Origin of the sequence: Acinetobacter terrae, assembly GCF_013004375.1 — a bacterium.
Classification (GTDB): Bacteria; Pseudomonadota; Gammaproteobacteria; order Pseudomonadales; family Moraxellaceae; genus Acinetobacter; species Acinetobacter terrae.
In genome coordinates, this window is the sequence record NZ_JABERI010000035.1 from 1 (window position 1) to 98,905 (window position 98,905).

Consider the following 98,905-nt stretch of genomic DNA (forward strand, 5'->3'; position numbering starts at 1 on the left):
CAAGGTTAAATTGAAAGGACTGACCCCTGTAGAATACAGAAATCAGTCCTTAGAAATTGCCTAACTTACTGTCTAACTTTTGGGGGTCAGATCATCCTGTCGGGGTTTTTTATTGATTTGGTGTGACTGCCGTTGCCGTTATATCCACACATTCCACGTGCTAAGACTTAATATTATTGTTTTATGTCCTGGAACATCCTGTTCCTGATGAGTTCATCATAGGAAATTAGAGTCTGGTCGCCTAGCCGCAAAGGACCGGAATTGACGTAAGCAAATGCGTACAACATTGCCTAAAAACCGTCCCCTTTTTATCCGCAGAAATTGGGGATATTTTCTGCCCCGGGAAGGCTGACAACATTGAAGAAAGTTTTATTTTGATTAAAAAACAATCAAATTTATTGGCGGAATATATCAAAACAGTTTAAAAAAAAAGCCGACTTGTTTCCACGTCGGCTTTTCGGGTTTGCGTCCCCCGATTTTTTATAAAATAACTTTTTGAAATATAACACTATTTATTTTTCTGTAAGCCCCAAATAGAAATGTCCGGTTTCTCCAAAGTAAAAATGTCCGCTTTTAGAATACGCACTTTTGCGATTATCGAAGCGGACGGTTTGATATGTTGGTGTCTATGTCGGATAAAGAACTTAAACGATTGTCGGTCTTGCAGGAAATCTGCGATCAACGCATAACTCAATCTCAGGCTGCTCAGCTACTTCATATTTCAGAACGTCAGATCAGACGCTTACTGCAAAAATACAAAGCTCAAGGCCCAGCGGCATTAGCACATGCTGCACGTGGCCAAACCAGCAACTGCAAGCTTCGACAAGGTGACTTGGAATACACCCAAGGTCAAGACCGGTGCGATGATGTTGTTGAAGAGGCGAGGTTACACGCCCCTTCCGCTTCGGAGAGTCCTTATTCCGAAGAAAAATGGCAAGATGAGACCTCTCGGGATACCCACGATGAAATGCCGGGCCATGCAGGCGCTCCATCTGCTGGCTTTGGAACCCATCGCGGAGACCACCGCTGATCCGAACTCTTATGGGTTCAGACCGCAACGTGCAGCACAGTGCTTTGGTGTGCTGTCACGAAAAGCAAATGCGGAGTGGGTGTTAGAAGGTGACATTGAAGGCTGTTTCGATAATATCAGCCATGACTGGATGATCGCCAACATCCCGATGCACAAGATGATTCTACTGAAATGGCTCAAAGCCGGTTACGTCTACCAAAGCAAGCTGTTTCCCAGTCTTTCCGGAACACCGCAAGGAGGTATTATCTCCTCGGTGTTGGCCAACATGACCTTGGACGGACTGGAAACGATGCTGGCGAAGAGACTCCCTAACGCCAAATGGACAGGCAAAAAGCTGCAACTGGTACGGTATGCGGACGATTTCATCATCACGGGGTACTCTAAAGAGTGGCTCGAAAATGAAGTTCGCCCTGCCGTGGTTGAATTTCTGGCGGAGCGCGGTCTCGTGCTCTCTCAGGAAAAGACCAAAATCACGCACATAGGGAACGGGTTCGATTTTCTTGGCTGGAACGTACGCAAGTACAACGGCAAGCTACTGATCAAGCCGTCAAAGGCAAACATCAGTGCTCATCTCGACAAGCTGCGAGCATTGATCAATGCAAACAAAGCGACACGACAGGTCACTTTGATCGGTTTGCTCAACCCTATTCTAAGGGGCTGGGCCAACTACCATAGTCATGTCGTTGCCAAGAAGGTTTTCAACCAGGTAGACAGCGCAGTGTGGGAAATGCTCTGGCGATGGGCGGCACGTCGCCACCCTCGCAAAACACTCCGATGGGTCAAAGATCGGTATTTCAAAGTACAAGGAGCGCGTCGATGGGTGTTCTCATGTGATGAACAGTCCGCCGATGGTCGAAAGCGACAATACACATTAGTGTCTGCCTCGGACACGCCAATTGTACGACATATCAAGATCAAGGCTGCTGCTAACCCTCATGACCCCGCATGGGATGAGTACTTCGAATCCCCATGGGGTAAAAGAATGCTGGTCTCCGCAAAGGGGCGAGCCAAGCTGTATCGGGTGTGGCTAAAACAAGGTAGTCGCTGCTGCGCCTGTCTTAAACCAGTCACCAAAGACACACCATGGCACAGCCGTCATATTGTGAAGCTAAGTCATGGTGGAACGGATGCAGTTGCCAATCTTGAGATTTACCATCTGTATTGTCCAAGGAGTGTTCAATTTGCCAATGTCAACGATGTATAACCGGGTGCCGAATGGCGCCTTAGCAGAGGCTTGAGCCGTGTGCTGGGAAACTCGCATGCACGGTTCTTAGGGGGTTGGACGTAGGTAACTGCGTCTGACTACCCGACAACCAAATGCCTCCCTGGGCCTTGGGACGTAAGAACTGGCTGTTTTCTGGCTCACTGCGCAGTGGTCATCAGCGAGCGGCGAACATCATGACGCTGATTCAGTCAGCAAAACTGAATGGGCTGGATCCGTATGCCTATTTAAGTGATGTGCTGAAAAGGCTGCCGACACATAAAGTGACCCAAATAGAAGAATTACTGCCACACCAATGGAAACTCAACTCAAATTAAAAAATAGCGATGGGACTCAGCGGACGCTTACGAACAACTTAAACTTTGATATATCGCAAGTTCATCACAACAGAACTGCAAATCTTTTTTAGCTTGTACACGATCTGTCATGGTTACCATCAATAAGAAAAGAAAAACCCCGACAAATTAATGACGGGGTTGAGGTGTCGTAATACTTTCGACAAGGAGGTAAATATAAATCTCTTTAAATAAAAAACCTGCTTAACTCTCCCAAATTAAACAGGCCTAATTTGAACTATAACTTTAGATTTTTTTGCAGTTATGCTTTGTTTTAACTAAATATATAATTAAATTATTTCAACAATATGAAAATAAAAAATCATGATTATTATTCTAATTAATCGTATGTTTTTTGACTGTTCATTACGTAAGTTCCTTCAAACAATCCCGACACACTTTGATTTTTTTCATCATCAACCGTGTAATCGAATTCAGTGATACCCTGTAGGCCAAATAAACACATTAAGAATTGGAGCATGTATTTCTCTTTTATTTCTGGCAAAAAAATACCTCCCGAGGGTGGGAGGTTAAAACTAAAAACCAGAAACTACAGCGATAGATTCTATGGCGCGTATTCTATATACAATTAATTTTCAATCACTGGCAAAATATTACTTTAAAATTCAATTTTAAAACCCAATAAAAAGTCCGCTTAACCGGGGTGGTATTAAGCAGACTAATTTGATTAACCTATTTTATTCTTTTTACTAGATCATCTTCTATTTCTTTGGAGTGATTAAAAGATAGCACCTCAAAGCAAATAACAAAGTATTAAGAATATAGAAAAACTGTTTTCACTCGTTTAATTTGAGTTACTTTTCTTTCACCGTAAGAAATTTTGAATATTAAAAAAGCCCGATCCATGACTTAGCTTTCGTTGCTATATAAAAATAAAAAAACCTGCTTACTCTCCCAAGATAAACAGGTTTAATTTGCGCCGAGACCTAAGGACTCTATAGTTATTATTTTCGACAAATATAGAATAGATCTCTTTCATAAATCAAAAAATGATCTTCTTTTTGATGGATATTTACATTCCGGATTTCTTAGCATTCGTGCATAATCTGTGGATGAAATACATCGACTCAAATAAGCTTTCTGATCCTCAGTTCAAGCGATACACAGGCATCTCATGGTCAACCTTCTATTTAATGGTTGAGCAATTGAAAATGCAGGTCCCTGCCAAAGGCAGACCGCCCAAGTTAAGCCTGGAGGATCAGGTTCTGCTCTGTCTGAGCTATTGGCGGGAATACCGGACTTTATTTCACGTTGCGACGAGTTACGGGGTTTCAGAGCCCACAGCCTCAAGAATTGTCCGTCATGTTGAAGACTGCCTGATTCGGTCCAATCTGTTTAATTTACCCAAAGATTTACCCGAGGGCGAAGGCATCGATTGGAATGTTGTGATCGTGGATGCCACAGAAATTCCAATCCAAAGGCCTAAAAAAACAGAAGAAAAGCTATAGCGGCAAGAAAAAGACCCATACCTTTAAAGTACAGGCCATGATTCACTACAAGACTCAGCAAATTCTGAGTTTATGTAGCAGTCGCGGTGCAGTGCATGATTTCGAGTTGTTCAAACGCAATTTAAACCAGATTCCTTTTGGGGCTTTTATCCTTGCAGATAAAGGTTATCAAGGGATTTATACTTTGTATCCCAATAGCCTGTTGCCCTTAAAAGCCAAAAGACACTGTAAATTGGATCCTGAACTAAAAATCTATAATCAGGAAATCAATAAAAGAAGAATAGGGATTGAGCATGTATTTGGCAGTCTAAAAACCTTCAAGATCCTTGCGGAACGTTATCGAAATAGAGCGAAAAGACTCGGTTTGAGATTCAATTTAATTGCTGGAATTTACAACTTGGAACTGAGTAAAAAATGATTTATGAAAGAAGTCTAATTAAATTATTTCAATAAGATGAAAGCATTAAAAATATAATCACATTAAAAATCAGACTTGTATTTTTAATGTGTTATTCACTTCCGTGGCACCATGAAGACCAAATAAACACATTAGCAATTGGAGCATTGTTTTTCTCCTGATAAAAAAAAGCCCACTCAAGGTAAGATGATGTGGGCTTATAAACCAAGGACCTTCCAAGGTCATTCAGAAACTACAGCTAATTTCTGCTGGTTATTTTGTACACTAATCAAATAATTTACAGTGGCACAATACACTAAAAATTAAAATAACATTAATTAAATCACACTATTAGGGAAACTTAATTAATGATTTATTAAATATTAAAAGCCCGTAGTCTGACGCGGGGCTAGACGCTACTCTCATTCACTAACAACCAAATAGGCATGGTCGCTTCGATCCTAATTTCGTTCTATTTATGGTGGGCCATCACATCCCGACTCTGAGTTTTTTCCTGCATATCCTATTCATGCTCGATAAACTGCATGGGTTGTATCGGCTTTCGTGCGATCTAAACGTGCTTACTTAAACAGTCTTTAGCTAATTAGCAAGCTTTCGCTAATGGGCATACTTTTCTCATGGCAATTAAAAGCCCGCTTACTCTTTCAAATAAGCGGGCCGGTGCTGTAGTCATTTTCTTCGTTTTACTTGCGTTCGCAAAAAGAATATAGCACCTGAATTTTGATAATAAAGTATACGGAATATAGATAAACTGTTTAAGCGTGTTGAATTTAAGTTATTTTTCTTTTCAGGTAATAAATTATAAACATTAAAAAAGCCCGATCAATTGAACGAGCTTTCGTTGGTATACAGATATATTAAGTTAAACCCTTCACCTCAAGCTGATAATCATCTTGAGTAACTCTAATTTTAATCTTCTTATATTTTCGCTTACTGGGCTCCATAGCTGAACCGACCACTTCGTCAAAGAATTTTCGATCTTTCATTAACTCGCTATAAGCCCTATAGCCAATTAATATTTTTTCAGGTTCTTGATTTTTTGAGACCATATCACCAATAAGTTTATCTAATTTTTTTACATTAATATTTGGCATTTAGAGTGAGCTTAATTTTTAAAACAACATCATACTTTAATTTTATAAATATCTTGTATTAAAAAAGCCCACCTTTCGATGAGCTTTAAAATTTATCCATCTCAATAGATAGATACTCAATAAATATTTTTTTTCTTCTATCTCTGGTATTTCACACACCCAAAAAGCTCGAGAATCTGATCGAAAGTTGAATATTGTAAAATCAACAACTACTTGAACACCCATTCTTACCCTAGGGGATGGGGCTAAAAACTCGTTATGAGATTGCCAAACGAATTAAGCCTTTTGTTGATGTAGCCTATCAATATGAAAAGGGACAAAAGCTAACTTCTATGCAACAAGCTTCCAATTCAGAAAAAGGATGGTTGTATGGTGCAGGTATCGAGTTTTTTTAAAAAAAAAGTGATTTTAACAAACATCAGAAATAGCAGTTAAAGACTGCTATTTTATTTTGTGCGTGCTTATTTGGTTGGGGATTGCCTTTAAGTGATATTACTGTATCAATTACCTTTTTTATATCTACGATTCTGACAAACTAATTTTGCTTAATTTGAAATAGATTAATTTTTAGTATTCTCATTTCAATGCCAAAATCTTTCTTGCACCATTGAGTACGAATAAAGAAACGAGTATGCCAATGATTAAGTCCGGATAAGCTGAACCCGTCCAAGCTACAAGTACACCTGCGAATATAACGCCCATATTTACGACAACGTCATTCGCCGAGAAAATCCAACTGGCTTTCATATGTACGCCATCTTCTCTGTGGCTAGAAATAAGATATAAACATGTCACGTTCGCTATAAGAGCGAGCAAACCTATGACCACCATGAGGGTTGATTCTGGTTCACTTCCAAACATGAAACGTCTGATTACATCGACAATAACAATGACAGCGAGTAATAACTGAATCCAACCTGCAAAATGAGCTGCCTTCACCTGATACTTCGCAGCTTTTCCGACGGCATATAGCGCAATACCATAAACGGCTGCATCGGCAAACATATCTAAAGAATCAGCAATTAATCCTGTAGACGCAGCAATAATACCGCTGATAAATTCAATAAAGAAAAGTAGAGCATTAATGCCTAATAGCAGTTTAAGAACTTTAGCTTGTTTAACAGGATCAGGTTCATTTGGTATATCTCCTGAAGAAAGCTGTGTTTCATCAAGTTTCGCACCAAAACCGAGCACTTCAAGTTTGGTTGTAATTTGCTCAATACCTTCATTATGGAAAACTTTCAGTTTTCGATTGGGAAGATCAAAAGTTAGACCTTTGACTGCTTCAATATCTGAAAGTGCCATACGAACGATTTGCTCTTCAGCAGAGCAATCCATTTGTGGAATGATGAACTCACTCATGTATTGAGAATCTTTTGAAACTTCTTCGGAATTTAGATTTTCTTTGAGATCAGAACCACAACACGATTGAGCAGTAACTTGACAACTATTTGAAGTGTTACAGCAAGCAGATGAAGATTTTTTTTCATCCCCATCACAATAACAACTAGGCGTGCTATCACAATTTTTTGAAGTGCTTTCTTTTGAAGTGGATGGATGATTTTCTGGTTGAAACTTATTATCTTCACATAGGGTTTCTTTACTACATCCACAGCCACTCATCATTATACCCATTGAAAAAGTAATAACTAAAAAATTTCGTTAACTCAAAGCTTTGACATCCTCACCCACCTGAAAGGAGGGTGATTCCTCCTGCGAGACGCTTATGCCCAAGCGCAAGTATGTTCTTAGCACTGTTCAAGTCCCGATTCAGGACACTTGAGCAGTTTTCACATTCCCATACTCTTATTCGCAAATCTGCTCTACCTTTCGGACTGCTTGCGGTGATCTCACCACAGCACGAACAGATTTGGGTTGTGAATCTCTCGTTGACTTCTTCAAACAATACCCCTGCGTTCTCGCATTTATACTTGAGCATTGTTTTTAGTGCTGAAAATCCAGTATCCAAAACAGACTTTGCCATGTTAGTTTTTACAAGTTTCTTGGCACTCAGATCGCCAACAACTATCAGTGTATTTTCCCTCACAAGCATCGTGCTTGCTTTGTGTAAGTGGTCTGTACGACTGTTTGCAATCTTGGCGTGTAATGCACGGACACGTTTTTTATTCTTTGCTCGTTGAGCAATCCCTAATTTTTGTTCATATTGACGGTAGAACTTGGGATTTGAAATCACTGTTCCATCGGAACATGTGCCTATATCCTTTAAGCCTAGATCAATACCTATGGCTTTTGTAGCGGTTGGTTTGTCTTGTTTGGGTGAATCAACCACTAAGCAGACATACCAACGTCCACGACTATCTTCTACGAATGAACCTGTTTTAATGCTGTATTGGCTTAATCCGTAGCTGTCCCATAGTTTGAATTGATGCTTGCCATATTGGACGTACCCATCATCATACTTGATTGCTACTTTCTTGAATGGTATCCAACCTATTGATCTTCTTGCTGATTTCTTATTACTGACACGCCATCTCAATTTTGATTTTTTGAACTGTTTTCTTCGGGTGACTAATTCTTCTGTCACAGCCTGAATCGTTTGGCTGTGTAAATTACATTCTTTGGATGCGCCTTTCGTATATTTGGCAATATCGTAAGCACTAAGAAATTCACCTTTTCTTTTAAGGTATTTAAAGCTTAAATCATTGACATAATTCCAGACGAAATTCACTTCAGATGCCAATTGGTCTAACATCTTGGAATGTTTGTCTTTTATGCGTAATTTAAGCGTTTTCATAGGCTTATATTAGCTCATGTTGAATTAAAAGTATTGATTCTTAAAAATTAAACGACATTTCATGTCGTGTCGCTTATATCTCTGACCTGAAGGACAGAGTTTTACGCTCCATTTGATAAAATCTAAATCTTCAACGATACGATTAAGCTAATTTTTTTCAGTCTTAAATGATGGATGGCGAGCTCTATATTGTGCTAATGCTTTTAATTCATTTGACAGAAATAACGCTGTTTCTTCTTTCCACGTCGATTTTCGGGTATCAAGATGCCTATTATTCGTTATCCAGTCAGAGACCTCAGCATATATACAAGAATTGTCGGCAAAAACCAATTTAGCTTGATGATCGGTTAAATTTTTGAAAACTTTATGGGTGGGTAATACTGATCCAGACACATGAAAAAATGTATATACATATTTATAATTGCTGTTCATGTGGAATATTCTGACCCGGATATCCTGATATGATAACAAATCTATATACAAAGCACACTGACCGGATCTATAGGGTATTTAAAGCAATACAGAAGGTTGCCCTTCGCTATTGCTTTAAAAAACAATTGAATGATTTCATTCAAAAAAATTAAAATGTTTTATTTGCAGCTGCATATTCATAAATCGTGTCGAGATCTTTCTGAATCGAACTGGAAACCACATCCGGTAAAATTTGGTTCACTTTGACAAATATTTTTTCCGGATAACCCACTTGATAAGATAAACGCTCATTCTGAAGAAATTGATACAGCTCCTGAGCAACAAATTCAGGACTGTCCATTTTCACTCCAAGCTTCTGATTCATTTCAATGACATTTGAATGATTCATGGCAGTGTCGGTTGCCCGGGGAGAAAAATATCTGAAGTTAATCGCTGTTTTGCTGTATTCCCTAGCAAGTGCTTCTGTCGCGCCTTTTAAGGCAAATTTGCTTGCGCAATAACTGACATAGCCCGGGTAACCAATACTGCCAAACGTGGAACCGACATTAATCATCTGGCTGGGCTGACTTTTTGACATGAACGGAATAATTTGCTGAATAAGCTGCAGTGGATAGACCACATTAATCAGCATCATCTGTTCCATCATTTCATGTGACTGGTCTGAAAACAGGGAAAAATCATTGATTCCGGCATTGTTGATATAATAATTAATCGGACAATTCAGTTTGGAAATTTCACTGATCAGATCATCACGGCTTTGCTGCTCAGACAGGTCACAGCAGATATTATTCAGTTTGATCTGCGGATAACGCTGAGATAAATTTTCATTCAAGCGCTGAAGTGCATCTTGATTGCGGCCCACCAGCACAAGATTTATTCCATGCTGCCCCAAAATATTGGCAATGGCTTGGCCGATGCCTCCTGTTGCACCAAAAATAACCGCGGTTAAGTTAGACATCATCATTCTCGCATTTAATTAAAATATTGATTTCAATACACTGACCATCATCAAAAATCGGGTTTCATCCCTAAGCCCATACAGATATACAGCTTTCGGTTTTCAAGCGGCACCCGTATTTCACGCCGGCCATGCATAAAGCGTTTATTATCAATAATGGCGATATCCCCATCCTGCCAGTTAATTTCCGAGGTATGGCTTTCACAGCGTTGTGCCAGTTCTGCAATTAAATCAGGACTGATTTCAGAACCATCGGCAAAATGAAACCGTGGTTTTTCATAATTATAGGAAGGTCCCAGCAAGGTGTTGGCAAAAGCGGGTACGCCTTTTAAATTGTCGCTACGCACCATATTCATTTTCAAATGGTACTGCACGCCTTCATCCTCTGCCGGGCTGATGCTCTGCCCGGGAATCATCTGAATAAACTGCTGCAAATTATGCGGCGTGACCTGTTCAGCATCGCTAATATTTAGTGCTGTAGCGACATATCTTTGCCAGATGTGTTTAGGTAAATAGCGGCTGATAGTCATCGGTTGGGCAAATTTTTGCTTGAGCGTTTCAGGCAGACTCTGCCAAACTTGATGTCCATCACACAACGTGGTTTGAGAACCTTGTGAAGCACTTTTCTCACTAAAAAATGCAATGATGTCAGGCGGTAATGGCGTTGTTCCATTTTCAATATGCAAGCCAACCGCTTGTGTACCGGCATCCACTTTCTGCGATTGCCGGGTGACATTTTCACGTGCCGGATCATAGGTTAGCTTCTGACATAAGCGACTCATCAGCTCACTAAAGGAAGCCACATCATACTGTTCATGTCTTAATAACACCCAGCCCTGCTCCACCAAGGTATTTTTAATGGACTGATGGGATGATCTTAATTGTGTTTGTGCGATGTTCATCTGTTTCACTCACTGTTTCTGCCTATTTCAGGACTGATATCCGGGCAGAAGAAACTGTTTAAATTTGCCATTCATCTGTAGCAATCAGCTTTGCTGCAAAGCTGCATAGAAGTGCTGTCTTATCTGGTTACGTCGTAATTTTCCGTTATCGGTCAACATCTGATTTTTTAGGGAAAATGGCTCTGCTGCACGGCACCAGTGCTTAATCTGGGCATAGTCCGGCATACGCGCATTGGCTTTTTGAACGGCTGCGGCAACCCCTTCGTCCGAAGTCGATGCTTTGGCATAAATCACGGCGGACAGATGCGGCTGAGCTTCGCCAAAAATGGCAATCTGATGAATTTCCGCTTCGCTTAAACTGTTCGATTCCACCCATTCTGGCGAGATGTTTCGGCCAAAGCTACTGACAATAATCTGCTTAATCCGGCCGGTAATATATAAATAACCTTCTTCATCAAAATATCCGGCATCGCCGGTATGGATATATGGACTGGCTGCCATGTCATTGACATAGCCGAGCATGGCATTGCCCTTGACTACCACTTCAGCATTTTGTTCTATTTTAACTTCTACATGCGGCAAAATGCGTCCCACACTGCCAATTTTGCGTGCATTGGGCAAATTCAGGCTCACCACCGAAGCACATTCCGATAGACCATATCCCTCATACACCGGGAGATTTAGCCTCTGGCACTGGCTGAGTAAATCTGGTGAAACTTTTCCTCCACCTACAGCAATAAATTTCAGCGTGGCAAAATCTGCAGATCCATGTTCGGCAATATATTCCACAATCGCCTTGAGCATTTGTGGGAGCAGAATCACGCTTTCAATCTGATATTTCCGCACCGCATCCACGAAGTACTGCACATTAAACTCATGATTGGAGATCAGGCCAAACTGACTCACCTCTTCCACAACCACGGATCTCCCCATGCTGAGAGCAACGTAGATCCCTGCAATATTTTCCAGTAATGTAGCAAATGGAATGAGGCATAAATGACGGCCCAAGTGACTGGATACCAGTGCATTACTTAAGGACGCTGTAATTGAGTCAATGGTTTCCTCCGCCAGGCAGACACCCTTTGGCGTACCGGTACTGCCAGAGGTATAAGTAATTTTTGAAGGCTGTTGAGAAGGGTTTAATTTTATATCAGCCTGTTCAGGGTTCTCTTGATGATCCAATAAATGGATAAACTGCCCGCTGAAGGCATCTGAAGTTGAAACGTCTCTGCGACCTGCATGTTCTGTTAAATTTATCATCCACTCGGGTATAGCGTAGTTTTTCCCGCCACATTTTTCTTCAATATCGCCACCTGTATCCGTCACACAAATACTATCGATCTGACTATCCTGAAGCAGATGCTTGACCTGATCCGGGATGAAAAACAGGGGAATCGGAATCACGGTTATGCCAGCTTTTCTGGCCGCAAGATCAATCAAAATCCAGTTCACACTATTGACGCCCCAAATGGCGAGTCTTTGTATTTTCATCTGAATCAGTTCAGCACTGAGCTGATCCACCTGAATGTTTAATTCAGCATAACTCACCGTCCGGTCGGCACTGACAATGGCTTCACGTATCGGGTCTTGTTTTGCATAAGTTGAAATTGCATCAAACAAATTATTCATCATTTTTAAAAATTCCGCGCTTCAGTACTGGAGAACAACTTGCATACAGATTTAGCCCTTGAAACTATAAAGTTCCTTGGTGATTGCAAGTGCCTCGGCCACATGAATGGCCAGAACATAGGGTTTCTGCTGATAGTAACTGCCCCATTGTTTTTTCGCTTCACCCAACACATCCGGGTTGGCTTTATCAAGCACATGAAAATGTAATCCCATCTGTTGCAGCACATATCGAACAGCGGCGGTGCCAGTGCAAACCGCCCATTCAATGTTTTTCTGGGTTAAATGAAACACCAAGAAAGCCACCATCAGTTTTGCATGATCCATATTCAGTGCTGCTAGATTGCCAATTTCAACAATCCTCTCTCTTGCTACTAAGGTATTGCCCAGTTTTCCAAGCGGCATTTCAATGGGTTCATCCAGATACTGTTCCAGAAAAGCAGCTTTAGTCTCTAAGTGTTCCAGTCCAATAGCAACCTGCATTTCCTGTTCGACATAGCCTGCAAACAGGGTTGGAAAAAACTCAGAGATAGAGGCCTCATGTACTGCACGATATTTATCACGAATAAAGTTTTCTACTGCGATACGTTCCGATGATCCGCTGCGGTCTAGGGCTTTTACCCTTACCCCGAGAGATGAGTGCTTGGACGAGACGGTTGGACATAATGAATCATTTTTTTGTTCTAAGAGGTTTTGAATGTGTAGTTCTTTTTTATATTTTGGCTGATTCGGATTGTAATTCAGATAATGAATTTGATTGGATGAATTACAATCAAAGTTGAATTTTATCACGCTCATCTCACCGAATAAAAATAGGTCAGTGATCAAGATAAGAGTCCAAACTTAAAAAATGCTTAATTAAACACAATTGAAAACAATACAATCAAAATAAAAAAATATTTAATATTATTAAAAACTTAAAAACTTAAAAACTTAAAAACTTAAAAACTTAAAAACTTAAAAACTTAAAAACTTAAAAATAAAAAGCAAAAATATAACTTGTTTATTTTTCAATCCGGTAACTTATGCCCACAATGGGGACAGAAAAAATATTTGTTCTTTTCCTGCTCGAGTTCCTCTTCCTTACGCTCATGAATAAGCTGCAATAAAATATCTTGTGTTTGCTCTGTGCTAAGTCCTACTTCTTTACGTAATTTTTCAATTTTTTCTTTATCTTCAATTAAATCAATTTCAGCATCATCTAACAGTTCACGAAATCTTAATTCTAACTGGTGCTTACGTTGTCTAAGTTCACTTGCCAAACCATTCGCCAAAATACCTGCTGGAAGGGCGGCTAAACCCACACCTAAAATAGTAATCAAAGCACCAAGGAATCGACCTATGGACGTGACTGGCGTAACATCGCCATAACCGACCGTTGTCAGCGTAACCACAGCCCACCACATTGAAGCAGGGATTGAGCTAAATACTTCTGGCTGTGCCTGGTTTTCAACCACATACATTCCAGCGGCTGCGATGATAATCATAATAAGCAAAATAAAAATAACCGCTTGAAATGAACCCTTTTCACGCTCAATCACACGCAATAAAATTTGTAATGATACAAAATAACGCGTTAATTTGAGTAATCTGAATAATCTTAGGATTCGAAGGAATCGTAAATCAATATGCACAAAGAAGTTAATATATGCAGGTAGAATGGCCAGCAAGTCAATAATCGCACTACCGCTTCGTACCCATAACCATCTATTTTTCCATGCACTTTCAAACGGATTTTTTTCAGCAATGGCCCAAAATCGTAATAAATACTCTACGGTAAACACAGCGATTGAAAATAATTCAAAGGCATCAAATAACAATTGATAGGACTGATAGATCTCATTCATAGATTCAAGTAAAACTGCACTTGTATTACCAATAATCAATAAGATAAGAAAGATATTTACGCAGCGACTCAAGGTGCTCTCGTATTCTTCATTATGCAAATTATCGTAAACAAATCTACGAAGTTGGTACCACGCGTTGAATTCCATATCAGTGCGTTACTGTGTAATAATATTTTTTTAGTTTAGCTCAACCTAGCGCTTAGATATGAGATTTTTTAAAAAATTAATCGTTTTGTTTTGAGTCAGTATCTGCCCCAGTTGATTTAAGTGGCGAGCAAAATGAGCTTGATAGGGACAAGATACATTCACCGACTTACTTTCTGCCCAGTCATGGCAAATTAAGCCTACATACTGATTGTTTTCTTAACAAAAAAAGACAGTCACAAAAATACACCGCCCAGCTGCAAGGAAAAACCTAGGTCATGGTATGAATCGTATCTTTAAAGCGTTTCCAGGCGACATAGAAAAATACCAGTGCAATTCCAATGAGCCATAAAAATGCAGGCCAAACCACATTCAGACCTGCCCCTCTGTATAAAATAGCTTGTGCCAGCTCCACAAAATGCGTGGTCGGTGCAATTAGCATGAAATATTGCAGAAACTCCGGCATACTTTCACGTGGTGTCATCCCTCCTGAAAGCATTTCCATTGGAATTAAGATCAACATCATCAGCAGGCCGAACTGCGGCATCGACTTCGACATAGTGGCCATATAAATGCCCATGGATGTGGTGGCAAACAGGGTCAATAACGCCCCAAAGAAGAATAGAAATAAATTTCCTTCAATAGGAACCTGCAAGGCCATTTGTACGACCAGTTTTAAACCCATAAAAGCAGCCAGCAATACCACCAGACTCATGGACCAGACTTTTGCCATCATAATTTCAAATACAGTGACCGGCATCACCATTAAATGTTCCACCGTACCGTGTTCACGCTCACGGATCAAAGCTGCACCAGTTAGAATGATTGACAGCATCGCCACGTTATTGATGATTTCCATCACACTACCGAACCATTTCTGGTCCAGCAGCGGATTAAAACGGGCACGCATTTCCAGTTCAACCGGCAAGCTGCTCACTTCACGATGGCGCAATACATATTCATTCACTTCGGACTGCACAATCTGATGGATATAGCCTGCACCTGTCATCGCCTGAGACATGCGTGTCGCATCTACATTGACCTGAATGGAAGCATCTTTCCCAGACAGCACATCTTCCTGAAAATTGACGGGGATATTGAGAGCAAAAGTAAATTCACCGGCATCCATTCCGGCATCCATGTTATTCAGTTCAGTGGTTTGAGGAATAAAATAGGGTGGATAAAAGGCCGAGGTAATTCGCTCCGATAAGGCCGATCGATCTTCATCGACCATCGCAATCGGTGCCATATTCAGGCTATCGGTCATTGCCGTCGCTGCAGTGTAGATTGCGACCGTAAAGGTGTAGATGATGAGGATCAGCATGACTGGGTCGCGCCATAGACTCCAGAGTTCTTTACACCCGAGCTGATAGATATTTTGTAGTTTTTGCCTGAACATGCTATGGCTCCTGTTTTTTTAGCGCAAGGATTGCCGCACACATAATGATCGGGACAGACAGCAGGATCACCCAAAGAGACTGATGCAAGTCTTCAAAACCTAAAGCTTTGTTAAACACGCCACGGCTGATATTCACCATATGCGTGGCAGGATAAATATCACCAAACCAGCGGCCAAATCCTTCCAGTGACGAGACAGGATTAATAATGCCGGCAAATTGCATCACTGGAATCAGCGTACCAAGCATCACCAGAAACATGGAGGCAATCTGACTCTTGGTCAGGGAGGAAGCCAATAAGCCCGTACCGGTGGAAAAAATAATAAACAGCAATGAAGCCAGAGTCAGGGTCAGGAAACTACCCTTGATCGGCACATCAAACACCACCACAATAATCAGGCACATCAGGAAATAGTTCAGCATGGCCAGCACGACGTAGGGAATCTGTTTGCCGATTAAAAATTCACTGCGGGTGACCGGCGTGACATAGAGATTGACAATCGAACCCAGTTCTTTTTCACGTACCACGGACAAAGCCGTCAGCATCGCCGGGATCAGCAAAATTAATAGCGGAAATAAAGCGGGTGCCATTGCAGGCAGACTCTTAATGTCAGGATTATAACGGAAGCGGGTTTCAACATTGACCAAACTCGACATTTTATACCCGCTTTGCTCCAGTGCCTGTTGCATCAACCAGTGGCTGTGAATGCCTTGCACATAACCCTGAACAGTTTCTGCACGCTGTGGCATGGCACCGTCAATCCAGGCCCCGATTTTAACATCCTCACCCCGGGCAATATCTCGGGCAAAATTTGGCGGAATCTCAATAGCCAAAGAAATATCACCGCTACGCATACGCTGATCGATTTCTTCATAACTTTGTAATGCTGGTTTTTCCACAAAATAACGCGAACCGGCAATGCTCATCCTGTAGTTCTCACTTAGACCAGTCTGGTCACGATCTAGCACGGCAAACGTCAGGTCATCCACATCCATGGTGATCCCATAGCCCATCACGAACAGCAGGATAATCGACCCGACCAAGGCCATCGTGGCACGAATCGGATCACGTGCCAGCTCTAATGACTCACGCCACGCGTAACTATATAGGCGTTGTAAACTGAATCTTTTAGATTTTTCTACACTTGGTTCAGATTCATCATTAACCACGATATTCTTTGATACATCTTCAGGCTCACTTTGAGTGCCTGCGCCAGCATCCTTCAAATAACCAATAAAGGCTTCTTCCAGCGTGTCTGTCTGCCGATTTTTCATCAGTTGTGCCGGTGCAGCACTGTCCAGAACTCGACCAGCATGCATCATCGACATACGATCACAGCGCACAGCTTCATTCATAAAATGGGTTGAAATAAAGATGGTGACACCGTCATTACGGGATAAACTGATCAGATATCGCCAGAAATTATCCCGCGCAATCGGATCCACCCCTGAGGTCGGCTCATCAAGAATTAAAATTTCCGGATTATGTACCAGTGCGACCGCCAGCGACAGACGCTGACGAATTCCTAAGGGTAAATCATCGGGCAATTTATCTTTCACAGCACTCAAATCAAAACGCTGCAGCATCTGTTGCACACGTTCATCAATTTTGTCCGCTAGCACATGAAATAATTTGGCGTGGAGTACCAGGTTCTGGAGAATGGTCAGTTCACTATAGAGTGAAAAAGTCTGGGACATATAGCCCACACGCCGCCGGGTGCGAATATCATTGCCTTGCACCGGCTGACCAAATAGCCATGCCTGTCCTTCCGATGCTTCAAGCAACCCCGTCAACACCTTCATGGTGGTCGATTTACCACAACCATTGGAGCCCAGAAAACCAAAGATTTCCCCCCGCCTGATCTGGAAATTGACATGATCCACTGCGGTAAAGTCACCAAATTTGACCGTCAGCTCCTTGGCTTCCAGAGCATAGCCATCCGAACCATCATCCGCTAAAGGCGGAATCACCACCGGTTCATAGCCCTGTTTCTTTTGTTCTGGCAACAGCTTGATATAGGCTTCTTCCAGGCTATGGCTGTCGGTCTGGGCCAGCAACTGTTGCGGAGTTCCAGTTTGCAGGATGCGGCCTTCATCCATCATAGCCAGCCAGTCAAAACCCTGTGCTTCATCCATATACGCTGTGGCAACAATAACACTCATCTGTGGCCGGATACTACGGATGCGGTTAATCAACTCCCAAAATTGTGCACGTGCCAAAGGGTCGACCCCGGTAGTTGGCTCATCCAGGATCAAAAAATCCGGGTCGTGAATCAGGGAACAACATAAGCCCAGTTTCTGCTTCATCCCCCCGGATAATTTTCCTGCAGGGCGATCCAGGAAGTCATACAGTCCTGTGCTTTTGGTCAATTCATCAATACGTTTACGGCGCTCTTGCTCACCATGCCCAAACAGACGTGCCACGAACTGCAAATTTTCTTCAACGGAAAGTGTTTTGGAAAGATTTTTACCTAGTCCCTGAGGCATGTAGGCAATATGCGGACAGACTTTCCTGCGATGTTTTCTGTCCGCAATATTTCCGCCTAGCACGAGCAAGGTACCTTCTTGTACCACCTTGGCACCAGCCAACAGTGCGAGCAGACTGGATTTTCCCACCCCATCTGGACCGATCAAACCCATCATGCAAGCTGCGGGAAGGGATAGAGAAATATCCTTTAAGGCTTCAGTTTTCCCATATTTCAGGCTGACATGCTGAATTTCTGCAACAATCGGTCCCGGTACAGATGGTTGTGTCATGATTTAACCTGATTCTCTAAGAAAGCTGGCCACGCAGCATTGTCATCAATTTTGATATACGCTACGCCTGGAAGACCTGTTTTTACTTGCTGAATATGCTTCTGTAACAGGGCTGGATCAATTTTCGCTTTGACACGGAACATTAGTTTTTGACGTTCACTTTCTGTTTCTACGGTCTTCGGTGTGAACTGGGCGGTATCTGCAACAAAAGACACCCGGGCAGGAATCACCACGTTTTTGGCAGCATCCAGCACAATGCGGACTTCGGTGCCCATCGCGATACGGCCGGCCACAGTTTCCGGCAGGAAGAACGTCATATAGACATCGGACAGGTCAATGAGGTTCAGCACCCGCCCACCTGCTGCGATCATTTCACCCGGCTGCGCGACCAGAAACTGCACACGTGCTTTCAAAGGCGCCTTGAGCTGTGCATCATCGAGATCAAAATTAATTCGTTCAATCGTTGCTTTAATCGCATCGACTTGAGAATGTGCACCTGATACTTGGCTACGTGCTGCTACAATTGCACTTTGTGCACTATCCACTTGCGCTTTTGCTGCACTCAATACTGCAGCTACACGTTTAACATCTGCACGTTCATCATCCAGTTGTTGTCTAGAGGAAGCACCTTCTTTAGCCAAAATTTCCGTACGCGCCAAACGGTTTTTTGCAGCGACCAATTCAGTTTCACGCTGCTGTACCATCGCCTCTGCAGCGGCTTTTTCACTGATACGCATTGCGACTTGCGCTTCTGCAGTGGCAATTCCATCTTGCGCCTGACGCTGTTGTGCCTGGACTTCACGTAACTGTGCTTCCAAAGCAGAGACTTTAATGCGCGCTAAAACTTGTCCAGGCTCGATAAAATCTCCTTCCTGTACCAGAATTTCTTCCAGCTGGCCAGATAACTTACTGGAGATATTGATTTCAGTCGCCTCGATCCGTCCATTGCCACTCACTAAGGCATCTGTATCAGACTTGTCCATATTTTTCCAGATCAAATAAGCGACTAAAACGGTGATGACAATTGCCCCAACAATGGATAACTTCTTAATATTCATGTATCGGATTACTCAATATATTTAATAAAACCAGGATAAAAACTTATTCACTTTTTCTTAAAATCAAAAGGTTATACCCTTCATTTTATTAAGTTTATTCTAAAAAGGTTAAAAGATATTATTCAGGCTGTTTCGCTACGCTGCTGTCACCGCCTAGCATAAAATACAAAGAAACATAGGACTGCATTAAAGCACTCTGGGTTTCGATCCACTGCTGTTCTGCAGACAGCAAATTCCGCTGCGCATCCAGCACATCAAGATAGCCCACCGCACCATTATCATAGCGCAACTGGGCCAGCCGTGCAGTTTCTCTAAATGCAGTCAGGCCCTGATTCTGAATCTGCAATTGCCTGCTTAAATGTCGCTGCTGTACTAAAGCATCCGCCACTTCACGGAAAGCATTCTGTACGATTTTTTCATAATCAGCAACGGCAATGTCACGGCGCACTTCCGCCAAAATCAGATTATTTTTTAAACGCCCCGCGTTAAAGATTGGAATACTGATGCTCGGTGCAAAAGACCATAACTCATTGCCCGATTTAAATAAGCCATCAAGGTCAGTACTCGCTATGCCAAAACTGCCGGTCAGCGCAATTCGAGGGAAAAATGCCGCACGTGCAGCATGAATATCTGCATGCCTTGAATGCAGCAGAGCTTCTGCGGCACGGATATCAGGCCGATTCAGCAATAGATCTGAAGGCAACCCCGTCTGCAACCCAGCCGTTTTAAAGACCACTTGATCCAAATCCAGCTTTGGAATCTCCATGGACTGGCCAATCAGCTGCAGCAAATAGTTTGCTGTCATGTCCTGGCTATTTTGCAGCTGAATCAATAAAGCCTGACCATTGCTGAGCAGGGTTTGCGCCTGCATATATTCCACTTTGGAACTCGCACCGACTTCATAACGTCGTTTAAAGATACGTACATATCTTTCATAGCTTTGCACTGAACGTTTTGCAAAATAAATACGCTTTTCCAATTCAGACAAAGTCAAATAGCTTTGGATTGATTGCTGAATAATGCTGTTACGTACCGCCAACTGATTGTATTCAGCTGCGAAAAATTGCTGCAATGCTGCTGCATTCAAAGTGCGTATACGCCCCCAGAGATCCAGTTCCCATTGGTTCATTCCCACACCCACAGAATATTGATCTGAGGTTACCGCACGACCAATAAAGGATAAATCTGCAGGCACTCGGCTGCGCTCATAAGCTGCACTGCCGGAGATACTTGGCCATGATTCTGAACGCTGAATGCCATAAGCAGCTTGTGCTTCTTGTACCCGCAGCGCTGCTATTTTCAAGTCATGATTATGCGCCAAGGCAAGATAAGCGACTTTGATTAATGCCGGGTCATTGACATAATCTGACCAAGCTAGAACATGATATTTACCACTCTGCTGAAGGGGATATTGTGCTGGCAAGGCAACCTGGGGGGCTATAAACGGTGCTATATTTTGACAGCCACCTAAAAAAACCAGCATTGACAGTGCGACAACACTGCTGTGTATACGATGACTGAAAAAAATCTGCTGCATCAATTATTGCCCCCAAAAGTTGGTTGGGTCATAAATATGGGAATAAACTTCAATGAACACAATTTCCGACTCACTCAACTGAACCGAAAAAATGACCAACGCAGAAAATGAACCAAATTGAAGAGGGCTGCCATATCAATGGATGCCTACCTGATTAAAGTGGAGTTCAGTGGCTACTTAGATTTAAAATGCAATTGGTACTCATCAGTGGTGACTTTTATTTTTAATTTCTTATATTTTCTCTGAGTTGGACTCAGTGCCGAGTTTGTAACTTCTTCAGAAAATTCTGAGTCCTTCATCAGGTGTGAAAATAGCTTGTAACCTATTAATATTTTATTAACCCCTTTATCTTCTTTTACAGCTTCATCAATTAATTGGTCTAGCTCTTGCACTGAAATAATACTCATAAATCTTCGTTCCCGATTAGTTTCATGGCTTATCAATTGAGTGTTTCTGTTTCAGGTTTCTATGATTGGTTGCGTAACGGATTGAGCTGTCGAGCTATATGATTTAATCAAAAATCAATCCTTGTTAAATTAGCGCATCTAGAAACTCAAGAAAGTTATAGGCAATTTACTTGGTACTATTTTACTGATTTTCTCCGCAGCCGTCTTGTCTTTACAGACACAAAAAACCCGGCAGGTGTCGGGCTTTTCATCATTAAATTTAGGAAGCGAGCAAATTGCGCAAGACATAGTGCAAGATACCACCGGCCTTAAAGTATTCGACCTCATTCAAGGTATCAATGCGACACAACACTTGAAAATGGCTACACGTACCATCGGTATGTTGCACATCTACTTCCAGCATTTGATGCGGATGAATATCATCCGACAAGCCTAAAATTGACAGTGTTTCATGGCCGGTTAGGTTCAATATCTGCCGATTCTGACCCTCCACAAACTGTAAAGGTAACACCCCCATGCCGACCAGATTGGAACGGTGAATCCGCTCAAAACTTTCAGCAATCACCGCTTTTACCCCCAACAGGTTGGTGCCTTTGGCCGCCCAGTCACGTGAAGAACCAGTGCCATATTCTTTCCCGGCAATAATCACTAGCGGGGTTTGTTCTGCCTGATAGCGCATTGCCGCATCATAAATCGAGAGTTTTTCTGCACTTGGAATATGCAGAGTATTGCCACCTTCCTCCCCACCCAGCATTTCGTTTTTGATGCGGATATTGGCAAAGGTGCCTCGCATCATCACCTCATGGTTGCCACGGCGGGATCCATAAGAGTTAAAGTCTTTTGCATCAACCCCCTGTTGCTGCAAATATCGTCCGGCAGGACTATCTTTTTTGATATTGCCTGCAGGGGAAATATGGTCCGTCGTGACTGAATCGCCCAATACAGCCAAAATCCGTGCCAGTTTGATCTGCTGAATTGGTCGCACCGGCTGATCAATTTCTGCAAAAAAGGGTGGATGTCGGATATAGGTCGATTGTTCATCCCAAGCATAGGTTTGACTTTGTGGAATCTGGATCGCTTTCCACTTGGCATCGCCTTCAAACACTTCCGCATATTCTTTATGAAACATCTCGGTATTCACGTTCTGCAGTGCGGCATCGATTTCCACCTGTGTCGGCCAGATATCTTTTAAATAAACCGCTTGGCCATCAAAGCCTTCACCTATCGGCTCAGCAGTGAGATCAGTTCGAATATTCCCGACCAAACCATAGGCAACAACCAAGGGTGGAGATGCTAGCCAGTTGGTTTTCACCAATGGATGCACCCGTCCTTCAAAGTTACGGTTTCCGGAGAGCACTGAGGCTACATTCAAATCGAAACATTGCACAGCCTCTTCAATTGCTTCAGGCAAAGGTCCCGAATTACCAATACAGGTGGTACAACCATAACCCACCAGGTTATAACCCAGTCGATTCAAATAAGGCGTCAACCCTGCTGCATCAAGATAATCGCTGACCACTTTGGAACCTGGAGCCAGTGAACTTTTCACCCAAGGTTTCCGCTGCAAACCTTTTTCGAGTGCTTTTTTTGCTAATAGTCCTGCTGCCAACATGACACTGGGATTCGAGGTATTGGTACAGGAGGTAATGGCTGAAATCACCACATCGCCATGCTGCAACGGATATTTTTTACCCTCAATCATACAAAAAGGATTCTCATGTGGCAGGTTGGCCTGTTTCGCTTCAACAGCCGTACCTCCACCTCCTTCATTTTCCAGACGCTCTTTTTCTTCTTTGACCGGTTTCAAGGTCAGATCCATGAAGGCAGCAAAGGTTTTTGGCACTTGCGACAATAGCACACGATCCTGCGGACGTTTCGGACCCGCCAGACTGGCTTCTACCGTCGACATATCTAAAGCCAGAGTGTCTGTAAAGACTGGTTCATCCCCCGGATTGCGCCACAATCCTTGCAACTTGCTATAGGCCTCTACTAAGGCAATTCTTTCGGGCTGACGTCCAGTTAAACGTAAATAGGAAAGAGTCACCTCATCAATCGGGAAAAAGCCACAGGTAGCGCCATACTCGGGTGCCATATTGGCAATAGTGGCACGGTCAGCCAATGGTAAATCGGCCAGACCATCGCCATAAAATTCGACAAATTTCCCAACTACGCCTTTTTTTCGTAGTATCTGGGTAATGGTCAGCACCAGATCAGTTGCTGTAATCCCTTCTTTGAGTTTACCGGTGAGCTTAAAGCCGATTACTTCCGGAATCAGCATGGAGATCGGTTGACCCAGCATGGCCGCTTCCGCTTCGATACCGCCTACCCCCCAACCTAACACGCCTAAGCCATTGATCATGGTGGTATGTGAGTCAGTACCGACCAAGGTATCAGGAAAGGCAAAGCGCTGCCCATCAACCTCATTGCTCCAGACCACTTGTGCCAGATATTCCAGATTGACCTGGTGGCAAATCCCGGTTCCTGGCGGTACCACGCGAAACTGATTGAGCGCCGCCTGCCCCCATCGCAGGAACTGGTAGCGCTCACCATTGCGTTGCATCTCAATGGCGACATTCTGCTCAAAAGCTTGCGGGCTGGCAAAGTAATCGACCATCACCGAGTGATCGATGACTAAATCCACCGGTGACAGCGGATTAATTTTTTCCGGATCACCACCGGCTTTGGCCACCGCTGCACGCATCGCGGCAAGATCAACCACGGCGGGAACACCGGTAAAATCCTGCATCAGTACCCGTGCTGGACGATACTGGATTTCCTGTTCTGAGGTTTGGTTGTTTAGCCACCCTGCCAACGCATAAATATGCTCGGTTTTCACCGTGAGCTGATCTTCAAAACGCAGTAAATTTTCCAGCAAGACTTTTAAAGATTTTGGCAGCCGGGACAGGTCGCCCAACTGCACTTGCAATTTGGATAGGTTGAAAATCTGATAGTGTTCTGAACCGACGGTTAATGTTTCTAAGGTATTAAAACTATTGATATCACTATACTTAGCCATCTAGTTTCCCTCCGGCTTGAGATGTTATTTTTATGATCACAGTCAACCACTTCTTTACTTACTGTATGCCAACTGCGCGGCGGGTTTGTTATTAATGGGTGAAGTTTTATTATCGGATTGCGCTAGGCAGTTAAATGCAGGGCTTCCAGGGAATTTTGCCAGAGAGTTGCCGACAATTCAGATTCTCGCATCGACAACTTTCTGCCAATCCCGTAAGGATATAAGGTAATTGACCGGCGTATTAGTTTGTTCAGTGTCTAAGGCCATAAACATGATGTCCATTTAATATGACCTGCCCCCCTAAAGTTAGACGATTGATTAAGCAGCTTTTAATGACTGAATTCTGTATTGTAAAGGGCTCAGTCCTCAATATTAAAAAATTTTAAATTTGTATATCCAAAATCAATTATACGTGACCCTAAAAAGTCATTCGGTACCAAAATGGGCACAAGCGAAAACACTCTCCTGAAGGGGAGATCGAATATTCATATGCCCATAAAACAAAAAATGAAACAGAAAACTTTCAACTGTAACTTTTTAATTATATTTAGATCAATGGGCCAAGTTTCTGAAAATAAGTTTAAGACTTTCTAACATTTTTTCAATTTGTAATGGTGTTAAACCATCAAAAGATTGATCTAAAACGATGTGGCTGAGATCGTTAATTTTTTGCGCCATTTGTTGTCCTTTATCGGTTAATACAACCCGGGTAATTCGGGCATCATCTTCACAACTATAAGTATTCACTAACCCTTCGTCTTTTAAACGGTAAATAATTTTTGTGGTGGTCGACATCTTGGAAATCACCATTTCTGATAGCTTGGATACACTTGCCTGGGGTTTGGCTTTTAAAGCCAGTAAAATACGACGACGAGAATTATCTAAACCATATTTTTTTAGTGCATGATCCACGTTCTGCACATATTGAGCATGCACTTGAGTGACCCAATAATACGGGGAATGATCTAGATTAAAATCGGCTGCTGCAGAAAAAAACTTATTGTACTTTTTCGTCATGAGTAAAAATCTCTAATTTATTGTTGTAATTTAAATTATTTTCAGAATTGAATTCTATTTGAAAGCTATTCATTTTAGCAATACATATTAAATTATTTTTATTCTTATTCAGATCTTAAGTCTCTTGTAAAATTATAAGGAAAGCTACAAATACTTTGCATGTTGTCTAACAAAATTTTATTAAATAAAAAACCCTGACATCCTGTCAGGATTTTCGTATTGGTTAGCTAGGTATAACTCCTGTCGTACCTTACAATCCTTGTGCTGATCTATTTTTCTTATTCTATGGAACTTCCTGTTCCTGATGATTTCATCATAGGAAATAAGCCTTAGACTGCCTATAGGCAAAGGGTCTAAATCTTTGGACGTTAAAGCCTACAATATGATTAAAAAGTATACGCATACTTATCCGCATAAATTGGGGATTGTTTTAAGCATTGAGTAATTGATAAAGCACAATAAAATTTCATTTTGACTAAAATATGATCAATTTTATTGGCAAAAGATATCTGAACTGAGAGGATATTAACCCACCTGTTTTCAAACCAGTTAGTTAAGGGTTTTTAGAGATGAATAATTTGTGATTTTTATTTTCATGAGATCCCAATAATAGATAAATATATAAGCTGTTCACGTCCCCTTCACATCTCTTTTTTTAAATTAAATAAAAAGGAAGGAGTATTGTGATGAAGGTTATAAAAACACTATTGGTATCGACCTTGGCGCTCGTCAGTCTAGCCGCCTGCAAAACCGTTCCAAGTTATAGCAGTGACTATACTCAGGCAGATCATAAAATTCAGGGTATCAATTTAACAGATCAACAAGCTTTAGATATCGGCACTCGTTTTGTTGCTGCATTTAATACCTTAGGCACTCCTGCTTTTGTTGAACAAGCCAGTAATTTATATGCGGATCAATTATTTATTAACGATACGCTGTCTCAATTTTCTCAAAAAAAAGATTTGGTGCAACATTTTCAAGGGATGAATAATCGGGTAAGCAATGTCAGCGTCAAACTGATCAGTGCTACACATCATCAGGATTCTGCCTACATTCACTGGCAAATGGCCTATGATTTCAAGATGTTTGGTCGCACTAAAACCATGGATTCTTATGGTATAAGTGAAATTAAAATCAATCAGGCAAATCAGATTATTTTCCAACAAGATTTTTGGGATCCTGCAAATGGTCTTTATCGTTCACTACCCCTGGTCGGAGGAGCATACGGATGGATTTTACCCTTCAAAAAATCACTTTAACTCTGATGGCTACGGCCATCCTAGCTGTTAGTGTACCGGCGGGTGCTGCAACATTAAAAAAATGTAATACAGCGCCTTTGATCGTTACTGCAAAAAATGTGGGACAGGTCAGCTATTTTGCTGAAAACTGTGAAAAACCCTGGGACACTCAGAGTATTCAACTTGATTTTGCCTATAGTTATGATATTCCCGAATGGGCATTTAAACGGGCAGCTAATCATTTTCTGAAAAAGAACGTTGCAGGCTATAGCCCAAACATGGCACTGAACCAGATTACCCAATGGTACAAGCCTGTCAAAAAAGGCGATTTATATCGTCTAAATTACCAACATACTGCACAAAAAATGACGTTATTACTGAACCAGAAAGTCCTTGGGCAAGTGAGTGATACTCAAATAAATCAATATTTTAATATTTGGTTTGGTGCGACGCCTTTTAATGCTAAATTAAAGCAGCAATTATTAAATTAAAGGTTTAATCATCGACTTATGAGCAATCACTTTATCCTCATGGTTGAGGATCACTTTGAATTAGCAGCAACGATATGTGAATTTCTAGAAGAACACGGCTATATCATTGATCATGCACGGACTCTAGATGCTGCACGTCATTTATTAAAAAATCAGCACTATCATCTGTTATTACTGGACATTAATTTGCCCGATGGTTCAGGCTATGATTTATGTGATTGGCTGCGTAATGAGCAGGATCTGGATTTACCGGTACTGATGCTTACAGCTCGTGACACTTTGGATGACAAATTAAAAGGCTTTGCCTCTGGAACCGATGACTATCTAGTGAAACCGTTTGATTTTAATGAATTGGTGATGCGGATTCGTGCCCTGATTAAACGCTCATTAGGTGAGGTATCTAACAGTAAACTACAGATTCACGATTTGATCCTGGACAGTTCAACTCAAACAGTCAGTCGTGCCGGTCAGAATCTTGACCTCCCCCCGATTCAATTTAAATTGCTCAAAATTCTCATGCGCCACTCCCCCAAGGTCATCAGTAAGCAGGAAATTATGATGGAACTCTGGGGCGATGAGGAACCGGAAAGCGATGCTTTACGCAGTCATATTTATAATTTGCGTAAAGTCGTTGACAAACCTTTTGCGCAAAAACTGATTCATACCGTGTCTGGGGTGGGTTTAAAAATTGCCCTTGAAAGTTGAGATGACAGCGCAGGTTAATGTAAATACACCACCACAATCAGTCCAGTTGTATCTGCCAGATTGAGCTCGCTATGGGTACTCAAATAATACTGTCGGTCAAATAACTCCACTCGCCATCCCAGTTGTTTGCATAGTTTCTGAACCAGCTGTAAGCCAATACCATGCCCCTTGGCGGTGAGAGAGAGTTGCGAGTCAGTCAAGGCTTGCACCTTGGCATTATTGGGTAAGCTAATACCAATGCCATTGTCTGCAATCACGATCTTATTTTTTTGCTGAATAATATGAATTTCTGATCCTTGAGAATAGTTCAGTGCATTACGTAAAATATTGCTCAGCACCATTTTGGTCATCGAAGGATACAGCAAACGCGGTTGTTCTCCGACCTCATCTTGCACTTCAATGCTCATGCCTTTACTTGCACTGACTGTATCTAAATCTGTGACTAAATCTTCAATGATTTCAGACAACATACATAGTTCAGTGCTTAAATCATTAGTTTTATTACGCGCAATCGCCAGTAGTGTGTCGACCAACAGTTGCATGTCTTCAATGGTATTGTTTAAGCGGATCAATGCTTTATCATGTCCATAACGCGCCTGACAAAGCTGTACATTCCCTTTTAAAATGGTGAGTGGAGTACGCAGCTCATGACTCACATCTCCAGTAAACTCACGTTCACGTTGTATAAACTCATTCAGGACCTGATGATATTTTTCCAGTGCCTGTTTGAGGTATTCTGCTTCCATGTTGCCATTGGTATGAATGCCCAGAAAAGGCGAAACCTGTTTATTCTGATGTGCCCAGTCAATATGCTCCAGTGCATTCGCCAGTCGGGTAATCGGAGAAAAATAACGTTTTGCACGGCGATTGGACCAGAGTAGAAAGCTATACAGTACAAATAAGCTGAACATCAGCGGAGCCAGACCAAACAGCCAGATCAGCTTATTGACATTGCTTTCACCAAACACCAATAACACATGCTGACCATTGCGCTCGCTATAGACCGTCATGCGCTCCTTGCCATCAATGAAAATTCGATGCACACCGTCCTCAAGCTGCATGGACTGAAAGCGGACTGGCGGAGTATCTGTTGTCCAGCGATAACCATACAGGTTTTTGGTATCGGGCAAGTCTGCTTTGGGATTACGTTCTACCCGGGTCCAGTAATGACCCATTTCCTGTTCAAGTGCAGTTTTCAGCAGTGAACCTTTGATAACCCATGCACTACAGGCCAGACCAATCACCACAGACAGCGCGATCAGTGCAATCTGCAACCAGTAATACCGGTTGAACACCTTGCTTAATGGATGTGTGCCGGTAGTGTTTGAATCGGGTTTCAACATAAACTGACCGCTATGATAAAGCTGAGGAAATTATACGCCTTTCTTTTTAAACAGGAAGTGACCAATCACCCATTCCTGCCCCTGCTCGAAACCAAACAGTTCAGCACAAGCCATAAAGAAAATGCGCCAGCGTTGCCACCAGGCATCTGCATCTTTGCCATAGACCTGCTGAAATAAAGGCTTCAGTTCAGCCTGCTGGCGATCCATATTGTCTAGCCATGCATTTGCTGTTCTTTGATACTGTACACCTGACCATTGCCAGTGCTGACTCAGCTCGAGATGCTGCTGAAAGTGCAGGAACGTAGAGGCCGAAGGCATAAGACCGCCGGTAAAGAAATACTTCGACATCCAGTCATATTCGGACTGGATTTCAAAAGGATAATGTAAAAAACGATGGCAGAAAATATGACACCACAGTAAACCATCGGCTTTTAACCAGCCCTGAATTTTTTCAAACAGGCGCTGATAATTACGCACATGCTCGAACATTTCCACCGAAACTACCCGGTCAAAAGAAGCAGGTTCAAGCTCGAGTACATTCACATCACAGGTCATCACATTCAGATTGGTGAGCCCACGCGCATGTGCCTGAGACATAATATGCTGGCGCTGTGTCGCGGAATTAGATACCGCGGTAATTTTTGCATTGGGATAATGCTCTGCCATCCACAAGGTTAAAGATCCCCAGCCACAACCTAACTCAAGTATGTGCTGACCATCTTTTAACTGGGCACGCTCTGCATAAATGTGTAGGGCATTTTCTTCTGCTTCATCCAGCGTTGTTTGTTCACTGGGAAAATAACAGGCGCTATATTTCAAACGCTTGCCCAGTACCGCCTGAAAAAACTCGGTCGGTAATTCATAGTGTTGCTCGTTGGCTTTGTCTGTAGCCACGGCAATTTCACTGTTTTTCAGCAGATTCAACACATCCATATAACGCTGAGCCGCCTGTTCAGGATCATAACGCCCTTCCTGAATCAGCCTTTTTTTACTCAGTGCCCGGATTGCAGCGCGAATGGCCTGATCTGGAATCAGTCCACTTTCAACTAATTTTAATGACTTATGAATGATAAAATCCATGGGCGTACCTACTTTTTGGGTTTCCACAAAATAAACATAGATGTTCGTTGTTGATAATCGCGATAATTTTGTCCACGATTTTTCAATGCTTGTTGCTCGTTAAACGGAATCCCGGTGATGTAATATAAAAACAGCCACATCAGCACGGGATAAATCCATAACCCATATAAACCCACAGCCAAACCTAAGATGGGATAAGCAAACCAGTGCAACCATTCAAAGAAATAATTGGGATGGCGCGAATATCTCCACAAGCCTTGGTCCATGGTTTTGCCATGATTTTCAGGATTGAGTTTAAATTTATACAATTGCTGATCAGCCAGTGTTTCACCCATCAATGCGATAACCATAATCAATGCAGAGACAACCAGCAAAATCATGCTCTCACTTCCCCACTGTTCTGCAGGTGTATTTAACAGCAGCCACATCGGCAGGAAAAAAAGAATCGCTAAACCTGCCTGAAAGATGAAAAAAGCCAAAAATCCAAGATGTTGAAACTTGCCCATGGCGCGTCGCATATTGGCATAGCGGCGGTCTTCCTGCTGTTCTGACTGATAACGCCGCAGCAAATGCCAAAAAAGACGTAAGAACCAGAACCCACTCAATACACCGATAAAAACACGAAGCCAGTCAGGTGCAGTTTCAATCAATACCGCACTTAACAGCACATTTAACCCAATACAAAAACTCCAGGCCACATCGACAATACCGGCACGTTTATTAAATATAGCAACCACCCAGCAGCACAACATGATCAATACATTCAGCAAGAATAAGTTCCATAGCATCATCTTGTCTCCTGGGTCTGTGGGTTAAGCGAACTTAATAAGGACTGGCTTCAAACAGCATATGCACGTCACTAATCACGCCTTCTTTAAAGCCACCTTCGCAATAGCATAAATAGAAGTCCCACATCCGAATAAAGTTGTCATCAAAACCCAGTGACTTGACCTGACCTTGCGCAGCTAAAAACCGCTCACGCCAGTGATGCAGGGTTTGGGCATAACTTTGACCAATATCATCCAGCTGCTTCAAACGTAACTTTTGTTCAGAAGCACTTTGCGTTAAAACACTGATGCAGGGAATAAAACTGCCCGGAAAAATATAGCGTTTAATATAGTCCACCGTATTCAGTGCTTTTTTATAGCGCGCATCTTCAATGGTAATGGCCTGAATCAGTGCCAGACCATGCGGCTTAAGCAAAGCTCGGCATTTTTCAAAATAGGTCGGCAGATATTGCTCACCGACGGCTTCAATCATTTCAATCGAAACCAATTTATCGAACTTGCCATCCAGCAAGCGATAATCTTTGAGTTGAACATCAACACGGTGACTCAAACCTGCAGCCTGAACACGTTGCACAGCTTCTTCATACTGTGCCTGGGAAATGGTAATGGTGGTGACCTGACAGCCATAATGCTGTGCCGCATAAATGGCAAAACCACCCCAGCCACTGCCAATTTCGACCAAATGATCCATGGGTTTCAGCTGTAATTTCTGACAAATCAGTTCTTTTTTATAATCAGAGGCCTCTTCCAAACTCATCTGTGTCTCTTTAAAGACCGCACTGGAGTACATCATGGAAGAATCGAGGAACAATTTAAAAAAGTCATTACTGAGGTCGTAATGCTCTGCAATATTTTTACGACTGCCTTTCAGCGTGTTTTGACGGGTCTTGTACCAGCTTTTCAGCGCAACCTGACTGGCTTGCACGATAAAGTTTTGATTAATTTTATCTAATACATCACGGTTGCGTACCAGTAGTTGAATCAACTGAACTAAATCATCACTACTCCAATCACCGCGAATATAACCTTCCGCTGCACCTAAAACACCATTTTTGATAATCAGGTCAATTAATTCAGCATTATGAACATAAATATCTACATTTAAGTCAGAAGGCTCACCGACTGTACCGGTCCATACCCCATGAAAATGGATCTGACCATGACGCAGTTTAAATACCCGTCTTAATACCCATGGCAATGAATCCTGCTCACCGTAAATAAATGTTTTCAGCATGACTTATCTGTCCTTATCTTTCTTTGGGTGCCGATGAAATGGAACTTTTTTCCACCATAACTGCAAGGCTTGAAAATAGATGGAAGCCACCATCTTAAAAGGTTCAATACTATGCATTAGAGCATAACCATGCTGCTGTGAAGGAAATGTGATGGCATTTAAGCTAAAGCGCATGCTGGCATCAAAGATCAGTTGTTGCTGTTGCAACAACTGCATGTGAATCACATTAAGTTGATCAGAAAAATTAAACCGCCAACGGTAATCAATATCCATCGGCATAAATGGCGATACATGAAATGATTTTTCAAAATCAAACTCATAGCCCTGAAAATCACTATGTGCCTGAACCTGATCGCGGCAGTCATGCACATACACCTGGCGTTCATTCCATGGCGTGTTGGTAATCTCACTTAGAATAAACAGCGGTTGATGGTCTTGATTCAGAATGAAATAAAACACCACCGAATTGAAGCGAAAACCCAGACAGCGGGGTAAGGCCAGAATACGGATCTGCCAATCGGGCAACAATAACGTGCCGACATATTGCAGCAGCGCTTTTTTAACTTTTTCTCGAACTGTACCCTGATAGGCAGTGAGAAAATCATGCGGATATAAGGTCAAAACATTCCAATGCCGCGATGACCAAAGCCATGACTTTTCAGTAATCGCCTCGAGTTGATCGGGATCAAACCATAAATAGCTTAAATTCGACTCAAAAGCATGTGCTTTTGGCGCATAGCGTCTGTGACGAATTTTCGCGTCCGCAATTGCAAGCGAGGTATTTAACATCTGTGAGCTCCATGGCGAATCATGGTAAATGAGTCAATTGTTCAACCACACGGGCTGCACTGCGGGCGCCATCTTCATGGAATCCCCAGCCCCAATAGGCCCCACAAAATGAACTTCGATTTTGTCCTTGAATCTCCTGCCAGCGCGATTGTGCTTTAATGGCTTTTTCATCAAAAACTGGATGACGGTAATGCCGTTCTACCAGGATTTGACTTGGGTTTATAGGCATATTGGGATTTAAGGTCGAGAAAATCTGAGTCTTGCAGGGTAAATTTTGCAGCTTATTCATCCAGTAGCTAAAGCCATAATGAATGCCAGGCTCAGACGGTGTTGATGTGCTCTGATCAGGTGTGACATGGACATGCCAACTAGCCCACTGCGAACGTCGTTTCGGCATGATGGATTCATCATGGTGCACCACCATATGATTATCCTGATAACTGAAATTTTTCAGCACATCTAACTCTAGGGCAGTCGGATCTTTGAGCAGTTTTAGGCTGTCATCGGCATGACTGGCAAAAATAACCCAGTCAAAGGTTTGCAGTCCTTCGGCAGTATCAATCAACACCTGATTATCATGCCGGGTAACCCCATCTACCGCCAGATTTTTCCACTGAATCGATGGACATTGCTGCTGAATCGCACGGATATAGGTTGCTGAGCCACCTTTGACCGTTTGCCATTGTGGGCGTTCTTTTAGCTGCAGCATCCGGTGATGCTGAAAAAAACTGATCACAAACTTATACGGAATTTTACCGATCTGATTGACTGGACTAGACCATAAGGCACCACACATCGGATAGAGGTGTTCTTGACGAAATTCTTCCGAGTAATCATTTTGATTCAAATAAGCTTCAATGCTAAGTTCAGGATCATAATCAGCCACAGATAAATCTTTATTATCACTATAAAAACGCAGCAAGTCAGAAAGCATACGGCGGAACTTTTTATTCAAAAAGTTTTGTGGACGGGTCAATAAAGACCATTTCTGAGACGGATTATATTGCAGCCCAGTGACCAGATTATTGACTGAAAATCCCATGTCACTGCTTTGGGCTTCCACCCCAAGTTGAGCTAGCATTTCACTGAATAAGGGATAATTAAAATCATTAAATACAATAAAGCCACTATCTACTGCAACTTGCTGTCCCTCGATCTGAAACTGATGGGTGTCAGTATGACCACCAAAGTATATATTCTTCTCAAATATAGTAACTTGATGCTGTCGCGAAAGTTTCCATGCAGCATACAAACCTGAAATACCGGACCCAATAATGGCAATTTTCATGAACCTTCCCCATGTTCAACTTTATTTGAACTGATTTTAATTTTTGATGCTGTCCGGATGCTTGCAGTATAGACCCGTTCAGGAATCGGTTTTAATCCCCACACCAACCCAAACCATGACATGATTTTCAGCAGGTAATAAGTCACGTCAATTTGCCACCAATAAAAGCCCTGTCGGGCACTACCTGCATAATAATGATGGTTGTTGTGCCACCCCTCACCCAAGGTAATAATCGAAAGGAATAGATTGTTACGACTATGATCTGGGGTTTCAAAATCCCGTGAACCGTATAGGTGGGCCAAGGAATTGATACACAATGTGGCATGAATTAGTAATACGGTTGAAATCACAAAGCCCCAGACCAAAAGCTGGGGTCCAGTGGTAGCCAATACTGGATATGCGACAGCCAGCCACTCCCCTAAAACATAGATTCCAACGGCTGTTGTTAAGACCACCGGAAGACTGAAACGATCTAACCAGATCAGTTCAGGATACTTAAGCCAATCTTTAATCACTGCTTTACGGGTACTAAAATTTTGCTCATTCAGAAACCATCCAACGTGGCTATACCAAAAACCATGGGTAGATGAATGCGGATCTTGCTCGGTATCGGTAAAGCGATGGTGGTAACGATGATGGGCCGCCCACCACAAAGGACCGCGCTGAGCACTCATGGTGCCTATCAAGATAAAAATAAACTGAACAAGCCGCGAAGTCTGAAAGGTTTTATGAGATAAGTAACGGTGAAAAAATGCCGTAATTGCAAACATCCTGAGCAGATAAAAAAACAGCATAAACACCACTGCAAACCACGACACACCGACCCAAAATACTGCCAGGCAGGCAATATGCAATAAAATAAAGGGCAAGATTCGCACCCATTGAATTTGGATGTCTTTAGCATGCCTGACGGGTTGCACTGTTTGAGTATTCGCATCACCCGACCAGCTATCCATCCAGCGTAGAAAAAATTTAAACATTGTTTCTTCCGGATATTGAATATTTATTTATACTTTTCATTCTAGGAAATGCGATATGAAATTTATGTGAAGCTCATGTCCTATTCCATACTGAGACAACTAAGATTACCTCAGTATGAAGCGACCTCTTACTGTTGTGGTGTTTTGATTAAATTTGACAGATCATAGCCATACTCACGCGCTGTTTCTAAATAAGATTGATAAGTCGCTTCATCTAAATGAGGATTTTTAGATAAAATCCATAAGTATTTATGCGTCGGTCCACCGATGAGGGCAACCTGATACTCAGGATCCACTCTTAACACCCAATAATCACCTTTAGTGAACGGCAACCATCTCAAACCGGCTGGAAGAAAACTCACCTTAAGTTTACTCATTCCCTTATTTTGAGGATAAGCTACCCCCTGTGAAGCGATAATTTTGCCTGTTTCCGTATGACAGCTATTTAAGACACCAATGGTATGATCTGAATTCACAGTGTAATCGGCCGTGGTATGACTGACACAGTTGCGCTGGAAATACATAGGTAAGTGCGCAATTTCATACCATTTTCCCGCATATTGCTGAACATCAATACTTTCTACTGCTTTGGGTTTTATGGATTCTGCTTGAACAGTTAAAGAAAAAACTAGACCAGCGAATGCCATTAAGCCAGTAGCTAAAAGAGGTTTGAGCAAGCTTTTCATTTTATGACCTGTTAGGTATTCAATCCTTTAAAAATACACTAAAGGCATGTGAACAAACTGTGAAAAATTAAATAAAATCTAGATCTTAAAAAACCAAGTTGTTTTTAGGCAATCTCTAAATACATTTTTTCCTTTAGTTTCACAAAAAATTCACCTGAACATCACTATTCTTCTCATTGAACTAGTGCGTTAGTCGCTTATTTAATAAAGCGCTAATTCCTTTAAATTCGCTGGAATTAAAGGGAGAATTTAATGCTTTCATTTTTAAAAGAGTTGTTCTGTTTACATGCTTATGAGTATGAACAGGACGATAAAGGTAATGTAATTAAAGTATGCCGAAAATGTGGCCAAACCAAATTAGGATATTCCTCTAACCCTCTCTAGCCGAACTTATTACGGCAAATGCTTACCGCATGTGAATGTTGGTAGGCTTTTTTATTTAGGGTATATTTTTCACGAAAAAAATTAGCCTTTATATAAAAAGATACGCTGTTATTTTGAATTACCCCACAGTAAGGTATGGCAGCTAAAATATTAAAATCGAGGTCTCTGAAGCCGTAGATTTTCAAATTAAGTCCGATTAAAGTCAGTCTTAGATTTATACGTACCATAAAAAAGCGTCAAGCTAAAAATAATTAACCGTTAATGACTATGGCAGTCCAAGTCCGTTTTGATGATTGGTAAGTTTAAATAATATGTGATTTTAGTCACATTAACTTACAAGTTAGTGATCATATTTTGATTTTTTGTGATGAAAACTTAATCAATAAGTGATTTAATCAGTCTCAGAATAACAATAAACAAATATAAATAGAGAAGGGCAGCAGAAATTTAACTCTCTAATTCTTTGTTATAAAAACAAGAGCAAAGAAGTAAATAAAGAATTAGAGGGTTACGCTTTTCTTACACAATTCACTACACTTTCCATCCTATAAATCATATGAAACGTGGATACAGGATCTGCGGTTTTTTTGTTATTCCCAAGTAGAAATGCCTTATATTGACATTTTCAAGGTCAATATAGAATTTAAGTTTCCTTATTGGATTACTTTCTACTTAGCTGATTCCGTTTTTGTTGCTATAGCTAAATTCTAAAGAGCTGTCGCATTATTAGCTATGTAATGTACTGTTTATGTAGTTCGACTAATTTTAAGCAAATTTTGCTTGAGAGGGCTAGGTATGCATATATCTTTAAAAAATAACCTAGATAACAAAAAAGTATTGGCAAAAGCTGTGTTGAAGAGTGCTGAGCAACTCGGTCTCCATAAAGAGCAACTTGCAATGGTTCTTCAACTAGATTGCGCTACATTGAGCAAAACTGAGCTTGAGTTATATCCTGATTCCGAGCAGGGCAAACATGCATTATTACTTATCCGTATCTATATTGCATTATATACGCTGACTGGTGGAGATCTTGATTGGATTCAGCATTTCATGAAAACAATAAATCATGGGACAGGTGGCATTCCTATGCAGCAAATTGAGAATCCTAGCGGATTAGCTGCTGTCTTAAAATTCGTTGAGGCTATTCGAGATAAGCTATAATCATATATATGATAGAGCTTACAATGATATGCAAAGAACCACCTACAAAAAAGGTCTAATATTTTGAAAATTAATTGATTTATTATATTGTAATTCTTTAATTTAAGATTTGATATTAGAACAGTAATAGCTGTTTTTTAGGAAAAATCAGTGAATAGTAAGTTACAAGAAATTGCAGTTAGATTGCAGCAAATTTTAGACCAAATCACATTATTACAAAATGAATATCAAAGCCTTTATCAAGAAAAAGAAAAACTTATATCGCTTGAACAAAAAAGTCAAAGTAAGAATTATTTATCAGCAGAAGAAAGACTTTTATTATTTTCTCAAAGGTTTATTGGACGAACTGATACCTTTGCTTATCGTTGGGAAAATAGCAGTGGAAAATCTGGTTATTCTGTTGCTTGTGCAAATGAGTGGAAACATGGCATTTGTTACAAACCACAAATTAAATGTTCAGACTGTAAAAGTCGTCAACTATTACCCCTCACACCAGAAGTTCTTTATTCTCATTTAACTGGACAGAAGGTTATAGGCATTTACCCACTGTTAGCAACAGACCAATGTAGGTTACTCGCAGTAGATTTTGATAAATTAGATTGGAAAAATTGTGTAACTGCATTTTCTGAAGCGTGCTTATCTCTAAATATACCATTTTTAGTTGAGCGCTCTCGTTCAGGTAATGGCGCACATATTTGGATATTTTTCTCTGAACCAATTGCAGCCAAGCAAGCTCGCTTAATGGGTGCCGGTATTCTAGATAAGGCCATGGAACTGTATCCCGCTCTAGATTTTGAATCTTACGATCGTATGTTTCCAAATCAAGATCACATGCCAGCAGGCGGATTTGGAAATTTAATAGCATTACCCTTACAAAAACACGCAAGAGCGATAGGAAATAGTACCTTTATTGACAGTAACTTTAATGTCTTTACTGATCCATGGACTGTTTTACAACAAACTGAATTAATGAGTTCTTCTGAAGTTAATATTGTGAATGAACTAGGTTACAGCTTCATCGAACAGAATCAAACAGATGTTGGCCATGAGGTTCCATGGGTAAAAAATATTCCTCAAAAAAATCAAAAAATCACGGGATGTCCAGATTCTATTGAATTGGTATTCGCAAATATGATCCACATTCCAATTCAGACATTACCCTCCCAATTGATAGCACAATTAAAAAGATTAGCTACTTTCTCCAACCCTCGTTTTTTTAAAGCACAAGCAATGCGTTTTTCGACGACTGGTATTCCGAGACACATATGTTGTGCCCGCCTTGAAGGACAATATCTAAGTTTACCACGGGGATGTCTAACAGAAATAAGTCAGTTGCTTAATCAACAAAATATTAAGATTGAACTAAAAGATCAACGCACTAAAGGCGATGCATTAGTCCATATAAGTCTACTTACCGAGTTACACCCTGAACAGGAAATGGCATGTAAAAAAATCCTTGAACATGATGTTGGAATTCTACACGCACCCACGGCTTTTGGAAAAACTGTTACTGCAATTTCTATCATTGCCAAACGCCAAACAAATACACTCATTCTTGTTCATAACAAAGAACTTGTTTCTCAATGGAAAGAACGATTACATTCATTTTTAGCCAATGTTGAAATTGGTACAATACAAGGTGGAAAGGCAAAACCCTCTAATCAAATTGATATTGCGACATATCAAAGTCTAATCAACCGCGTAAGTAATTCAATCAAACCTATTGCCTTTAACTATGGACAAATTATCGTAGATGAATGCCACCATTTATCTGCACCAAGCTATGAATTTCTTCTCAGTGAAGTCAGCCCGTACTACATTCTCGGGTTAACAGCCACACCAGAACGTCAAGATGGGCATCAACCCATTATTTTCATGCAAGCTGGTTCTGTTGTATACAAAGCGAAGTCCAACAATGATACCAAGCTTAAGAAATTATTAATAAAAGTAAATTATGAAGGTGAATTCCCAGAAATTTTATTTGGTACCGAAAATAAACCACATATTTCAAAGCTTATGCAATATCTTGTTGAAAATACAAAACGTAATGATGCCATTATTAAAGATATCTCTCATTGTATTCAAAAGGGCCGCATCCCGTTGATTTTAACTGAACGCAGAAAACATGCCGAAAGTATTAGAAACAAGTTGAATGATTTAGGGTATAAAACATCTATTTTACAGGGAGGTATGAGCCATACAAAAAACACAAAAGAAAAACAAAATTTAGATGATGCTCATGTTGTGATTGCCACTGGAAGATACATTGGTGAAGGTTTTGATCTTCCTCGTTTAGATACCTTATTCTTGGCATTCCCGATCTCCTGGAAAGGTACTTTAGCTCAATATGTTGGGCGTATTCCTAGACCAAATGAAGGTAAATTTGAAGTTCAGGTATATGATTATGTTGATGTTAACCATCCAATATTTGTCAAAATGTTCCAGAGAAGGAGTAAAAGTTATAAAGCGCTAGGCTATATTTTAGAATCCCACAATAATATTATTTTATAATTTTTTCATATATTGACTGTTGAGATAATGCAGTTACCTAAAGCTTCTTTCATACATTGAAAGTCCTGTTGTACATGGCAGTGTTTTCTACTCGAAAAGAGGCGAATGCTGTCTTGTTTGAATATATTGAGGTTTATTACAATCGAATCAGAAGGCATTCAGCAAATGGCTGGTTAAGTCCCGAAACCTTTGAAACAGAAATATTTCAAGAATTTAGAGAGATTTTCTATTCACAATATTGTCTAGGATCAAAGCTGTAATTCCACCAAAATCAACTAGGAAAGTAAACGGGAAATAGATCGTCAGATGTATAAATGGAGGCATCTGATTGAACATTATTTCTGCAATCTTAAAAAATTCAAATGCATTGCTATGCGATGCGACAAAACGGATTCAGGTTTTTCCGCCATGATTTATTTTTGTGCTAGTGTAATTAACTCTCGTTAATTCTCAAGAGGCCTTAGTTTGGGAGGAACATTCGTTTCCTTAATCACTTACATAAGACCATTTATTGCCTTCGAATACAGTTTGTAAATCCAAAGATCCAAAGATCCAAAGATCCAAAGATCCAAAGATCCAAAGATCCAAAGAGAATAAATTCGCTTATCAAAAAAATAAAGGCTACTCATTCACCAATCTATTCAACTTTTATTGCTACTACTTGGCTTTGTTGCACAAACCTAGCCTATAAGGTTTATTCAGTCCTATAATTTCAAAATGAATAAACCTACTCCTAAAACTTATCGTACAACCAACTGGTCTTCCTATAATCGCGCTCTCATTAATCGGGGCAACATTTCCATTTGGTTTGATCCAAACACTCAGTGGTATGCACAACCACAAAACAAGCAAGGTCGAAATCAAACTTACTCCGATACGGCTATTCAATGCTGTTTAATGATCAAATCTTTATTTAGACTCTCTTTACGCATGGTCACGGGTTTTGTTCAAAGTCTGATTAAACTTTGTGGATTAAATTGGACCGCACCAGATTACAGTACACTTTGTCGAAGACAAAAACATATTGATATTGCGATTAGCTATCAAAAAAGTAGTGATGGGCTACATCTACTCGTCGACTCAACTGGCTTAAAGTTTCTAGGTGAAGGTGAGTGGAAACGTAAGAAACATGGACCTGAATATCGTCGCCAATGGCGTAAGCTTCATATTGGCATCGATGCTGAAACCTTGCAAATACGTGCAGTACAGCTTACTACAAATAATGTGAGCGATTCGCAAGTACTCGGTGATTTACTTGCTCAAATTCCCTTAGATGAACGAATTGATTCGGTCTATACCGATGGTGCTTATGACACGAAGCACTGCAGACAAGTCATTCTAGATCGAGATGCACATGCGCTCATTCCGCCAAGAAAAAATGCAAAACCATGGAAAGATCAGAAATTGAGATCTTTAGAGCGGAATGAGTTACTGAAAACAGTTAAACGTTTAGGAAGAACGCTTTGGAAAAAATGGTCTGGTTATCATCGTCGAAGTTTAGTTGAAACCAAGATGCATTGCATCAAACTATTAGGTGATAAATTAACAGCAAGGAGTTTTTCTAGTCAGGTGAATGAGATTCATGCACGCATAGCCGTATTGAACAAATTTACAGAATTAGGTCGTCCTCATACCCAAGTTGTCATTTGAATTCTGTTCAAATGAGCAGAGTGTTATCTTTTAAATCTTTGTGCAACAAAGCCACACAACAATATGTTTTATAACTATTTATTTAACATATAATCACTCATTTTAATATCATCATTTATGTCAATGACTATTACCAAGATTAGGGTTTACACAAAATGATATAGCACTCATTAACCCTAGTGCTATATCATTTTTAATTGAGAGTATTCATTTTAATCGGGCTATTACATGATGTATGCGATTGTCTAATTTTAAGTCTCATATCTATAAAACTTGTAGATAATTATATGTGAGGATTATCACATTTTTGTTATATTGTTTAAGTGAGATTAGTAATCAATATTTAGATCTAATTTAAAGAATTTCAGTTGAGAATCTATCAAAAATGCGCAATACAACTCAAGAATGGAATGCTATATGAGTCAAACAGCGAGTTATTTAGATACTCAATCTATCTTTAATTTAATTGGGCAGCATGCCGATTTAACAGTCATTTTTCATACTGTTAGTGAATGGTTAGAAGCTCGGATACCTGATTCAATGGTATCCATTATGTTGTACTCAGAAACTGAACAAACTTTAAATTTGATCAGCGGTACAGGGCATTTTTCTAATCGATATAAAGAAGCAATCACTAATCTAAAAATAGGTCCAAATGTAGGAGCATGTGGGGCAGCCGCTTTTCATCGTAAACTCGTTATTTGTGAAAATTTAGCGATCGATCAGAACTGGGAATCTTTTAAACAACTGATTCAAGAAGAAAATTTAAATGCATGTTGGTCTACGCCTATTATTAATGGCCAAGGAAAACTGTATGGTACCTTTGGCACATATTATCGTTCTCCTAAATGTCCCACCGACACTCATATTAAATTAATTCGTCATGCCGCATCTTTAGTTGCTTTAAGCATGGATCTGCATACAGAACGACAACAAAAACTAGCTCTTAATGATAAATACCGGTCGTTCTTCACTTACCACCCAGATGCAATTTTTGAACATGATCTTGAAGGCATCATTATTGACGGTAATCTTGCCTCTAAATACATCACTAAATTTAGTCATGAACAGATTATGGGCTTACATTTCTCAAAATTTATTTGTGCTGAATCTCAATCCATAGCTCAAACAGCTTTTGAACAAGCTATCAAAGGCGATGGGCAGCACCTAGAAATTCAAGCACTTAATTCCTTAGGGGAATGTTACTGGTTAGACGTCACTTATTTACCGATTAAACAAGCTCAACAGGTGGTTGGCGTGTTCGGTATCGCTCGTGATATTACATATAGGCGTGAAACCGAGGAAATGCTGCGCCTGCTTAAACGTAGTGTCGATGCTAATCCTCATGGAATCGTGTTGACTAGTACTAGCAAGAACCAAGCAATTGAATATGTGAATCCTGCTTTTGAAAGCCTGACGGGTTATACGAAAGACGAAATCATTGGTAAAAATTGTCGTTTCCTACAAGGTCCTGATACAGATCCTGAAACGGTTAATAAAATACGCAGTGCGATTAAAGAACAGCAGGAAATTCAGGTCACTTTAAAAAACTATCGCAAAGATGGTAGCTGGTTCTGGAACCAACTGATATTAGGACCGGTTTTTAATGACAAAAACTTTTGCACACATTTTATTGGAATTCAGCAAGATGTCACTCAACAACGGGCAAATAGCGAATATATAGCGCGTCAGCAAACCCACGATAATTTAACTGGATTAATTAACCATCATACCTTTGAAGAAGCACTCGATGTCGCATTTTGCATACAACATGAGAGTCATCAATCCTTGATTGTTATGTATGTAGATTTAGATGACTTCCAACCTTTAAATCAAAGCTTGGGACACGTCATTGGTGATCAACTTCTGAGTGCTGTAGCAAATCGCCTGCGTCAAGTCATTCAAGAAGAGGATGTGATTTCTCATTTTTCAGGAGATGAATTTGCCATACTTCTGAATAAGTGTCATGACTTAAAAGAAGTCGCTGTTATTGCAGAGCAAATATTAAAAAGTTTATCCGTTCCATTTGATATTGAGAATCATAAAATCCATATTAGTGCCAGTATTGGCATTGCAGATGATGACCCGCAGGTAGAAAAATCTAAACAATTGCTGCATCATGCGATCCATGCCATGAGTGAAGCAAAAAAAGAAGGTGGAAATACTTGGCACTGGTATGCTTTTAATGCGACCCGCACACACAAAATCGATTACGTGCTGATGCGCCATGAATTAATGGTCGCCCTCGAAGAAAAACAGTTTAGGCTCGTCTATCAACCGGTTATTGATGCTGACTCAGGCCAATTGAAAAGTGTAGAAGCCTTAATTCGTTGGCAGCATCCACAAAGAGGTTTGATTTCTCCAGCAGACTTTATCCCGTTCGCTGAAAGAACCGGTCAAATTGTAGTGATTGGCCAGTGGGTTTTACAACAAGCTTGTCAGGATATTGTGCAATGGAATAAGAAACATGGTGCTACCCTCAGTGTCGCAGTCAATCTTTCTCCTTTACAATTTAGACGTACAGGCTTTCTGCATGACTTGCAAAAAACACTTGCAGATACGCAATTGCCACCCGAGTTGTTAAAAATTGAAGTCACTGAAACGATGTTAATTGCAGGTGCTGATCGTTCTTCAGAAATTTTAAAAGCTGTGCGTGATTTAGGGGTCAAGGTGTCTGTAGATGACTTTGGAACAGGCTACTCCAGTCTGAGCTATCTACGGACTTTACCTATTGATGAGATAAAACTTGATCGTAGTTTTATTGAACATTTACCTGAAAATGAAAAAGATGGTGCTATTGTTGCTGCCATTATTGTCATGGCCCATAAACTGGGATTAAACGTAGTTGCTGAAGGCATAGAAAATCAAGCCCAGGCTCAGTTCCTCAGAAAATATGAATGTAATTATTTTCAAGGCTACTATTTTGCTAGACCTGCTTGCCTTGCGGAGCTCAAACTTAATTATAAGCAGGTAGAATTATGATGCAAATAAATACAGTTCCACTATTTAATAACGAATACAGTTACGTCCGCTATTTTTAGCTTGATAAAGTTTATTATCAGCCATTTTAAAAACTTCAGTCACATCGTTTGAGTTTTTAGGCCAAAATGCCATTCCAACAGATATCGTAATGGGTCCGATAGAATCAATGTTGCTTGATTCCATTGTTTTTCTTAAACGTTCGGCAGCATTGTAGGCGACCTTGGGATCGGAAGTGGTCATTAATACAATAAATTCTTCCCCTCCTATGCGACAACAAATGTCTTCGTCCCTGAAATTATTGTTCATAAAACAGGCAAAGTTTTTTAAAACAATATCCCCTTGATCATGACCATAGGTATCATTAACATTCTTAAAAAAATCGATATCAATCGCCAGAACAGCAAAACTTCTTCCTAAACCCACCAATTCTTTTAAGAATATTTGCATACCACGTCGATTATATAACCCCGTCAGTGGATCGGTATTCACATGTTCACGCAATTCAGTAATCTTCTCACTGAACGCTTGTGAACTGAGTAGCAAAGACGTTCTAAACTTTAATACTTCAAAATACCAAGGATCAACTTGTTTGATTTTATCTTGAATGTCTGGCTGATTGAGCATGCTGGCCATTTTGGCCAAGCTATTTAAAGGTGAAGAAATAAAGCGCGACATTCTCCAGACTATAAAAAATATAAAAAAATAAAAAATAAAGATACCGACTGAAACTTTTAAAAGAATAACATTGGCTTGCTTTAACAACTCTTCCGTCGGTTGCTGAGAGACTACGATCCACTTCACACTCGGAATGTATGCAAAACCGGCCAAATTTTCAACACCACGACTATTGATTAACCGGACATTCCCCATCCGTGTACGCACCATATAGTCCAGACCATTATTATTGATAATTTTTTCTCCAATTCTTGAATGATCAGGATGAAAAATAATGCGATTATCCTGATCAATAACATACATATAGCTTTTTTTAAAGTCATACTCGGTTGAAAGCATTTTCTGAATTAGATTATTTTTTTGTAAATAAATCGTGCCACCTATCATACCGTGATAATTTTTATTCTGGTCATAAATAGGTTGAGACAGCAGCACAACCAGATTATGTTTAACTGACCAATATGGCGAAGAAATATAAGTCGTTTTATGCTTTAAAGATTCAGTAATTCCAACTGTTTTATATGAAATATGGGTACTCAGATTTAAACTTTGCGGTGCAAAAGAGATGACTCTTTTTTGCTTATCAACAATTAATACACTATTAAATTTGTTGGATTGATTTTTAAGACGCTTTGCTTCTTCTTGTATTAATCGAGGGTTAGAAAAATCCTGTCCTAACAGGTCAGCACTATACTTTAACTCTTTGAGCATATCATCAAAATGCTGATCTGCACTGGTGGCAACCTTTGACGCATATTTGGCATTCACTGAAAGCGAGTTCTGAACGAGTTGCTCTTTAATCACATAATTGAGAATAAATATAGAAACAATAAATAAGCACGAAACACTAACAATGGTCGAAATCAAGATCAGTTTACGAAGATTTAATTTAAGTGCCAAGAGAATCTGTTTCAAAAACGCAATCTCGCAATACCGTGTCCAAATTTACACTTTATAACATATTTGCCAAACAAGTTAACAAATACATTTGTAATAAACTTCATTATTTATATTTTCTAATCGAAATCAAATGACAGTATTCATTGAAATACTTAAAGATAGCGTGATTTATCTGCTTTAAAATTCTGCACTTCAACTCCGGATTTCCCTGCAATTTATATATATCGCTATTTAGAAAACCACCCCATTTCCAGTTCAATCATCAGCTAAACGAATGACTCTTTATTTAAAAAACCGAGCTACTTACATAACTCGGCTAACTCTCTGATATTCACTCAGCTACTAAAACTACGTTCATGAAAATTAGAATGTGACACGCTTATAATCACGGTAGTTCGGCTTCCAGAAATTCGCTTCGATGGCTTGAGTTAACAACTCATCAGAGATGAGCGGTGCAACCCCCGCTTCCATCGCTGCTTTAGCCACTTTAAACGCAATCGTTTTAGATACCTGCTGAATTTCATTCAAATCAGGGAGCAGATCTGCTTCTGGATTCTGTAACATGGGTGAGCATGCTGCCAAGGTATTACTCGATGCTATCAGCATACTGTCGGTTACTCGAGTTGCACCAGAGGCAATCACCCCCAAACCAATGCCAGGAAAAATATAAGAGTTATTACATTGCGAGATGTTGTAAATCTTACCTTGATAATTAACAGGTACAAATGGGCTGCCAGTTGCGATGAGTGCCCTGCCTTCGGTCCATTGCAAAATATCTGCTGGCACGGCTTCAACTTGTGAAGTCGGATTCGATAAGGGCAAAACAATGGGACGTTCGCAATTAGCTGCCAGTGTCTTGATGATCTCTTCAGTAAATAAACCTGCTTGACCCGACACACCAATTAACACCGTGGGTTTGGCATTTTGTACTACATCGAGTAAGGAAATAATTTCTTGTGCATTGCCCCAGTGCTCCACATTGTCTGGTTTTTGCGCGAGCTTACGTTGAAAATCAAGCAAATTTGGCTGGTTTTCAGTGATCAAGCCAAAACGGTCAACCATATAAATACGAGCACGTGCCTGCGCATTAGTTAAGCCTTCAGTCACCATTTTCGCCACAATTTGTTCAGCAATACCACAGCCAGCTGAGCCTGCACCCAAGAAGGCAATTGTCTGATCTTTCAGTTGTTTACCTGCAGCATGCGAAGCAGCAATCAGACTCCCCACGGACACCGCTGCCGTGCCTTGAATATCATCATTAAAACAACAAATTTGATCACGATATTTATTTAATAAAGGCATGGCATTTTTTTGGGCAAAATCTTCAAATTGAATCAAAGCTTTTGGCCAACGGCGCTGAATGGCTGCAATCACATGGTCGACAAATTCATAATATTCATCTCCATTAATGCGTGGCTGATTCCAACCCATATAAATAGGATCGTTCAGCAATTGCGAATTATTGGTACCGACATCTAAAGTAATCGGTAAGGTATAAGCAGGACTTATGCCACCACATGCAGTGTATAAAGACAATTTTCCAATCGGAATGCCCATCCCACCAATACCTTGATCACCCAAACCTAAAATACGTTCACCGTCAGTAATCACAATGACTTTGACATTTTTTTTATTCACATTTTGTAAAATATCATCAATATGGGCTCGATCTGGATAAGAGATAAAAATTCCGCGATGGCGGCGATAAATATCGGAAAAACGCTGACAAGCTTCACCCACTGTTGGGGTATAAATGATCGGCATCATTTCAGTTAAATGATGCTCAATTAAGTGATAGAACAAAGTTTCATTGGTGTCTTGAATATTGCGCAGGTAAATGTGCTTATTGATCGCATCATTAAAAGCACAATATTGTTGATAGGAACGCTGGCTCTGCTCCTCTATGCTTTCAATGACATGAGGAATAAGGCCGTGCAAATTGAAGTGACTACGTTCTTGTTCAGTAAATGCAGAACCTTTGTTTAACAATGGGAGTTCTAAAAGGGTATTACCGGCATAAGGAATATATAAAGCTTGCTTTTGAGCCAAATTATCAGTTGTCATTTCCAATCTCATTTTGACGTATTGTCGATGGAATGCAGAAGAATTCAATCCCATCTGACCAGGGTCTAGCTTAGCCCTATTTGGTGACAATTTGATATTTATAAGCTTGATAGCAATCCACAAGTGATTTTATCGGTGAATAAAAATAGCGAATAAGCAAAATTTAATCGGCAAAGCAAAATCACTTTTCTTAAATCAAGAATGATCAGTCTGCCAATTTATATAAAAATTGGTAGACTGACTCTAGATTGTTACTCTTCTAAAAGACTTCTTAACATCCAGGCTGTTTTTTCATGGACTTCAAGTCTTTGTGTAATCAGATCAGCTGTTGGCTGGTCATTAACTTCATCCACGATGGAAAAGATACTTCGAGCAGTTCGCGCAACAGTTTCATGTGCATTAACCAGCAGGCTGACCATTTCCTCCGCTTTAGGAACACCTTCTACTTCTTTAATTGCGGTTAATTTTACAAATTGTTTATAGGTTCCAGGAGCAGGAAAGCCTAAAGCACGAATTCGCTCAGCAATGATATCCAAGGCATTCCATTGCTCCGTATATTGAGTCATAAACATGTTATGTAAGCTATTGAATTGTGGCCCAGTCACGTTCCAATGAAAGTTATGGGTCATCAAATACAAGGTATAGCTATCCGCTAGCAGTTTGGATAAACCTTCAACAATTTTGGCACGATCACTATGAGAAATGCCAATATCAATTTTCATTGTTTTAGATTCTTTTTTAGAACTCGCCATTTTTTAGACTCCTTATATTTTAAGTGTATATGTTATATAGACATTAAGATTTTATGACCATCACGGGCAATTCCGTTGAGCAAAGTACAGCTGTGGCCACACTTCCGAGTATCCATTTTTTAAAACCTTTACGACCATGCCATCCCATCACAATGAGATCAGTTTCAAGCTGTTTGGCAGTTTCAACAATACCCTCTTCAAACAGTACGCTTTTTAGGACTTTTGTTTCTACTTGAACACCCGCCGCATATGCAATTTCGCTTGCTTGTTTTAATACCTCTTCTGCATTCGCATAGGCTTGGATAAAGTGTTCTTTCATTGAAGCAGATACATAATATTGACATCCTCACCCACCTGAAAGGAGGATGATTCCTACTTCTAGACGCTTATGCCCAAGCGCAAGTATGTTCTTAGCAGAATTTAAATCACTGATTTAGACTTCCGCATTCACATTCCCATACTCTTATTCGCAAATCTGCTCTACCTTTCGGACTGCTTGCGGTGATCTCACCACAGCACGAACAGATTTGGGTTGTGAATCTCTCGTTGACTTCTTCAAACAATACCCCTGCGTTCTCGCATTTATACTTGAGCATTGTTTTTAGTGCTGAAAAACTTGCATCTAAAACAGACTTTGCCATTTTGGTTTTCACTAGTTTTTTCGCACTCAGATCACCTACAACAATCAGTGCATTTTCCCGGACCAGTTCAGTACTGGCCTTATGCAAATGGTCTTTACGACTGTTTGCAATCTTGGCGTGTCATGCACGGACACACTTTTTATTCTTTGCTCGTTGAGCAATCCCTAATTTCTGTTCATATTGACGGTAGAACTTGGGATTTGAAATTACCGTACCATCGGAACAAGTGGCTATATCCTTTAAGCCCAAATCAATCCCGATCGCTTTAGTTCCTGTCGATTTCTCAGTTTTAGGACTATCCACAACCAAGCAGACATACCAGCGGCCACGCGCATCCTCGACAAATGAACCTGTTTTAATACTGTATTGACTTAATCCGTAGCTATCCCATATTTTAAATTGATGCTTGCCATATTGAACAAAACCATCAGCATATTTGATTGCTACTTTCTTGAATAGTATCCATCCAAGTGATCTTCTTGCTGATTTTTTGTTGCTGACACGCCATTTGAGTTTCGCTTTTTTGAATTGTTTTCTACGTGTGACCAATTCAGCCGAAATCGCCTGAATAGTTTGGCTATGCAATCCACACTCTTTAGATGCGCCCTTAGTGTACTTATCAATATCATATGAACTTAAAAACTCACCTTTTCTTTTGAGGTGCTTAAAACTTAAATCATTCACATAATTCCAAACAAAGTTCACCTCAGATGCTAATTGGTCTAGCACCTTGCAATGTTTGTCTTTTATGCGTAATTTAAGTGTTTTCATGGGCTTATTTTAGATCATGTTAAATTAAAGGTGTTGATTTTAAAAAAATCCAACGACATTTCATGTCGTGTCGCTTATATCTCTGCCCTGAAGGACAGAGTTTTACGCTCCATTTGATAAACTCGTTCAAAGTTTTGTGTTAGCTAAAAATTTACATGATAATTATATCATTAGGCCTATGTGAATTATCTGTGAATAAATGGATAAAACCTGTTTACAGCCAATAAGATAGATTAGGCTCAACGGTGAATTTTAATTAGTGGATGTCTGGAATCTAGCGCGTACAGTTACGCCCCTCATGCTTGGCTTGATACAGTTTTTGATCCGCCATTCTCAGAACGTCCTCTACATCTTCAGAATTTCGAGGCCAGTAAGCGATACCAATTGAAATGGTCACCGTTCCCATATCCTCCATCTCTGTGAGTTCAACCGCTTTTCGTAGCCGTTCCGCGGCCTGAAAAGTAATTTCCGGATCCGAAGTAGCCATTAAAATAATAAACTCCTCCCCCCTGAACGGCAGCAAATATCATTGTCACGAAAATGATATTTCATCACGCTCGCCAGCCTTTTTAAGACCACATCGCCTTTGTCATGGCCATAGGTATCGTTCACCTTTTTAAAGAAGTCGATATCCACTGCCAGCACAGCAAACTCGGTACGCATACGCACAAATTCTTCAATAAACAGGTTCATCCCACGGCGATTGTATAAACCGGTCAGCGGATCGGTATTCACCGACTGATTCAGCTCATCAATTTTTTCATTAAAATTCTGACAGCTTAGCATCAGGGAATTTTTGAATTGATCGACTTCAAAATACAAAGGGTCGATTTTGTTAATTTTTTCCTGAACATCCGGCCGACTGAGCATACTGGCCATTTTCGCTAAATGGTTTAAAGGCAGTGCAATAAAACCAGATAAACGCCAGACCATAAAGAAAATGAATAAATAGAATAGTGTAATTCCGATGGACACTTTGAAAATGATGCTGTTGGCCTGAGCAAATAGCTCATCAATCGGCTGCTGTGACACCACAATCCAGTTCACACTGGGAATATGCGAGAAACCGACCAGACTGTCTATTCCTTTACTGTTCATCAGGCGGAAAGCTCCATCCTGTTGATTCAGCATCGTTGTTAATCCGTCACTGGTCTGGACTTTCTGGCCAATTTGCTGAGTATCGGCATGAAAAATGATTCGTTTTTGGTCATCCATGACATAGGTATAATTTTTCTTATAGCCATATTTGGATGCCAGCATTTCACTGACCAAATTCTTACTCTGCAGATAAATCGTGCCCGCAATAAAACCCAAATATTGTCCTTTGTCATCAAAGATCGGTTCAGAAACAATGACGATCAGTTTTTTCGTCGAAGACCAGTACGGAGAAGAAATATAAGTTTGCTTGTGCCTGAGTGACTCGGTAATGCCATATGTTTTCTGGATCTGTTTTGAATCAATCTTTAAGGTCGTCGGGAAAAATGAAATGATATGACCTTCACTGTCAGCCAGAAACACACTGTTGAAATTTCCTGACTGGCTTTTTAGTCGCGCCGCTTCACTGCTTCTCAAGCTTTCATTGGAAAAATTTTTGCCTAGTACCTGGGTGCTGAATCTTAAATTTTTTAATATTTCCTCAAACTGATAGTTGGTATGTACAGCAATTCTGGATGAATATTCTGCATTTAACGCCAAGGAATTATCTATTAGTCGTTCTTTAACTGTATAATTTACAAAGAATAAAGCAAAGACAAACAGACAGGTCACACTCAGAATGGTTAAAAGTAAGATTAACCTACGCAAATTTAAGTTGAGCGCCAATAAAACCTGTCTCACTAGATCAATCCTAAGTGATGATTTATTATATTTATATCATAAAACTTATTTTATAAATAATTTTTCTCAGCTCTAAGTTACAGATTTCAGTAACTAAATTAAATTTCAAGCCGAGTCTTTTGCCTCTGCTTCGATAAAATTCGACAATGATTTTAAAAGTTTTTAGGCTGCATCAATAAAGGAGTGCAATGGTGAAGAAGACCATGTTCATATGTTCATTCAATACCCATCAACCATTCAAATTTCCAAGTTGGTGAATAATTTAAAATCAGTAAAAAGCAGAAGAATACGAAATCAATTTTTAGACTTACGGGGGAAGTTATGTAAAACCTGTGCTTTGGTCACGTTCTTATTTTTCTGCCTCATGCAGTGGTACGCCACTCAAAATAATTAAACAGTATATCCAAAATCAACAAGGTTAATTGTTGCGAAATTTACCTCCACCTGAGAAGTACTGCTTCGCAAGATCGAGTAGAGTCCTATTTCATTTTTAAATTTTTTTTGATTATAATTAGATACTTATAATCCTAAAATGACGGGTAAAAATTGCCGAGATATCTTGACCAGACGCTTACCTTTATATTTGGTTAAAAAAACAAATATATAGATATCAAAAGAAGGCATATACTTTATAACAACTAAAATCACATAGGAGCAGAAAAATGCCTCTCAAATTTGTAATTCGCTTCACTAGTATTTTGTTTTCCGTATTAATTCTGGCTGCTATCGCCATTCACTTTTTCTTTTCAAGTAAGCTAACCACGGACTTATGGATCATTTTAGTGCCCACTATTCTGGGTGTTCCAATCTTGACATCAGTTATCTTTACAAAAGATGATGAATTGAGTATCCCATCTGCTGATTAGCGTATCTATATATAAATTAATAAAGTAGTGATCTAATTATTGAAAAGCTCATTGTAAAATAGGCTTTTTTTGTTGTCTAAAAATAAGAAGAGCCAAACTCAACAATTCGACTGGTTTTAATCGCTTTATGCTTTATCGCACCGGCTTCTTTGATCGAAGAAACTAGCTCATCAAATAAATTGTTATCCAAAAAATTACTCCTTCACGAATTGAGACTCAGGATCGCTGTTTATGTGTCAATCAGGTTATTTTTAACTGAAATCACCAAGAAGAATATTTAATCCTCCTCTATAACCGAGTAATAAGTCACTCGAAGACTGCCGGTTTTTCTTTTATTGCCACGAGCACATCCTATTTTAGCTATTCCATCGCCACTCTTAATGACATCACCTTGATCAGGCTGTATTCTGATGTAAAAAATGCATTGAGAGAACTGTGCTCGAAATTATTGCTCAGCTGTGTGGCGGTATTGGTTTATTTTTAATTGGCATGATTTTAATGACCGACAGTCTTAAAGAAATGGCAGGTGAAACTTTACGAGTATGGCTGACCAAATTTACAGGGACACCGTTTAAATCACTGTGTTCTGGTATTGGTCTGACCTTGATTGTCCAATCTTCTACAGCCACTACCCTTGCGACTATTGGTTTTGTCGGGGCGGGAGTATTGAGTTTTACCCAAGCAATTGGGGTGATTATTGGTGCCAATATCGGAACAACCAGTACCGGTTGGATGGTGGCTTTGCTCGGGGTTAAGTTTTCTATTGCCACTTTTGCCTTACCTCTAATTGCTTTAGGCGCGCTGTTAAAATTATTAACCCATGGCCGTTTAGCATTATTGGGTTTTGTACTGGCAGGTTTTGGTCTGATTTTCTTTGGAATTGATCAACTACAGATTGCGATGTCAGGATTTGCTAAACAAGTCGATTTGTCAATTTTTAACTATCACTCATTTGGGCAAAAGCTGTTTCTGGTTTGGATTGGACTGATCATGACGATCTTGCTGCAGTCTTCCAGTGCAGCCATTACTGCGACTCTAGCTGCTTTAGCCAGTACAGCAATTGACCTGCAGCAAGCCTTATTACTGGTGATTGGACAAAATATCGGGACAGTGGCAACTGCAGTACTGGCTGTTATTGGTGGCTCGGTTAATGCCAAGCGGACTGCAGCGGTGCATGTGGTTTTTAATGTGGTCAGTGCGGTATTTGCTTTCTTTGTATTGCTGCCCTTATTTAACTGGACCTATTATCATATTCAATCTATTGCTGCATGGGATGAGGTCGTTATAGTGGCGGCCTTCCATACTTTATTTAGTGTAATGGGCGCATGTATTTTTATACCTTTGATCCATCAATTTAATGACCTCATTTGTAAGTTTTTACCTCAGAAAACGTCCGGTGTGCTCGAAATTCTGGATGAATCTAATCTGGAGATTCCAAGTGTGGCAATCATTGCTGCAGAAAAAGTAGCGTATCAAAGCCTGATTCAGATGTTTGAGATATTGCGTCGTGCTTTTCAGGATGGGGCGACTGTTAGCCCAAAAGAATTCCAGCAATTAGATGAAGTGATTGAACAGCTAGAAGCCTATTTAGAGAAAATTGTGGTTCCAGAATATCAACAAGATAAACAACGCTTGACCTTTTTATTACGCATGATGGTTTATATGCATGTTCTGCGAAGTGATTTGGAAGGTGTTTCCTATGCATTGGTTATTCGGACCCAACCACATATTTATCAAGTGGCTTTAGATTTCCTAAATATTCTGGATCATTATGCAACCAGTTTGGAATTCTTAGAAAATGCTGAAGTCATTGATAATTTTAAACAGGAACTGGCCAATCTTAAACACTGGACAGATGAGAACCGCGCAACCTTACGTGAAGAGGTGATGCAATACGCCACCTTAAACCGGCTAAGTGCAGCAAGAAGTTTAAAGCTTCTTGCTGCAAAACGCTGGCTGGACCGATTGATCGCCCATACCAAAAGATTATCAAAAGTGCTGGCTGAACGTTGAAACCTTTATCAATCCTTTAACAGTCTTCTGGCATCTTTCAAAGCAGTTCTTAAACCTTCTTTCAGAGTGGGATGATAAAAAGGTTTCTTCAAAATATTATCCATGCTCAAATCAAATATTGGCTAAATAAGCTGCAACATCATCCACTGTGGCTCTCGCTGTTCTAGAAACGCCAATTAATGTTGCAGAGGCTAGTCCAGTCCAGTCTCCATATCCCACTAACCACAAGTTCGCGATCTTGACCGACCTTCCGTCCTTAACCTCTACCGAGTTATCTTGCTCTACCGCACCCAGACTGCTCAAGTGATCCAATGAGGCTTTAAAACCCGTGCACCAGATGACCGCATCAACGTGTTCTTCAGAGCCATCAGGCCAAATGACAGAATTTGTGGTAAACGATTTAAAAGGCGGACGACTATGCAAAACCTCTCTCTCCCTCGCCTCCTTAACACTATCAATCATCACAATATCACCAAGCCCCCCAACAGGCTGATCAATGACTTTACCCTCTTGCTGTGCTTTTAAGCGTTCCGTCGCTCTTAAAAACAGTACACGACCGTCCACATCATCGGATAAAAATTGAGGCGGAGTTTTTGTGACCCAAATGGTTTCAGCAACTTGTGAAACCTCAGCGAGTATTTGCGCGCCCGAATTCCCCCCACCCACCACGATGACTTTCTTATCTTTAAATGGATCTGCATTCAGGTAATGGGCTGAATGTAACTGCGTGCCTTGAAAGTTTTCCTGTCCCGGATAATCAGGAATAAACGGCTTGCGCCATGTCCCTGTTGCACTGATCACCACCTTGGCTCGCCAAAACTTTTCTCCAGCATATACGTCTAAATACTTTCCCTTCGATTCCACACGATCGACATGTACTGGACGAACAATCGAAAATTGATATCTCTGTTCATAAGCCGATAAATACTGGATCACCTCATTTCGTGTTGGATAGGTCTGTTCAGTGATGGGCATCATCCAACCGGATAGAGAACTCCAGGTATTAGGAGAAAAAAGACGCAATGACTCCCAGGTATGCAGCCAGGCACCCCCTGCTTGATTTTGCTCATCCAATATAATGAATGGGATTTTCTTGCGCTTTAAAAAATAAGCGGTAGATAAAGCGGCCTGCCCACCACCGATAATGATCACATCAGTTTCAGTCTGTTTCTGGTTCAAAGCCTTCACCTTTTCCTTATTTATCTCTGACTTCTTTAATGTAAAAACCCAATCATGAAGACTGGGTTTTTACAATATTCATTGTACCTTTAACAGCACTTCATCGGTACAGCATAAAAGTGTTACTGACCTGGTAATGAGGCGCAGTATTTAATACCATCCAGCATTTACAAACTGCGCTGATTTACACGATTGGACAACTCTTCAGCCGATTCCTTGCGTTCAGAATAACGATCAGTCAGGTATTTGCTTTGACCACGAGTCAGTAGGGTGAACTTAAATAACTCTTCCATGACATCCACAATCCGGTCATAGAAAGCTGAAGGCTTCATTCGTCCATCTTCTTCGAATTCCAAGAAAGCTTTCGGAATTGAAGACTGATTTGGAATGGTGATCATCCGCATCCAGCGCCCCAAAATACGCATCTGGTTCAGGCTGTTAAATGACTGTGATCCACCACTGACTTGCATCAAGGCAAGGGTTTTACCTTGGGTGGCACGGATTGCCCCTCCTGCCAGTGGAATCCAATCTATTTGTGATTTAAAAATTGAACTCATAGAACCATGGCGTTCAGGTGAACACCAGACCATGCCTTCTGACCATGCTAAAAGTTCATGCAACTCTTTTACTTTTGGATGCTCAGTATCCGCATCTTCAGGTAAAGGAAGCCCTTTAGGATGAAAGATTTTTACTTCCGCCCCAAAATGCTCCAGGATTCGACCGGCTTCAAGAACGGCAAGGCGACTGTAAGAGCGTTCTCGATTCGAGCCGTAAAGGAGCAAAATGCGAGGGGGATGAGCAAGTTCTTTTGCCTGAACTTTTTCAAAAGTCGGTTGCTCAAGAAGATTAAGATCTACGTTTGGGAGATTCATAGAATTAGGCCTCTTTAAAAACTTTTTTTCTCAGCCAGAGCGAAACACTCACCAAGGCAATCAACACCGGAACTTCGACCAATGGACCAATAATCGTGGTAAAAGCAACAGGTGAAGCGATACCAAAAGTGGCAATTGCGACTGCCAGTGATAATTCAAAATTATTCCCGGCTGCAGTAAATGCGATTGCTGTGGTCTTAGGATAGTCATTGCCCATCCATTTACTCATAAAGAAGCTGATAAAGAACATCAAAACGAAGTAAATGGTTAAAGGAACCGCGATTCGTAAAACTTCCAGTGGAAGACTCACGACATCACCACCTTTTAGGCTAAACATGGCCAGAATCGTGAACAGTAAAGCCATTAAACTCAGCGGGCTGATTTTCGGAATAAACTGAGTTTCATACCACTCTACCCCTTTTTGTTTCACCAGAATCCAACGCGTTAAGAAACCCAACAGAAATGGAATACCAAGATAAACCAGAACAGCATGGGTGATGGTCCAGAAATCAACATGAATGACCTGTGAAGCAACACCGAAATAAGGTGGCAGGAAGGTCAGGAATAACCAGGCATAGGTACTGAAGAATAAAATCTGGAAGATACTGTTAAAGGCAACTAAGGCTGCAACATATTGATTATCACCACAAGCTAGGCCATTCCAAACCAATACCATGGCAATACATCGAGCTAGACCGATCAGGATGACACCAGTCATATATTCGGGATAGCTATGTAAAAATATAATAGCCAGAGCAAACATCAGTACTGGAGCAATTAGCCAGTTTTGTATTAAAGATAAAGTTAGTGTTTTTTTATCTTTAAATACTTGTGGCAACGTCGCATAGTTCACTTTTGCCAGGGGTGGATACATCATCAGAATAAGACCAACTGCAATTGGAATATTCACAGAGTTGATACTTAATTGATCGAGTGCGACAGAAGCTTGCGGAAAGAAGTTCCCGATGGCAATACCTAGAGCCATGGCAATAAAAATCCATAGCGTCAGGTTACGATCTAAAAAGGATAAGCGTTTTTCAGACATATCTCTTACTCGACATTCGAAATTTTATTGATTTCAGCAATGAGTTCAGGACGAGAGAGTTTATTTACATCGAGGGCAAATAAAGCATCTAAGCGTTTATTGATATGTTCAACAGTGCTCATAAAGGCTTTCATTTTTTCTTCTTTATTCACTTCTAGGTGTGAAGGATCAGCCAATCCCCAATGTGCCTTGATTGCACCACCCAAATAAAGTGGACAGGCTTCTTGAGCAGCAGAGTCACATACCGTGATCACAACATCAGGTTGGTACTGTTCACAGTCATCAATCGTTTTACTCCATAAACCTTCGGTAGATAACCCTAAGTTTTCAAGGGTTTCTATGGTCAGCGGGTGCACTTGTCCTGAAGGCTTACTCCCAGCACTATATGCTTTCCAACCTTCCGGGGCACGGCTATTAAACAAAACTTCTGACAAGATGCTACGGCAGCTATTGCCTGTACAAAGAAATAAAAACTTCATTTTTTACTCACAATGAATTTGAATACAAGAATCAGGTATAGGTGATTTATTCAGACTTTCTGTAGGTTGTAGTTCTGCAAGAATTGCAAAACACCACTCGGGTAATTTTTGGTTAATACTGTAATACACCCATTGCCCTTGACGACGATCGGTTAGTAGCCCGACTGAACGTAAAAGAGCTAAATGGCGAGAAATTTTAGGCTGGCTCAGTTGGAGTTTTTCGGTGAGGTCACAAACACAAAGCTCTTGATGCTTCGCTACCAAGACAACAATGTTCAGACGTGTCTCGTCCGCTAAACATTTAAAGAAATTGACTTGTTCCATCGCTGCACCTCTCTGTTCATGTGGATATATAAATATCCACATATATTAACCAATTTTTTTATTTCAATCTTTGTCCATTTTCATCTACTATTTTTTCACCATCTTCTTTGCTAAAAGCACCTTTTTGTGGGAAAGGTAAAATATCTAGTACCACTTCTGATGGTCTTGCCAGACGTGTACCCAATTCTGTAACTACAAAAGGACGGTTAATTAACAGCGGATACTGCAGCATAAAATCTATAAGTTGTTCATCAGACCAATCTTCTTGATCAAGCCCTAAATCAGAATACGGTGCTACATTGCTTCGTATAGCTTGTCTAACTGTAAGATTTGCATCTTGAATCATGCGGCGTAGCTCATCTTGCGATGGCGGCATTTGTAAATAGTGAACAACTGTAGGCTCAATTCCTGCATTTTGGATTAAAGCCAAGGCATTCCTGGACGTACCACACTCAGGATTGTGGTAAATCTTTACGGTCGAGGTCATTTTTGCTGACTCTGCTGTTAAAAAACTTAGAGATATTTATATATGTATTTCCATATATATGCAAATACATATATTAAAATTCTTTTATTTGGTGAACTGAGCTTTCAAAAATTCATAAAATATTTGTATTTTTTCTCACAAGTTTAAACTTGAAGCATTCAAGGATAGGTATTCCTCCTTCTACAAACTATCAATAATGGCTATTGAATTACTCGATTGTTTTTCACGATTGAAAATACCCCCTGAAGACTAGTCAAAAAGACCCTAGCTTAAAATTTTGGATAACACACTTAGGCTATTTTTTATTCGAAAAGCTAGGATGCATGATCATCCAAAGATGCATATATGATCTAAAATCCTGAAAATGAATAGTCTTTTGCTTATAGATAAATTTGAATGTTAGCTCGAAATATTGATACTTATTCAAACCATTGAGATTGTGATCTATTTTTATTTTTTCAAATTCCTTCTCCTCTGGATTATAACCTCTTAAATGCCATACTTGCTTGCCAAATAAAGAGATCCCCATATTTCTAAAATTTTCGAGGAAAAGTCGATCTTGTTCTGTATTGTAGAACTTTATAAATGCCTCAGAACGACGAGTCCTAAAAACCATAATCTCTAACATCCGCTTAAAATCATCAAGTTCCACCCAAGTTAGCACTTTCCTTTGTAGTGACCTATTCAACTGTAAGAAATAACTACGGCGATCTATTTCACTACTCATTTTGGGTAAAATTGTTCCGTTTCGTTTGTCATCAATTAGCCTCGACCTCCTTCTGTTGGTAACTGCTACCATCGCTATACGCTCTGCACTTTGCCAATACATTTGCAGATCTGGATTTAGACTGGTTTCAATACCTTGCTGCAATGATTTTTCATAAGCGGATAATTGACCAAAAACTTCGAGTGGATAATGCCAATACAAGGTTTCTGAAGACTTCTTGTATTCCACTGGTTGCTGCAAATAAGGAAGTGACGATGCACTGGTTTTAAATTTTAGGAAATTGCATTGTTTATTCAATAGCTTGGAAGATAAAATAATAGGCTGTTCATCATGACTTTGCTTATTATGAATTAAATATTCATATACCTTTTTAGGCATTTTAAACGTTTGCTGCTGTAGACTAGACATGATGATCAGATCTGCTACATGTAAATAAGTTTCTGCAGTCGTGGCTAAAGACTCATGCCCAAATAAATCTGATAAAACTAACCATTTCTTCTGGGAAATAGAATCCACATTGGTATGTATACCCAAAAGTTTTTCACGAATTCGAGTCGAATGTGGCTGTGTATAATCGGTATATCCTTCGATTAAAGCATGATCTGCATGCATGACCAAAAACAGTTGATTGATTGCAGTGTGACGGAAACTATGTAACCTGTAAGGTGCCTGACCTAAACGATTCCATTGCCAGGTTTTAAATAATTGATTAAGAAAATTTCCGGTAATTTTTTGCCCATTAAAAATAAATAATGCATCCTTATTTTTACTATTTGAAAATCTTTGACTGAGGAATTTCGAGAGTAATTCATTTTCTTGTGCAGTCAGTAATAAACTTATGGGGATACGACGTTTTGCTTTTTTTGACTTCAACCGACGTAAAGGATTAGGACAAATTCGAAAAACAATTGGGGATTCAGGTGTCGCCTGAATCACATCTTTGACTCGTAGGCCCAATAACTCATTTGCCCTTAAACCCGTCCGATACAATATCGTAAACAATAAAATAAATGGCGATACATCAAAATTAAAATTTTCAAATCCCCCAATTTTCTTTTCTAAATCCAATTGGAGTTGCTGCATAATTGCTGGTGAAATCATGCGCGCTTCGACTATATGTTTCATTGCTATTTTTTCAAGTTGATCTTTATTAATTGGAGGAACGTTACGAAATCCCAATTCATGTTCAAGAACATCAGATTGATTTTTCTCAGAATCATATTGATTAAAAGCTTTCTCTTTACTTTGAAATTCATGAAATTCTATTAATAATTTACGTAACTGACTGACTACCTTGTTATTTTTTAAATTTTCACCAGTCGATATGAGCTCATTATTTGATTCTTCAGTATCTCTGTCTTTTGCTAAATCAATTATCCTTTGATAAAAATCCAGATAATCTTCCATATTAAAAGAACGTAGTTCTATTTTTTCATGGGCACAGATAAACATCCAACGTGACAATAAAACTGATCGTTCATTGCTGAAATGTTCAACTGTAGTCCTCTTCTCAATTGCCTTGTTTATCTTAAAGATAAAAAACTTCACTAAACGGTAATAGGCATGCCATACGCCTTGATCTATAGCTGAAATTTTTTGATTGTTTTGTCGCTTTTCTAACTCATCTGCATAACTTTGATATTGCTGTAATAATTCTGGAAATTTGCTTTTACCACGAATTTCTAAACATTTTTTTTGATCTTGATTTTCATAATAGAAATAGTGTTCAAAATCATCTGTAGGGGTTGTATCTTCATCTTCGTCTTTATTCGTTATACCTTCGTCTTCTGTTGTATCTTTGATTTTTGGCTGAGTTTCACTATCTAGTATTTGAATGAGTTGAGTCGAGAAACTATTAATATTACCCTGTCTTAACAGTTGCCATTGTTCTGGTGGCAAGCTACAGCTTTGTTGTTCAAAACAAGCGATTTGCTTAAAAAATTGATCCAAATGATTATGTGGCAATAACTCTAAGCTCGTGATGATAGCGAATTTATCTTTGAGTAAACTTTTCAAATTCGCATAATAGGATAAATAGACATTTATATTCCTATCCAGTAGATTCACATCAAATTTTAAATAATCCCCGTTTTCAATATCCTCACTATCTTGCTGTATAAAACGTTTTTCAAAACAACGCATCAAGTAAATGAGCAAACTTTTACTCACTTCGTCCATTCGCCACAATCTCGGCATACAAACCCTATTACCTAATTGGATACCATAATTTGACTGCTCAACTTTTAATAAAATACATGGGTATCGTTCATCTGGTTGTTGCTGGTAATAGAGTGGGTAATGAACCGCAGCATTGTGTTGGATTTCCTCCTGTAAGTTAAAAAACAAGCGGTAGCCTATCCATATGTCCCAAAAATGGTTATCTAGGTCATTCCAGCGCTTTTCGAGTATAGGTAATTGAAGAGAGGCTTGTTCTTTAAATAAAAGAGTGTCTATTTTATTTAAAAAGCTTTTCACCTTCCAAGGCTTCTTTATAGTTTGTAGAAATACCCCCAATTGCTTTTGCTCTAAAGATGTGAGATGCCACATGGTGGTAATATAACTCTGCATTTTTTCTTGTTGTTGAAACAAAGGGGATAATGATTTTCCCAACTGATCGAAATGTTGTTTCAGCTTGTCTAATTGTCTATAACACATCGAGTTTATATAATGCTTATGAAGCATCAGCCTTTGTTGCATAATTGAAATAGAAGAGTTTTCTTCTTGTTCTATGGCGTATTGCAGCTCTCCAAGTTCAAATAAACACTCCTTAAATTGCGATTGTATTTGCTCTTTGCTATCTACCTTTAATTTGCATTTGGGTGCAGATTTAAGCACTATACTACCCATCAAATGTAAGCTAAGCCATCGAGCGAATGCTTGTAAAGCGGCAAGATCAGTCAACCCTCCATATATCACACTACTCAATAATAGAGTTTGAAAAATTTGCTTTTCATCTGCACCTTTTATATGGGTTAATAATTCCTTTAAAAAACCATCTCTTAGTTGTTGGATCTGTTTAATTTGCATGAATAAATTCGGATCATTATTTAACTGATCGCGTTTTAACCGATACACTTGTGTCGGTATCTCAATATCTTCAGCAATTTTCTGATCCAGTTTTAACTGTTCAATCTTCTGCTTTAAATGGGTGAAAGCTTCAGTATATTCATCAATGCCCAAACGTTTTTTTATCCGAACTTTGGCCTGTTCATATTTCTTAGCAAATTGGCTTGATAAAATTTCTTTAGACTCTAAACCTTTAAGCAGTTCTGCAAATTCAAGTGGTAATTGAACATCAGCTTTTTCTATACTCACGCAACCTGCTCCAAACCCAACTCTAGTAGTAATTGATCCAAGGCTTTTTTTATTACAGTCACATCAGCCAGTGCCGCTGATGAAGTTTTTGGATTTAAAAACTCATCATTAAAGTCTTCATGACCCATGATCTGATTAACAGTGGTTTTGGACAAGTATTGACCTGCCTCATTTTGATAATTAATTAAATATGAATAGCAAAAATGACGATGCCAATTATCTGCCCATTTTTTTCCACTTTTCTGGTCTTTAATCTGAACATCAGCTCGACTCATCTGCTGGCATTGAGACGCCTGCATTCCCTCAATAAGAGAAAAATTGAACTTTTGCAAAGCTAAATATCCTTGAGAATCAGGAGCTTTTTTCTGCATCTGATCGGTCGTGATTAAATGTATTATCCCATAATCACTTGTCTGTATCTTCTGCCAAATCTCGTAGAGGTTCGGATTAAACACCATATATTTTTTAAAAAAATTCTCTAAATAGGACAAGTAGTTTGTTAAAGCCTGCTTTAAAAATGGATGTATATACAGAATTCTGGAGTTATCTTGATTTACACGTTGTTGTTTATCTGACACGATTAACAGATTATGATCTAAGCTCATCTTACTGAGTTTAGTGGGTACTCCAATCACCGGTCGTCCTGCAAGAAATATCAAACTGGTATGCCAAATCCATTCAGCGTAAGCATTGAATTGTTGAATGATATTCACAGGCTGATTTATCTTTTTTAAAAGACCAGCCAACAATATACTTACAGCTTTTTTATCGGGAATAAACGAACTACCCACTATCAGATCTGATGCATCTTGAGATTCATCGCTAAATTGCAAATTCTGATCTGGAAGAGCGAGTAATTCATTTTCTAAGTCTTGATTATCTCTTCCACTATTTAAATATTGTACATAACGCAGGTAATCATTTTCGGCTGTTCGTTTAGATACTTGCCCATAATAACTACCCGTTGCTTGGTTTGATGGTGTTCGTGCTAAGAGATTGGCAGTGTATTGATTACTCCATTCTTGCTCTAACATAAATTTAAGATGACGTTGGATACGCATAAGAGAAATTGGACCAATTCTAAGCCCTTGCTCTTTTGCAACTTGCCTAATCTTAAGTTCAATGTTTGTTCTATTTTGGGCAGTATTTTTTAAAGCAGAATCTCTTAAAGCTTGAACCAATGGACTAGGAATACGAACTTGTAGTTCTCTTAAGTTATTATTCTGAAACATTCGTTTGGATTCAGTAATCTGCAACTCAATTTTCCAACGCACAATTTGATAATGTCCGACTCTATTAAATTCTAAATTTGGATGTAACTTTTCCCCTTTTAATAGAAAATTTGTTGCATTTTCTCCAGTTAAAAAAGATAGTAAGGCTGTCGCCAATAATCCTTTATCATCTTTCGCCTGCGTTTCCTTAAAAGCCTTAAGTAGCCCCATAAATAGCGCTTGACCCGAATCTTGATCAAAAAAATGATCATTACATAATGAGGCTCTTTCTACCCAAGACTGATCTTGAATGATCTGATTAATAACCTTACTGCTGAATTCTTTTTCTTCTCCAGCCAAAAATTTTGCCAAACCGCTCTGTGAATCTAGCTCAACACAAGCAATATCTACCGGTTCAATATCAGCACCATCCGTGACCTCAGCCAATAATTTCACCGGTTTTTTTAATCCGTCCAACGGTTTTTCGATATCTATAACAGATTTTTGTTCTTTCTTGGTTTTAACAATAATGCGTTTACGCTGAATATTATTTAAAGTACTACGCCACAACGAAAAAAATTGTGTATCAGCATCAGTTTTTACGGATGTTTGATCTGTTGATTGCTGAAAAAAATCAGATTCAATAGGATGCTTAGCATCCCTAAGAAAGTAAGATGCTATTAAATTCCAAATATCATTTAACGAATAAAAATTCGCTCTATGTAATATCTCTAAGTCGAGCAATGATCTGAAATTTTTATAAACCGCTTTCTTACTTAAAAAAAGTAAACGAAAGTGTGCAAGAATTCGTTCTTGTTTTGATCGACTTTGTTTAATGGTACTTAAGTGAATAACTATACGTAAACCCAAATGCATGAGTTTTTGTTTTTGCTGGGAAGGTAATTCACTTTTAAGATATGCTGCAACAAATGCATAAAATGGATATTTACCAATGCTGCCTTTCTTAATCAAAAAAGTATTAAAGAACGTTTTTTGAAAAGTTGTTTCTATTTGCCAACTTTTTAATTCATCACGAATACTTGCAAAAAGTTGTTCATCTTCTACAAAATAGTATTCAAAGTTTGATTCATTTTGCTTAATTTCTTCATCTTTGTCTTTGTGAATAACAATAGTTTCACTCTCACTGTTAGCAAGCTCATCATTTTTGTATTGTTCAAGCATCCTCATTAATGAAGATTCAAAAAAATCATGTTGCTGTTGCATTCTCTGTTGATCTGAGAATTCTAATGCTAATTGATCAATACTTAATTCAATTAATTTTTTCAAGGTCTCTTTCGATAAGTTTATTTTAGAAATATCAGACATAAAGACTCAATCTCTTGATAGATTTTTAATAGAAATATTTAAACTTGAAGAAGGTAAATTCAAAAATTTTGCATATTGACTGATAGAAATTTTCGACATTTTAAATGCATTCATTAAATCTTTATCTTGAAGACTATTATTATCTAAAAATACATGTCTAAAAAAATTAGCTTTATCTTCTATTTTTTTAAGTCGTTTTACGCAATCAGCCAAATATATACATGCAATATTTTTATGACCACCCCCTCCATAATTAATGATATCTATTTTCTTAACAACCTCTTTCGATAATAGAAATAACTCAAAATAGTTAATTAAAAATATATGATTTTCAATACAAGTTGCACAGATATCAAAATCCAGATAATTAATTCTTTCTATTTCTCTTCCTTGAATTAAATCATTCCAAGTAAAATAAATTAAAAAAACAGATTCATGTATAAAATACTGTTTTAAATCTCCATTTTTTTTATCTATTTTCTTGTGCATAAATTTCAATCTAAACAATAGGCAAAACAACATTAATGAAATAAAAATTATTGTCAATTAAATTTACAATTTTTAACATTCAAAATTTCACTAAATCTGTTTACTTTTAAATTTATATTTTTTTTAAAGTTTTTTAATATGAAAAATAACCTATTGTTTTTATATATATTTTTTAAATATAAATATTGACATATTTCACACTAGCTATGTATAACTTGATGATATACCCTCCCCTTCTTAGACTTTATGATGTCTTAAGTTTTATTTTTACGACCCCAGCTTTTATATCAAATTTGAGAACCAAGTTATGTTCATAGAATTTCATAATAAATATATTATAAAATCTAGACTTCAATATAAATTTAAAAATCGAGTTTAATCTATTTTTAATTAATATAAAATATATGGTCTATATATAAAAACAAGCTAGGTTAGATAATGTTTAAAATTTAATTCAAACATGTAATATTTTTTTAAATGCTATTTAAGACCAAAATAACCAAACTCAAACTCAAACTCAAACTCAAACTCAAACTCAAACTCAAACTCAAACTCAAACTCAAACTCAAACTCAAACTCAAACTCAAACTCAAACTCAAACTCAAACTCAAATTATTTAATTAAAAATTAAAAATTAAAAATTAAAAATTAAAAATAATATTTAGGATTTTCATTAAATTTTCTAAGCATTTTTTATTTAATTCCAGAATTTTAGTGTTATTTTAGAAAAATCAAACGTACTTAAATAATTAAAACTTTACCAAAATAAACCCCGTATTTTTATGAATGGTTAAAGCCATTAAATTAAACCTCTCTCATAAATCATTTTTCGCTTAACTACGAGTTGTAAATTTCAGCAATTAAATTGAATCTCAAGCCGAGTCTTTTTCCTGTATTTCGATAATGTTTAACCCATATTCTGAAGATCTTTAAATGGTCAAATACAGGTTCACCACTCCCTTCTTTTTTCTTGATTTCCGGTTACAGCGTTTTAATTCAGGATCCCGTTTGCGGCGTCCCTTTGCTTTTAATGACAATAGACTTTTTGGATACAAAGCCTAACCTTTATCTGCAAGTACACAGGCTCCTGCAGCAATCGGATTTAAAGTTTGTTTAAGTCGCCTGAACTGGTAGCGAAAAGCTTTTTATATCGATATCTTTCATGCATAAGTTATGCATGAATATTTTAAAATTTACGGTACAGATCATTACCAAAAAGATCATCTTTTTTTGATTGATCCAAGTAGTCTAAGGGTATTACTTTATGAACTAACCGCACCTCAGTAGAACTTAAAAGTACAACCATTAGGTAAACAATATGAAAATTCTTGTCGTTCTTACATCACATGACCAACTTGGCAACACAGGCAAGAAGACAGGATTCTGGCTTGAAGAGCTTGCAGCACCTTATTATGCCTTTATCGATGCCGATGCAGAAGTGACATTAGCCTCTCCCAAAGGGGGGCAACCACCGCTCGATCCTAAAAGTAACGAACCCGATTCTCAGACTGAAACAACGCATCGTTTTGAAGCAGATTCTGCTGCCATGCAGGCACTTGCTCATACCCAAAAACTGAGCGAAATTTCTATCGCTGACTTTGATGCAGTGTTCTATCCAGGCGGTCATGGTCCCTTATGGGATTTAGCAGAAGATACAGATTCAATTGCCCTGATCGAACAAGCTATTCAGATCGGTAAACCTGTTGCCGCTGTATGCCATGCGCCTGGAGTGCTTCGTCACGTTAAAACAGAACAGGGTAAACCGTTAGTTGCAGGTAAGTCAGTCACAGGTTTTAGCAATAGCGAGGAAGCTGCAGTGGGTCTGACTGAAATAGTTCCTTTTCTGGTAGAAGATGTGCTTAAGGAAAATGGGGGGAATTATTCCAAAGTGGATGATTGGCAAGTGCATGTTGAGGTTGATGGATTGCTCGTCACTGGACAAAATCCAGCTTCTTCTGAGGCAACAGCCCACGCACTACTTAAACTGTTAAATTAATCCATAACCCATGGCTGATCTCATTTTAAACGTGATCAGCCATTTGAAGTGAATAAATTGAGAGGCTATGACCAGAATGACGATTTCTGAAAGTCTTTTATAATCTATATCCCGACATAAAATTTCTCAATAAACTGCCGTGTCTTCACCAGCAGATTTGAAAATACATTATCCCGTTCAAACAGCTTCACCTTATAGTTCAGCAAATCTTTCAGTTCTTCCTTACGTGGCAAACGTTTGGTGAACTGGTAATGATCCAGTACTTGTTTCATCACTTCAGGCTTGAGGTTTTCTGCTTCACAGATGTGTTGATAGGCCTGTTCTTTTTCGAAATCCCAGAATGCTGCAAAAGCGGTTTGCACACTTTGACCATTGATCATTTTGGGCAGGTTTTCATTAATGAACTTCTTGATCAGTTCCTGCTTGTCATACAGACTCACGTCATTACCCAGCAGGTCATAGACCTGTGCTTCGTATTTCTTACGTTTCTCATCATCCCCTGCATCAATCGCCAGTTGCAACAGGTTGAGGATATAACCGACATTGATCCGGTCGCTGTGCAGCAAGTCCAGCTGGAAATCGACATCATCCAGTACCGATACTTTTTCTCTGGTGGTGGTCTTGCGCAGATCACGGCACAAGTCTGCATATTTAGAAGCAAAGTTAGCAAAGTGCTGTTTATCGAGCTTGGTTTGATCCTGATCATATTCCACAAAGGTTTGTAACTGCGCGTTATAACGCATCACTTCACGGAAAGCCTTGATAAATGCTAGTTGATCCTCTTCGGTCAAGAGTGCATCGACGGCCTGATAGTCAGGACTAATCGCCAAGAGCTTTGCTACTGCATTTTCATAGTCTTTTTTGATGTCTTCAAAACTTGGCACCAGTACGATCTGTCTGCTCTCCTTATTCGAGAACAGCGCCAGTGCTTCATCGGTCGCCCGTTTCAAATTACGGAAACAGATAATATTGCCAAAAGGCTTCTTGTCGTTATAGACCCGGTTAGTGCGAGAAAAAGCCTGAATCAAACCATGATATTTCAGGTTTTTATCGACATACAGCGTATTCAGTGGCTTGGAGTCAAATCCGGTCAGGAACATATTGACCACCATTAAAATATCGATCTGCTTCTTTTTCACCCGCTCTGCAATATCGCGGTAATAGGCGTAAAAGCCATCACCTGAATTGTAGTTGGTGCCAAACTGGACATTATAGTTGGCAATATAACGGTCGAGCTTATCGCGATTGGACTGATTAATCTGGGTGGGTACATCGGCGGCTTCTTCTTCAATCAAGCCATTCTGATCTTCAGTATTAACGGCTTCATTGGCGCCATAAGAGAAAATGGTGGCAATCGTCAGCGGTTTGAACAGTCGACCTTGTGCTTCATCTTCAATTTGTTTGGCGGCTTGAACCTTTTCAAACATCTCGTAGTATTGGGTCAGCGTAGCCACGGAACTGACACAGAACATCGCAGTAAATTCGCCATTGCGGGTTTTGGTCGGATGGGTATCGACAATATAACGCGCAATCATTTCCAGACGTTGCGGATTATCATACAGCTCTTGGGTATCAATCCCTTCGACATCTTCATTATACGACTCATTAGTCTGCATACCTTTACTGCTGTATTTTCCACGATAATCAATCTGGAACTGCAGCACGTTACGATCCCGAATAGCATCGACAATCACGTACTGATGCAGGCACTGATTAAACAGATGATCTGTGGTGAGCTTTAAACCGGCTTTGGACTGGCTGTTTTCTGCAAAGATCGGGGTTCCGGTAAAACCAAACATCTGGGCATTGCTAAAGAACTTCTTGATGTTTTGATGGGTATCGCCAAACTGGCTACGATGACATTCGTCAAAGATAAACACTACTTTCTGGTCTTTCAGATAATCAATGTATTCCAGATAGCGGTCGCTGCTGATCGCGCGGTTCAGCTTTTGCAAGGTAGTAACAATCAGTTTGTCATGCCGTTGATCGAGCTGTTTCACCAAGGTATGCGTGCTATCGGTACTGTCCACACTGTCGGCTTTAAAGGCGTTGAACTCTCTTGAGGTTTGCGTATCGAGATCATTGCGATCCACGACAAATAATACCTTTTCCACATCCGGCATTTTCATGATGATCTGGCTGGCTTTAAACGAGGTCAGGGTTTTACCCGAGCCTGTGGTGTGCCAGATATAGCCATTTCGATTTGAAGTCTGTACCTGCTGGACAATCTTCTGTACCGCATAAATTTGGTAAGGACGCAGCACCATCAATTCTTTAGAGGTTTCATGCATCACCATATATTGGCTGATCATATCGGTGATATGTGCCGGGGTCAGAAACACTTCTGTAAACTTGACCACTTCATTGATGGTTTTGTTGTCGATCCCTGCCCAAGGAAAGGCAAAGTCGATATGTTTGGTGCCGTTGGAATAGTAACGGGTATTGGCACCATTGCTGATCACAAACAGCTGAATAAAACTGAATAAGCCCTGCCCTGCCCAATAGGCTTCACGGGTATAACGCAAAGTTTGATTAAAGGCTTCGGCAATTTCCATACCGCGCTTTTTCAGCTCAATCTGAACCAAAGGCAAGCCATTGACCAACAAAGTCACGTCAAAGCGGCTGGTACGACCATTATGATCGCGATGATCAATGGTAATTTGATGGGTCACCTGATAGATATTTTTGGAAGCATCATTGAACAGGAAATCGATATGTCGACTGGAACCATCATCAAACTTCACAGGAAAGCGGTCACGCAGATTTTTGGCACGTTCAAACACGGTGCCGGAATTTAAATGACTGATCACCTGTTTCCATTCATCTTGCGATAAAGGTTGTAAACCATTGGCACGTTCAATCTGCGTTTTCAGGTTAGACAGTAGCTGGCTTTCGTCCTTGAGCGTTACCGATGCATAACCCAGTTGTTTGAGTTGATCAATCAGTTCATTTTCAAGTTGATATTCGCTTTGTACCGTCATTCCCTTTCCCCCCATAAAATCTTAAATTATTCACTTCAATGTTTGTTTAATTAAACTCAGGATATATTCTAAATTTTCTGTATCTGACACGATCACTTCACAATCACCATTGCCCCAATGACCAATATTGGTCACATCCTTAGTGAGCTGTTTTGGATCATCAAGCTGACTAAAAGGCATATTCAGCCAGATGCGGATTTGCTTTGTCCCAATACTCATATAGACATAGTTCCGTTTACCCTTACGGAAAGCAATATACATTTTCTTGGGATGAACATCTAAATCGGTGGTTAAGCCCAGAATTGAGTCCCTGAATTGCTCGTATAGCTCTTTAATGTCATCAGACTTATCAGCGAGATGATAGGCTTCATCATATTGCTGGATTTCTTTGGCAATTTTTTTAATGTCTTCAGACTCAAACTTTTGCACTTGCTTGATCGAAGGGGCTGATTTGGCTTTCTGTAATGAATTGACTGAAACAATTCCACCCTTGTAGCGTTTGATTTCCCACAGCTCAATGCCTAAGTCTTTAAAATTAGTGGACTGTTTTTGAAAGTCGGTAAAGCTGGGCGAAACAAAAATGATTCGGCTCTGGGACCAATCCACGTCCTGACGTTTAAGATGCTTACTCTGGTTCTCATTGTACTCAACAATAAAGTCCGCTTTATATTCGAGCATGAGATTCAGATAAGAAACACCTTGGTCGATTACGCTATAGTTGCGCTCTCTTTTATATTCGATAATTACGAAAGCCTGGCTTTCAGGATCGAAAGCTAAAGTATCGATACGATTATTTTTAATCGTAAACTCAGATTTAATAAATTCCAGACCCGTAAAGCTGTATAAATTATTTTCAAACAGGGTTTGAATTTCCCTTTCTAAACGAAAAGGATCTTCGGTTAGTTCTACTAATGTCTGTGCTTGAGTTTGATATAATTGCATTTATACACCTTATGAAGATCTAGATTTATTTTAGACTACTTATTTCCACTCTAGTTCAACACGATTTAGAATTTTATGATTGCGCACAATGAGTTGCGTAACTTCTTTCAACTCAAATTGCTTGAACTGCCAAGATGCCGCCCAATATTCATCTTTTTTACCTCCATACCAAGACTCATAAGTGGAATGAGTTCCTTTTTTTAATACTTGTTCAACTTTTTTAACAATGTCTGGTGTAGGGTGTTGAACATACATATGAACAGCACAACTCATTGGATGAGTTGCAACATGTAAATTCAAGACTGAATCTGACCAATCTTTCCAATTATTTCCTATAAAACGCAAAGCTGGTGTGCCATCCCAAGTATGTCTTCTCACAAAAGGCTCATATTCCTCACCTAGTGCTATTTGAAGTTCATTATTAATATGGTTAATTATTTCTTGGTAAACATTTTCTCTTAGTTCGACTAATTCTTGAATTTGTTGCATATGATCAACAACGAAGTTCAAACTTTCCATATTCGTATCCAATAATTCTATAAAGCTATCTAAATGTAATAAAAAGTCGCGTGAAAATATGCTCCATTTATTAAATGGATTATCTATAAATTTTGGTGCCAAATATGTTCTCGTTGATGAGGTTAACTCTGCAAACGAGACTCCCAGCCAATCACTTTCATCACATTTTCCGTCTGGACATAGCACAATAGGAATCAATTTAATTTCAGTAGGCGATTCTTCAGACCTCTGCTTTTGCGATATTAATTTTTTAAGCTGTTTATTGCCCCAAGACACATAATCTTTAAATGGATTATTTTGATGATGAAAGACTTTTACTTCTATAACGACCAATGCAGTATCTGTCTGAAACCATAAATCTATACGATTCCCTTTATCTGTAGTTTGCTGTGTTCTAATTTCTAATAATTGACCAAAATCAAAATCGGCATATTCATCATGTGATTTTATTGCTTGAATAAAACCATCATAGAATGCAGTCCCGAGGTGATGCTTTTCATTAGGATCTAGAAAAAAAGATAATAGCTCTGTAGTCGGATTCTCGTGATGATTTCTAAGAGCAGTATCAAATATCGTCAGTTCCCTTTCAGGCATTTTATATTTTTGAGCCTTTAATAAAATGTTTTCATACTTTTGAATGAGTTGATCTTCTAAATCCTGCATTCTTGCCCCTAACTCAAATAATAAAACTGCCAAACCCTAAATTGAATTTGGCTAAAAATATTTAAACAAACATCTGCTGCAACAAGCTTTTTTTCCAAGTTTTAGCCTGTTCAATTTGCTGAACTACAACTTCAATTTTTTGGTCAACGGCAGATAGGAAATTGGCGATTTTGGTTTGTTCTTCTAGACAAGGAAGAACTAACTTTAGCTTCCTCTGTGTCGTAATCGGCACTTGATTCCTTGTGGACTGAGACATAATGCCTGTGTACTGTTTTTTAAAGTAATCGGATGCTAAGATATTTTTTAAATATGTATTGATCAGTTTATTAGAGTTACAACGATAATAAGTGGCTGTAGTACTTAAGATAACAAATTCAAAACTTGTCTTAAGAATAGCCACGGGGCCAACCGTTGCATTATGTGCAAATAAAACATCGCCATCTTTAGCAATGCCTTTTTTAAATTTTAAAGCTCACTCTAAAGGCAACCGCTTACAAGTTGCAAAACAGACCGTTCCATTACTAAAATCTGTTGCACCAATGTATGGAATACCCAAGTCACTAAACTCTTCAGACTTGGGATATAGCTCACCATGATTACCATCCATTTGATCAATAATATAATTTTGATCAAGAAAATACTGAATTGTATTTTCCTCCCACTCCCCAAACTCACTACCATCATCCGCTTTAAAACGAAGCTTCTGACTAAACAGCTTTTGCATCATGCCTTGTTTATATTGGCTGAGCAGCTGATGTTTTTGGCTGAGTTGACTGATCTTTTCATCCACGGTGGAAAGAAAAGCAGCGATTTTGGTTTGTTCTGCTTTAGACGGTTTGTTAATTTTTAAATCTTTGAGTTGTGATGAATACAGATGAACTACGGAGTTACCCTGTGCTAATTGAGCAATATCCAACTTTTTCGCTGAACTAAGGTAATACGCCAACCACTCTCCATTTTCTTTATGACTAAGAATATTCAGATCACCACTTAAAATAACGTCCTCTTTTAGAACACATGAAGCAGTTGCAATATCAATTTGTGTTTCACCTGATGCTGGAATAAGAACATCACCAGCTTGGCTTAAGACACATTCAGATTTAGATACATGCGTTTTAGATTGAACTTTCGTGATTACTTGACCATAAGTTGTGTAGAGTTCGCCATATCGAATACATTCATTAATACCATCTTCTGAAATATCAGCTTTTGAAATACCTTTCCCTTTTCTAAAAGATACAAAATCTTTTAAGACATAAGGCGACCACTCCCCATCAAACTCTTTAAACCGTAACTTTGGTGCAGTCATTACTTCACCTCTGCAAACGGTGAAGCAATGCCTAGCTCTTTGCAGAAATTCGCAATCACGGCATCGGTTTTTTGACTGTCTTTTTCAAGCTGTTGCAGTTGTTGGGCAATCACATCTAAATCAATTTCAGCTTCTGCTTCAAAAGTATCGACATAACGCGGAATATTCAGGTTGTAATCATTGTCTTTGACTTCTTGTAAAGTTGCTACATGTGCATATTTCTCAATGTCCTGGCGGTTTTTAAATGCCGCAATAATATTGTCCAAATGCTCAGGCAACAGCTTGTTTTGATTCTTTTGCTTTTCAAACCCGTTACTGGCATCAATAAACAGAATATTGCCCGTATGCTCACGGTTTTTCTTCAACACCAAAATACAGGTCGGAATCGAGGTGCCATAGAAAATATTGGCCGGTAAACCAATAATCGTATCCACCACATTCAACTGTTCAATCAGGTACTGACGAATCACGCCCTCACTGGAACCACGGAATAACACGCCATGCGGCAACACCACCGCCATAGTGCCGTTTTCATCCAGTTGATACAGCATGTGCTGAACAAAAGCCATATCGGCTTTGGAACTTGGCGCCAGTTTGCCATAAGCCGCAAAGCGTTCATCTTGTAAAAATAACGGATCGGCTGACCAGTTGGCTGAAAATGGCGGATTGGCTACCACCGCATCAAATTTGTGCTCTAGATGCTGCGGACGGGTTAAGGTATTTTCCTGCTTGATGTCGAACTTGGCAAAATGCACATCATGCAAGATCATGTTCATCCGCGCCAAGTTGTAAGTGGTACGGTTCATTTCCTGACCGTAAATCATGTCTACATCTTTGACTTCACGTTTCACCCGCAGCAACAACGAACCTGAACCACAAGTCGGATCATAGACTGAACGTAAACGCTCTTTGCCTTGGGTCACAATCTTGGCCAGTAAAGTCGATACCGTTTGCGGGGTATAGAACTCACCGGCTTTTTTGCCGGCACCTGATGCAAACTCACCAATCAGGTATTCGTAGGCATCACCCAGTACATCGGCTTCAGTATTGCTGATGTCAAAATCAATATCATCTAAATGGCTCAGCACCTTGGCCACCAGTTCATTACGGTCACTGGCGTTGTTGCCGAGCTTGGTCGAATTCAGATCCAGATCTTCAAACAGGTTGGCAAAGTCATCGGCAGAATCGGTGCCCAAAGTACTTTGTTCAATCGATTTTAAAGTCGCAGTTAAATCATCCAGAATAAACTCGCCCTGACGACCACGCTGCGCCAGGGTATGAAACAGCTGTTTCGGGGTCAGCGCATAACCGACTTCGGCAATGGCATTCTTTTTGATTTCTTCGATATAAGGCACATGCTCAGGGTTGCTTTCATCCAGCTCAAGAAAACTGAGATCTTCCCCATCCAGCAATTCATTGGCAAAATTAACCGACTTTTCCGATAAATATTTAAAGAAAATAAACCCCAGAATGTAATCCCGAAATTCATCTGCCCCCATGGTTCCGCGTAAAGTATTGGCAATATTTCAAAGTTGTTTTTGTAGCTGTTGCAGTTGTACCTGGGTCATTCGAAGTCCATACACTTGTTGCTTAATACTGGGGGGAGTTTAGCGTGATTATTCATAGCCTCTCCCCATGTGACATAACTTGTCGTTTCAATTTCGGTGCTTAAAGAGATAAGCTCAATTGAGTTGTATCTATCACGATAAAATGTGTAGTAAGTTGCTACACCTTTTAAATAATCTCTTTGCCGAAAATCTCGTTCAAACGTTCGCGATTTCCCTGAACAAAGGCAGGATCATTTTTTAGCTTATATTTCATTTCTTTTTTGAAATCATTCATCGATACGCCGGCCACAGCAAAATCCATTTGAAACATAATATCGTTTACAATCAGGTTGGCTTGAGAATCGGTTAAACAGCCTTCAGCTTTAAACCACTTGCTGAACTGTTTATAATTCGGATCATTGGCGTGAATATACCAAGACCGAACCGTCATATCGAATTTTGCACCCAGCTCTTTCACGATGGCGTTGTCATCAAAATCCACATCCAGATAGATTTGGGTATTTTCATTGCTTTGAGGAATCACCGCCTCAATATGCCCACTGGTAATTTTAAACCGGACACCGACAATAGGCCGTCCTTTCTTAATGGTGTCATATTCCAGCTTCAGACTGGTTCTATCATTAATTTCTTCAACAATTTTATCTAACACATAACGTCTGAAATCAACCCAACGATCATATTTCTTCTCGCCAATATCAGTTAATGCTTTGATGTTTTCCAGTGACAGTTCAACTTCGTATGTGTCCTGATTGGCATACTTGAACTCATTTTTAATAAAGTAAGAATACAGACTCATACTGGTCACCGAGTCTAAAGCAAATAAATCTTTTAATTGATAGGTGGTAAAATTACCGCTTGCCAGACGGGTAAAATAAGGCAGCACTTCACTGGTAAACCGAATCTGCAAGGCATTTTTGGCATCATCTTCCCAACGCAGTTCCCGAATAATAGGCACTACAGAATGTACTTTTTTTACTTTCCGTTTGCTGTCATCTAAAGGTTCTTCAATGACAAAATGGGCAACCCGGGAGGACAGCTCTTTATAGATCCGGTCTATTGCGACATTAATGGAATTTTTTTTATCTAAACCGAGTAACTCGCCTAAATCATCTTTATGCAAATAAATATAGGTTTGCTCGGTAATTTCACGATCTTGATTATTTTTTTCACCGTAATTCGCTACCGCCATCGCATAAAGGAGCGCTTTGTACTCATTGGATGACAATTCAATCGGTCGAATCAGGCGGTTGCTGGTACTGACCACTCCATTATGGCGAATATTCCCAATACAATAAGGTAAATATTCTATTTCTTCTTTTTCGTTCAGCTTGTTCATAAGTGGAAAATAAAAGTACTTTTCTACATGTTATACACAAAAGTGGAATCCTATGCAAATTATCCACCCTTTTAACTCGACACTAAACAGAAATGAACAACAAGCAATCAAAGCAAAGGCTAAGAGTGGAAGCCATGTCACTTTGTTTTGCTATTTAAAACACTTTTTAAACTTAAGGTGGAAAATAAAACAAGTATTGCACTTTTTAGTGACAAACCTTCCACTTTTAGTATTTCTCAATCATTTTGAAAGTGCGTAGAAAGCCAAAAAATGCGCCAAACCACCCTATAAAGTGGAAAGAATAATTAAAAATGCACCTTAACAGTGACAAACCTTCCACTTTTAGCCTGCTCAGAAATGAAAACAGACAATATCCTTGATGAAATTACGAACAAACAGGTTATCCACAGGATAAAAATATTAAAATGACAAGTCTTCCACCTTTAAAGCCAAATAAACTAACTTATCAACAGATTAAGAACCTGTTTTTAAATAATTTTATAGTTTAAATTCAAGCTTTATTTAAACTCCGTGACAAGTCTTCCACCATAGTGACAAGTCTTCCACCTTTCAGTGACAGCTCTTCCACCTTTCAGTGACAAGTCTTCCACCTTTCAGTGACAAGTCTTCCACCTTTCAGTGACAAACCTTCCACTTTTCAGTGACAAACCTTCCACCTTTAAAATCATAAGATATTGATTTTTAATAGTAAAAAAGTGCTCTAATTATAATTAACTAATTATATAAATTAATACTAATTATAATTAGCTAGCTATATTTAATAAAAAAAAGAATCTGTTTGTTTTTTATTCAAGTTCAGATTATAACTTCAACGTAGCGTAAAGAAGCTGTAGCAAGTTGCTACAAAGTTCTTTATATTACAATAACTCAAACGAGGTCTATTATGACAAGTAAGTCGACTAAAATCATTGCTGTGGCAAATCATAAAGGTGGTTGCGGAAAGACGACCACTGTAGTTCATCTGGCATCAGAACTGGCAGACTTGGGCAACAAAGTCTTGGTGATTGATTTAGATCCCCAAGCAAACGCAAGTCTACATATCGGATCCAGACATCCAAGTGAAGTTGAAACAACTTCTGCTGAATTACTGGTGGGTGATTTAAGTCTGTTATCTGAAGCTTTAGAAGAAGAAACCAATTTCAAAAATGTTTCTTTAATTTATGGTTCTCTAACATTAGGTAAAACTGAAGATCAACTCAAAGATGATTCTCCAAGACCCTCTGAAGAACTGGCGACTAAATTGGAATTGTTAAAAGGATTATATGATTTCATCCTGATTGACTGTCCTCCAAGCCTAAAACTTCTCACCAGTAATGCATTGGCTGCATCGACACATGTCATGGTACCGATTGAATCAGGTTCACAATATGGCTTATATGGTGTAACTGACTTAATTAACCATTTAAGTAAAATAAGACGTGTTAATCCTGAATTAAAACTTTTAGGCGCTTTATTGATTAAACATGATGAACGTCAAAACGTGTGTAAACTGATCCGAGATGAAGCTTTAAGCCAGGTCGGTGAATTATTAAAAACCACAATTCCGATGAGTACTAAGGTTAATCAAGCCGCAATTTTGCAACAACCATTATTGAGTGTAGATAAAAACGCTAAAGTTCGTAAAGCGTTTCAAGAACTAGCGAAAGAAATTGTTAATCGTGTTGAATAAAAGCATGCTGAGAATATTATGGTAAGTACTAAAGAACTGTTGGCACAACGTTTACAGCAAAATACTCAAAAGCATCAACAAGCTCAAAAAGAGCATGTCAATGATGTGAAAGAACTGCGTCGGAATGTACAAATTACAGATATTCAGCCTAGTCCCAATCAACCACGAAAAATCTTTAATCAACAAGATATTGAAGACTTGGCAACCTCGATTGAAGAAATTGGATTACTACAACCGATTGCAGTACGACGCGTACAGGACAAATATGAGTTGATCGCTGGTGAACGACGTCTGAAAGCGCATCAGGTTCTCAATAAAAGTACCATCGAAGTGATTGTTATAGATGCATCAGATGAAGATGTAGCACTGTTAACTTTAGCGGAAAACTTAAAACGGGAAGATTTAACCGATTATGAAATCTATGTCGGTTTGAGTTCTTTGAATGAAAAATTAAAAAAGAATAAGCAAAAACTGGCAAAGTCCTTGGGCATGAACCGTGAGGATATGTATAAATATTTATCTTTTGAAAAATTACCTCAAGAACTGATTGATGATTTAGAGCAACAACCGACATTGTTGGCACGTACTGCAGCCACGGCAGTAAAAAAGTTTTTATCAGATCATGAAGAGAATTCTAACCATGCTAAAAAAGCTCTGTTAGAAGCCTGGGCGAAGTTACTGAAAAAAGAAGTTGAACAAACAAAATTGGCATTATTGGCGGAAAAAATTCTAAAGTCGAAAGAGACTAAAGAACCGATTAAAACTTCAATCGTGCATAAAATTGAATATGATGGAAAAGTCGCAGGTAATATCAAGTTTGATCACAACACCTTAAAAGTGTCATTAAAAATGAGTGAATTTGATGATCAAAACTTACAAGAACTGGAAAGTTTGCTGAAAAAAATGCTGATCAAATAAAATAAAAAAAGTGTAGCAATTTGCTACACTTTTTTTGAGCTAAAACCAGTAACTCACTTTTGTGTATAGCGTTTGATGTAAACAAAATCGAAAAATATCATCCCTATACAAAACGCTCTGGCTTTATATTTTTAGTCTACTTTGATTATTCCAATATCCCACCAAATGAACCTTATTTTTTATAAAAAACTTCTCAATAAAATAGAAAATAATAAAGATTAGAATAAATGAATTTTTTCTCATTGATGCAAATCAATCAGAAAATGATCAAAAAATGGACCGATTGTATAAGAATACACTGTCTATTTACGTCTATTTACGTCTATTTGCTTATGAGAGGTTGAGTTTGATCGTTTGTATAGGAATGTAGCTTAAAATTAAAATAATTCGTCTAAGCGCGAATAAAGCAAAATACGACTGTGTTGAATATCTGGATTATTCTTGTGATAAATCTGAATAAACAGACTTTAAAATATCTGTAAATTAAATGTTCATGACAAAAAAAGCTCACTACTTAGCAGGGAGCTTAATATTCAGTTGATGAAGAATTTTTGATGCTATCTATATTAAGTTATTTACCAATCTACTGAGCATAACTGTAAGTTTCTACCAAGTTAGGTAGTATTCGGATGGCTACCTTAGAATTTTGAAACCATCGCTAAATTTTAGGCTGCTGTAACATTAAATAATGAATCTACCCAAAGAACTGAATAACATAGCGATAATGCCCCAGATCATGACGCGAACTGAACCTCGCCATATGCAGACACCACCCACATAACTGGCTAAGACCACCATTAAGCCTAAACTTATAATGCCGACTACCATAATACCTTTATCAAGATAAGATTCTGAAAGAACGATGATTGCAATTAAAGGAAATAATGATCCTACTGAGGGTGCTGCCGCGAGTAAAGGTCGAGCCAATGTTCTATTTGAGATGCCAATTTCATCACGTGTATGGGCATCTAATGCATTATGTGCAGTGAGTTGTTTAGTGACTTTTTCAGCCAAAGCGTGTTGTAATCCACGTTGTATATAAAAATTTTTTAGCTTTTGTAGTTCAGGCTCAGGATGGCATTTTAGTTCGCGTGCTTCCATATCAAGAGCATTCTTTTCAATGTCTTGTTGTGATTTAATGGAGATATATTCATCGGCCGCCATCGATGCTGCCCCAGAGATTAATCCCGCTACACAGGTCACCAACAGAGTAGGGGGGCGAAGCTCCACTTGCTGCCATTCCCACGACTAGGCTGGTTACAGAAATAATCCTGTCATTTGCCCCCGTACAGCTGCACGGAGCCAACCTGCGCGTTCAATATAATGTTTTTCAATATGATAAGAATGACGCACAGAAAGTCTCTTTTTATTAGACAAATGATAAGAGGATAGAGACTTCTAGTGAAATAATTTTAAAGAGTTTTTACAATGATCAAGAATATAATTTATATGGTAGTTTTCATCAATGGAAAGAATAACTTCATACTACTCAATAGTCATAAGAATAGCCTAAGAAAATAATCTTATATTTGCATAAGCTATAGTTTCTATTTTAGTAATCACAATCAAAAGAGAAAATATTTTCGTTATTTGCCCATTAACAGCTCTTGCTGAACATCAGCCTGTTTACGTAAAAAATCCCATACCAACTTGATTCTTGGCTCATGTTGTAAGTCAACTAAGGTTAACATCCAAAAAGTGTGAGTAAAGCTCACCTGATCACTGAGGACTTCTTCAAGTTCGGTTTTATCATTGACCAGAAATCTCGGCAAAATGGCCAATCCGGCACCTGCACTGACGGCAATTTGCTGGGCCAGAATACTGTTACTGCGAAAACAGGCACTTACTTGCAGTGGCAAACGTTCCAGTGAATAAAGCGCAGAGCTATAGACTAGATCATCAATATAATCAACAAAACGGTGCTGGGCTAAATCCTCTACACGATTAATTTTCGGGTTTTGCAGTAAATAATTTTTACTACCATACAGCTTTAAACAGTAATTGGACAGTCGGGTAATGATATAAGGGCCGGATTTGGGGCGGTCGATGGAAATGACAATATCTGCTTCACGGTGTGACAGTTTAATTGCTTTCGGAACGGGAATTAAATCGATCGTTAATGCAGGATAGTGCTGAGAAAACTCGGCCAGTAAACGCGCTAAAAATGCAGTTCCAAAACCTTCCGGTGCACCAATCCGAACCCTGCCGTGTAAGGGGTTAAGGGGTTTATCAATTTGGATAAACGACTGTTCCATTTGTTCCACACGGGGTACCAGCGCCAAGCCTTCAGAAGTTAATTCATAGCCTGTCGCTTCGCGCTTAAAAAGTTGAATTCCTAATGTCTGCTCCAAAGCCTGAATGCGACGCGCCACGGTACTGTGTTCAACACCGATCAAGCGCGCGGCATTGGTGAGCGTTTTAGCACGAGCCAATACTAAAAAAAAGCGTAAATGATCCCAATCTACTTTCATGTTCTTTTAACGTCCTGTTAAATCCCTGTGCATATTTGCACAACCATCGTGCAGCAATTTCCATTGGTGGTCAAAGTTTTCTTTGTTAGTCTGCTGAAACAGCGTAAAAAAACGTACGTTTGATAAAGCCAGTCAGGCATAGGCAACCAACAATAACAATGATCACGGAGTGACCATGAACGCTATTCATCAACCCCATCAAAATACCGAATTAACCACGGCTAAATTGCTGATCAATGGTGAGTTTGTTGAGTCACAAACCAGCGAGTGGCACAACATTGTCAATCCTGCGACTCAGGAAGTACTCGGAAAGGTTCCATTCGCGACTCGTGAAGAAGTTAATGCTGCCATTGCTGCAGCACAGAATGCGTTTGCAAGCTGGCGCCATACCCCGATTCAGGCACGTATGCGAATTATGCTTAAGCTGCAAGACTTGATCCGGATAAATGCAAAAAGCATCGCTCAAGTCCTGACCGCTGAACAGGGAAAAACGCTTGCCGATGCTGAGGGAGATATCCAGCGCGGTTTGGAAGTTGTGGAACATGCTTGTTCAATAGGCACGCTGCAAATGGGTGAATATATTGAAGGTGTAGCACGTGGTGTGGATACCTATACGCTTCAACAACCTTTAGGGGTTTGTGCAGGCATTACCCCTTTTAACTTCCCAGCAATGATTCCACTGTGGATGTTCCCAATGGCCATCGTTTGCGGTAATACTTTTGTATTAAAGCCTTCTGAACAAGATCCCCTGTCTACCCTGATGCTGGTTGAGCTGGCAATTCAGGCGGGTATACCGGCGGGTGTGCTCAATGTGGTACATGGTGGCAAAGACGTGGTAGACATGTTGTGTACGCATTCCGATATCAAGGCAATTTCTTTCGTAGGCTCTACAGCAGTCGGAACCCATGTTTATAACTTGGCAGGGCAACACGGGAAACGTGTTCAGTCGATGATGGGTGCAAAAAATCATGTTGTCGTCATGCCTGATGCGAATAAGGAACAAACTTTAAATGCTTTAGTGGGTGCAGCTTTTGGTGCAGCAGGACAGCGTTGTATGGCCTTGTCTGTGGCAGTTCTAGTGGGTGAAACCAAACATTGGGTCGATGAATTGGTGGCTAAAACCAAAACCTTGAAGGTCAATGCCGGACATGAGCCGAATACTGATGTTGGACCAGTGATTTCAGCACGTGCCAAAGCTCGGGTGATTGATTTAATTAACAGTGGTGTTGAACAAGGCGCTGAATTGCTGCTGGACGGTCGAGACGTTCAAGTTAAGGGCTATGAGCAAGGTAACTTTGTCGGCCCAACGATTTTTAATCAGGTCACGACGGAGATGCGTATTTACAAAGAAGAAATTTTTGGTCCAGTGCTGGTGATTATTCATGTCGATACCCTAGAAGAAGCAATCGCATTAATTAATGCCAATCCATTTGGTAACGGTGTCGGTCTATTTACCCAAAGTGGAACGACAGCACGTACTTTCCAGAACAGTATTGATATTGGTCAGGTGGGAATCAATATTCCAATTCCAGTGCCAGTACCGTTCTTTAGCTTCACCGGTTCACGTGGTTCTAAACTGGGTGATTTGGGCCCGTATGGTAAACAGGCGGTACAGTTTTATACTCAAACCAAAACCATTACCAGTCGCTGGTTTGAAGAGAGTCAAGAAAGCAGCGGTGTCAATACCACGATCAGCTTACGCTAAGGAGTGCTCATATGAAGATCGCATTTATTGGCTTAGGCAACATGGGCGGGTCCATGGCACAAAACCTGCTTAAAGCTGGACAAACCGTTTTTGGCTTTGACTTGAGTGAAGCTGCTTTGCAGCACTTCGCTGAAGCGGGCGGAGTCGTGTGTGAAAGCCCACAAGCTGCAGCAAAACAGGCGGATGTGGTGATTACCATGCTGCCTGCAGCCAAGCATGTCCGTGACGTTTATCTTGGTGAGAACGGTGTCCTTGCTGTACTCAAAGCGGGAAGTTTGTGTATCGACAGCAGTACGATTGATCCACAAACCATTAAAGACATTGCCGCAGCAGGTCGTGCTAAACAGATTAGCATTTGTGATGCACCGGTTTCTGGCGGAACACTGGGTGCCAAAGATGGCACTTTGACCTTTATGGTTGGTGCCGATGAACCAACGTTTAATGCAATTCAACCCACGCTCAGCCTGATGGGTAAAAATCTGGTCCATTGTGGTGATGTCGGTACCGGGCAAGTTGCAAAAATCTGCAATAACCTGATTCTGGGTATTTCCATGACTGCGGTGGCAGAAGGCATGGCACTGGGCGTGAAGTTAGGGATTGATCCTCAAGCTTTAGCAGGAGTGATCAATAGCTCAACCGGACGTTGCTGGAGTTCAGAAATTTATAATCCATGGCCACACATTTGTGATAACGCACCAGCTTCGCGTGGCTACACAGACGGCTTTGCGGCCCAACTGATGCTTAAGGACTTGGGGCTAGCCGTTGAAGCAGCAGAACAAGTTGAGCATCCAGTGGTATTAGGTCATCTGGTGCAAAAAATGTATCAGCAGTTATGTCAGGAAGGGGATGCCCATCTGGATTTCTCTAGCATCATGCATCAATACACCACACAACCTGCTTAAGAATTAAATCATCATGATGGGGCAAGGAGACGCTCCATCAAAATACCCTGTCGGTAATAACTATAAACTCAGACTGAGGTTGAAAATGCTAAATTATCAAAAAACGGTTCAAGATTTTGATTTAAATACGGTTGCAAGTCAGTTTTTATCCGGATCAACGCAGGCGGTGAATGCCTGTTATGAGTGTTGTGACCGCCATGCCAATTCCGATGCGATCGCCTTATTTTGGTACGGTAAAGATGGTCGCAAAGAACAGTATAGCTTTCGCGAACTGAAAAAATATTCCAGTCAATTTGCCAACTTTTTAAAATCTCAGGGGATTGGCAAAGGTGACCGCGTTTCCGGATTATTACCGCGTACGCCCGAGCTGATCATTACCATTTTGGCGACCTGGCGTATCGGTGCAGTGTATCAACCTTTGTTTACCGCCTTTGGTCCCAAAGCGATTGAACATCGTATTCACCTTGCCCAGAGCAAACTGGTGGTGACCGATTTGGCAAATCGGGACAAATTATCCGAGATTAGCCATTGTCCAGCGATTGTCACGGTACATGCCGAAACCCAAGCAGAAACCTATCCGCAAGATCTCAGTTTTTGGACGGTATTGAATCGTCAAGCTGAAGCTTGTGAAATAGAAATGCTCAATATAGATGAGCCATTTTTATTGATGTTTACCTCGGGTACCACTGGACCGGCGAAACCCTTAAAAGTACCGCTAAAAGCGCTGATTGCTTTTGCGGGCTATATGCAAAATGCCGTCGGTTTAAGCCCTGAAGATGCTTTTTGGAATATTGCCGATCCGGGTTGGGCTTACGGTCTGTATTACGGTATTACCGGACCATTATTGTTAGGACATTCAACCTTGTTTTATGAAGGCGGTTTTAATGCCGAAAGTGTCTGTGAAATTGTCAAGGAATATGGCATCACCAATCTTGCCGGCGCACCTACTGCCTACCGCATGATGATGGCGGCTGATCCTGCCCAGATGGCGCAGTTGCGCGGTAAATTGCGTGTGGTCAGCAGTGCAGGAGAACCTTTAAACCCAGAAGTGATCCGCTGGTTTAAAGATGTCCTTGATGCACCTATTTATGATCATTATGGCCAAACTGAAGTCGGCATGGTGGTGTGTAATCATCATGCACTGGAACATCCGGTTCATGTAGGTTCGGCAGGTTTTGCCAGCCCCGGTTATCGAATTGCAGTCGTCGATGAACAGGGTCTGGAGTTAGCTGCAGATACTCCGGGGATTCTCGCGATTGATATCAGTCAATCCCCGATGATGTGGTTTTCTGGCTATGAAGAAAGCCGTAAATCTCCATTTCTTGGTCACTATTATTTAACCGGGGATACGGCTGAAATACATGAAGATGGCAGTATGAGTTTTGTCGGACGCAGTGATGATGTGATTACCACCTCAGGCTATCGGGTCGGTCCATTTGATGTGGAAAGTGCCTTGCTCGAGCATGATGCCGTGGTTGAGGCAGCTGTGATTGGCGTACCTGATCCAGAGCGTACTGAAGTGATTAAAGCCTTTGTGATTCTGGCGAATAATTTTAAAGCCACTTCGCAGCTTGCAGATGACCTAGGTCAGTTTGTGAAAAAACGTTTGTCTGCACATGCCTATCCTCGCCTGATTGAATTCGTGACCGAATTACCTAAAACACCAAGTGGCAAAATTCAGCGTTTCTTGCTGCGCAATCAAGAAATAAACAAACAGCAAGCTCAGGCAGCTCTACAGGCCTAACGGAAACAAATACTGAACAGATAGATGGAAGGAATAGTCGATGCAATTAACGGAAGAACAACAACTGATTCAGGATATGGCAAAAAGCTTTGCCCAGGAACAAATTAAGCCTTATGCAGGAGAGTGGGATCAAAAAGGTATCTTTCCTAAAGATGCCTTAGCTCAAATGGGGCAGTTGGGTTTTATGGGGATGCTGATTCCTGAAGAATGGGGTGGCTCGGGTACGGGTACACTGGCTTATGTACTTGCGCTAGAAGAAGTGGCGGCCGCAGATGGTGCGACCTCGGCGATTATGAGTGTGCATAATTCTGTGGGCTGTGTGCCGATTTTGAAGTTTGGTACAGAACAACAGAAACAACAATTTTTAGTGCCTTTAGCACAGGGCGAGATGATCGGGGCTTTTGCTTTGACTGAGCCTCATACCGGTTCGGATGCAGCCGCGATTAAGACTCGTGCGATCAAGGATGGCGAACACTACATCATTAATGGTTCTAAACAGTTTATTACCTCGGGGCATAATGCCGGGATGATTATTGTTTTTGCGGTGACCGATCCAAGCGCGGGTAAAAAGGGGATCAGTGCATTTTTAGTGCCACGAAATACCCCCGGTTATGAAGTGATTCGTGTTGAGGAAAAACTCGGCCTACATGCTTCAGACACCTGCCAAATTGCTCTAACCGATGTGCGGATTCATGAAAGCTTAAGATTGGGTGCAGAAGGTGAAGGCTTAAAAATTGCGCTTGCCAACCTGGAAGGTGGGCGAATTGGCATAGCTGCACAAGCGGTGGGTTTTGCCCGTGCTGCTTTAGAAGAGGCTACACGCTATGCACATGAACGGGTTGCTTTTGGCAAACCTATTTTTGAACAGCAAGCCATTGCTTTTAGGCTCGCGAGTATGGCGACTGAAATTGAAGCTGCACGACAATTGGTACATTATGCTGCACGTAAAAAAGAAGCCGGTGAAGCCTGTTTAACTGAGGCCTCAATGGCCAAGCTATTTTCTTCAGAAATGGCGGAACGCGTCTGCTCTAAAGCCTTGCAAATTTTTGGCGGCTACGGTTATCTCAAAGATTTTCCGATTGAGCGTATTTATCGTGATGCCCGCATTTGTCAAATTTATGAAGGCACCAGTGATATTCAACGCCTAGTGATCGCACGCAGTTTATAATTAAATAAGGATATTTTCATGCAGTGGCAAACCATTTTATTAGAACAACGTAACGGTGTGGGACTGATTACTTTAAACCGTCCGCAAGCTTTAAACGCACTGAACAACCAGCTGATTGTTGAAGTCAATCAAGCGCTTGACCAGCTAGAAAAAGATCCAAATATTGGCTGTATCGTATTGACTGGCTCAGAAAAAGCTTTTGCAGCCGGCGCCGATATTAAAGAAATGGCGGACTTAAACTTTCCACAAATCTATCTGGATGATTTTTTCAGCCTGGCTGATCGTATTGCCCAGCGTCGTAAGCCCTTGATTGCAGCTGTAAGCGGATATGCTTTGGGTGGCGGGTGTGAATTAGCTTTAATGTGTGACTTTATTTATTGTGCTGATAATGCAAAATTTGGTTTACCCGAAGTGACCTTGGGTGTACTCCCAGGGATTGGGGGGACACAGCGTTTAACTTTGGCTATTGGTAAAGCCAAAGCCATGGAGATGTGCCTGACCGCGCGACACATGGGTGCGCAGGAAGCTGAACAAAGTGGTTTAGTGGCACGGGTATTTGCCAAAGATGAATTACTGGAACAAACCCTGCAAGCGGCCGAAAAAATTGCGGAAAAGTCACTGACTGCTGTCATGATGATTAAAGAGTCGATTAATCGGGCATTTGAAGTTAGTCTGGCTGAAGGACTACGCTTTGAAAGACGAGTGTTCCATTCAATTTTTGCGGGTTCTGATCAGAAAGAAGGGATGCGTGCTTTTGTGGAAAAACGCCCAGCTAAATTTACCCATCAATAGGAAAATCATAATAGGAAAACAATAATGAGCGATGAAAATAATTTAGCGATTAGCGTACAAGGTGGTCTAGGCATCATTAGCCTGGATCGTACGACTCACCTGAATGCCTTGTCTATCTCCATGATTCAAGGCATTCAGGCACAGTTAGAACACTGGCGTCATGACCCGAATGTACAAGCGATCTTAATCAATTCTAACAGTCCCAAAGCCTTCTGTGCCGGAGGTGATATTCGTTATCTGTATGACAGTTATAAAGCGGGTAATACAGGACATCATGATTACTTTGCTGCTGAATACGTGATGCTCAATACCCTGCGTAAATTTGCCAAACCGGTCCTTGTTTTCCTGGATGGCTATGTATTGGGTGGCGGCTTTGGTTTGGCCCAAGCCTGTCATATTAAGGTCACTAGTGAAAAATCGCGCTTTGCCATGCCGGAAACCGCAATTGGCTTTTTCCCTGACGTAGGGGCGACACATTTTCTGTCACGACTCGATGAAATTGGTGTTTATCTTGCACTTACGGGTGAGCAAATCAGCAGCAGTGATGCGCTTTATTTAGATCTTGTTGATTATCATATACCGAGTGATAAATTTGCGGAATTACAGGCTGCATTGATCGCTGAATCTGCTTTGAATAACCCAAAAATTAGAAAAATGATTAGCGATTTTATAACTGACCCTGCAGAAAGTGAATTACAAAAACGCGCAGAGCACATTGATAAGCATTTTGCTTATCAAAAACTGGAAGACATTGAATATAGTCTCGCGCATGAAACGAATTCTAAGGATCAAACCTGGGCTGATAAAACACTGGCCATTTTGCAACAACGTCCTTTATTGGCTAAACAAACCAGTTTGAAGTTACAACAGGTAGGACAGAATTTATCACTTGAAAAATGTATGCAGCTTGAGCGCGATATACAGGATATCTGGTTAGAGCAGGGTGATTTTATCGAGGGTGTGCGGGCATTAATTATTGATAAAGACAAGAGTCCACAGTGGCAAACAGAGAATTCACAATTTGAAAAAACCTTGGAAAAGCTGTGGCCTGTGTGGAATAAGCAGCATATAGAGAATATATATTAATATTGATGCTTAGATTCCCTCCATGAACTGAGCTAATGGAGGGTTTAAATATAAAACTCAAGATTATTTATTTTCCAATACTATAGATCTCTTTCATAATTCAAAAAGTGATCTTCTTTTTGGTTGATATTTGCACTCCGGATTTCTTAGCATTCGTGCATAATCTGCGGATGAAATACATCGATTCAAACAAGCTTTCTGATCCTCAGTTCAAGCGATACACCGGCATCTCATGGTCAACCTTCTATTTAATGGTTGAGCAATTGAAGAAACATGTTCCTACTAAAGGCAGACCGCCCAAGTTAAGCCTGGAAGACCAGGTTCTGCTCTGTCTAAGCTATTGGCGGGAATACCGAACCTTATTTCACGTTGCGACGAGTTACGGGGTTTCAGAGCCGACAGCTTCAAGAGTTGTACGTCATGTTGAAGACTGCCTGATTCAGTCCAATCTTTTTAATTTACCCAAAGATTTACCCGAAGGTGAAGGCATCGACTGGAATGTTGTGATCGTGGATGCCACGGAAATTCCAATCCAAAGGCCTAAAAAAACAGAAGAAAAGCTATAGCGGCAAGAAAAAGACCCATACCTTTAAAGTACAGGCCATGATTCACTACAGGACTCAGCAAATTCTGAGTTTATGTAGCAGTCGCGGTGCTGTACATGATTTCGAGTTGTTCAAACGCAATTTAAACCAGATTCCTTTTGGGGCTTTTATCCTTGCAGATAAAGGCTATCAGGGTATTTTATGCTCTGCATCCGAATAGTCTGTTACCTTTAAAAGCCAAAAGACGTTGTAAATTGGATCCTGAACTAAAAATCTATAATCAGGAAATCAATAAAAGAAGAATAGGAATTGAGCATGTATTTGGCAGGCTGAAAACCTTCAAAATCCTTGCTGAGCGTTATCGAAATAGAGGCAAAAGACTCGGTTTGAGAATTCAATTTAATTGCTGGAATTTATAACTTGGAGCTGAGTAAAAATGATTTATGAAAGAGGCCTTATATCTCCCTGAATAAGCTCACACCTACAACCTACTATATGACCAATTGGTCTCAATAAATTAAAATAATTAGCCAGATTACAAACCCGATTTACATTTTAAATCTAAGGGGTTATGGGAATATTACTTTTCAATATTTATGCAACCAAGCCTCTAATACATTTCTTATACTTGAAAATGGTAACTAACATGGTTACTAAAATTTAATATACTTCTTTTTAAATATTTAAAAACAATTATTTATAATTATATGTGATGCGTATCATACGCATCACATATAATTAGCTTTATTTTGATATAATGAAAGTATTTAGTGTAGTTAGTGGTTTAATTCAATTTCATGAGTCTTACAGAATTTAAGATACGCCAAGCCAAATCTAAGGATAAAATTTACTACTTAGCCGATGATGATGGCTTAAGCTTGAAGATTGAACCTAACGGACGTAAGTCATGGAGTTATCGGTATTCTGTAGCAGGATCGAGCAAACGCCCTAGAGTTAAATTAGGCCTATATCCTGTCATGTCCTTGAAGGATGCAAGATATGCACGAGATGAATATAAGTTAAATAATTACATGGGGGAAAATATACATAGCAAAAAAATAAAATCTTTCAAAGATGTTTGTGAGGAATGGTTGGAATTCAAAATAAAAAACTCTTTTAAAGATGAGCCACGTTGTGGCGTTATTCAGTTATCAAAAAAGTGTTTATATAATGATATATATCCCGAATTAAGTGATATCCCATTTAATGAAGTGAAACGATATGATTTAGTTACAGTTGTAAAGAAAATAGAATATCGGGATGTAAAAGAGCCAGTTAAAAAAGCGTATAGTTATTTAAATCAAATCTATGATTATGCTGTAGCAATGGGTTATTGTGAATATAATATTGCTAATGGTTTACATAAAATATTGGTCAATAATAAAATTAAGAAAAATTATCCATATTTAAAGGAAAAAGATATATCAAATTTTATACTTAGATTAAATGAAGTTAATACTCATCCTATTATTAAAAAAGCATTATGGTTTAAGCTTTACACTGGAGTACGAGGGGCTGAATTATTGCTGAGTGAACCTCATCACTTTGATTTAGATAATAAAATTTGGAAAATTCCTGCTTTGCATATCAAACAGTTTAGACGTAAAGTCATTTTAGGTCATGATATTCCTGATTTTTTGGTTCCTTTGTCAGATCAGGCTATTCTCATTATAAGATCAGCATTAGAATGGTCGCATGGTGAAAAATATGTATTTTATAGTCCTAAAAATAAAAACAGACATCTTCATTTTAATACATTAAATACTATAATTCGTAAAATGAATTATAGTAAAAATGAGTTATCCTTACATGGTTTGCGTTCTACCTTTAGTACCATATTAAATGAGTCTGGATTCTTTCAACAAAATTGGATTGAAGCTCAATTATCCCATACAGATAAAAATAAAACTCGTGCAAGTTATAATCATGCTGAGTATCTTACCCAGCGTATTGAAATGATGCAGTGGTGGGGCGATTATTTAGGTTCTATTAAATAAAATCAGACAACAGCTTTTGATCTTAAAATGAATGAACTTAATAATCATAATTGCTAGATTAAACAAATTTACTGAATGAGACAGAGCCTATACTCAAATACTGTCTTGAGAAAATGGGTCTAGGTAATTTTTAATTTTGAAATGTTTATGCAACAAAGTCCATTTCATCTATCACTGTGTGGCTCTTCAATACTTGCAAGTTAAATAGACATAATAGTATCCAATAATTCTTAAATTAGTATACGATAGATACTATTATCTCTGTTTAATTCCTATGTCTAGATTTTTATTGCTTGATAATATAGATGTACAGCAGGCTTTTTCTGTTCATCTACGCCAATTACGTGAACAGGCAAAGTTATCTCGCGAAGCGCTTGCCGAGCGTAGTAGTGTGCCTGCGTCTACAATTAAAAAATTTGAACTGACTGGAGAAATTTCATTCCGCCAATTACTCTTACTTTGGCAATCCTTAGACGATCTTAAGCGTCTTTATGATTTAACTGTAATAGCCCCCAATTAAAACGGACACTTCTCAATTAAGACCTAGTGATAGCACTAGGGTTTAGGAGTGTTCTATGGAACGTATTGAAGTTATTATATCAGTTCAGCGTCGTCGACGTTATTCCGTTCAAGAGAAAGCCCAGTTTGTTGCCATGACCATGCAACCAGGTTCATCCGTTTCTTCTATTGCCAGACAGTATGGCATCTCTCCAAGTTTGCTGTTTAAATGGAAAAGACTTATACAAGATGGTGGAGTAACTGCCGTGGAAGCCAATGATCAGGTCGTCAGTGTGTCTGACTATAATGCTCTGTTGAAAAAGGTTAAACAGCTAGAGCAAATGCTGGGCCGCAAAACTGTAGAAGCTGAAATTCTCAAAGATGCTTTAGAGATTGCCCAGACAAAAAAGTACATATCGCACATGCCCTTATTACCACCCGACGATACCCAACTCAACAAATAGCCCAGACCTTAGGTGTGTCGAGATCAAATCTCTATCGGCGAATGAAGCAGCCGGAACCTGTTTCTCGTTTAAGATACTGCAAGGCAGATGATATGGTTTTATTGCCAATCATTCGGGAGATCTGTGATCAACTGCCTAGCAATGGATATAGGCGTGTTACAGCACATTTAAATCGTCGTCTAAAACAGCATGTGATGAAACTTGCTCGGGTAAATCCTAAACGTATTTACCAGATAATGAAGCAGAATCAGTCACTTATCATGCGAGCTGAGCCATTAAAGAATGATCGGACACATGATGGTCGAGTTGAAGTATTTGTATCAAACAGCCGCTGGTGTTCGGATGGCTTTGAGATCAAGTGTTGGAATGGCGAGAAAGTACGGGCGATCTTTAGTCTGGATTGCTGTGATCGGGAAGTCATGAGTTATCTTGCAACAACTACTGGCATCAGTAGTGACATGGTGTGTGATGTACTTGTACAGAGCATGGAAAAACGCTTTGGTGCAGTCAGTTATTTGCCTCATCCAATTGAATGGCTGACAGATAATGGCAGTTGTTATATTGCGAAATCGACACGGCAATTTGCACATGCGCTTGGCTTTCGGATCTGTACCACACCAATCAGAAGTCCACAGAGCAATGGAATGGCGGAAGCATTTATAAAGACATTTAAACGGGATTACGTCTATTTGAATGATATGCCTGATGCTGCAACCGTGCTTAACGCTTTGCCGGTATGGATAGAAGATTACAATTCCAATCATCCACATAGTGGATTAAAAATGAAATCCCCTCGGGAGTTTCTATCGCTAAAATTAGCGAGTTAACTGTCCGTTTTTATGGGGGCTAATACATTAACAAAAGAATCTAAAGTCTCAGAAAAGCTTCCCACTTCAATTGATGAGGTCTTAAAAGATGAATTTAAAGCCAATTCAAAGTGATGATACTCGTATTTGGGGGCCTTTATTTCTAAAAAATGATGAAAGTGATGATACTGGAGAGTTTGTTTATATATCCATATTTCATTCATAGAAAATGGCAAAGTCTTCGACTGGCAAGCGTGAAGTATGAAAGCTGTTTACACGCTGAGTGAGGTCAGCATAACCCAAGGCAATGCTGCAGACCAGTTCTTCATCGTGCGGTATATTTAAAATGTCAGAGATAAGCGAAGAAAACGGATTCCATGCCGCCTGCGGGCAAGTATCTAAACCTCGCGCTTTGGCTGCAATCATCACATTTTGAATCATCATTGAAATATCCATTTTTGAGCCTGTGGCTAATGATGTATGCAGGGTAAAAAATAGGCCGACAGGTGCATCAAATAATTGATAATTACGCAGATGCTGAGCTTGCATTTTTTCTTGTTCACCTTTTTGAATATCAAGTAGGCCATACAGCCCCCAGCCATTTTCGCGGCGGCGCTCAATAAAAGGCGAAGTCCATTGCTCAGGATAATATTTAAATGGTTCTTGATAGCGGTGCGCTTGTTCAGGATGATTGAATAACTCAATTTGTGCCTGGCAGACCTGCCGAGTTAACTCTTGACGCTTTTTCCCAGTGACGACATAGACTTTCCAGGGTTGAATATTGTTACCTGAGGGTGCACGGCTGGCAACAGTTAAAATGTCTTTAATCAGTTGGGTTTCCACTGGGGTGCTGGAAAAAGCGCGAACGGAGTGTCTGGAAGTAATCGCCTGATCCACCAGATTTTGTTGTTCTTGATGCATATGAATTCCTTTTAGGGTTGATGTTGAGTATTTTAAAATCCAGAGATCATCCTGAAAAAATAGCAATAACAACGCTGTACTGTACTATCTTACTTCAGCCATTTGAAGGCCATTTAAGCTTTGGCTTATGTCTATATATTCAGCCCGATCTAAAATGACATGCCTATACTTGAGATCCGGGCAGGAACCTGCACCCAGCACTGGCCTAGGTACGGACGAAATTCCAGACTGTTCTTATCTTCATTAAATTGGTTTTTATTCAAGCCAGACTCCATTCTCGCTTTCATCTATCGGTATTATTTTTGAATAAAGTGTGCAGGCCGTTTTTCTAGAAAAGCCTGAATTCCCTCTGCTGCATCGGCTGTCTGGCTGACATTGACAAATAATTCTGCTTCTAAAGCCAAACCGGCCTGAATATCCAGTTCAGAGGCTGTCTGAACGGCTTTCATTGCATGTTGAATGGCAGCTGGGAATTGCAACCCGAACTCATCCAAATATTGACGACCGGTTTGAATGGGATCACTCAAGTCTAGAATACGGTTAATCAGTCCAATATGAAGTGCTTCTTCTGCCGTAATAATTTTTCCACTGATAATTAACTCCAGTGCTTTGGTCTGCCCGACTAGGCGAGGCAAGCGCTGTGTACCGCCATATCCGGGAATTAGCCCAAGTTTAATTTCTGGTAATCCCAGGCGCGCGCTTGGACTACAAATTCGAAAGGTACATGCCATGGCCAGTTCTAAACCACCACCTAAAACCGCGCCATTGATACAGGCAAGCGTAGGGAATTTTAATTGATTAATTTGCTCAAATAAGCTTTGGCCGATTTGTATGGTATTTAAATGCGCGGCAGGGGTTTTGTTCTGCAGTTCTGTAATATCGGCACCTGCACAAAATGCTTTATGACCATCACCTGTAAAAATTGCAGCGCGTAAGTTGAGTGGAGCAATTTCTGCGATGAATTCTTGCAGTTTGGCAATCATTTCTGCATTCAGCGCATTTCTTGCTTCGGGGCGCTTTAAGGTAATGATCGCGATATTGTCTTGATATTTTAGTTCCGCACTCATGCGCCAGTTCCTTGGTTTGATGTATTTAAAAGAATAGAATTTATTTAATTTATGTCAATACATATATTTAATTTTTAAATAAATAAGTATAAGTAATTGTATTTATTTAATTTAAATAAAAATATATGTAAATATATTGACATAAAATTACACCTAAATTAACCTATCAATGGCTAGTGAAAAGCGGAAAAAGAGTGTAAGGAATTTTGAATTTAGCCTATCGAACAATGAGTGATATCGCGATTTAGAATAAGGAAAAGCGATTTTAAAATTCGTAGATTCAGAACAATTAAAACGATCAAGGAGTTGATGTATGCAGCATGTGGATATGCAAAAAACGGTAACCGAAGCAAAGTTTAACCGTTTCCATGTGAAGGTGTTGATCTGGTGTTTAGTGATTATCATTTTAGATGGTTATGACATTGCGGTTTCTGGCGCAGCCTTACCTTCAATTATGGAACAAATGGGAGTAAGTGCTTCGACTGCTGGATTTATGATGAGTTCAGCCTTATTTGGAATGATGTTTGGTGCGATGTTTTTTGGCGGTTTGGCCGACAAAATTGGTCGTCGTTTAACCATCGTAATATGTGTTTTTTTATTTAGTGTCTTTACTGCGGTAGCGGGTTTAGCTGAAGATCCTGTTACTTTTAGTATTATCCGTTTTATTGCGGGTTTGGGGATTGGCGGGGTAATGCCGAATGTCGTTGCACAAATGACGGAGTATTCACCTAAAAAAATACGGACCTTGATGACGTCATTAATGTTTTCAGGTTATGCGGTGGGTGGTATTTTAGCAGCAGTTTTAGGTAAGCAGTTTATTGTAGAGTTTGGTTGGCAAGTTGTTTTTTATGCTGCGGCCATTCCGGTCGTTTTAATCCCCTTTATTTGGAAGTCAATGCCAGAGTCACTCAGCTATTTAACTAAAAACAATAAAGAAAGCGAATTGAGAAGTCTGGTAGCGCAGATTGCGCCTGATCTTCAAATCAATAGTGACACAAAATTTGTAAATGAAACCAATATAAACAGCGCTAAGCCTTCTATTGGACTGTTATTTAGTGATGGACGTGCCTTTAGTACGCTGATGTTCTGGGTGGCATTTTTCACCTGTTTATTCATGGTCTACGCCTTAAGTACCTGGTTAACCAAATTGATGGCAATGTCCGGTTACTCCCTTGGCTCAGCCCTTACTTTTGTGATTGCTTTGAATGTGGGCGCAATTATTGGGGCGATAGGTGGGGGATGGTTGGCAGACCGTTTCCACATTAAGTGGGTTTTGGTCATCATGTATAGCTTAGGTAGCGTATTCCTGTATTTAATGACCTTGCCAATGTCGATCAATATGCTGTATTTCACCATTGCTATGGTAGGGGCATGCACCACGGGTGCACAAATTGTTGCCTATTCTTATTGTGGGCAATTTTATCCAAGCATTATTCGTTCAACAGGAATTGGTATGGCCTCTGGCGTGGGACGTTTGGGAGCAATCGGAGCACCATTATTAATTGGCTTGATTGTGTCGCTAAATTTACCCATTCAACAAAATTTTATGGTGATTGCTTTGGCCGGATTAATTGGTGCAGTTGCCTTGTCACTTATTAATCATCAACGTTCAAGCTCGCCTTAAGTCAGAAATAGATATTGGGTTGCAGGGTAAAATGAAGGAAATGTATGAAAACACTTGTTGCTGTAAAACGTGTGGTTGATGCCAACGTTAAAGTTCGCGTTAAACCGGACAATAGTGGGGTAGACCTGACTAACGTTAAAATGTCGATCAACCCATTCTGTGAAATCGCAGTGGAAGAAGCGGTTCGTTTAAAAGAAAAAGGAACAGTTTCAGAAATCGTTGTGGTTTCTATCGGTCCTAAAGAAGCGCAAGAACAAATCCGTTCTGCTATGGCTCTTGGTGCTGACCGCGGTATCCTGGTAGAAACTGCTGATGAGATTGGTGCACTTGAAGTTGCTAAAATCTTGAAAGGCATTGTAGAACAAGAAAAACCAGAACTTATCCTTCTAGGTAAACAAGCGATTGATGACGACTCGAATCAGGTGGGTCAGATGCTTGCTGCTTTACTTGGCGCTGGTCAAGGTACCTTTGCTTCTGTCGTCAATGTTGC

The 98,905-nt window shown here is 39.7% G+C and carries 77 protein-coding genes and 11 pseudogenes; 36 read left to right on the forward strand and 52 right to left on the reverse strand.

Annotated features, from left to right (window positions below; translation table 11 throughout):
* The 4 genes and pseudogenes from HLH14_RS16280 to HLH14_RS13025 form a co-directional block, all read left to right on the forward strand.
* Window positions 1–64, forward strand: a 64-nt coding sequence (locus HLH14_RS16280) for an IS3 family transposase (RefSeq protein ID WP_413228053.1), incomplete at its 5' end; no start/stop codon positions are given.
* A gap of 564 nt (window positions 65–628) precedes the next feature.
* A pseudogene (locus HLH14_RS13015) lies at window positions 629–820 on the forward strand (helix-turn-helix domain-containing protein); the annotation flags it as partial.
* Window positions 786–2,234, forward strand: a complete 1,449-nt coding sequence (gene ltrA, locus HLH14_RS13020; protein WP_171533215.1) for a group II intron reverse transcriptase/maturase — start codon at window positions 786–788, stop codon at window positions 2,232–2,234. The pseudogene HLH14_RS13015 and the gene ltrA, both read left to right, overlap by 35 nt.
* A 104-nt stretch (window positions 2,235–2,338) precedes the next feature.
* Window positions 2,339–2,569 (forward strand): annotated as a pseudogene (locus HLH14_RS13025) (transposase domain-containing protein); the annotation flags it as partial.
* 358 nt (window positions 2,570–2,927) lie between these two features.
* Here HLH14_RS13025 and HLH14_RS13030 read toward each other — a convergent pair.
* Entirely contained in the window at window positions 2,928–3,068 is a 141-nt protein-coding gene (locus HLH14_RS13030; RefSeq protein WP_171533214.1) for a hypothetical protein, read from the reverse strand.
* A gap of 592 nt (window positions 3,069–3,660) precedes the next feature.
* On the opposite strand from HLH14_RS13030, the gene HLH14_RS15845 reads away from it, so the two are divergent.
* Together HLH14_RS15845 and HLH14_RS15850 are read left to right on the forward strand one after the other, a co-directional pair.
* Entirely contained in the window at window positions 3,661–4,056 is a 396-nt protein-coding gene (locus HLH14_RS15845) for a transposase family protein (RefSeq protein ID WP_214645758.1), read from the forward strand.
* Window positions 4,004–4,474, forward strand: coding sequence for a transposase family protein (locus HLH14_RS15850; RefSeq protein WP_214645759.1), 471 nt, complete (start codon window positions 4,004–4,006; stop codon window positions 4,472–4,474). Before HLH14_RS15845 ends, HLH14_RS15850 begins: the two co-directional genes overlap by 53 nt.
* An 857-nt stretch (window positions 4,475–5,331) precedes the next feature.
* Here HLH14_RS15850 and HLH14_RS13040 read toward each other — a convergent pair.
* Complete coding sequence (locus tag HLH14_RS13040) at window positions 5,332–5,568, reverse strand: hypothetical protein (protein WP_067723720.1); 237 nt, start codon at window positions 5,566–5,568, stop codon at window positions 5,332–5,334.
* A 242-nt stretch (window positions 5,569–5,810) separates the two neighbouring features.
* Here HLH14_RS13040 and HLH14_RS13045 point away from each other — a divergent pair.
* Window positions 5,811–5,963, forward strand: a pseudogene (locus HLH14_RS13045) (copper resistance protein B); the annotation flags it as partial.
* A 181-nt stretch (window positions 5,964–6,144) separates the two neighbouring features.
* Here the strand turns inward: HLH14_RS13045 and HLH14_RS13050 are convergent.
* The 14 genes from HLH14_RS13050 to HLH14_RS13115 form a co-directional block, all read right to left on the reverse strand.
* Window positions 6,145–7,191: a cation transporter gene (locus HLH14_RS13050; RefSeq protein WP_171533216.1), complete on the reverse strand. Its 1,047-nt coding sequence runs from the start codon at window positions 7,189–7,191 to the stop codon at window positions 6,145–6,147.
* Between the two features lie 61 nt (window positions 7,192–7,252).
* The gene (locus tag HLH14_RS13055) at window positions 7,253–8,323 is read right to left on the reverse strand and encodes an RNA-guided endonuclease InsQ/TnpB family protein (RefSeq protein ID WP_171533217.1); all 1,071 of its coding nucleotides are present in this window, start codon (window positions 8,321–8,323) and stop codon (window positions 7,253–7,255) included.
* A 580-nt stretch (window positions 8,324–8,903) separates the two neighbouring features.
* Window positions 8,904–9,713 (reverse strand): SDR family oxidoreductase, encoded by an 810-nt coding sequence (locus HLH14_RS13060; protein WP_126036539.1) that lies wholly within the window; start codon window positions 9,711–9,713, stop codon window positions 8,904–8,906.
* Window positions 9,714–9,763: 50 nt separating this feature from the next.
* Window positions 9,764–10,615, reverse strand: coding sequence for a TauD/TfdA family dioxygenase (locus HLH14_RS13065; protein WP_126036541.1), 852 nt, complete (start codon window positions 10,613–10,615; stop codon window positions 9,764–9,766).
* Window positions 10,616–10,699: 84 nt separating this feature from the next.
* Window positions 10,700–12,247, reverse strand: coding sequence for an AMP-binding protein (locus tag HLH14_RS13070; protein ID WP_126036543.1), 1,548 nt, complete (start codon window positions 12,245–12,247; stop codon window positions 10,700–10,702).
* Window positions 12,248–12,295: 48 nt separating this feature from the next.
* Window positions 12,296–13,033 (reverse strand): thermostable hemolysin, encoded by a 738-nt coding sequence (locus HLH14_RS13075; RefSeq protein ID WP_171457146.1) that lies wholly within the window; start codon window positions 13,031–13,033, stop codon window positions 12,296–12,298.
* A 218-nt stretch (window positions 13,034–13,251) separates the two neighbouring features.
* Window positions 13,252–14,235, reverse strand: a complete 984-nt coding sequence (locus tag HLH14_RS13080; protein WP_126036545.1) for an ion transporter — start codon at window positions 14,233–14,235, stop codon at window positions 13,252–13,254.
* A gap of 268 nt (window positions 14,236–14,503) precedes the next feature.
* Window positions 14,504–15,631, reverse strand: coding sequence for an ABC transporter permease (locus tag HLH14_RS13085; RefSeq protein WP_171533218.1), 1,128 nt, complete (start codon window positions 15,629–15,631; stop codon window positions 14,504–14,506).
* Window position 15,632: 1 nt separating this feature from the next.
* Window positions 15,633–18,386, reverse strand: coding sequence for a ribosome-associated ATPase/putative transporter RbbA (gene rbbA, locus HLH14_RS13090; protein WP_171533219.1), 2,754 nt, complete (start codon window positions 18,384–18,386; stop codon window positions 15,633–15,635).
* Window positions 18,383–19,444, reverse strand: a complete 1,062-nt coding sequence (locus HLH14_RS13095; protein ID WP_171533220.1) for an HlyD family secretion protein — start codon at window positions 19,442–19,444, stop codon at window positions 18,383–18,385. The genes rbbA and HLH14_RS13095 overlap by 4 nt, the downstream gene beginning before the upstream one ends.
* 118 nt (window positions 19,445–19,562) lie before the next feature.
* Window positions 19,563–20,981 carry an efflux transporter outer membrane subunit gene (locus tag HLH14_RS13100; protein ID WP_171533221.1) on the reverse strand — a complete coding sequence of 473 codons (1,419 nt, stop codon included), beginning with the start codon at window positions 20,979–20,981 and terminating at the stop codon, window positions 19,563–19,565.
* A 173-nt stretch (window positions 20,982–21,154) separates the two neighbouring features.
* The gene (locus tag HLH14_RS13105) at window positions 21,155–21,388 is read right to left on the reverse strand and encodes a hypothetical protein (RefSeq protein WP_067723715.1); all 234 of its coding nucleotides are present in this window, start codon (window positions 21,386–21,388) and stop codon (window positions 21,155–21,157) included.
* 259 nt (window positions 21,389–21,647) lie between these two features.
* Entirely contained in the window at window positions 21,648–24,404 is a 2,757-nt protein-coding gene (gene acnA, locus HLH14_RS13110) for an aconitate hydratase AcnA (RefSeq protein ID WP_086194133.1), read from the reverse strand.
* A 552-nt stretch (window positions 24,405–24,956) separates the two neighbouring features.
* The gene (locus HLH14_RS13115) at window positions 24,957–25,421 is read right to left on the reverse strand and encodes a MarR family winged helix-turn-helix transcriptional regulator (protein ID WP_171533222.1); all 465 of its coding nucleotides are present in this window, start codon (window positions 25,419–25,421) and stop codon (window positions 24,957–24,959) included.
* Window positions 25,422–26,107: 686 nt separating this feature from the next.
* Here HLH14_RS13115 and HLH14_RS13120 point away from each other — a divergent pair.
* Genes HLH14_RS13120 through HLH14_RS13130 form a run of 3 tightly spaced genes read left to right on the forward strand, consistent with a single transcriptional unit; the run spans window position 26,108 to window position 27,855 of the window.
* Window positions 26,108–26,680 (forward strand): nuclear transport factor 2 family protein, encoded by a 573-nt coding sequence (locus HLH14_RS13120; protein ID WP_171533223.1) that lies wholly within the window; start codon window positions 26,108–26,110, stop codon window positions 26,678–26,680.
* On the forward strand, window positions 26,650–27,150 hold the full coding sequence (locus HLH14_RS13125) for a chalcone isomerase family protein (RefSeq protein WP_171533224.1): 501 nt from the start codon (window positions 26,650–26,652) through the stop codon (window positions 27,148–27,150). Before HLH14_RS13120 ends, HLH14_RS13125 begins: the two co-directional genes overlap by 31 nt.
* A gap of 18 nt (window positions 27,151–27,168) precedes the next feature.
* The gene (locus HLH14_RS13130; protein ID WP_067723711.1) at window positions 27,169–27,855 is read left to right on the forward strand and encodes a response regulator transcription factor; all 687 of its coding nucleotides are present in this window, start codon (window positions 27,169–27,171) and stop codon (window positions 27,853–27,855) included.
* Between the two features lie 14 nt (window positions 27,856–27,869).
* On the opposite strand, the gene HLH14_RS13135 is transcribed toward HLH14_RS13130, so the two are convergent.
* The 8 genes from HLH14_RS13135 to HLH14_RS13170 form a co-directional block, all read right to left on the reverse strand.
* Window positions 27,870–29,198, reverse strand: a complete 1,329-nt coding sequence (locus HLH14_RS13135; protein ID WP_171533225.1) for a sensor histidine kinase — start codon at window positions 29,196–29,198, stop codon at window positions 27,870–27,872.
* 30 nt (window positions 29,199–29,228) lie between these two features.
* Complete coding sequence (locus tag HLH14_RS13140; RefSeq protein ID WP_067723709.1) at window positions 29,229–30,278, reverse strand: SAM-dependent methyltransferase; 1,050 nt, start codon at window positions 30,276–30,278, stop codon at window positions 29,229–29,231.
* Window positions 30,279–30,286: 8 nt separating this feature from the next.
* Complete coding sequence (locus HLH14_RS13145) at window positions 30,287–31,066, reverse strand: DUF1295 domain-containing protein (protein WP_067723728.1); 780 nt, start codon at window positions 31,064–31,066, stop codon at window positions 30,287–30,289.
* Between the two features lie 34 nt (window positions 31,067–31,100).
* A complete protein-coding gene (locus HLH14_RS13150; RefSeq protein WP_086194132.1) occupies window positions 31,101–32,300 on the reverse strand; it encodes an SAM-dependent methyltransferase in 1,200 nt (399 codons plus the stop codon).
* Between the two features lie 3 nt (window positions 32,301–32,303).
* Entirely contained in the window at window positions 32,304–33,089 is a 786-nt protein-coding gene (locus tag HLH14_RS13155; RefSeq protein ID WP_086194131.1) for a DUF1365 domain-containing protein, read from the reverse strand.
* A 19-nt stretch (window positions 33,090–33,108) separates the two neighbouring features.
* Entirely contained in the window at window positions 33,109–34,377 is a 1,269-nt protein-coding gene (locus HLH14_RS13160) for an NAD(P)/FAD-dependent oxidoreductase (protein WP_067723706.1), read from the reverse strand.
* Window positions 34,374–35,357: an acyl-CoA desaturase gene (locus HLH14_RS13165; RefSeq protein WP_171533226.1), complete on the reverse strand. Its 984-nt coding sequence runs from the start codon at window positions 35,355–35,357 to the stop codon at window positions 34,374–34,376. Before HLH14_RS13165 ends, HLH14_RS13160 begins: the two co-directional genes overlap by 4 nt.
* A gap of 128 nt (window positions 35,358–35,485) precedes the next feature.
* Window positions 35,486–36,004 (reverse strand): lipocalin family protein, encoded by a 519-nt coding sequence (locus tag HLH14_RS13170; RefSeq protein ID WP_378320817.1) that lies wholly within the window; start codon window positions 36,002–36,004, stop codon window positions 35,486–35,488.
* A 1,218-nt stretch (window positions 36,005–37,222) separates the two neighbouring features.
* On the opposite strand from HLH14_RS13170, the gene HLH14_RS13175 reads away from it, so the two are divergent.
* The 5 genes and pseudogenes from HLH14_RS13175 (at window position 37,223) to HLH14_RS13195 (ending at window position 44,731) form a co-directional block, all read left to right on the forward strand.
* On the forward strand, window positions 37,223–37,588 hold the full coding sequence (locus HLH14_RS13175; RefSeq protein WP_171533228.1) for an antitoxin Xre/MbcA/ParS toxin-binding domain-containing protein: 366 nt from the start codon (window positions 37,223–37,225) through the stop codon (window positions 37,586–37,588).
* 150 nt (window positions 37,589–37,738) lie between these two features.
* Window positions 37,739–40,099 (forward strand): TOTE conflict system archaeo-eukaryotic primase domain-containing protein, encoded by a 2,361-nt coding sequence (locus tag HLH14_RS13180; protein WP_171533229.1) that lies wholly within the window; start codon window positions 37,739–37,741, stop codon window positions 40,097–40,099.
* A gap of 23 nt (window positions 40,100–40,122) precedes the next feature.
* A pseudogene (locus HLH14_RS13185) lies at window positions 40,123–40,345 on the forward strand (IS3 family transposase); the annotation flags it as partial.
* 471 nt (window positions 40,346–40,816) lie between these two features.
* Window positions 40,817–41,749 (forward strand): IS5-like element ISAha2 family transposase, encoded by a 933-nt coding sequence (locus HLH14_RS13190; RefSeq protein WP_004758956.1) that lies wholly within the window; start codon window positions 40,817–40,819, stop codon window positions 41,747–41,749.
* 417 nt (window positions 41,750–42,166) lie between these two features.
* Window positions 42,167–44,731, forward strand: a complete 2,565-nt coding sequence (locus HLH14_RS13195) for an EAL domain-containing protein (protein ID WP_171533230.1) — start codon at window positions 42,167–42,169, stop codon at window positions 44,729–44,731.
* Between the two features lie 24 nt (window positions 44,732–44,755).
* Here the strand turns inward: HLH14_RS13195 and HLH14_RS13200 are convergent, their stop codons facing one another.
* The 6 genes and pseudogenes from HLH14_RS13200 to HLH14_RS13225 form a co-directional block, all read right to left on the reverse strand.
* On the reverse strand, window positions 44,756–46,321 hold the full coding sequence (locus tag HLH14_RS13200; RefSeq protein ID WP_171533231.1) for a sensor domain-containing diguanylate cyclase: 1,566 nt from the start codon (window positions 46,319–46,321) through the stop codon (window positions 44,756–44,758).
* A 348-nt stretch (window positions 46,322–46,669) separates the two neighbouring features.
* Window positions 46,670–48,370, reverse strand: coding sequence for an NAD-dependent malic enzyme (locus HLH14_RS13205; RefSeq protein ID WP_171533232.1), 1,701 nt, complete (start codon window positions 48,368–48,370; stop codon window positions 46,670–46,672).
* Between the two features lie 251 nt (window positions 48,371–48,621).
* Window positions 48,622–49,122 carry a Dps family protein gene (locus HLH14_RS13210; RefSeq protein WP_171533233.1) on the reverse strand — a complete coding sequence of 167 codons (501 nt, stop codon included), beginning with the start codon at window positions 49,120–49,122 and terminating at the stop codon, window positions 48,622–48,624.
* Between the two features lie 43 nt (window positions 49,123–49,165).
* Complete coding sequence (locus tag HLH14_RS13215; RefSeq protein ID WP_086194124.1) at window positions 49,166–49,441, reverse strand: universal stress protein; 276 nt, start codon at window positions 49,439–49,441, stop codon at window positions 49,166–49,168.
* A 27-nt stretch (window positions 49,442–49,468) separates the two neighbouring features.
* Window positions 49,469–50,534 (reverse strand): annotated as a pseudogene (locus tag HLH14_RS13220) (RNA-guided endonuclease InsQ/TnpB family protein).
* A gap of 274 nt (window positions 50,535–50,808) precedes the next feature.
* Window positions 50,809–52,370 (reverse strand): annotated as a pseudogene (locus HLH14_RS13225) (sensor domain-containing diguanylate cyclase).
* Between the two features lie 169 nt (window positions 52,371–52,539).
* On the opposite strand from HLH14_RS13225, the pseudogene tnpA reads away from it, so the two are divergent.
* Together tnpA and HLH14_RS16035 are read left to right on the forward strand one after the other, a co-directional pair.
* Window positions 52,540–52,792, forward strand: a pseudogene (gene tnpA, locus HLH14_RS13230) (IS200/IS605 family transposase); the annotation flags it as partial.
* A gap of 240 nt (window positions 52,793–53,032) precedes the next feature.
* Complete coding sequence (locus HLH14_RS16035) at window positions 53,033–53,236, forward strand: hypothetical protein (RefSeq protein ID WP_067723685.1); 204 nt, start codon at window positions 53,033–53,035, stop codon at window positions 53,234–53,236.
* A gap of 97 nt (window positions 53,237–53,333) precedes the next feature.
* On the opposite strand, the pseudogene HLH14_RS13235 reads toward HLH14_RS16035, so the two are convergent.
* A pseudogene (locus HLH14_RS13235) lies at window positions 53,334–53,426 on the reverse strand (transcriptional regulator); the annotation flags it as partial.
* A gap of 245 nt (window positions 53,427–53,671) precedes the next feature.
* On the opposite strand from HLH14_RS13235, the gene HLH14_RS13240 reads away from it, so the two are divergent.
* Window positions 53,672–55,249, forward strand: a complete 1,578-nt coding sequence (locus HLH14_RS13240; RefSeq protein WP_086194117.1) for a Na/Pi cotransporter family protein — start codon at window positions 53,672–53,674, stop codon at window positions 55,247–55,249.
* 8 nt (window positions 55,250–55,257) lie between these two features.
* On the opposite strand, the pseudogene HLH14_RS16045 reads toward HLH14_RS13240, so the two are convergent.
* From HLH14_RS16045 to HLH14_RS13285, 10 genes and pseudogenes are all read right to left on the reverse strand, one after another.
* Window positions 55,258–55,344: pseudogene (locus HLH14_RS16045) on the reverse strand (hypothetical protein); the annotation flags it as partial.
* Between the two features lie 16 nt (window positions 55,345–55,360).
* The gene (locus HLH14_RS13245) at window positions 55,361–56,428 is read right to left on the reverse strand and encodes an ArsO family NAD(P)H-dependent flavin-containing monooxygenase (RefSeq protein WP_171533234.1); all 1,068 of its coding nucleotides are present in this window, start codon (window positions 56,426–56,428) and stop codon (window positions 55,361–55,363) included.
* A 167-nt stretch (window positions 56,429–56,595) separates the two neighbouring features.
* Window positions 56,596–57,300: an arsenical resistance protein ArsH gene (gene arsH / locus HLH14_RS13250; protein WP_067723683.1), complete on the reverse strand. Its 705-nt coding sequence runs from the start codon at window positions 57,298–57,300 to the stop codon at window positions 56,596–56,598.
* A gap of 4 nt (window positions 57,301–57,304) precedes the next feature.
* Window positions 57,305–58,345 carry an ACR3 family arsenite efflux transporter gene (gene arsB / locus HLH14_RS13255; RefSeq protein ID WP_067723682.1) on the reverse strand — a complete coding sequence of 347 codons (1,041 nt, stop codon included), beginning with the start codon at window positions 58,343–58,345 and terminating at the stop codon, window positions 57,305–57,307.
* 5 nt (window positions 58,346–58,350) lie between these two features.
* Entirely contained in the window at window positions 58,351–58,824 is a 474-nt protein-coding gene (locus HLH14_RS13260; protein ID WP_067723681.1) for an arsenate reductase ArsC, read from the reverse strand.
* Window positions 58,825–58,827: 3 nt separating this feature from the next.
* On the reverse strand, window positions 58,828–59,148 hold the full coding sequence (locus tag HLH14_RS13265; protein ID WP_067723725.1) for an ArsR/SmtB family transcription factor: 321 nt from the start codon (window positions 59,146–59,148) through the stop codon (window positions 58,828–58,830).
* 58 nt (window positions 59,149–59,206) lie between these two features.
* The gene (gene arsC, locus HLH14_RS13270) at window positions 59,207–59,635 is read right to left on the reverse strand and encodes an arsenate reductase (glutaredoxin) (protein ID WP_171533235.1); all 429 of its coding nucleotides are present in this window, start codon (window positions 59,633–59,635) and stop codon (window positions 59,207–59,209) included.
* A 295-nt stretch (window positions 59,636–59,930) separates the two neighbouring features.
* A complete protein-coding gene (locus HLH14_RS16230) occupies window positions 59,931–63,677 on the reverse strand; it encodes a tyrosine-type recombinase/integrase (RefSeq protein WP_171533236.1) in 3,747 nt (1,248 codons plus the stop codon).
* Window positions 63,674–66,214, reverse strand: coding sequence for a hypothetical protein (locus tag HLH14_RS13280; RefSeq protein ID WP_171533237.1), 2,541 nt, complete (start codon window positions 66,212–66,214; stop codon window positions 63,674–63,676). The genes HLH14_RS16230 and HLH14_RS13280 overlap by 4 nt, the downstream gene beginning before the upstream one ends.
* A gap of 6 nt (window positions 66,215–66,220) precedes the next feature.
* Window positions 66,221–66,703: a hypothetical protein gene (locus HLH14_RS13285; RefSeq protein WP_171533238.1), complete on the reverse strand. Its 483-nt coding sequence runs from the start codon at window positions 66,701–66,703 to the stop codon at window positions 66,221–66,223.
* Window positions 66,704–67,180: 477 nt separating this feature from the next.
* Here HLH14_RS13285 and HLH14_RS13290 point away from each other — a divergent pair, with 477 nt between their 5' ends.
* Together HLH14_RS13290 and HLH14_RS13295 are read left to right on the forward strand one after the other, a co-directional pair.
* The gene (locus HLH14_RS13290; protein WP_171533239.1) at window positions 67,181–67,327 is read left to right on the forward strand and encodes a hypothetical protein; all 147 of its coding nucleotides are present in this window, start codon (window positions 67,181–67,183) and stop codon (window positions 67,325–67,327) included.
* Window positions 67,328–68,021: 694 nt separating this feature from the next.
* Entirely contained in the window at window positions 68,022–68,699 is a 678-nt protein-coding gene (locus tag HLH14_RS13295) for a type 1 glutamine amidotransferase domain-containing protein (protein ID WP_086194112.1), read from the forward strand.
* A gap of 104 nt (window positions 68,700–68,803) precedes the next feature.
* Here the strand turns inward: HLH14_RS13295 and HLH14_RS13300 are convergent, their stop codons facing one another.
* The 7 genes and pseudogenes from HLH14_RS13300 to HLH14_RS13330 all read right to left on the reverse strand — a co-directional run bounded on the left by HLH14_RS13300 (window position 68,804) and on the right by HLH14_RS13330 (window position 78,017).
* Complete coding sequence (locus HLH14_RS13300) at window positions 68,804–71,680, reverse strand: type I restriction endonuclease subunit R (RefSeq protein WP_171533240.1); 2,877 nt, start codon at window positions 71,678–71,680, stop codon at window positions 68,804–68,806.
* 30 nt (window positions 71,681–71,710) lie between these two features.
* Window positions 71,711–72,622: a DUF5655 domain-containing protein gene (locus tag HLH14_RS13305; RefSeq protein WP_171533241.1), complete on the reverse strand. Its 912-nt coding sequence runs from the start codon at window positions 72,620–72,622 to the stop codon at window positions 71,711–71,713.
* Window positions 72,623–72,661: 39 nt separating this feature from the next.
* Window positions 72,662–73,804, reverse strand: a complete 1,143-nt coding sequence (locus HLH14_RS13310) for a PD-(D/E)XK nuclease family protein (protein ID WP_171533242.1) — start codon at window positions 73,802–73,804, stop codon at window positions 72,662–72,664.
* Between the two features lie 61 nt (window positions 73,805–73,865).
* The gene (locus HLH14_RS13315) at window positions 73,866–74,255 is read right to left on the reverse strand and encodes a restriction endonuclease subunit S (protein ID WP_171533248.1); all 390 of its coding nucleotides are present in this window, start codon (window positions 74,253–74,255) and stop codon (window positions 73,866–73,868) included.
* Window positions 74,256–74,452: 197 nt separating this feature from the next.
* Window positions 74,453–75,113 (reverse strand): annotated as a pseudogene (locus tag HLH14_RS13320) (restriction endonuclease subunit S); the annotation flags it as partial.
* Window positions 75,113–76,636: a type I restriction-modification system subunit M gene (locus tag HLH14_RS13325; protein ID WP_328703907.1), complete on the reverse strand. Its 1,524-nt coding sequence runs from the start codon at window positions 76,634–76,636 to the stop codon at window positions 75,113–75,115. The gene HLH14_RS13325 and the pseudogene HLH14_RS13320, both read right to left, overlap by 1 nt.
* Window positions 76,637–76,847: 211 nt before the next feature.
* Window positions 76,848–78,017, reverse strand: a complete 1,170-nt coding sequence (locus tag HLH14_RS13330; RefSeq protein WP_067724374.1) for a replication initiation protein — start codon at window positions 78,015–78,017, stop codon at window positions 76,848–76,850.
* 904 nt (window positions 78,018–78,921) lie between these two features.
* On the opposite strand from HLH14_RS13330, the gene HLH14_RS13335 reads away from it, so the two are divergent.
* The gene (locus HLH14_RS13335; RefSeq protein ID WP_086194109.1) at window positions 78,922–79,707 is read left to right on the forward strand and encodes a ParA family protein; all 786 of its coding nucleotides are present in this window, start codon (window positions 78,922–78,924) and stop codon (window positions 79,705–79,707) included.
* Between the two features lie 18 nt (window positions 79,708–79,725).
* A complete protein-coding gene (locus HLH14_RS13340) occupies window positions 79,726–80,625 on the forward strand; it encodes a ParB/RepB/Spo0J family partition protein (protein WP_086194108.1) in 900 nt (299 codons plus the stop codon).
* Between the two features lie 665 nt (window positions 80,626–81,290).
* Here HLH14_RS13340 and HLH14_RS13345 read toward each other — a convergent pair.
* Together HLH14_RS13345 and HLH14_RS13350 are read right to left on the reverse strand one after the other, a co-directional pair.
* Window positions 81,291–81,978 (reverse strand): annotated as a pseudogene (locus HLH14_RS13345) (VIT1/CCC1 transporter family protein).
* Window positions 81,979–82,211: 233 nt separating this feature from the next.
* Entirely contained in the window at window positions 82,212–83,096 is an 885-nt protein-coding gene (locus HLH14_RS13350) for a LysR family transcriptional regulator (protein WP_086194107.1), read from the reverse strand.
* A 175-nt stretch (window positions 83,097–83,271) separates the two neighbouring features.
* Between HLH14_RS13350 and HLH14_RS13355 the strand changes: the two genes are divergently transcribed.
* The 12 genes from HLH14_RS13355 to HLH14_RS13405 all read left to right on the forward strand — a co-directional run bounded on the left by HLH14_RS13355 (window position 83,272) and on the right by HLH14_RS13405 (window position 94,824).
* Window positions 83,272–84,801: a CoA-acylating methylmalonate-semialdehyde dehydrogenase gene (locus HLH14_RS13355; protein WP_131271688.1), complete on the forward strand. Its 1,530-nt coding sequence runs from the start codon at window positions 83,272–83,274 to the stop codon at window positions 84,799–84,801.
* Window positions 84,802–84,812: 11 nt separating this feature from the next.
* On the forward strand, window positions 84,813–85,703 hold the full coding sequence (mmsB, locus tag HLH14_RS13360; RefSeq protein WP_086194105.1) for a 3-hydroxyisobutyrate dehydrogenase: 891 nt from the start codon (window positions 84,813–84,815) through the stop codon (window positions 85,701–85,703).
* A gap of 85 nt (window positions 85,704–85,788) precedes the next feature.
* Window positions 85,789–87,447 carry an AMP-binding protein gene (locus tag HLH14_RS13365; RefSeq protein ID WP_131271686.1) on the forward strand — a complete coding sequence of 553 codons (1,659 nt, stop codon included), beginning with the start codon at window positions 85,789–85,791 and terminating at the stop codon, window positions 87,445–87,447.
* A gap of 40 nt (window positions 87,448–87,487) precedes the next feature.
* Complete coding sequence (locus HLH14_RS13370) at window positions 87,488–88,615, forward strand: acyl-CoA dehydrogenase family protein (RefSeq protein WP_086194103.1); 1,128 nt, start codon at window positions 87,488–87,490, stop codon at window positions 88,613–88,615.
* A gap of 18 nt (window positions 88,616–88,633) precedes the next feature.
* Window positions 88,634–89,407, forward strand: a complete 774-nt coding sequence (locus HLH14_RS13375; protein WP_086194102.1) for an enoyl-CoA hydratase — start codon at window positions 88,634–88,636, stop codon at window positions 89,405–89,407.
* A 24-nt stretch (window positions 89,408–89,431) separates the two neighbouring features.
* Window positions 89,432–90,493 carry an enoyl-CoA hydratase/isomerase family protein gene (locus tag HLH14_RS13380; RefSeq protein WP_086194101.1) on the forward strand — a complete coding sequence of 354 codons (1,062 nt, stop codon included), beginning with the start codon at window positions 89,432–89,434 and terminating at the stop codon, window positions 90,491–90,493.
* 170 nt (window positions 90,494–90,663) lie between these two features.
* Window positions 90,664–91,059, forward strand: a complete 396-nt coding sequence (locus HLH14_RS13385; protein ID WP_086194100.1) for a transposase family protein — start codon at window positions 90,664–90,666, stop codon at window positions 91,057–91,059.
* Window positions 91,007–91,258, forward strand: a complete 252-nt coding sequence (locus HLH14_RS16160) for a transposase (RefSeq protein ID WP_265733411.1) — start codon at window positions 91,007–91,009, stop codon at window positions 91,256–91,258. The genes HLH14_RS13385 and HLH14_RS16160 overlap by 53 nt, the downstream gene beginning before the upstream one ends.
* A 34-nt stretch (window positions 91,259–91,292) precedes the next feature.
* Window positions 91,293–91,457, forward strand: a complete 165-nt coding sequence (locus tag HLH14_RS16165) for a transposase family protein (protein WP_252152432.1) — start codon at window positions 91,293–91,295, stop codon at window positions 91,455–91,457.
* A gap of 378 nt (window positions 91,458–91,835) precedes the next feature.
* Window positions 91,836–93,035: a tyrosine-type recombinase/integrase gene (locus HLH14_RS13395; protein ID WP_086194099.1), complete on the forward strand. Its 1,200-nt coding sequence runs from the start codon at window positions 91,836–91,838 to the stop codon at window positions 93,033–93,035.
* Between the two features lie 274 nt (window positions 93,036–93,309).
* The gene (locus HLH14_RS13400; RefSeq protein ID WP_067723183.1) at window positions 93,310–93,555 is read left to right on the forward strand and encodes a helix-turn-helix domain-containing protein; all 246 of its coding nucleotides are present in this window, start codon (window positions 93,310–93,312) and stop codon (window positions 93,553–93,555) included.
* A gap of 55 nt (window positions 93,556–93,610) precedes the next feature.
* Window positions 93,611–94,824 (forward strand): IS3 family transposase gene (locus tag HLH14_RS13405; RefSeq protein ID WP_378320832.1). Its coding sequence is split into 2 segments (ribosomal slippage): window positions 93,611–93,932 and window positions 93,932–94,824, totalling 1,215 coding nucleotides; the frame shifts between segments, so codons are not numbered across the junction.
* A gap of 195 nt (window positions 94,825–95,019) precedes the next feature.
* On the opposite strand, the gene HLH14_RS13410 is transcribed toward HLH14_RS13405, so the two are convergent.
* Together HLH14_RS13410 and HLH14_RS13415 are read right to left on the reverse strand one after the other, a co-directional pair.
* Window positions 95,020–95,724, reverse strand: a complete 705-nt coding sequence (locus HLH14_RS13410) for a nitroreductase (protein WP_067723180.1) — start codon at window positions 95,722–95,724, stop codon at window positions 95,020–95,022.
* Between the two features lie 296 nt (window positions 95,725–96,020).
* A complete protein-coding gene (locus HLH14_RS13415) occupies window positions 96,021–96,791 on the reverse strand; it encodes an enoyl-CoA hydratase/isomerase family protein (RefSeq protein ID WP_171533245.1) in 771 nt (256 codons plus the stop codon).
* 313 nt (window positions 96,792–97,104) lie between these two features.
* Here HLH14_RS13415 and HLH14_RS13420 point away from each other — a divergent pair, with 313 nt between their 5' ends.
* Together HLH14_RS13420 and HLH14_RS13425 are read left to right on the forward strand one after the other, a co-directional pair.
* Window positions 97,105–98,415 (forward strand): MFS transporter, encoded by a 1,311-nt coding sequence (locus tag HLH14_RS13420; protein ID WP_067723179.1) that lies wholly within the window; start codon window positions 97,105–97,107, stop codon window positions 98,413–98,415.
* A 44-nt stretch (window positions 98,416–98,459) separates the two neighbouring features.
* A partial coding sequence (locus HLH14_RS13425) for an electron transfer flavoprotein subunit beta/FixA family protein (RefSeq protein ID WP_171533246.1) occupies window positions 98,460–98,905 on the forward strand: 446 nt, incomplete at its 3' end.

Excerpts from the sequence above, each read along its gene's own strand:
- ltrA (WP_171533215.1), top strand. The coding sequence starts at position 786 with ATGCTGCACGTGGCCAAACCAGCAACTGCAAGCTTCGACAAGGTGACT.
- HLH14_RS13030 (WP_171533214.1), bottom strand. The coding sequence starts at position 3,068 with ATGCTCCAATTCTTAATGTGTTTATTTGGCCTACAGGGTATCACTGAA.
- HLH14_RS15845 (WP_214645758.1), top strand. The coding sequence starts at position 3,661 with ATGAAATACATCGACTCAAATAAGCTTTCTGATCCTCAGTTCAAGCGA.
- HLH14_RS15850 (WP_214645759.1), top strand. The coding sequence starts at position 4,004 with ATGCCACAGAAATTCCAATCCAAAGGCCTAAAAAAACAGAAGAAAAGC.
- HLH14_RS13040 (WP_067723720.1), bottom strand. The coding sequence starts at position 5,568 with ATGCCAAATATTAATGTAAAAAAATTAGATAAACTTATTGGTGATATG.
- HLH14_RS13050 (WP_171533216.1), bottom strand. The coding sequence starts at position 7,191 with ATGAGTGGCTGTGGATGTAGTAAAGAAACCCTATGTGAAGATAATAAG.
- HLH14_RS13055 (WP_171533217.1), bottom strand. The coding sequence starts at position 8,323 with ATGAAAACGCTTAAATTACGCATAAAAGACAAACATTCCAAGATGTTA.
- HLH14_RS13060 (WP_126036539.1), bottom strand. The coding sequence starts at position 9,713 with ATGTCTAACTTAACCGCGGTTATTTTTGGTGCAACAGGAGGCATCGGC.
- HLH14_RS13065 (WP_126036541.1), bottom strand. The coding sequence starts at position 10,615 with ATGAACATCGCACAAACACAATTAAGATCATCCCATCAGTCCATTAAA.
- HLH14_RS13070 (WP_126036543.1), bottom strand. The coding sequence starts at position 12,247 with ATGATGAATAATTTGTTTGATGCAATTTCAACTTATGCAAAACAAGAC.
- HLH14_RS13080 (WP_126036545.1), bottom strand. The coding sequence starts at position 14,235 with ATGGAATTCAACGCGTGGTACCAACTTCGTAGATTTGTTTACGATAAT.
- HLH14_RS13085 (WP_171533218.1), bottom strand. The coding sequence starts at position 15,631 with ATGTTCAGGCAAAAACTACAAAATATCTATCAGCTCGGGTGTAAAGAA.
- rbbA (WP_171533219.1), bottom strand. The coding sequence starts at position 18,386 with ATGACACAACCATCTGTACCGGGACCGATTGTTGCAGAAATTCAGCAT.
- HLH14_RS13095 (WP_171533220.1), bottom strand. The coding sequence starts at position 19,444 with ATGAATATTAAGAAGTTATCCATTGTTGGGGCAATTGTCATCACCGTT.
- HLH14_RS13100 (WP_171533221.1), bottom strand. The coding sequence starts at position 20,981 with ATGCAGCAGATTTTTTTCAGTCATCGTATACACAGCAGTGTTGTCGCA.
- HLH14_RS13105 (WP_067723715.1), bottom strand. The coding sequence starts at position 21,388 with ATGAGTATTATTTCAGTGCAAGAGCTAGACCAATTAATTGATGAAGCT.
- acnA (WP_086194133.1), bottom strand. The coding sequence starts at position 24,404 with ATGGCTAAGTATAGTGATATCAATAGTTTTAATACCTTAGAAACATTA.
- HLH14_RS13115 (WP_171533222.1), bottom strand. The coding sequence starts at position 25,421 with ATGACGAAAAAGTACAATAAGTTTTTTTCTGCAGCAGCCGATTTTAAT.
- HLH14_RS13120 (WP_171533223.1), top strand. The coding sequence starts at position 26,108 with ATGAAGGTTATAAAAACACTATTGGTATCGACCTTGGCGCTCGTCAGT.
- HLH14_RS13125 (WP_171533224.1), top strand. The coding sequence starts at position 26,650 with ATGGATTTTACCCTTCAAAAAATCACTTTAACTCTGATGGCTACGGCC.
- HLH14_RS13130 (WP_067723711.1), top strand. The coding sequence starts at position 27,169 with ATGAGCAATCACTTTATCCTCATGGTTGAGGATCACTTTGAATTAGCA.
- HLH14_RS13135 (WP_171533225.1), bottom strand. The coding sequence starts at position 29,198 with ATGTTGAAACCCGATTCAAACACTACCGGCACACATCCATTAAGCAAG.
- HLH14_RS13140 (WP_067723709.1), bottom strand. The coding sequence starts at position 30,278 with ATGGATTTTATCATTCATAAGTCATTAAAATTAGTTGAAAGTGGACTG.
- HLH14_RS13145 (WP_067723728.1), bottom strand. The coding sequence starts at position 31,066 with ATGCTATGGAACTTATTCTTGCTGAATGTATTGATCATGTTGTGCTGC.
- HLH14_RS13150 (WP_086194132.1), bottom strand. The coding sequence starts at position 32,300 with ATGCTGAAAACATTTATTTACGGTGAGCAGGATTCATTGCCATGGGTA.
- HLH14_RS13155 (WP_086194131.1), bottom strand. The coding sequence starts at position 33,089 with ATGTTAAATACCTCGCTTGCAATTGCGGACGCGAAAATTCGTCACAGA.
- HLH14_RS13160 (WP_067723706.1), bottom strand. The coding sequence starts at position 34,377 with ATGAAAATTGCCATTATTGGGTCCGGTATTTCAGGTTTGTATGCTGCA.
- HLH14_RS13165 (WP_171533226.1), bottom strand. The coding sequence starts at position 35,357 with ATGTTTAAATTTTTTCTACGCTGGATGGATAGCTGGTCGGGTGATGCG.
- HLH14_RS13170 (WP_378320817.1), bottom strand. The coding sequence starts at position 36,004 with ATGGCATTCGCTGGTCTAGTTTTTTCTTTAACTGTTCAAGCAGAATCC.
- HLH14_RS13175 (WP_171533228.1), top strand. The coding sequence starts at position 37,223 with ATGCATATATCTTTAAAAAATAACCTAGATAACAAAAAAGTATTGGCA.
- HLH14_RS13190 (WP_004758956.1), top strand. The coding sequence starts at position 40,817 with ATGAATAAACCTACTCCTAAAACTTATCGTACAACCAACTGGTCTTCC.
- HLH14_RS13195 (WP_171533230.1), top strand. The coding sequence starts at position 42,167 with ATGAGTCAAACAGCGAGTTATTTAGATACTCAATCTATCTTTAATTTA.
- HLH14_RS13205 (WP_171533232.1), bottom strand. The coding sequence starts at position 48,370 with ATGACAACTGATAATTTGGCTCAAAAGCAAGCTTTATATATTCCTTAT.
- HLH14_RS13210 (WP_171533233.1), bottom strand. The coding sequence starts at position 49,122 with ATGGCGAGTTCTAAAAAAGAATCTAAAACAATGAAAATTGATATTGGC.
- HLH14_RS13215 (WP_086194124.1), bottom strand. The coding sequence starts at position 49,441 with ATGAAAGAACACTTTATCCAAGCCTATGCGAATGCAGAAGAGGTATTA.
- HLH14_RS16035 (WP_067723685.1), top strand. The coding sequence starts at position 53,033 with ATGCCTCTCAAATTTGTAATTCGCTTCACTAGTATTTTGTTTTCCGTA.
- arsH (WP_067723683.1), bottom strand. The coding sequence starts at position 57,300 with ATGAATCTCCCAAACGTAGATCTTAATCTTCTTGAGCAACCGACTTTT.
- arsB (WP_067723682.1), bottom strand. The coding sequence starts at position 58,345 with ATGTCTGAAAAACGCTTATCCTTTTTAGATCGTAACCTGACGCTATGG.
- HLH14_RS13260 (WP_067723681.1), bottom strand. The coding sequence starts at position 58,824 with ATGAAGTTTTTATTTCTTTGTACAGGCAATAGCTGCCGTAGCATCTTG.
- HLH14_RS13265 (WP_067723725.1), bottom strand. The coding sequence starts at position 59,148 with ATGGAACAAGTCAATTTCTTTAAATGTTTAGCGGACGAGACACGTCTG.
- arsC (WP_171533235.1), bottom strand. The coding sequence starts at position 59,635 with ATGACCTCGACCGTAAAGATTTACCACAATCCTGAGTGTGGTACGTCC.
- HLH14_RS13280 (WP_171533237.1), bottom strand. The coding sequence starts at position 66,214 with ATGTCTGATATTTCTAAAATAAACTTATCGAAAGAGACCTTGAAAAAA.
- HLH14_RS13285 (WP_171533238.1), bottom strand. The coding sequence starts at position 66,703 with ATGCACAAGAAAATAGATAAAAAAAATGGAGATTTAAAACAGTATTTT.
- HLH14_RS13290 (WP_171533239.1), top strand. The coding sequence starts at position 67,181 with ATGCTATTTAAGACCAAAATAACCAAACTCAAACTCAAACTCAAACTC.
- HLH14_RS13295 (WP_086194112.1), top strand. The coding sequence starts at position 68,022 with ATGAAAATTCTTGTCGTTCTTACATCACATGACCAACTTGGCAACACA.
- HLH14_RS13300 (WP_171533240.1), bottom strand. The coding sequence starts at position 71,680 with ATGACGGTACAAAGCGAATATCAACTTGAAAATGAACTGATTGATCAA.
- HLH14_RS13305 (WP_171533241.1), bottom strand. The coding sequence starts at position 72,622 with ATGCAATTATATCAAACTCAAGCACAGACATTAGTAGAACTAACCGAA.
- HLH14_RS13310 (WP_171533242.1), bottom strand. The coding sequence starts at position 73,804 with ATGCAGGATTTAGAAGATCAACTCATTCAAAAGTATGAAAACATTTTA.
- HLH14_RS13330 (WP_067724374.1), bottom strand. The coding sequence starts at position 78,017 with ATGAACAAGCTGAACGAAAAAGAAGAAATAGAATATTTACCTTATTGT.
- HLH14_RS13335 (WP_086194109.1), top strand. The coding sequence starts at position 78,922 with ATGACAAGTAAGTCGACTAAAATCATTGCTGTGGCAAATCATAAAGGT.
- HLH14_RS13340 (WP_086194108.1), top strand. The coding sequence starts at position 79,726 with ATGGTAAGTACTAAAGAACTGTTGGCACAACGTTTACAGCAAAATACT.
- HLH14_RS13350 (WP_086194107.1), bottom strand. The coding sequence starts at position 83,096 with ATGAAAGTAGATTGGGATCATTTACGCTTTTTTTTAGTATTGGCTCGT.
- HLH14_RS13355 (WP_131271688.1), top strand. The coding sequence starts at position 83,272 with ATGAACGCTATTCATCAACCCCATCAAAATACCGAATTAACCACGGCT.
- mmsB (WP_086194105.1), top strand. The coding sequence starts at position 84,813 with ATGAAGATCGCATTTATTGGCTTAGGCAACATGGGCGGGTCCATGGCA.
- HLH14_RS13365 (WP_131271686.1), top strand. The coding sequence starts at position 85,789 with ATGCTAAATTATCAAAAAACGGTTCAAGATTTTGATTTAAATACGGTT.
- HLH14_RS13370 (WP_086194103.1), top strand. The coding sequence starts at position 87,488 with ATGCAATTAACGGAAGAACAACAACTGATTCAGGATATGGCAAAAAGC.
- HLH14_RS13375 (WP_086194102.1), top strand. The coding sequence starts at position 88,634 with ATGCAGTGGCAAACCATTTTATTAGAACAACGTAACGGTGTGGGACTG.
- HLH14_RS13380 (WP_086194101.1), top strand. The coding sequence starts at position 89,432 with ATGAGCGATGAAAATAATTTAGCGATTAGCGTACAAGGTGGTCTAGGC.
- HLH14_RS13385 (WP_086194100.1), top strand. The coding sequence starts at position 90,664 with ATGAAATACATCGATTCAAACAAGCTTTCTGATCCTCAGTTCAAGCGA.
- HLH14_RS16160 (WP_265733411.1), top strand. The coding sequence starts at position 91,007 with ATGCCACGGAAATTCCAATCCAAAGGCCTAAAAAAACAGAAGAAAAGC.
- HLH14_RS13395 (WP_086194099.1), top strand. The coding sequence starts at position 91,836 with ATGAGTCTTACAGAATTTAAGATACGCCAAGCCAAATCTAAGGATAAA.
- HLH14_RS13400 (WP_067723183.1), top strand. The coding sequence starts at position 93,310 with ATGTCTAGATTTTTATTGCTTGATAATATAGATGTACAGCAGGCTTTT.
- HLH14_RS13410 (WP_067723180.1), bottom strand. The coding sequence starts at position 95,724 with ATGCATCAAGAACAACAAAATCTGGTGGATCAGGCGATTACTTCCAGA.
- HLH14_RS13415 (WP_171533245.1), bottom strand. The coding sequence starts at position 96,791 with ATGAGTGCGGAACTAAAATATCAAGACAATATCGCGATCATTACCTTA.
- HLH14_RS13420 (WP_067723179.1), top strand. The coding sequence starts at position 97,105 with ATGCAGCATGTGGATATGCAAAAAACGGTAACCGAAGCAAAGTTTAAC.